At 62.0% G+C, this 110,942-nt stretch carries 115 protein-coding genes, 1 tRNA gene and 1 other RNA gene (2 of these 117 running past the window's edge); 68 read left to right on the top strand and 49 right to left on the bottom strand.

The genetic code is table 11. From position 1 onward, the window contains the following. Window positions 1–231: the 3' portion of a DUF2484 family protein gene (locus tag JHX88_RS13960; RefSeq protein ID WP_076523606.1), read on the top strand. It extends 57 nt beyond the left edge of the window; the window shows 231 of its 288 coding nt (coding positions 58–288); its start codon lies off the left edge, out of view; the stop codon is at window positions 229–231. Then, window positions 228–575, top strand: a complete 348-nt coding sequence (locus JHX88_RS13955; RefSeq protein WP_076523604.1) for a hypothetical protein — start codon at window positions 228–230, stop codon at window positions 573–575. Before JHX88_RS13960 ends, JHX88_RS13955 begins: the two co-directional genes overlap by 4 nt. Window positions 576–632: 57 nt before the next feature. Here JHX88_RS13955 and JHX88_RS13950 read toward each other — a convergent pair whose 3' ends face one another. After that, window positions 633–1,151: a YHS domain-containing (seleno)protein gene (locus JHX88_RS13950; protein ID WP_076523602.1), complete on the bottom strand. Its 519-nt coding sequence runs from the start codon at window positions 1,149–1,151 to the stop codon at window positions 633–635. Between the two features lie 139 nt (window positions 1,152–1,290). Here JHX88_RS13950 and murB point away from each other — a divergent pair, with 139 nt between their 5' ends. From murB to JHX88_RS13900, 10 genes are all read left to right on the top strand, one after another. Further along, complete coding sequence (gene murB / locus JHX88_RS13945) at window positions 1,291–2,232, top strand: UDP-N-acetylmuramate dehydrogenase (RefSeq protein ID WP_076523600.1); 942 nt, start codon at window positions 1,291–1,293, stop codon at window positions 2,230–2,232. 832 nt (window positions 2,233–3,064) lie between these two features. Continuing rightward, window positions 3,065–4,174, top strand: a complete 1,110-nt coding sequence (locus JHX88_RS13940; RefSeq protein WP_272848034.1) for a Hint domain-containing protein — start codon at window positions 3,065–3,067, stop codon at window positions 4,172–4,174. Window positions 4,175–4,503: 329 nt separating this feature from the next. Then, window positions 4,504–5,394 carry a D-alanine--D-alanine ligase gene (locus JHX88_RS13935; protein ID WP_141225766.1) on the top strand — a complete coding sequence of 297 codons (891 nt, stop codon included), beginning with the start codon at window positions 4,504–4,506 and terminating at the stop codon, window positions 5,392–5,394. Next, window positions 5,382–6,326 carry a cell division protein FtsQ/DivIB gene (locus tag JHX88_RS13930; protein ID WP_272848033.1) on the top strand — a complete coding sequence of 315 codons (945 nt, stop codon included), beginning with the start codon at window positions 5,382–5,384 and terminating at the stop codon, window positions 6,324–6,326. Before JHX88_RS13935 ends, JHX88_RS13930 begins: the two co-directional genes overlap by 13 nt. Before the next feature lie 3 nt (window positions 6,327–6,329). Further along, on the top strand, window positions 6,330–7,664 hold the full coding sequence (ftsA, locus tag JHX88_RS13925) for a cell division protein FtsA (RefSeq protein ID WP_076523594.1): 1,335 nt from the start codon (window positions 6,330–6,332) through the stop codon (window positions 7,662–7,664). 221 nt (window positions 7,665–7,885) lie between these two features. After that, window positions 7,886–9,502 carry a cell division protein FtsZ gene (gene ftsZ / locus JHX88_RS13920; protein WP_076523592.1) on the top strand — a complete coding sequence of 539 codons (1,617 nt, stop codon included), beginning with the start codon at window positions 7,886–7,888 and terminating at the stop codon, window positions 9,500–9,502. Between the two features lie 228 nt (window positions 9,503–9,730). After that, entirely contained in the window at window positions 9,731–10,663 is a 933-nt protein-coding gene (gene lpxC, locus JHX88_RS13915; protein ID WP_076523590.1) for a UDP-3-O-acyl-N-acetylglucosamine deacetylase, read from the top strand. A 237-nt stretch (window positions 10,664–10,900) separates the two neighbouring features. After that, window positions 10,901–11,704 (top strand): outer membrane protein assembly factor BamD, encoded by an 804-nt coding sequence (locus JHX88_RS13910; RefSeq protein WP_272848275.1) that lies wholly within the window; start codon window positions 10,901–10,903, stop codon window positions 11,702–11,704. Window positions 11,705–11,745: 41 nt separating this feature from the next. Beyond that, on the top strand, window positions 11,746–13,392 hold the full coding sequence (recN, locus tag JHX88_RS13905; RefSeq protein WP_076523587.1) for a DNA repair protein RecN: 1,647 nt from the start codon (window positions 11,746–11,748) through the stop codon (window positions 13,390–13,392). A gap of 69 nt (window positions 13,393–13,461) precedes the next feature. Next, window positions 13,462–13,722 carry a DUF2312 domain-containing protein gene (locus JHX88_RS13900; protein WP_076523585.1) on the top strand — a complete coding sequence of 87 codons (261 nt, stop codon included), beginning with the start codon at window positions 13,462–13,464 and terminating at the stop codon, window positions 13,720–13,722. A gap of 79 nt (window positions 13,723–13,801) precedes the next feature. Here the strand turns inward: JHX88_RS13900 and JHX88_RS13895 are convergent, their stop codons facing one another. Next, window positions 13,802–14,746, bottom strand: coding sequence for a PDR/VanB family oxidoreductase (locus JHX88_RS13895; protein ID WP_076523584.1), 945 nt, complete (start codon window positions 14,744–14,746; stop codon window positions 13,802–13,804). A gap of 176 nt (window positions 14,747–14,922) precedes the next feature. Here JHX88_RS13895 and JHX88_RS13890 point away from each other — a divergent pair, with 176 nt between their 5' ends. The 4 genes from JHX88_RS13890 to JHX88_RS13875 all read left to right on the top strand — a co-directional run bounded on the left by JHX88_RS13890 (window position 14,923) and on the right by JHX88_RS13875 (window position 18,768). After that, window positions 14,923–15,837: a LysR substrate-binding domain-containing protein gene (locus JHX88_RS13890; RefSeq protein ID WP_076523582.1), complete on the top strand. Its 915-nt coding sequence runs from the start codon at window positions 14,923–14,925 to the stop codon at window positions 15,835–15,837. 86 nt (window positions 15,838–15,923) lie between these two features. After that, on the top strand, window positions 15,924–17,078 hold the full coding sequence (locus JHX88_RS13885) for an aromatic ring-hydroxylating oxygenase subunit alpha (RefSeq protein WP_076523580.1): 1,155 nt from the start codon (window positions 15,924–15,926) through the stop codon (window positions 17,076–17,078). After that, window positions 17,075–18,529 carry an aldehyde dehydrogenase family protein gene (locus JHX88_RS13880; protein WP_076523578.1) on the top strand — a complete coding sequence of 485 codons (1,455 nt, stop codon included), beginning with the start codon at window positions 17,075–17,077 and terminating at the stop codon, window positions 18,527–18,529. The genes JHX88_RS13885 and JHX88_RS13880 overlap by 4 nt, the downstream gene beginning before the upstream one ends. Beyond that, window positions 18,529–18,768: a hypothetical protein gene (locus tag JHX88_RS13875; protein WP_076523821.1), complete on the top strand. Its 240-nt coding sequence runs from the start codon at window positions 18,529–18,531 to the stop codon at window positions 18,766–18,768. Before JHX88_RS13880 ends, JHX88_RS13875 begins: the two co-directional genes overlap by 1 nt. Window positions 18,769–18,812: 44 nt before the next feature. Here the strand turns inward: JHX88_RS13875 and JHX88_RS13870 are convergent, their stop codons facing one another. Then, complete coding sequence (locus JHX88_RS13870; RefSeq protein WP_076523576.1) at window positions 18,813–19,457, bottom strand: GntR family transcriptional regulator; 645 nt, start codon at window positions 19,455–19,457, stop codon at window positions 18,813–18,815. Window positions 19,458–19,674: 217 nt separating this feature from the next. On the opposite strand from JHX88_RS13870, the gene JHX88_RS13865 reads away from it, so the two are divergent. The 11 genes from JHX88_RS13865 to JHX88_RS13815 all read left to right on the top strand — a co-directional run bounded on the left by JHX88_RS13865 (window position 19,675) and on the right by JHX88_RS13815 (window position 28,564). Continuing rightward, window positions 19,675–20,448 carry an ABC transporter substrate-binding protein gene (locus JHX88_RS13865; protein ID WP_176011397.1) on the top strand — a complete coding sequence of 258 codons (774 nt, stop codon included), beginning with the start codon at window positions 19,675–19,677 and terminating at the stop codon, window positions 20,446–20,448. Window positions 20,449–20,460: 12 nt separating this feature from the next. Continuing rightward, window positions 20,461–20,898, top strand: a complete 438-nt coding sequence (locus tag JHX88_RS13860) for a hypothetical protein (protein WP_076523572.1) — start codon at window positions 20,461–20,463, stop codon at window positions 20,896–20,898. Further along, window positions 20,877–21,662, top strand: a complete 786-nt coding sequence (locus JHX88_RS13855) for a D-glutamate cyclase family protein (protein ID WP_076523570.1) — start codon at window positions 20,877–20,879, stop codon at window positions 21,660–21,662. Before JHX88_RS13860 ends, JHX88_RS13855 begins: the two co-directional genes overlap by 22 nt. A gap of 1 nt (window position 21,663) precedes the next feature. Then, a complete protein-coding gene (locus JHX88_RS13850; RefSeq protein ID WP_076523568.1) occupies window positions 21,664–22,338 on the top strand; it encodes an amino acid ABC transporter permease in 675 nt (224 codons plus the stop codon). A 26-nt stretch (window positions 22,339–22,364) separates the two neighbouring features. Continuing rightward, window positions 22,365–23,366 (top strand): TRAP transporter substrate-binding protein, encoded by a 1,002-nt coding sequence (locus JHX88_RS13845; protein ID WP_076523566.1) that lies wholly within the window; start codon window positions 22,365–22,367, stop codon window positions 23,364–23,366. A gap of 1 nt (window position 23,367) precedes the next feature. Further along, window positions 23,368–23,850, top strand: coding sequence for a TRAP transporter small permease (locus tag JHX88_RS13840; protein WP_076523563.1), 483 nt, complete (start codon window positions 23,368–23,370; stop codon window positions 23,848–23,850). Then, window positions 23,847–25,139 carry a TRAP transporter large permease gene (locus JHX88_RS13835; protein WP_076523561.1) on the top strand — a complete coding sequence of 431 codons (1,293 nt, stop codon included), beginning with the start codon at window positions 23,847–23,849 and terminating at the stop codon, window positions 25,137–25,139. Before JHX88_RS13840 ends, JHX88_RS13835 begins: the two co-directional genes overlap by 4 nt. A 20-nt stretch (window positions 25,140–25,159) precedes the next feature. Beyond that, window positions 25,160–26,299, top strand: coding sequence for an aminotransferase class V-fold PLP-dependent enzyme (locus JHX88_RS13830; RefSeq protein ID WP_076523559.1), 1,140 nt, complete (start codon window positions 25,160–25,162; stop codon window positions 26,297–26,299). A gap of 199 nt (window positions 26,300–26,498) precedes the next feature. Beyond that, the gene (locus JHX88_RS13825; protein ID WP_272848032.1) at window positions 26,499–27,176 is read left to right on the top strand and encodes a phosphatidylserine decarboxylase; all 678 of its coding nucleotides are present in this window, start codon (window positions 26,499–26,501) and stop codon (window positions 27,174–27,176) included. Between the two features lie 8 nt (window positions 27,177–27,184). Beyond that, entirely contained in the window at window positions 27,185–27,931 is a 747-nt protein-coding gene (pssA, locus tag JHX88_RS13820; protein ID WP_076523555.1) for a CDP-diacylglycerol--serine O-phosphatidyltransferase, read from the top strand. A 9-nt stretch (window positions 27,932–27,940) separates the two neighbouring features. Further along, complete coding sequence (locus JHX88_RS13815; protein ID WP_076523553.1) at window positions 27,941–28,564, top strand: class I SAM-dependent methyltransferase; 624 nt, start codon at window positions 27,941–27,943, stop codon at window positions 28,562–28,564. A gap of 84 nt (window positions 28,565–28,648) precedes the next feature. On the opposite strand, the gene ssrA is transcribed toward JHX88_RS13815, so the two are convergent. The 9 genes from ssrA to JHX88_RS13770 form a co-directional block, all read right to left on the bottom strand. Then, window positions 28,649–29,002: a transfer-messenger RNA gene (ssrA, locus tag JHX88_RS13810) on the bottom strand. A gap of 86 nt (window positions 29,003–29,088) precedes the next feature. After that, window positions 29,089–30,426 (bottom strand): branched-chain amino acid ABC transporter permease, encoded by a 1,338-nt coding sequence (locus JHX88_RS13805; RefSeq protein WP_076523551.1) that lies wholly within the window; start codon window positions 30,424–30,426, stop codon window positions 29,089–29,091. 14 nt (window positions 30,427–30,440) lie between these two features. Further along, the gene (locus JHX88_RS13800; protein ID WP_076523549.1) at window positions 30,441–31,448 is read right to left on the bottom strand and encodes a branched-chain amino acid ABC transporter permease; all 1,008 of its coding nucleotides are present in this window, start codon (window positions 31,446–31,448) and stop codon (window positions 30,441–30,443) included. 3 nt (window positions 31,449–31,451) lie between these two features. Further along, window positions 31,452–32,165, bottom strand: a complete 714-nt coding sequence (locus tag JHX88_RS13795) for an ABC transporter ATP-binding protein (RefSeq protein WP_076523547.1) — start codon at window positions 32,163–32,165, stop codon at window positions 31,452–31,454. Next, a complete protein-coding gene (locus tag JHX88_RS13790) occupies window positions 32,162–32,950 on the bottom strand; it encodes an ABC transporter ATP-binding protein (protein ID WP_076523545.1) in 789 nt (262 codons plus the stop codon). The genes JHX88_RS13795 and JHX88_RS13790 overlap by 4 nt, the downstream gene beginning before the upstream one ends. Before the next feature lie 114 nt (window positions 32,951–33,064). Beyond that, window positions 33,065–34,249, bottom strand: a complete 1,185-nt coding sequence (locus JHX88_RS13785) for an ABC transporter substrate-binding protein (protein ID WP_076523820.1) — start codon at window positions 34,247–34,249, stop codon at window positions 33,065–33,067. A 116-nt stretch (window positions 34,250–34,365) separates the two neighbouring features. After that, a complete protein-coding gene (locus JHX88_RS13780; protein ID WP_076523543.1) occupies window positions 34,366–34,857 on the bottom strand; it encodes a DUF2937 family protein in 492 nt (163 codons plus the stop codon). Continuing rightward, window positions 34,854–36,218, bottom strand: a complete 1,365-nt coding sequence (gene proS / locus JHX88_RS13775) for a proline--tRNA ligase (RefSeq protein ID WP_076523541.1) — start codon at window positions 36,216–36,218, stop codon at window positions 34,854–34,856. The genes JHX88_RS13780 and proS overlap by 4 nt, the downstream gene beginning before the upstream one ends. A gap of 301 nt (window positions 36,219–36,519) precedes the next feature. Beyond that, window positions 36,520–36,996 (bottom strand): hypothetical protein, encoded by a 477-nt coding sequence (locus tag JHX88_RS13770; RefSeq protein ID WP_141225753.1) that lies wholly within the window; start codon window positions 36,994–36,996, stop codon window positions 36,520–36,522. Window positions 36,997–37,104: 108 nt separating this feature from the next. On the opposite strand from JHX88_RS13770, the gene JHX88_RS13765 reads away from it, so the two are divergent. The 4 genes from JHX88_RS13765 to JHX88_RS13750 are packed head-to-tail and all read left to right on the top strand — an operon-like array spanning window position 37,105 to window position 42,827. Next, a complete protein-coding gene (locus JHX88_RS13765) occupies window positions 37,105–38,325 on the top strand; it encodes an AI-2E family transporter (protein WP_076523536.1) in 1,221 nt (406 codons plus the stop codon). Between the two features lie 9 nt (window positions 38,326–38,334). Continuing rightward, window positions 38,335–39,024 (top strand): P-loop NTPase family protein, encoded by a 690-nt coding sequence (locus tag JHX88_RS13760; protein ID WP_076523534.1) that lies wholly within the window; start codon window positions 38,335–38,337, stop codon window positions 39,022–39,024. Between the two features lie 42 nt (window positions 39,025–39,066). Continuing rightward, the gene (locus tag JHX88_RS13755; protein WP_076523532.1) at window positions 39,067–41,232 is read left to right on the top strand and encodes an RNA degradosome polyphosphate kinase; all 2,166 of its coding nucleotides are present in this window, start codon (window positions 39,067–39,069) and stop codon (window positions 41,230–41,232) included. 56 nt (window positions 41,233–41,288) lie between these two features. Continuing rightward, a complete protein-coding gene (locus JHX88_RS13750; RefSeq protein ID WP_084202861.1) occupies window positions 41,289–42,827 on the top strand; it encodes a Ppx/GppA family phosphatase in 1,539 nt (512 codons plus the stop codon). 5 nt (window positions 42,828–42,832) lie between these two features. On the opposite strand, the gene JHX88_RS13745 is transcribed toward JHX88_RS13750, so the two are convergent. The 3 genes from JHX88_RS13745 to JHX88_RS13735 form a co-directional block, all read right to left on the bottom strand. Further along, the gene (locus JHX88_RS13745; RefSeq protein WP_076523530.1) at window positions 42,833–43,588 is read right to left on the bottom strand and encodes an SDR family NAD(P)-dependent oxidoreductase; all 756 of its coding nucleotides are present in this window, start codon (window positions 43,586–43,588) and stop codon (window positions 42,833–42,835) included. A gap of 106 nt (window positions 43,589–43,694) precedes the next feature. After that, window positions 43,695–45,350, bottom strand: coding sequence for a chaperonin GroEL (gene groL / locus JHX88_RS13740; protein WP_076523528.1), 1,656 nt, complete (start codon window positions 45,348–45,350; stop codon window positions 43,695–43,697). Between the two features lie 52 nt (window positions 45,351–45,402). After that, window positions 45,403–45,690: a co-chaperone GroES gene (locus JHX88_RS13735; protein ID WP_076523526.1), complete on the bottom strand. Its 288-nt coding sequence runs from the start codon at window positions 45,688–45,690 to the stop codon at window positions 45,403–45,405. Window positions 45,691–45,892: 202 nt separating this feature from the next. Here JHX88_RS13735 and JHX88_RS13730 point away from each other — a divergent pair, with 202 nt between their 5' ends. Continuing rightward, on the top strand, window positions 45,893–46,903 hold the full coding sequence (locus JHX88_RS13730) for a TraB/GumN family protein (RefSeq protein ID WP_076523524.1): 1,011 nt from the start codon (window positions 45,893–45,895) through the stop codon (window positions 46,901–46,903). Between the two features lie 135 nt (window positions 46,904–47,038). Here the strand turns inward: JHX88_RS13730 and JHX88_RS13725 are convergent, their stop codons facing one another. Beyond that, window positions 47,039–48,964, bottom strand: coding sequence for a monovalent cation:proton antiporter-2 (CPA2) family protein (locus JHX88_RS13725; RefSeq protein ID WP_076523523.1), 1,926 nt, complete (start codon window positions 48,962–48,964; stop codon window positions 47,039–47,041). Beyond that, the gene (locus JHX88_RS13720; RefSeq protein WP_076523522.1) at window positions 48,964–51,948 is read right to left on the bottom strand and encodes a hypothetical protein; all 2,985 of its coding nucleotides are present in this window, start codon (window positions 51,946–51,948) and stop codon (window positions 48,964–48,966) included. The genes JHX88_RS13725 and JHX88_RS13720 overlap by 1 nt, the downstream gene beginning before the upstream one ends. A gap of 191 nt (window positions 51,949–52,139) precedes the next feature. Between JHX88_RS13720 and JHX88_RS13715 the strand changes: the two genes are divergently transcribed. Beyond that, window positions 52,140–53,153 (top strand): SIMPL domain-containing protein, encoded by a 1,014-nt coding sequence (locus tag JHX88_RS13715; protein ID WP_076523520.1) that lies wholly within the window; start codon window positions 52,140–52,142, stop codon window positions 53,151–53,153. A 90-nt stretch (window positions 53,154–53,243) separates the two neighbouring features. On the opposite strand, the gene JHX88_RS13710 is transcribed toward JHX88_RS13715, so the two are convergent. Then, a complete protein-coding gene (locus tag JHX88_RS13710; RefSeq protein ID WP_076523518.1) occupies window positions 53,244–54,083 on the bottom strand; it encodes an AAA family ATPase in 840 nt (279 codons plus the stop codon). A 182-nt stretch (window positions 54,084–54,265) separates the two neighbouring features. On the opposite strand from JHX88_RS13710, the gene dksA reads away from it, so the two are divergent. Genes dksA through JHX88_RS13695 form a run of 3 tightly spaced genes read left to right on the top strand, consistent with a single transcriptional unit; the run spans window position 54,266 to window position 56,438 of the window. Continuing rightward, window positions 54,266–54,688: an RNA polymerase-binding protein DksA gene (gene dksA / locus JHX88_RS13705; protein ID WP_076523516.1), complete on the top strand. Its 423-nt coding sequence runs from the start codon at window positions 54,266–54,268 to the stop codon at window positions 54,686–54,688. A 44-nt stretch (window positions 54,689–54,732) separates the two neighbouring features. Further along, entirely contained in the window at window positions 54,733–55,311 is a 579-nt protein-coding gene (locus tag JHX88_RS13700) for a DJ-1/PfpI family protein (RefSeq protein ID WP_076523514.1), read from the top strand. Then, entirely contained in the window at window positions 55,308–56,438 is a 1,131-nt protein-coding gene (locus JHX88_RS13695; RefSeq protein ID WP_076523512.1) for an FAD-dependent oxidoreductase, read from the top strand. Before JHX88_RS13700 ends, JHX88_RS13695 begins: the two co-directional genes overlap by 4 nt. Before the next feature lie 121 nt (window positions 56,439–56,559). Here JHX88_RS13695 and glmM read toward each other — a convergent pair whose 3' ends face one another. The 7 genes from glmM to JHX88_RS13660 form a co-directional block, all read right to left on the bottom strand. Continuing rightward, window positions 56,560–57,903 carry a phosphoglucosamine mutase gene (glmM, locus tag JHX88_RS13690; RefSeq protein WP_076523510.1) on the bottom strand — a complete coding sequence of 448 codons (1,344 nt, stop codon included), beginning with the start codon at window positions 57,901–57,903 and terminating at the stop codon, window positions 56,560–56,562. Next, a complete protein-coding gene (folP, locus tag JHX88_RS13685; protein ID WP_084202857.1) occupies window positions 57,900–58,895 on the bottom strand; it encodes a dihydropteroate synthase in 996 nt (331 codons plus the stop codon). The genes glmM and folP overlap by 4 nt, the downstream gene beginning before the upstream one ends. 11 nt (window positions 58,896–58,906) lie before the next feature. Further along, window positions 58,907–59,704 carry a dihydroneopterin aldolase gene (locus JHX88_RS13680; RefSeq protein ID WP_076523508.1) on the bottom strand — a complete coding sequence of 266 codons (798 nt, stop codon included), beginning with the start codon at window positions 59,702–59,704 and terminating at the stop codon, window positions 58,907–58,909. Between the two features lie 63 nt (window positions 59,705–59,767). Beyond that, window positions 59,768–60,400: a cell wall hydrolase gene (locus JHX88_RS13675; protein WP_076523506.1), complete on the bottom strand. Its 633-nt coding sequence runs from the start codon at window positions 60,398–60,400 to the stop codon at window positions 59,768–59,770. A gap of 298 nt (window positions 60,401–60,698) precedes the next feature. Further along, window positions 60,699–63,230, bottom strand: a complete 2,532-nt coding sequence (locus JHX88_RS13670) for a putative PEP-binding protein (RefSeq protein WP_141225752.1) — start codon at window positions 63,228–63,230, stop codon at window positions 60,699–60,701. A 94-nt stretch (window positions 63,231–63,324) separates the two neighbouring features. Beyond that, a complete protein-coding gene (locus JHX88_RS13665; RefSeq protein ID WP_076523504.1) occupies window positions 63,325–63,921 on the bottom strand; it encodes a peptidylprolyl isomerase in 597 nt (198 codons plus the stop codon). Continuing rightward, entirely contained in the window at window positions 63,914–64,420 is a 507-nt protein-coding gene (locus JHX88_RS13660; RefSeq protein WP_076523502.1) for a peptidylprolyl isomerase, read from the bottom strand. The genes JHX88_RS13665 and JHX88_RS13660 overlap by 8 nt, the downstream gene beginning before the upstream one ends. Before the next feature lie 163 nt (window positions 64,421–64,583). Here JHX88_RS13660 and JHX88_RS13655 point away from each other — a divergent pair, with 163 nt between their 5' ends. After that, complete coding sequence (locus JHX88_RS13655; protein ID WP_076523500.1) at window positions 64,584–65,786, top strand: phosphoglycerate kinase; 1,203 nt, start codon at window positions 64,584–64,586, stop codon at window positions 65,784–65,786. Window positions 65,787–66,050: 264 nt separating this feature from the next. Further along, entirely contained in the window at window positions 66,051–66,977 is a 927-nt protein-coding gene (locus tag JHX88_RS13650) for a class I fructose-bisphosphate aldolase (protein WP_076523498.1), read from the top strand. Window positions 66,978–67,124: 147 nt separating this feature from the next. Here the strand turns inward: JHX88_RS13650 and JHX88_RS13645 are convergent, their stop codons facing one another. The 12 genes from JHX88_RS13645 to mdh form a co-directional block, all read right to left on the bottom strand. Further along, complete coding sequence (locus tag JHX88_RS13645; RefSeq protein ID WP_084202855.1) at window positions 67,125–67,658, bottom strand: lytic transglycosylase domain-containing protein; 534 nt, start codon at window positions 67,656–67,658, stop codon at window positions 67,125–67,127. After that, entirely contained in the window at window positions 67,651–69,045 is a 1,395-nt protein-coding gene (gene lpdA / locus JHX88_RS13640; protein ID WP_076523496.1) for a dihydrolipoyl dehydrogenase, read from the bottom strand. Before lpdA ends, JHX88_RS13645 begins: the two co-directional genes overlap by 8 nt. A 69-nt stretch (window positions 69,046–69,114) precedes the next feature. After that, complete coding sequence (locus JHX88_RS13635; RefSeq protein WP_076523494.1) at window positions 69,115–69,504, bottom strand: MAPEG family protein; 390 nt, start codon at window positions 69,502–69,504, stop codon at window positions 69,115–69,117. 1 nt (window position 69,505) lies between these two features. Next, the gene (locus tag JHX88_RS13630) at window positions 69,506–69,760 is read right to left on the bottom strand and encodes a hypothetical protein (protein WP_076523492.1); all 255 of its coding nucleotides are present in this window, start codon (window positions 69,758–69,760) and stop codon (window positions 69,506–69,508) included. Window positions 69,761–69,763: 3 nt separating this feature from the next. After that, complete coding sequence (locus JHX88_RS13625) at window positions 69,764–70,240, bottom strand: EVE domain-containing protein (protein ID WP_141225751.1); 477 nt, start codon at window positions 70,238–70,240, stop codon at window positions 69,764–69,766. A gap of 53 nt (window positions 70,241–70,293) precedes the next feature. After that, on the bottom strand, window positions 70,294–71,823 hold the full coding sequence (gene odhB / locus JHX88_RS13620; RefSeq protein WP_076523490.1) for a 2-oxoglutarate dehydrogenase complex dihydrolipoyllysine-residue succinyltransferase: 1,530 nt from the start codon (window positions 71,821–71,823) through the stop codon (window positions 70,294–70,296). A gap of 4 nt (window positions 71,824–71,827) precedes the next feature. Then, window positions 71,828–74,794: a 2-oxoglutarate dehydrogenase E1 component gene (locus JHX88_RS13615; protein ID WP_076523488.1), complete on the bottom strand. Its 2,967-nt coding sequence runs from the start codon at window positions 74,792–74,794 to the stop codon at window positions 71,828–71,830. 35 nt (window positions 74,795–74,829) lie between these two features. Continuing rightward, on the bottom strand, window positions 74,830–75,231 hold the full coding sequence (locus tag JHX88_RS13610) for a hypothetical protein (protein WP_176011396.1): 402 nt from the start codon (window positions 75,229–75,231) through the stop codon (window positions 74,830–74,832). Between the two features lie 67 nt (window positions 75,232–75,298). Beyond that, a complete protein-coding gene (gene sucD, locus JHX88_RS13605) occupies window positions 75,299–76,183 on the bottom strand; it encodes a succinate--CoA ligase subunit alpha (protein ID WP_076523484.1) in 885 nt (294 codons plus the stop codon). Between the two features lie 52 nt (window positions 76,184–76,235). Beyond that, window positions 76,236–77,429 carry an ADP-forming succinate--CoA ligase subunit beta gene (sucC, locus tag JHX88_RS13600; protein WP_076523482.1) on the bottom strand — a complete coding sequence of 398 codons (1,194 nt, stop codon included), beginning with the start codon at window positions 77,427–77,429 and terminating at the stop codon, window positions 76,236–76,238. A 193-nt stretch (window positions 77,430–77,622) separates the two neighbouring features. After that, window positions 77,623–78,801 (bottom strand): hypothetical protein, encoded by a 1,179-nt coding sequence (locus JHX88_RS13595; RefSeq protein WP_076523480.1) that lies wholly within the window; start codon window positions 78,799–78,801, stop codon window positions 77,623–77,625. A 71-nt stretch (window positions 78,802–78,872) separates the two neighbouring features. Then, window positions 78,873–79,835: a malate dehydrogenase gene (mdh, locus tag JHX88_RS13590; protein ID WP_076523478.1), complete on the bottom strand. Its 963-nt coding sequence runs from the start codon at window positions 79,833–79,835 to the stop codon at window positions 78,873–78,875. Between the two features lie 145 nt (window positions 79,836–79,980). Here mdh and JHX88_RS13585 point away from each other — a divergent pair, with 145 nt between their 5' ends. The 23 genes from JHX88_RS13585 (at window position 79,981) to JHX88_RS13475 (ending at window position 97,392) form a co-directional block, all read left to right on the top strand. After that, window positions 79,981–80,730, top strand: a complete 750-nt coding sequence (locus JHX88_RS13585; protein WP_076523476.1) for a sulfite exporter TauE/SafE family protein — start codon at window positions 79,981–79,983, stop codon at window positions 80,728–80,730. 81 nt (window positions 80,731–80,811) lie between these two features. Next, entirely contained in the window at window positions 80,812–81,663 is an 852-nt protein-coding gene (locus tag JHX88_RS13580) for an HpcH/HpaI aldolase/citrate lyase family protein (RefSeq protein WP_076523808.1), read from the top strand. A 42-nt stretch (window positions 81,664–81,705) separates the two neighbouring features. Further along, entirely contained in the window at window positions 81,706–82,254 is a 549-nt protein-coding gene (locus tag JHX88_RS13575; RefSeq protein ID WP_076523474.1) for an NnrU family protein, read from the top strand. Between the two features lies 1 nt (window position 82,255). Continuing rightward, window positions 82,256–82,462, top strand: a complete 207-nt coding sequence (locus JHX88_RS13570) for a DUF1737 domain-containing protein (protein ID WP_076523473.1) — start codon at window positions 82,256–82,258, stop codon at window positions 82,460–82,462. Then, window positions 82,459–83,493 carry a MaoC family dehydratase gene (locus JHX88_RS13565; RefSeq protein ID WP_076523471.1) on the top strand — a complete coding sequence of 345 codons (1,035 nt, stop codon included), beginning with the start codon at window positions 82,459–82,461 and terminating at the stop codon, window positions 83,491–83,493. Before JHX88_RS13570 ends, JHX88_RS13565 begins: the two co-directional genes overlap by 4 nt. 258 nt (window positions 83,494–83,751) lie before the next feature. Further along, on the top strand, window positions 83,752–84,144 hold the full coding sequence (gene sdhC / locus JHX88_RS13560) for a succinate dehydrogenase, cytochrome b556 subunit (RefSeq protein WP_076523469.1): 393 nt from the start codon (window positions 83,752–83,754) through the stop codon (window positions 84,142–84,144). A gap of 13 nt (window positions 84,145–84,157) precedes the next feature. Next, a complete protein-coding gene (sdhD, locus tag JHX88_RS13555; protein ID WP_076523467.1) occupies window positions 84,158–84,544 on the top strand; it encodes a succinate dehydrogenase, hydrophobic membrane anchor protein in 387 nt (128 codons plus the stop codon). A 7-nt stretch (window positions 84,545–84,551) separates the two neighbouring features. Continuing rightward, window positions 84,552–86,354: a succinate dehydrogenase flavoprotein subunit gene (gene sdhA / locus JHX88_RS13550; RefSeq protein ID WP_076523465.1), complete on the top strand. Its 1,803-nt coding sequence runs from the start codon at window positions 84,552–84,554 to the stop codon at window positions 86,352–86,354. Beyond that, window positions 86,354–86,725 carry a hypothetical protein gene (locus tag JHX88_RS13545; RefSeq protein WP_076523463.1) on the top strand — a complete coding sequence of 124 codons (372 nt, stop codon included), beginning with the start codon at window positions 86,354–86,356 and terminating at the stop codon, window positions 86,723–86,725. Before sdhA ends, JHX88_RS13545 begins: the two co-directional genes overlap by 1 nt. Beyond that, window positions 86,725–87,045, top strand: coding sequence for a hypothetical protein (locus JHX88_RS13540; protein WP_076523461.1), 321 nt, complete (start codon window positions 86,725–86,727; stop codon window positions 87,043–87,045). The genes JHX88_RS13545 and JHX88_RS13540 overlap by 1 nt, the downstream gene beginning before the upstream one ends. Window positions 87,046–87,050: 5 nt before the next feature. Continuing rightward, the gene (locus JHX88_RS13535; RefSeq protein ID WP_076523459.1) at window positions 87,051–87,908 is read left to right on the top strand and encodes a hypothetical protein; all 858 of its coding nucleotides are present in this window, start codon (window positions 87,051–87,053) and stop codon (window positions 87,906–87,908) included. A 12-nt stretch (window positions 87,909–87,920) separates the two neighbouring features. Further along, window positions 87,921–88,700, top strand: coding sequence for a succinate dehydrogenase iron-sulfur subunit (locus tag JHX88_RS13530; RefSeq protein ID WP_076523457.1), 780 nt, complete (start codon window positions 87,921–87,923; stop codon window positions 88,698–88,700). Between the two features lie 329 nt (window positions 88,701–89,029). Continuing rightward, the gene (locus JHX88_RS13525; RefSeq protein WP_076523455.1) at window positions 89,030–89,473 is read left to right on the top strand and encodes an SRPBCC family protein; all 444 of its coding nucleotides are present in this window, start codon (window positions 89,030–89,032) and stop codon (window positions 89,471–89,473) included. A gap of 15 nt (window positions 89,474–89,488) precedes the next feature. After that, window positions 89,489–89,776, top strand: a complete 288-nt coding sequence (locus JHX88_RS13520) for a putative quinol monooxygenase (protein ID WP_076523452.1) — start codon at window positions 89,489–89,491, stop codon at window positions 89,774–89,776. A gap of 960 nt (window positions 89,777–90,736) precedes the next feature. Next, window positions 90,737–90,931, top strand: a complete 195-nt coding sequence (locus tag JHX88_RS13515; RefSeq protein WP_141225750.1) for an integrase arm-type DNA-binding domain-containing protein — start codon at window positions 90,737–90,739, stop codon at window positions 90,929–90,931. Window positions 90,932–91,058: 127 nt separating this feature from the next. Continuing rightward, window positions 91,059–91,613 (top strand): hypothetical protein, encoded by a 555-nt coding sequence (locus JHX88_RS13510; RefSeq protein ID WP_084202852.1) that lies wholly within the window; start codon window positions 91,059–91,061, stop codon window positions 91,611–91,613. Next, entirely contained in the window at window positions 91,613–91,924 is a 312-nt protein-coding gene (locus tag JHX88_RS13505; RefSeq protein ID WP_076523444.1) for a head-tail connector protein, read from the top strand. Before JHX88_RS13510 ends, JHX88_RS13505 begins: the two co-directional genes overlap by 1 nt. A gap of 99 nt (window positions 91,925–92,023) precedes the next feature. Then, the gene (locus JHX88_RS13500) at window positions 92,024–92,272 is read left to right on the top strand and encodes a head-tail adaptor protein (protein ID WP_076523441.1); all 249 of its coding nucleotides are present in this window, start codon (window positions 92,024–92,026) and stop codon (window positions 92,270–92,272) included. Beyond that, on the top strand, window positions 92,269–92,658 hold the full coding sequence (locus JHX88_RS13495) for a phage terminase small subunit P27 family (RefSeq protein ID WP_076523438.1): 390 nt from the start codon (window positions 92,269–92,271) through the stop codon (window positions 92,656–92,658). Before JHX88_RS13500 ends, JHX88_RS13495 begins: the two co-directional genes overlap by 4 nt. Then, on the top strand, window positions 92,658–94,316 hold the full coding sequence (locus JHX88_RS13490; protein WP_076523436.1) for a terminase large subunit: 1,659 nt from the start codon (window positions 92,658–92,660) through the stop codon (window positions 94,314–94,316). Before JHX88_RS13495 ends, JHX88_RS13490 begins: the two co-directional genes overlap by 1 nt. 9 nt (window positions 94,317–94,325) lie before the next feature. Beyond that, on the top strand, window positions 94,326–96,548 hold the full coding sequence (locus JHX88_RS13485) for a tape measure protein (RefSeq protein WP_076523434.1): 2,223 nt from the start codon (window positions 94,326–94,328) through the stop codon (window positions 96,546–96,548). After that, the gene (locus tag JHX88_RS13480) at window positions 96,548–96,901 is read left to right on the top strand and encodes a phage tail assembly chaperone (RefSeq protein WP_076523431.1); all 354 of its coding nucleotides are present in this window, start codon (window positions 96,548–96,550) and stop codon (window positions 96,899–96,901) included. The genes JHX88_RS13485 and JHX88_RS13480 overlap by 1 nt, the downstream gene beginning before the upstream one ends. Beyond that, window positions 96,901–97,392: a hypothetical protein gene (locus JHX88_RS13475; protein ID WP_076523429.1), complete on the top strand. Its 492-nt coding sequence runs from the start codon at window positions 96,901–96,903 to the stop codon at window positions 97,390–97,392. The genes JHX88_RS13480 and JHX88_RS13475 overlap by 1 nt, the downstream gene beginning before the upstream one ends. Window positions 97,393–98,000: 608 nt before the next feature. Here JHX88_RS13475 and JHX88_RS13470 read toward each other — a convergent pair. The 3 genes from JHX88_RS13470 to JHX88_RS13460 all read right to left on the bottom strand — a co-directional run bounded on the left by JHX88_RS13470 (window position 98,001) and on the right by JHX88_RS13460 (window position 98,898). Then, the gene (locus JHX88_RS13470; protein WP_176011395.1) at window positions 98,001–98,162 is read right to left on the bottom strand and encodes a hypothetical protein; all 162 of its coding nucleotides are present in this window, start codon (window positions 98,160–98,162) and stop codon (window positions 98,001–98,003) included. 384 nt (window positions 98,163–98,546) lie between these two features. Continuing rightward, window positions 98,547–98,765 carry a hypothetical protein gene (locus tag JHX88_RS13465; RefSeq protein WP_272848031.1) on the bottom strand — a complete coding sequence of 73 codons (219 nt, stop codon included), beginning with the start codon at window positions 98,763–98,765 and terminating at the stop codon, window positions 98,547–98,549. Then, window positions 98,743–98,898 (bottom strand): type II toxin-antitoxin system antitoxin, encoded by a 156-nt coding sequence (locus JHX88_RS13460; protein WP_084202850.1) that lies wholly within the window; start codon window positions 98,896–98,898, stop codon window positions 98,743–98,745. Before JHX88_RS13460 ends, JHX88_RS13465 begins: the two co-directional genes overlap by 23 nt. Before the next feature lie 126 nt (window positions 98,899–99,024). On the opposite strand from JHX88_RS13460, the gene JHX88_RS13455 reads away from it, so the two are divergent. Genes JHX88_RS13455 through JHX88_RS13440 form a run of 4 tightly spaced genes read left to right on the top strand, consistent with a single transcriptional unit; the run spans window position 99,025 to window position 99,954 of the window. After that, window positions 99,025–99,213: a hypothetical protein gene (locus JHX88_RS13455; protein WP_076523426.1), complete on the top strand. Its 189-nt coding sequence runs from the start codon at window positions 99,025–99,027 to the stop codon at window positions 99,211–99,213. After that, entirely contained in the window at window positions 99,210–99,440 is a 231-nt protein-coding gene (locus JHX88_RS13450) for a hypothetical protein (protein ID WP_076523424.1), read from the top strand. Before JHX88_RS13455 ends, JHX88_RS13450 begins: the two co-directional genes overlap by 4 nt. Beyond that, the gene (locus JHX88_RS13445) at window positions 99,434–99,664 is read left to right on the top strand and encodes a hypothetical protein (protein WP_076523423.1); all 231 of its coding nucleotides are present in this window, start codon (window positions 99,434–99,436) and stop codon (window positions 99,662–99,664) included. The genes JHX88_RS13450 and JHX88_RS13445 overlap by 7 nt, the downstream gene beginning before the upstream one ends. Next, window positions 99,661–99,954, top strand: a complete 294-nt coding sequence (locus JHX88_RS13440) for a hypothetical protein (RefSeq protein WP_076523421.1) — start codon at window positions 99,661–99,663, stop codon at window positions 99,952–99,954. Before JHX88_RS13445 ends, JHX88_RS13440 begins: the two co-directional genes overlap by 4 nt. Window positions 99,955–100,112: 158 nt before the next feature. On the opposite strand, the gene JHX88_RS13435 is transcribed toward JHX88_RS13440, so the two are convergent. The 5 genes from JHX88_RS13435 to JHX88_RS13415 form a co-directional block, all read right to left on the bottom strand. After that, window positions 100,113–100,202: transfer RNA gene (locus JHX88_RS13435), tRNA-Ser, on the bottom strand. 330 nt (window positions 100,203–100,532) lie between these two features. Then, entirely contained in the window at window positions 100,533–101,861 is a 1,329-nt protein-coding gene (locus JHX88_RS13430; RefSeq protein WP_076523419.1) for an HlyC/CorC family transporter, read from the bottom strand. A gap of 8 nt (window positions 101,862–101,869) precedes the next feature. After that, window positions 101,870–102,844, bottom strand: a complete 975-nt coding sequence (locus tag JHX88_RS13425) for a site-specific tyrosine recombinase XerD (RefSeq protein WP_076523417.1) — start codon at window positions 102,842–102,844, stop codon at window positions 101,870–101,872. Beyond that, complete coding sequence (locus JHX88_RS13420) at window positions 102,841–104,325, bottom strand: hypothetical protein (protein ID WP_141225748.1); 1,485 nt, start codon at window positions 104,323–104,325, stop codon at window positions 102,841–102,843. The genes JHX88_RS13425 and JHX88_RS13420 overlap by 4 nt, the downstream gene beginning before the upstream one ends. Continuing rightward, window positions 104,318–104,455 (bottom strand): hypothetical protein, encoded by a 138-nt coding sequence (locus tag JHX88_RS13415; RefSeq protein WP_176011394.1) that lies wholly within the window; start codon window positions 104,453–104,455, stop codon window positions 104,318–104,320. The genes JHX88_RS13420 and JHX88_RS13415 overlap by 8 nt, the downstream gene beginning before the upstream one ends. A 145-nt stretch (window positions 104,456–104,600) precedes the next feature. Between JHX88_RS13415 and JHX88_RS13410 the strand changes: the two genes are divergently transcribed. Together JHX88_RS13410 and aroB are read left to right on the top strand one after the other, a co-directional pair. Beyond that, window positions 104,601–105,137: a shikimate kinase gene (locus tag JHX88_RS13410; RefSeq protein WP_272848030.1), complete on the top strand. Its 537-nt coding sequence runs from the start codon at window positions 104,601–104,603 to the stop codon at window positions 105,135–105,137. After that, window positions 105,134–106,246 (top strand): 3-dehydroquinate synthase, encoded by a 1,113-nt coding sequence (gene aroB / locus JHX88_RS13405; protein ID WP_076523414.1) that lies wholly within the window; start codon window positions 105,134–105,136, stop codon window positions 106,244–106,246. The genes JHX88_RS13410 and aroB overlap by 4 nt, the downstream gene beginning before the upstream one ends. Window positions 106,247–106,301: 55 nt before the next feature. Here aroB and JHX88_RS13400 read toward each other — a convergent pair whose 3' ends face one another. Together JHX88_RS13400 and ssb are read right to left on the bottom strand one after the other, a co-directional pair. Further along, window positions 106,302–107,348 carry a Leu/Phe/Val dehydrogenase gene (locus JHX88_RS13400; protein WP_076523412.1) on the bottom strand — a complete coding sequence of 349 codons (1,047 nt, stop codon included), beginning with the start codon at window positions 107,346–107,348 and terminating at the stop codon, window positions 106,302–106,304. Window positions 107,349–107,589: 241 nt separating this feature from the next. Further along, complete coding sequence (gene ssb, locus JHX88_RS13395; protein ID WP_076523410.1) at window positions 107,590–108,075, bottom strand: single-stranded DNA-binding protein; 486 nt, start codon at window positions 108,073–108,075, stop codon at window positions 107,590–107,592. 215 nt (window positions 108,076–108,290) lie between these two features. On the opposite strand from ssb, the gene JHX88_RS13390 reads away from it, so the two are divergent. Beyond that, on the top strand, window positions 108,291–108,914 hold the full coding sequence (locus tag JHX88_RS13390; RefSeq protein ID WP_076523408.1) for a lytic transglycosylase domain-containing protein: 624 nt from the start codon (window positions 108,291–108,293) through the stop codon (window positions 108,912–108,914). A gap of 87 nt (window positions 108,915–109,001) precedes the next feature. Here the strand turns inward: JHX88_RS13390 and JHX88_RS13385 are convergent, their stop codons facing one another. Both JHX88_RS13385 and JHX88_RS13380 read right to left on the bottom strand, forming a co-directional pair. Next, entirely contained in the window at window positions 109,002–110,291 is a 1,290-nt protein-coding gene (locus tag JHX88_RS13385; RefSeq protein ID WP_076523406.1) for a homoserine dehydrogenase, read from the bottom strand. A gap of 241 nt (window positions 110,292–110,532) precedes the next feature. Next, window positions 110,533–110,942: the 3' portion of a YhcG family protein gene (locus tag JHX88_RS13380; RefSeq protein WP_076523404.1), read on the bottom strand. Its footprint extends 112 nt past the window's final position; 410 of the gene's 522 nt are visible here — the last part of the coding sequence; the start codon falls outside the window, past its right edge; it ends in the stop codon at window positions 110,533–110,535.

Raw genomic sequence — 110,942 nt, 5'->3', positions numbered from 1 at the left:
GCCCTTTTGCCGCGAGTGGCATGGCGCTACAGGGCGCCTGCGTTCTGGGGAATGATCGTGATGGGTGTGCCGGTGCTGGGCTGGCTGACCCTGCATTGGGGGCCGGGGATCGGTGTCGCCGCTTTCGCGATCGGGCTTTGCGTGCTGCTGTTCCAGCCCCTGCGCCCAAGGGATGGCAAAGCGGGGCGAACGCTGCATGACACTGCCCCGCCGGGGCCGGGAACCACGTGAACCCATTACTGATTTCGGCGGCCTGCCTGATCGGCGCCGGTGCCGTCGCGCTTGTCTGTTCCGCGTTGCGGCTGCGCTGGCCGCTTACGGCGCTGTCACTGATGCTGGCGGTGATTGCGCTGCAATTGGCCCAAGCCGCCCGAGGACAGGCCGGGGTTCATGATCTAGGTGCCTGGCTGGCGATGAGATCCACGGTCGTTCCCGCCTTGCTGGGCATTGCCGCCGGCATCGTGATCGGCAAGGCCCTTGGCTGGCGCCTGCAATATCATGGCTGGCAAGCAGGAGTGACCGCCGCCGCGCTCATCCTGAGCATCTGCGCGGCGGGTTATACATTGCTTCTCTGAAACTGCTTGCGGCAAGTCGCCGGACATGATCCCCAACCTGTTGATCAGAGTGGATGATCAGTCCTTGACGGGAGCAGAGGATTTGAAACTCGGGATTGGCTTGACCGAAGCCTTGTCCGGCTCGATTTCGGACCAATTGCCTTCCGCCAGATCAATATTGCCCGGAATATCCTCTTCCCAGAAACCAACCACGTTCCGGGTGATGTTCAGGTAGAGCTTGTCATCGACGATCCGCCACAGGTTCGGATTTCCCGGCACCTTGCCGCCCTTGGACACGCCATAGGCGCAGTGACCGTCATATTGCGGAGCGAAATAAGCCGGGTCTTCAAGGAACTTTTCTCGGTTCTCCGTTGTCGCGAAGGCGAAGGTCGCGCCGTTATACTCGACGGTGATATCCGCCTTTCCGGGGATGGCGGCGGGTTGAGGCATGCCGACCGGCACCTGTTCGAGATCGCGATAGGCCACCACGTCGTAACCCGATACGGCAAAGCCCGTCTGGTCGACATATTGTTCACCTGCAAGGGCCGGGAACGCGAGTCCGGCGGCAAGGATGACGGCAAGGGAGAGGGCTTTCATGGCGATACCTGTGCTGTTGGTTTGCCCTCGCCAATACGTTCCGGATCGGCATGTCTTACAGCCGCTCTCGATACTGTGATCCCGGCGCGGATGGTGCCCACAGATTGACCTTCGCGAGAGCCATGTTTACCAGCGTGACATGACATTTGACCTGCCCAGCCCCCGCGGCGCCCTGACACCGAACCGTTCCCTGGACAGCCTGACATGGCTGCGCGTGGGCGGGCCGGCCGATTGGCTGTTCCAGCCTGCCGATGCCGAGGATCTGGCCGATTTCCTGCGCGAGCTGGACCCGGCCATGCCGGTTTTTCCCATGGGCGTGGGCAGCAACCTGATCGTGCGCGATGGCGGGATCCGGGGCGTGGTGATCCGGCTCGGGCGCGGCTTCAACGGGATCGTGGCCGAGGATGACCGGGTGATTGCCGGGGCAGGGGCGCTGGATGCCCATGTGGCGAGGCGCGCGGCCGATGCGGGGCTGGACCTGACCTTTCTGCGCACCATTCCGGGCAGTATCGGCGGCGCGGTCAGGATGAATGCGGGATGCTACGGATCCTACATGGCCGATCACCTGATCGAGGTGAGAGGGGTTACGCGTGACGGGCGCGAAGAGGTGCTGAAGCCCGAGGAACTGCGCTTTGCCTATCGCCATTCGGAACTGCCGGAAGGGTGGATTGTCACCGAGGCTGTCTTGCGGGCCGACAGGGGTGAACCCGATGTTTTGCATCAGAAAATGGCCGATCAGCTTGCCAAGCGCGACGCGACGCAGCCGACGAAGGAACGCAGCGCCGGTTCGACTTTCCGCAACCCGGCGGGGTTCAGCTCGACCGGGCGGGAGGACGATACGCATGAGTTGAAGGCGTGGTCGCTGATCGAGCAGGCCGGGCTGCGCGGCCATAGCTGGGGCGGGGCGCAAATGTCTGAAAAGCATCCGAATTTCCTGCTGAATACCGGCGGAGCGACGGCGGCTGACCTGGAAACCCTGGGCGAACTGGTCCGCCGCCGGGTGCTGGAGGACAGTGGCCATGAGCTTCAGTGGGAGGTGATCCGCGTGGGCGATCCCTTGCCCGAGGATGCGCAGGACTGAAAACGCAACGGGGCGTGCGTTGCATCCGCCGCACCCGCAACACAGTCACCATTTGACACTGAAAATGCGAGATTTTCGCATGCACAGCCCGTACACCGCGCGTACACAACCTGTACACAGGGCGTACACAGATAGCGTGCGTTGCGCGGCTGACGCTACGTCAGGGATGAATTTCCGGTAAAATTTTCCCTGAATGCGGGTTAACGCGGCAGAGCCTGCATCGCCAACGGGGGATTTCGGGCTTCCTCTGCATCCCCGCACAAGAGCTTGCTTGAAGTGTTTTGCGCGCCTTTCACCCTCCCGAAGCCCTGGCAGTTCCCCGGACAAACGGCGGAATTTCGGCATATATGTCGCGGAGAGCATGGAATGGGTTGTGTTCGGTCCGCCGGAACGTCCTGGTGGGTGAGCGAAAACGCCCTAGGTAATACTGCCTATGGTATACATTTTTATTGTATGACGCTTGTCACCTCTGTAAATGCCACCTGCATGCGAATTGCCACGTTTATGCGAATGGAATGGTGCTGCTGCAATCTGGGATAGCGAATCTGCGGGCTTGTTTCGTTCTGGCGTTGGTCCGGAGAGTGGAGTTTTGAATGGTCGATCATACGGCCTTGATCCGCGACAGATCGGGAATAACCGATCCACTGGCGGTTAACCTGAATGGTGGCGGGTTGCGTGATCGGATCACCGTAGGGGAGGGAGAGCCCCTGAATGTGCAATCGGGGTTGCTGGAGCATGTTGCCTGCACCCATCGATTTTTACCAAGCGTCTTTCGGAGAGGTTTCTAATGCCGTCAAATTTTAACGTCATATATCTGGGCCGGCTGCCCCTTATGGATACCACCAGAGGGAACATCACTCCCGAATCCGCCAATCAGTTTGTTGGCCAGACCTTCGGCAGTGAGACCGACCCGTTATTTGAGGATTTTCGGCATCTCGCGCAGCGGCCGGGCTATAACAATTTCAGCGCTAATTCGCCCACCAATGTCTATAACAATGATGCCGATCCAAATCAGAGGGCTGGCGCACAATACGAGTATTTTCGAACGACTGCTGATGGCGGAGAAACCTGGACGCCGCACGCATATGACGCACTGGCCGTGTATAACAACAGCACGATCACCTATGTCGACGGAACAACGGCGAATGTTCAGGTTCACCTGGTTCAGGACTATAACGGCGAAACCTTCTGGGTACCCCAAACATCGCAAAACGCTTATCAGGACGCGATGGAGGCGAAGCCCATCCAGTCGCTGACTGTCGGGACTCTGAACACGAATTACGCCAACCTGACGGCATATCGCGATATCTGGGAATATGCGGTCTGCTTTGCCGCAGGCACGTTGATCGAGACTGCCGACGGTTCGCGGCGGATCGAAACCTTGCGACGCGGCGACCTGGTCCTGACCAAGGATAACGACCTTCAACGCATTCGCTGGATCGGTTCGCGCAAGATTGGCACTGCCGTTCTGCAAGAAAATCCAAATCTGCGCCCGATCCGTATCAGGGCAGGGGCGCTCGGGGCAAGCACGCCCGCATCCGACTTGGTCCTGTCGCCGCAGCACCGGGTCCTGGTTCGCTCGAAGATCGCACAACGCATGTTCGGTGCCATCGAGGTTCTGGTCGCCGCCAAGCACCTGCTGGAGATCGATGGGATCGAGATCGCGCAAGACATCGCAGAGGTCGAATATTTCCACTTCATGTTTGACGCTCACGAAGTCGTTCTGGCCAATGGCGCGGAAGCCGAAAGTCTCTATACCGGACCCGAGGCGCTAAAGGCCGTCAGCCCGGCGGCGCGCGATGAAATCTTCGCGCTGTTCCCCGAATTGCGCGGCATGGATTCGACGGCGCTTGCGTCACCGGCGCGGCCCCTGGTCAAGGGGCGGGTGGGACGTCAGCTGGCCGGGCGCCATGCACGGAACAGGCGTGAACTGGTAAGCTGAACCTTCATCCGGTCTCGGTTTCCGGTGACCGGAAGAGGATCTCACCGCAAATTGCAGTCACCGTTATCGGCGCTCGGTCGGCCATGAAGGCGCGGGCGCCGAAACCATTTGAACCCGTGGCTTCCGCCCGTTCGAATCAGCAGTTTTCGCCGATCGCTCAAAAAGCCTCTTTTGTGATTCGCGATTTGCGGCTATTCTGATTTGACAAGGTGCAGGATCGGGACGAACCCGGCCGCATGACATGAAACAAGACCCGGGCCAACCGGGTTTCGAGAGGCAGAAACGTGACGGGCAGGTCGAGCAGGACAGCCCACATCGTAGCCGTTCTGATGGGTGGTTCCTCGGCCGAGCGCGAGGTTTCCCTGTCATCGGGGCGTGAATGCGCGGCGGCGCTGCGCGAGGCGGGCTATGATGTGATCGAGATCGAACTGGGTGCGGATCGCGGCGATGATATCATCGCGCGACTGGCTCAGGCGCGCCCGGATGTCGTCTTCAATGCGCTACATGGCCGTTGGGGCGAGGATGGCTGCGTGCAGGGTATCCTCGAATGGATGGGTTTGCCCTATACGCATTCCGGTGTGCTTGCCTCGGCCATGGCGATGGACAAGACGGTTGCCAAGCAGGCCTTCCGCGATGTCGGGCTGCCGGTGGTCGAAAGCGTGATCGCCGATGCCGCAGAGGTTCGCGGCCGCCATGTCCTGAAGCCTCCCTACGTGGTCAAGCCGAATGACGAGGGCTCTTCGGTCGGCGTCTATATCGTGCATGAGGCGGCGAATGGGCCGCCCCGGCTTTCGGATGCCATGCCCGCGCGGGTGATGGTCGAGACCTATGCGCCGGGGCGCGAACTAACCACCACCGTGATGGGAGAGCGGGCGCTTGGCGTGACCGAGATCATCACCGATGGCTGGTACGATTACGATGCGAAATACAAGGAGGGCGGTTCGCGCCACGTGATCCCGGCGGCGATCCCCGAAGAGATCACCACGGCCTGCCTGGATTATGCCGTCCGCGCGCATCAGGCGCTTGGGTGCCGCGGGCTGACCCGCTCGGATTTCCGGTGGGACGATACGCGCGGACTGGACGGGCTGGTCCTGCTCGAGGTCAATACCCAACCCGGCATGACGCCGACATCGCTGGCCCCTGAACAGGCGGCAGCGAGGGGCGTCGATTTCCCCGCGCTGATGCGCTGGATGGTGGAGGACGCACTGTGTCGTCCGTGATCGATCATCGTCCGTCGAGGCAGCCATCCGCGCCGCCGCCACGTATCAAGCGCGATCCGGCGCCGTCGCGGCTGAAATACCGGCTGGAGCGGATGTGGCTGACGCCGCTTTACCGGCGCGTTGTGCGGGTCGGGCTGCCGGCTTTCCTGGTCGCGATGACCGCGGGCATATGGCTGGCCGACGAGGACCGGCGGGCGGCGCTGACCGATGGCATAGCCGGGCTGGTCGAGAAGGTGCAGAGCCGCGAGGCATTCCAGGTCAAGATGATGACCATCGAGGGCGCGTCGCCTGCCGTGGACAAGGCACTCCGGGGGATGTTGCCGGTCGATCTCCCGGCATCGAGCTTCGATATCGACCTTGCCGCGCTGCGTTTCCAGGTGCTGCAACTGGATGCGGTCGAGTCGATCGACCTGCGGATCAAGCCGGGCGGAATCCTGTCGGCGGCGGTGACCGAGCGCGAGCCGGTCCTGCTGTGGCGCCATGCGCGCGGGATCGACATGCTGGATGCCGGCGGGCACCGGGTTGCCAGCGTCACCTCGCGGGAAGTGCGTCCGAACCTGCCGCTGATCGCGGGCGAAGGCGCCGACATGGCGGCCGAAGAGGCGCTGGCGCTGATCGATGCCGCGGGGCCGATCCTGCCGCGGCTGCGCGGGCTGGTCCGCAAGGGCGAACGGCGTTGGGACGTGGTGCTGGACAAGGGGCAGCAGATCATGCTGCCCGCCGAGGGGGCGGTGACGGCGCTCGAGGCCGCCATCGCGATGAACCGGGCACAGGACATGCTGGGGCGAGATGTCTCGGTGGTCGATCTGCGCGATCCGTCGCGGCCGGTCGTCCGCTTGGGGTTGGATGCGCGAAATACCATCCGCTTGGCACGGGACATGCTGCCCCTGGGGCCGGACGGCAAGGTGATCGAGAAGAAGAAAGGGGGCTGAAGAATGGCGGAACTGTATCAGACGCAGCGGGCAATGCGGAACATGCGCCGGGCGGCCCTGCAGCGCGGGGTGATCGGGATCCTGGATATCGGCACATCCAAGATCGCCTGCATGGTGCTGAAATTCGACGGCACCGGCACCTTCCGCGAAACCGATGGCGTCGGGCCGATGGCCGGTCAGGCGAATTTCCGGGTGATCGGCGCGGCCTCGACCCGGTCGCGTGGCGTGCGCCGGGGCGAGATCGATACCATGGCCGAGACCGAGCGCGCGATCCGCACCGTCGTTGCCGCCGCGCAGAAGCTGGCCGGGGTAAGGGTCGATCACGTCATCGCCTGCATGTCCGGCGGGCGTCCCGCCTCTTACGGGTTGAATGGCGAGGTCGTCCTGGAATCGGGCAAGGTGACCGAACATGACGTGGCCTCGGTGCTGGCCGCCTGCGACGCACCCGATTTCGGGCGCGGGCGTGAAGTGCTGCATGCGCAGCCGGTGAATTTCGCCGTGGATAACCGTAGCGGGTTGGGCGATCCGCGCGATCATGCGGGCAACCGGCTGGCTTGCGACATGCATGTGCTGACCATCGACGGCGATCTGATCGGCAACCTGGTGCAATGCATCCGCCGCTGTGACCTGGAACTGGCGGGAATCGCATCGGCCTCTTATGCCTCGGCGCGGGCAAGCCTTGTCGAGGATGAGCAGGAACTGGGCGGAGCCTGCATCGATTTCGGCGGCGGCGGCACTAGTGTTTCCATTTTCATAAGGAAACACATGATCTTCTCGGACAATGTTCGAATTGGTGGGAATCTGATCACGCAGGATCTGGCGCAGGGTCTGCGGGTTTCCCTGCCGGTGGCGGAACGGCTCAAGACCCTGAATGGCGGTGTCGAGGCGACCGGTCGCGACGACCGCGAGATGATCGAGGTGGGCGGGGATACCGGCGATTGGGAGTCCGATCGCCGCACCGTCAGCCGTGCCGACGTGATCGGGGTGATGCGCCCGAGAGTCGAGGAAATTCTGGAGAATGTGCGTCAAGTGCTTGATGCGGCGGGATTCGAACATATGCCCAGCCAGCAGATCGTGCTGACCGGCGGGGGCAGCCAGATCCCGGGGCTCGATGGCTTGGCAACGCGTATCCTGGGGCCGAATATCCGCTGTGGGCGGCCCCTGCGCATCGATGGGCTGGCGCATCAGCTGACCGATCCGAGTTTTTCCAGCGCCGTCGGGCTCGCGCTTTTCGCGGCGCATCCGCAGGACGAATGGTGGGATTTCGAGATGCCGGCGGAGGCCTATCCGGCGCGCAGCCTCAAGCGGGCCTATCGCTGGTTCCGCAATAACTGGTAGCCGATTGCCCCCTGACTGGTGGATGGCCGGGGGCCAACCACTATATTCGGGCAATTTGGCAAGATACCGCCGATAGTTACGGAAAAGACCGCCATATTTTGCGGTCGGATCGTGTTTTTCGGGTGACGGACAGGGGCAGGTTCGTTACGATTGGGATCAATAAGGGGGATTCGGACGGGTGAATCACGCCCGCCACGACCAGCGACAAACAGGCGGAAACCATGAACCTCAATCTGATGATGAACGACGAACAAGAGCTCAAGCCCCGGATCACCGTGTTCGGTGTTGGCGGTGCAGGTGGCAACGCGGTCAACAACATGATCGAGAAACAACTCGACGGGGTCGAGTTCGTGGTTGCCAATACCGATGCGCAGGCGCTGGCGCAGTCGCGCTCGACCAGCCGCGTGCAGATGGGCCCGAAAGTGACCGAAGGTCTGGGTGCGGGGGCCAAGCCCTCGATCGGCGCCAAGGCTGCCGAGGAAACCATCGAGGATATCGTCGATCACCTGATGGGCGCGCATATGTGCTTCATCACCGCCGGGATGGGTGGCGGCACCGGCACCGGCGCCGCGCCGATCATCGCCCAGGCCGCGCGCGAGATGGGAATCCTGACGGTCGGCGTCGTGACCAAGCCCTTCCAGTTCGAAGGCACGAAGCGGATGCGCCAGGCCGAAGAGGGCGTCGAATCGCTGCAGAAGGTCGTCGATACGCTGATCATCATTCCCAACCAGAACCTGTTCCGGCTGGCGAATGAGAAGACTACCTTCACCGAAGCCTTCGCCATGGCCGACGACGTTCTGTACCAGGGCGTCAAGGGCGTGACCGACCTGATGGTCCGGCCGGGCCTGATCAATCTCGACTTCGCCGATGTCCGCGCCGTCATGGACGAGATGGGCAAGGCGATGATGGGCACCGGCGAAGCGGCCGGCGACAACCGGGCGCAAGAGGCGGCCGAGCGTGCCATCGCCAACCCGCTGCTGGACGAGATCAGCCTGAATGGCGCCAGAGGCGTGCTGATCAACATCACCGGTGGCTACGACATGACACTGTTCGAGTTGGACGAAGCCGCGAATGTGATCCGCGACAAGGTCGATTCGGATGCCAATATCATCGTCGGCTCGACCCTCGATCCCGAGATGGAAGGTTCGCTCCGCGTCTCCGTCGTGGCGACCGGCATCGATGCATCGGCGGCCCATGAAGAAGTGCCCGCCCCGCGCCGCAGCATGGCCGAGCCCCTGACCCAGAACCCGCCGGTCGCGCGCGGCCAGGAAGAAGCCGCGCCGCAAGAGGACGATATTCCGGTCCCGCCGCGCCGTGCCCCTGCCGCTATCGCCGAACCCCGCACGCAAGAGCAGGCGCCCGCCGCGCAGCAGCAGGATGACCTGCCGCCCCCGGCATGGCAGTCCCGCGCACAGCCTCGCGCTGCCGCCGCGGTTCAGATCGACGACGATGCCAGCGGATTTGTCGCGCCCAAACCTGCGGGCGGCGATCGTGGACAGCCGAAGCCGGAAGTCCTGGACCGTCTGCGCAAGGCCGTCGAGCATCAGGGCGAGCGTCAGGCCGCCCGCCAGCCGCAAGCCCAGCCCGAAACCGAGGCGAGCCGTAACCAGAGCCGGATGAGCGGATTGGGACGGATGCTGGAGCGTATGGCCGGGCATAACGAGCAGGGTGGTGGCGGCCAATCCAAACCCGCCGCAGCCTCGATCGCCGAGCGCGTGAATGAGCGGGTTGCCGTTCGTGCGCGCCAGGAAGAGGTCGATTTCGACGATCTGGCCAGCCCGGAACAGGGCGATGACAATGTCGAAATTCCGGCCTTCCTGCGCCGTCAGGCGAACTAGGCTCATCACAAAACTGTCGCATTACTTGATCGAAAGGGCCGCAAGAAGCGGCCTTTTCCTTTTTATATACAGGCTATTATCTTTCTGCCTCGCTGGGCCGGAGAAGAATCGGCGGCGAATGTTACACCCGGTTACAATTCGTTAATTGAACGCTTGCCCGCCTCGTCTTAGCTGGGACGGTGACACAAGAACCATGTTCTGGTGAACAGAATGTAAGGCAGGCAGACCATGCAGGCGACGCTTAAAACGAATGCGATCTTTGAAGGTGTTGGTTTGCACTCCGGTGCAGCCGCCCGGCTGGAGATCCATCCCGCACCGGCCGGACACGGTATCCTGTTCCGCCGGACGGACCTGACGCCGGTTGTCGATATCCCGGCCCGTTGGGATCACGTGACCCCGTCAAAGCTTTGCACATTGCTGGATAACGGCCAGGGGCAGACGCTGTCCACGGTCGAGCATATCATGGCGGCCCTGACGGGCACCGGTATCCATAACGCGCTGATCGAGGTCGATGGCCCCGAAGTGCCGATTCTCGACGGTTCCGCCGCGCCTTTCGTCAAGGGCATCCTGCGCGCGGGCATTGCCATTCAGCCTGTTCCGCTGCGCGCCATCCGTGTGCTGCGCCCCGTGGAACTGCGTGAGGGCGAGGCTTATGCCCGGCTGACCCCCGCCGATCATCTGGAGATCGAGTTCGATATCGATTTCACCGACGAGGCGATCGGCCACCAGGAAAAGCGTCTGGACATGGCCAATGGCGCTTTCCTGCGCGAATTGGCCGATAGCCGCACCTTCTGCCGTCAGGCGGATGTGGACATGATGCGCCAGAACGGTCTGGCGCTTGGCGGGACCTATCTGAACGCGGTTGTCGTCGATGGCGCGCAGGTTCTGTCTCCGGGCGGGCTGCGCCATACGGACGAGGCGGTGCGTCACAAGATGCTGGACGCGATGGGCGACCTGGCACTGGCCGGGGCGCCGCTTCTGGCGCGCTATACGGGACATCGTGCCGGTCACGCGATGACCAACCGGCTGCTGCGTGCCCTGTTCGCCGATCCGACCGCATGGGCGTGGGAAACCTGCTCGCCCGATCTGGCGGATCGCCTGCCGGGGGCCGGCGTTTCCGCCTATGTCTATTCGGCCAAGGATGAGCTGGTCGCGCTGTGATGCGCGGCCTGTTCCTTGTTGCGGGCGGGTTTTGTCATATCGCTCAGGCAGCCTTTTGCCCCCTAATCAATTCGTAAGCAGAATTCAACGGATTGCCATTTTGCGCCCCCTGATGTTCTGTGCTAGGAGATGCCGGCTACCCGGCCAAAAGGGTGGCGGCACAGCAGAATCGTTGGGCAGGTGAAGATGGTGCGCTCGAAAATCTCGGCTTCCTTGATGGCTGCTGTATTGGCAGGCATGACCCTTTCGGGATGTTCCGCCCTCCGCGGCTCGGATGATGACGACAAACGGAATCTGGAACGGTTCACCGCCGAACAGATATACAAGCGTGGCGAATACGAGCTGGAAAACAGCCGCAAGCCCGAAGACGCTGTCTTTTATTTCAGCGAGGTCGAGCGGCTTTATCCCTATTCGGAATGGGCCAAACGGGCGCTGATCATGCAGGCCTACGGGCATCACCGGGCCGGTGAATACGAAGAGGCGCGGGGGGCCGCTCAGCGTTTCATCGAGACCTATCCGGGCGATGCCGATGCGGCCTATGCGAAATATCTTCTGGCGCTGTCCTATTACGACCAGATCGACGAGGTCGGCCGGGACCAGGGCCTGACCTTCCAGGCGCTTGTGGCCCTGCGCGAGGTGATCGAGGAATATCCCGACACCGAATATGCCCGCAGCGCGATCCTGAAATTCGATCTCGCCTTCGACCATCTGGCCGCGAAAGAGATGGAAATCGGGCGCTACTACCTCAAGCGTGGCCATTACGCTGCGTCGGTCAATCGCTTCCGTGTCGTGGTCGAAGAGTTCCAGACAACGACTCAGACCCCCGAGGCGCTGATGCGGTTGGTCGAGGCCTATCTGGCGCTTGGCCTGAATGACGAGGCGCAGACCGCAGGGGCGATCCTGGGTTACAACTTCCAGTCGTCGCCCTTCTATGAAGACGCCTATCGTCAGCTTCGTGGCCGTGGGTTGTCAGCCGAGGTGCGCGGCGAAAGCTGGCTGACCAATGTGTATCGCCAGATGGTTCAGGGGAAATGGCTGTGACGTCCTCCCGCTTGGGGTAGGGCGCGGCCAGCCGGGGCACGATGCTGCAATCGCTGGAAATCCGCAACATGCTCCTGATCGACCGGCTGGAGCTTTGCTTTGCGCCGGGGCTGAACGTGTTGACGGGCGAGACTGGGGCGGGCAAGTCGATTCTGCTGGATTGCCTTGGGTTCGTGTTGGGCTGGCGCGGTCGCGCCGACCTGGTCCGGCAGGGCGCGGCTCAGGGCGAGGTGACAGCGGTATTCGATTTGCCCGCAGTTCACCCCGCGCGCGCGATTCTGGCGGAAGCCGGTATCGAGGCCGAAGATGGCGAACTCATCCTGCGCCGCGTGAATGGCGGAGATGGGCGCAAGACTGGCTGGATAAATGACCGGCGCGTGTCGGGCGAAGTGTTGCGACAGCTTTCAGAGCAACTGGTCGAGTTGCATGGGCAGCACGACGATCGCGGTTTGCTGAACCCGCGCGGGCATCGCGCGCTTCTGGATGCATTCGGGCGTCTCGACCTGTCTCCGACGCGGCAGGCATGGACTGCCCGTCGCAAGGCCCGCTCGGCCCTGGCGGAGGCCGAGGCGGAACTGGCGGCTGCCCGCGAGGAAGAGGAATTCCTGCGCCACGCCGTCAAGGAACTGGACGATCTTGCCCCGCAGCCCGGCGAAGAGGCCGAACTGGACACGCGCCGCCGCAACATGCAGGCCGCCGCGCGGATCCGCGAAGATGTCGAGCGTGCGCTGCGGATGCTGGGCCCCGAGGGCGCGGAAGGGGCGATACTGGATGCGAATCGCTGGCTCGAAGGGGCGGCGGAGAGTGCGGATGGCCGTCTCGACGATCCGATCTCGGCCCTGTCGCGGGCGCTAATCGAGTTGGGCGAGGCTCATAGCGGTGTCGAGACCGCGTTGTCTGCGCTGGATTTCAACCCCTTGGATTTGGACGCCGCGGAAGAGCGTTTGTTTGCGCTGCGTGCCCTGGCGCGCAAGCATGACGTGCTGGCCGATGATCTGGCCGGGCTTGGCGATACATTGCGTGAGCGTCTGGACAAGATCGACGCGGGCGAGGATTCGCTGGCCGTGCTGCGTGATGAGGCAGAGACCGCCGATGATGCCTATCGACAGGCGGCGGATGACCTGAGCGCGGCCCGGGTCGAGGCGGCCAAGCGGCTGGACAAGGCGGTGATGGCAGAACTGGCACCGTTGAAGATGGAGCGCGCCATTTTCGAGACCGGGCTTGACCGCTGCGAGCCGGGCCCGGACGGGCAGGACAGCGTGGCATTCACCGTTGCCACCAATCCCGGCGCGGCGGCGGGCCCGTTGGACAAGATCGCCTCGGGCGGGGAATTGTCGCGTTTCCTGTTGGCGCTGAAGGTTTGCCTTGCGCGCGGAAACAGCGCCTTGGTGATGATTTTCGACGAAATCGACCGGGGTGTGGGCGGAGCGACCGCGGACGCGGTCGGGCGGCGGCTGAAAAAGCTGGCGCAGGACGCGCAGAACCTGGTGGTGACGCATTCCCCGCAGGTTGCGGCATTGGGCGATCAGCATTTCCATGTCTCCAAATCGGTCTCGGACGGCATGACGACCTCGGTCGTGGCGGAACTGGCGCCAGAGCCGCGCGTGGAGGAAATCGCGCGCATGCTGTCAGGTGACAAGATCACCGATGCCGCTACGGCAGCCGCCCGGGCATTGCTTGAAGGATAGTCTTGGCGTTGCCTGTCGCGCGGATCGAACTTACAGAGGGCATCCGGAACGAAAAGGGATGAAAAATTCATGGATCAACAGAGCAGCGACGCCTCTTACCGTGTCACAGCAGACGAACTCCGTCAGTTCATAGAGCAGATCGAGAGCCTGGAGGCGGAAAAGAAGGATATCGCCGACCGCATCAAGGAAACATATGCGGAAAGCAAGGCGCGGGGCTACGATCAGAAAGCCCTGAAATCCATCGTGAGCCTCAGGAAGAAGGACAAGGACGAGGTGGCAGAGCAGGAAGCCATCCTGGAAGTGTACAAGGAAGCCTTGGGGATGACGTAGGAAAAACGATCCGGCCAAGTTTGTTGGTCGGTTCATTTTTCGTCGGGAAGGGCGCTTTGACGCGGATCGGTAATCCCGGTCAAAGGCGAAGCACGAGCCGTTTGGAGAGCGCCCGCGAGACGCAGACGCACATGAACTCGTTCGTTGCCTGCTCTTCCGGAGACAACACGGAATCGCGGTGATCGACTTCACCGCTCGCGACATCGACCATGCAGGATCCGCACAGCCCCTCGGAACAGCCGTAATCGACATGAATGCCGTGATCTCGGAGGACTTCGAGGATCGTTTGCTCCTTGGTCACGGTATAGACTGCGCCGTTCGATTCCATCTCGATCTCGAAAACCCCGTTGGGCGCATGGTCCATTTCCGAACTGGCGGCGAAACGCTCGAAATGGATGGAACCTCCCCTGAGGCCGGTTCCGGCTTTCAGAACCGCTTGCAGCATCGGCTCGGGACCGCAGGTATAGACATCGCCGCCCGCTTGCATGGATTGCATCACGGCCGAGAAATCGAAGACGCCATTCTCGTCATCGCAATGCAGATGATACCGTTCATTCAGCCCAAGACTGCGGAACTGCGCGTCCATCGCCGCATATTCGCGGGAACGCACCAGGTAGTAGACCCGGAAGTCCGTCTGCTTGTTCAGCAGGTGATGTGCCATCGCATAGATCGGGGTTGCGCCGATGCCGCCGGCGATCAGGGTGACGTGCTGCACCGTATCCTGCAGCGTGAAATGGTTGCGAGGCCCGCCGATATGCAACTCGTCGCCTTCGCGCAGGGCATGCATCGCTTTCGAGCCGCCACGGCCATCCGCTTCGTGTTTCACCGCGATATTCAGCCATTTTCCGGCATGATCCCAGTTCCAGAGAGAATATTGCCGGATGAGGTCTTCCGCCAGATGGATATCGACATGCGCTCCGGGCTCCAGTCCGGTGAACCGGCCCTCGGCTAGTTCGAACCGAAAATCCGCGATATCCGGGGTCAGTCGTGTTTTCTGAACCAGGCGGGCGCGTCGAATGTCCATTCACCTCTCCTCCCTGCTTTCCAAAGCGGCCATTTTTCCCGCCCATGGGCTGGCCCGGCCAAGCGGTTCTCTGTCCCTGCCATCATGATCGCATCTGGTCGGATTCATCCTCGCCTTCAATGCGGAAAAAATTCATACTAAGTTGAAACAACCTAAACCGAGCATGGGTTGCCGATATGTCTCGTCGCTACTATCACCTTCCTCCGCTGACGACGCTGGCCGCCTTCGAGACATCGGCGCGTCACCTCAGCTTCAAGAATGCCGCGCAGGAGCTTTCGGTGACGCCGGGGGCTGTCAGCCATCAGATCAAGGCGCTGGAGGGGGAGCTCGGCGTGCAATTGTTCCGGCGCAAGCATCGCGGGGTCGAGCTGACCGAGGAGGGGGAGAGCCTGTTCGACAGCCTCGCTTCCAGCTTTGCCAAGATCTCGCAATGCTTGAAAAGCCTTCAGGAGCGGGGCAGCGGGAACAGGGTCACCATCGGCTCGACATCCGCGGTTGCCTCGCTCTGGCTCTCGCCTTCGGTGGTAAGGTTCTGGCGCAATTATCCCGATGTGGATGTCAATCAGAGCATTCAGGATGAACAATCGCTGAATGCGCCCGAGATCGACCTGTATATACGCTATGGGCGCAGTTCGGATACACGGCTGATGCAAACCGAACTGTTTCGCGACCATCTGATCCCGGTCGGCAGTCCGGGTATGGCGGCAAGGTTGAACGGATGCGCGCTTGCCGATCTGGCGCGCGAACGCCTTATCCATCTGGAATCGAGCAATAAGAATTGGACGACTTGGCATGACTGGTTCCTGCGGATGGGCCATGACGCCCCTGTCTCTTCCGGTGTCCGGGTGAACAACTACGCCGTTGCGTTGCAGGTCGCGCAGGAGGGGGCCGGCCTCGCATTGGGCTGGCAGCGCCTGATCCGGCCACTGCTTGCGACGGGACAACTGGTCCCGATCATTCCCCATGCGATCTCTGCCCCGAACCGCTTCTATCTTGTCGGGCGCCCGGACGAGGAATTGTCCGAGGCCGCCCTGCGGTTGAAAAGCTGGATCATACAGGAGCTTGGCGCACAGACAGATGAGCTGAACTAATGTCAGATTGAGGTTTTCTGCTATTGAGAAGACCCGCCTCCCTGGATCATTTTCCGCCCCGAGGAACTCGGTCAGGAAGATCAGGGATGAATATGCAAAGTGCGCTCAGTGCCGTCATGACGCCGATCAATACGGCTAATGGTTTGCCGAACCAGCATTACATCGATCCGGCCATCTTCGCCGAGGAAAAGCGCTCGGTTCTGTTCGCCAGTTGGTCGGGCATCGGCTTTGGCAAGGATATCCCGGAAACCGGAGACGCGAAGCCGGTGGATTTCCTGGGCATGCCGCTTTTGATGGTGCGCGACCGCGACGGGTCCATCGGCGTGTTCCAGAATACCTGCCGTCATCGCGGCATGATCCTTATCGAGACCGCGCAAAAGATCCGTGGCGCGATCCGCTGCCCCTATCACAGCTGGTGTTACGGTCTGAACGGAGCCCTGCGCACGACCCCCCATGTCGGTGGCCCCGGCCACAACACTCATGCAGATATCGACATGTCCAAGCTGGGGCTGATCCGTATCCGCTCCTATGTCTGGCGCGATGTGATCTTCGTGAACGTGGATGGCAGCGCGCCGGATTTCGAAGAGGTTCATGGCGATCTGATGGAGCGTTGGAAGGAATTCGACCAGCCGATCCATCACGGCGGCGAATGGTCGTCGCTTCGTCTCGAGGTCAAGTCGAACTGGAAGCTAGCGGTCGAGAATTACTGCGAAAGCTATCACCTGCCATGGGTCCATCCCGGGCTGAACAGCTATTCACGGCTCGAAGATCACTACAACATCCAGGAGCCGGGCAAATATTCGGGGCAGGGCACCCTCGTCTATCGCCAGTTGCGGGACGAGAATAACACGACCTTGCCCGATTTCGCGGGTCTCGGCGAGAAATGGGACAAGGGCGCCGAATATATCGCCGTCTATCCCAATGTCCTGCTGGGGGTGCAGCGCGACCATGCCTTCGCCATCGTGCTGGAGCCGGTGGATTGCGAACACACCATCGAGCATATCGAGCTTTACTATTCCAAACCCACCGAGACGACGCATGAGCTGGACAGCCTGCGCGGCTCGAACGCGCAGCTTTGGAAGACCGTGTTCGAAGAGGATGTCTTCGTCGTCGAGGGCATGCAGAAGGGCCGGCACGGAGAATTGTTCGACGGCGGACGTTTCTCTCCGGTGATGGATGGCCCGACGCATAATTTCCATCACTGGGTGGCATTGCAGGTCGAAAGGGGCCGCGCGGCATGAATCCATTCATCGCCGACGGGCTGGCGCGGAACTTCATCGCCGGAGAATGGGTCGAAGGTGATGGCGGCGCGGTGATCGCAGTCACCGATCCCGGCTGCGAGGAACATGTCGCCGATTGCGCACAGGCCAGCGAGCAAAGCCTTGCCCGCGCGCTCGATGCCGCCCGTGCCACGTTCGAGCGGGGCGATCTGGCCGATATGAAACCCGCCGCCCGTGCCCGGCTGATGATGCGGATCGCGGGGGAAATCCGGGGCATTGCAGCGGAAGGTGGGGACATCCTGTGCCGTGAAAGCGGCAAGACCCTGGCTGCCGCGCAGGACGAGTTCGAGGAGGCTGCGCAGTATTTCGAGTATTACGGCGGGGTCGCCGACAAGATCGAGGGCAAGTCGATCCCGCTTGGCCCGGATTATGCCGATTACACGGTTTACGAGCCCTATGGCGTATCGGCCCAGATCGTGCCGTGGAATTTCCCGGTTTCGATCGCTGCCCGCTCACTCGCTCCGGCCCTGGCGGCGGGAAACTCGGTGATCGTGAAATCGCCCGAACTGGACCCGATCGGGCTGGCCATGCTGGGGCTGGCTTTCGAGCGGGCCGAGCTTCCTGCTGGCGCGGTGTCGATCCTGAACGGGATCGGACGGGAGATAGGCGCGAAATTGGTGCAATCCCCGCAGATCGATCAGATCGTGTTCACCGGCTCGGTCCCCACGGGGCAGTCGATCCTGCGGGATGCGGCCGGTCCGGTCACGCCGAGCCTGATGGAGCTGGGTGGAAAATCCGCGGCCGTGGTCTTCGAGGACGCCGATCTCGACACCCTGATCGCCAGCCTTCGGAGCGGTATCTTCTTCAATGCCGGGCAGGTCTGTTCGGCCATGTCGCGGGTGTTGGTGCAACGTTCGATCTATGAACGGGCGGTCGAATACGCGGCGGAGATGGCCGGCGGACTGTCCGTCGGGCACGGTCTGGGCAACCCCGATCATACGCCGGTCATTTCTGCGGCACAGTTGCGGGCGGTCGAGGAGATCGCCTCGACCGCCCGTCAGGATGGGGCGCGCGTGGTCATCGGCGGCGCGCGGCTAGAGCGGCTCGGCCATTTCATGGCACCGACGATCCTCGCCGATGTGGACGCGGCCAGCCGTGCCGCGCAGGAGGAAATCTTCGGCCCCGTCGCCTGCATGACGCCCTTCGATACCGAGGCCGAAGCAATCGCGATGGCCAATGGCACCGAGTTCGGGCTGGTCGCCGGGGTGTTCACCCGTGATCTGGCGCGCGCACATCGCTTGGCGCGCAAGCTGAGGGCGGGGCAGGTCTTCGTGAATGAATGGTTCGCGGGCGGGATCGCCACTCCCTTCGGCGGTGTCGGCAAGTCGGGCTTTGGGCGCGAAAAGGGGCTCGAGGCACTTTACAACTATGTCCGCACCAAGAATATCGCGATCTCTTTGCGGGGGGCATGATGGATCTTGCCGCGCTCGATCAAGAGCTGCTCAGGGCGCATGCCGAGGGTGACAAGCCCGCGCTGGTTCGCCTCTATGCTCTGGCGGGAGGCGAGCGCGAAGCGGCGAATGACATCGAAGCCGCCTGTTTCTACCTGACCCATGCCTTCGTCTTCGCGTTGGAGGCCGGTGCGCCCGAGGCGGATAATCTGAACCGGCGTCTTCATCGCTATGGCCGTGCCCATCGCCTGACATTCTGAAGCATCAAGTTGCATTTCAGTGGCGCCCGGTTCTTCTGCGCAGCTTATTCGGTCAGTTCCAGGTAACTGTCCTCGGCCGCCAGGACAAAGCGCAGCATGATGTCGCTGGCCCGTACCGGGTCGCGGCGCGTGAAGGCTGCCAGCAGGTCGCGCTGACCGGCGACGATCACGCGATGCGCCTTGGAGTCGCGCATGGTTGCCATGCGAACCGTCTGCACCTGCGCCAGGTAGCGGAGGATCATTGTCCTCAATTCTTCGTTCGGTACGGCGGAAAGCCATTGATTTCGGATGATCTCGGAAGCTTCGTAGAGCAACCTGATATCATGCGAAGCGACCGTGCTCTCGGCCTTGTCGACGGCATCAGCCATCAGTGCCAGCCCGTCTTCGCCAAGTGCGTTGGTGGCCAATGCGGCGGCGCGGGGTTCCAGCAGGCGGCGAATCTCGAATATCTCCAGCACTTGCCGGCGGCTGAGATCGGGGAGCATGAAGCCCCGCGTCGTGGCGGTCAGATATCCTTCATGCGCCAGCCGCATCAAGGCATCGCGCACGGGCATCCGGGACATGTTCTGCTCGGCGGCGATGGTGGTGTCGACCAGCCGATCCTCCGGTCCGATCTGGCCGTGCTGAATCCTGCCCAGATACTCGTCATAGATCAGGTCGCGCAGATGCTGTTTGCTTGGCTTCGTCACTGATTTCTCCAAATGCGTATACGAATTTTCGAATAGTTTTCACAGCAAGTCCAGCGTTTACGGCGAAGGATTTCCTTTAAGTCTAAAATACTTCTTTAATTCGTATACGGTTCATGCCAAGTTCAAGGCACTGATTCAAGGCGCCATCAAGAATCGCCGATCAGCCCAACAGTTCGGAGGACAAGAAATGCCCCTTTCCAGAAGATCCTGTCTCGGAGTGACAGCGGCTGTCGCATTTGCCGCCATGACCGGGACCGCGCTGGCCCAGGACGTGCTGAAGGTCGGGTCCTACCCGGCAAATCCGCCTTGGGAATACAAGAACGAGGCCGGTGAGTTCGAAGGTTTCGAAGTCGATATCGTGACCGAGATTGCCGATCGCATGGGCATGGAGGCCGAATTCCAGGGGCTGGATTTCCGGGCGCTGTTCGTCGCCACCGCCTCGCAACGTGTGGACATGGTCATTTCTTCCCTGACCATCACGGAAGAACGGCTGGAGTCGCAGGCCTTCACCCAACCCTATGTCGAGGGCGCCTTGGGGATCGGTGTGAAATCCGGCTCGGACATCGCTTCGATGGATGATCTCAAGGGTCGCCGGGTGGGTTCCATCGCCACCTCTTTCCCCGAGAACTGGCTCAAGGAACGGGAGGAAGAACTGCAACTGGGCAGCTATTCAAGCTATGACACGACGTCGAACATGCTGACCGATCTGCGGAATGGCCGTATCGAGGCGGCGGTGAACGATGTTGTCGGGCTGCGCTATGCCTTCACCAAGATGGAGGGGCTGGACGTCGCCGCCGAGATCAATACCGGCGAAAAATTCGCCATGATGATGCCAAAGGCATCGGACAAGCTCGAGCAGGTGAATGCCATCATTTCCGAAATGAAGGAGGATGGCACCATGGCCGGATTGTACGAGAAATGGTTCGGCGTCGCCCCGGCCGAGGGCAGTCTGACCGTCACCCCGCAGCCCGTACCGACCTCTGCCGAATAAGGGGAAAGCTGCATGACCCAGGCCCATCTCGCCTCGGCGCGTATCGACACCCCGGCCAGTTTCGCGCTGTCCCAGCTAGCCGATGCGCGGGCCGTCGGGCGGTGGGCGCTTGGCAGCATGAATTTCGAGCCGTTGGGCGAGGGGCTGTGGCAAGGCGTGTCGCTGTTCGATGGCTCGCCTTCCATTGTCGAGATCGTCCTGCATCAGGAACTTGGGCTGATCGACTATCACGTCGGCAGCCGCGAGCATCGCGTGCCGCGAGTCTCGATCCGGGTGACCTCCGGGGCGGATTGGGGCATGGGCGCGGATCAATGCATTGCTGCGATGACGACATGGCGCGCCGGCTGGATGGATGGCGAACGCTGGCGGCGCACCTGCGTCACCCACGAAACCGAAGTGCTGCTTTTCAAGGCGCAGATCGAAACGGCATGGAACAACGCAGAGAATTGAGCCCCACCGAATGGCGCGCAGCCTTTCGGCAGGGCCGGGCGCAGGGCCAGACCAGCGCCCTTGCCCCTGGTTATCAGCAGGCCAACATCGCGATCGTCCCCGCCGCGGTCGCTGACGAGTTCGAGGCTTTCCTGCGCGCCAATCCCCTGGCCTGCCCGTTGCTTGCAAGGGGGCGGGCGGGCGATCCCGGCCTGCCGGAACTGGGTGCCGATATCGACATTCGCAGCGATCTGCCGCGCTATCGCCTGTTCGATGCCGGATATCCGGCGGGTCTGCTTACGGATGTGACCGATGCTTGGCGCGACGATTTCGTGCCCTTCGCCATCGGCTGTTCGCTGAGCTTCGAGGCCGATCTCGTCGCGGGCGGCGTCGCCTTGCGGTGTCACGCGCCGGGCGTCAGCTGTTCGGCCTTTGACAGCAGCATTCCCAATCATCCAGCGGGCTGTTTCGGCGGGAATATGGTCGTCTCGATGCGGGCGGTTCCCGCGGATCAGGTCGATCTGGCCACGGAACTGACCCGCCGCCATCCCGAGGCGCATGGTGCCCCCGTCCATGCCGGCGATCCCGCCCGGATCGGCGTGAACCTGTCGCGACCGATAGACGGGTTGGGGCTGACCGATATCCGGGCAGGCGAGGTGCCGGTCTTCTGGGCCTGCGGCGTGACGCTGGAGCGCGCCATCGAAAGCGCCGGGCTGACTGCGATCACCCATGCGCCGGGGCACATGCTGATCACCGATCTGCCCACCGGCCAGGGAAGGGGCTGACATGGAAATCATAGATATCTTCTTCAATGCAGAGGTGATGCGGAAGGCCTTTCCCATCCTGCTGCGCGGGCTACTGAATACCGTGCTACTGGGGCTTGCCGCGATCGTCTTTGGCGGCATGCTGGGCGTGGCGATCTGCCTCGTGCGCCTCTATGCACCAAGGCCGCTGCGCCTTCTGGCGCTGGTCTATATCGACATCCTGCGCGCCATCCCGGTGCTGGTGGTGCTGATCCTCGTCTATTACGCCCTGCCTTTCGTCGGTATCACCATGTCCTCCTTCATGGCCGCGACCATCGCCCTGTCGCTGGTGCTGGCGGCCTATACGGCCGAGGTCGTGCGGGCCGGGATCGAGGCGGTGCCGAAGGGTCAGTTCGAGGCGTCCGAGGCGTTGGGGCTGTCTTTCTTCGTGACCATGCGCCATGTCGTCCTGCCGCAAGCCGTGCGCATCATGATCCCGCCGCTGGCCTCTTATTCCGTCGCCATCATCAAGGATACCTCGCTGGCCTCGGTGGTCGCGATGAACGATCTGTTGAAACAGGCGACGGACGCGCAGGCCCTGTTCGCCAACCCTACGCCGCTGCTGGCGGCGGCAGTGATCTATATCGCCATACTCTGGCCATTGGTGCGCTTCACTGGCTGGCTCGAACAGCATTACCGGCGCGGCTACCAGCGCTGACGCTCATCCAACAGGAGCATGATCACATGAAACTCTGCCGAATTTTCCCGATCGCCCTGGCGCTTTCCGTCGGAATGGCCGGAAGCGTTCCGGCGCAGAACATCACCGTCGGCCTCTTGCTTCCCGAAGAGATGCCGGGCTTCGATTTCGTGAACGGCATGTATGGCCTGTTCAAGGACGAGGTCGAAGCCAATTCCGAGATGAGCGTGGATCTGGTCTATGGCGGCGCGCTTGGCGCTCCGAATGACCGGCTTGCCCAGATGCGGCGCGGCGTGATCCAGATGACGGATGCCGCCGATGGCAACTATGCAAGTATTTTCAGCGATATCCAGGTTCTCAACATGCCCTATCTCTTCCCGAACGAAGAGGTGGCCTGGAAGGTTCTGGATGGACCATTCGGTGACAAGATGGCCGATGACATTCGCGAAGTGACGGGCGTGCGGGTGCTGGGCTGGTGGGAATCCGGCGGTTTCAAGCATTTCAGCGCGAACAAGCCACTTTCCACCCCCGAGGATCTGGATGGCTTGAAACTGCGGGTTCTGGGTCCCCTGGCCACGACGCCTGTCGAGGCGATGGGCGCCTCTGCCTCGCGGGTCTCCTTTGGTGAACTTTATACATCCTTGCGAACCGGAGTCGTGGATGGGCAGGACAATTCGGTTTCCGTCTTCAACCTAGTCAAGCTTTACGAGGTGCAGGATCACCTGACCCTGACCGGGCACAGCTATGCGTTCGGGCCGTTGGGCATATCCGATGCCTTCTATGCCGGGCTGACCGCAGAGCAGCAGCAGGTGATCGATGCCGCCGCCGAAAAGGCCATCGCCTTCAACCGCGAAACCTCGCGTTCGGTCGAGGCCGAGGCGCTGGATTTCACGCGCGAGCAGGGGGTCGAGGTGGTGGACCTGACCCCCGATCAGCGTGCCGCGTTCAAGGCGGTCATGCAGCCGGTGGCAAATGAATGGCTGCGGGGTTCCATCGACCATCCCGAACTGGTCGACGAGGCGCTCGCCGCTGTCGAGGCCGCGCGGTAAAATGCTTGCCTTGGCGGCCTTTGTCTCTGCGGTCGAGCGCGTCACCCGAGGCGCGGCGGCCCTGTGCCTTGCCGCGATGCTGGCATTGGTGCTGGCGCAGGTCGGGCTGCGCTATAGCGGCGCGGGTGTCCCGGCCTTTACCGAAGAGCTTGCCCGCTACGCGATGATCTGGATGACCCTGTTGGCCATGGCGGTCGCAGTCCGGGAAGGCAGTCATATCGGCATCGACTTCATACCCGCGACCCTGCGTGCCAAAGCGCCGCGCGCAGCAAAATGGCTGGAGGCAATGTTCGACCTGTTGTCGGTGGCGCTGTTCATCATCCTGATCTGGCAGGGCATCGACATGGTGAGTTTCGCCTTTGTTCAACGCAGCGAGGGCCTGCAGATCCGCCTAGCCTATCCATATGTGATCATGCCCATCGCCTTCCTGCTGGCCGCACTGTTTGCCCTGTCCCGGCGGTTGCTGGAGAGGGAGGCGGCATGAGCGACAGCCTTACGGTCCTGATCGCGGCATTCCTGCTGCTCGTGGTGATCGGTCTTCCGGTCGCATGGTCCTTGCTGGCGGGCGTGCTGGCCTGGGTCCTGTTCACCGGCAAGCTGATGTTCCTGCCGATGATGGCCGAACGGATCTATCAGGGGATGGATTCCTTCGTCCTGATGGCGATCCCGTTATTCATCCTCGCCGGGGAGCTGGTGAACGAGGGCAAGATCACCGATCGCCTCGTGCATTTCGCCAATGTCCTGTTCGGTTGGATGCGCGGGGGGCTGGCGCAAGTGAATATCGGCGCGTCGATCCTGTTCTCGGGGATCACCGGGGTCGCTCTCGGGGATATTGCCGCGCTCGGGCGGGTCTTCATTCCCGCCATGGTCAAACAGGGCTATTCAGCGGCCTATGCGGCTGCGGTCACTGCCTCTTCCTCGATCATCGGGCCGATGGTGCCGCCATCGCTGGTGGCGGTGATCTATGGCTCGATGACCGGTATCTCTATCGGGGCGCTGATGCTGGCGACGCTGCTGCCCGGCCTTGTCGTGGGGCTGGCGCAGATGTTGCTGGTCGGCGTGCAGGCGCGTCGGCATGACTTTCCACGAGTAGAGATGCCGCGCAGCCCGCGCATCCTGCTGAATTCGGCGGGCAACGCGCTGGTGCCGCTGATGATCCCGGTCATCATCCTTGCCGGGATCATGGGCGGGTTGATGACCCCGACCGAGGCCGGGGCCGTGGCCTGCGGATATGCCCTGCTGGTGGCGCTGGTCCTGTACCGTTCGGTTCGGCTGCCCATGCTCGGCCGGATCTTCGCGCGTTCCGCCGTATTCTCCGGCCAGCTTCTGATCATCGTCGGCTGCGGCGCCGCCTTCTCATGGGTCATGGGGATGGAGAACGTGCCGCGGATGCTGGGCGACGCGGTGTCGGGATGGGAGCTGGGCCATTTCCGCACGCTGCTGATCTTCAACCTCGTATTGCTGGTGCTGGGCATGGTGATCGATCCGACGACGGTCATTATCCTGTTCGGTCCGCTCTTGTCCGCCGCTGCCACACAGGCCGGGATCGACCCGGTGCATTTCGGTGTCGTGGCGATCCTCAATCTCAATATCGGCTTGCTGACCCCGCCGCTCGGTGTCTGCCTGTTCGCGGCCGAACGGATCGCGGGCTGCGGGCTGGGCGCGTTGCTCAGGGCCAATTTGCCCTTCCTTCTGATCAATATCGCAGCGCTGATCCTGCTTGCGCTTCTGCCCGGGCTCAGCCTGTGGCTGCCGCGGCAATTCGGCTTCTGAACCAAATATGGAGACATAAGATGCGTGATACCGCCGAACCCGGTGAAGCCTACCTGCTTTATCACTCGATCGGGCAATATTCCGGCAAGGCCACCGACCTGAAGCGCGGGATGGATGCGTTCTGCGACAGCTGGGCCGCCTGCGATGACGGCCAGTGGGGGTTTGTTCTGGGGCAGCGGCAGCGCTTCATCGATCTGTGGCGCGGGATAGTCAACGCCCCCGAGGACACGATGACCACGACCGAGAATGTCACCAGCGGCCTTGCATCGATCATCGGTGCCTTGCCGGACAAGTATCTGAAGGGCAAGCAGGTGCTTGTTGCCGAGGATTGCTTTCCCTCGCTGCATTTCCTGCTGACCGGACTGGCCCCGCGCCTTGGTTTCACGCTGCGGACGGTTCCCTTGCGGCAGGGTGCCACCTGGGTCGAGGACGAGGATTTCATCGACGCATGGACGCCTGAAGTGGGGCTGGCGCTGCTGACCTGGGTCAGTTCGACCAGTTCGCATCGCTGCGATCTCGAGCGGCTGGTCGCGCATGGCCGCGAGATGGGCAGCGTCATTGGCACGGATATCACCCAGGCTGCTGGCCTGCTGCCCTATGATGTCCACGCGCCCGAGGTGGATTTCACCCTCTCGACCAGTCTCAAATGGATGTGCGGTACGCCCGGAGCCGGGGTGATCTATGTCTCGCCACGGCTGATCCCGGAATGTCATCCGGATCTGCGCGGATGGTTCTCGCAGGACAATCCGTTTTCCTGGGGGCTGGATGCGTTCGAGTTCGCAACCGGTATCCGGCGTTTCGATCACGGCACACCGGCATCGGTGCCCGCCGTGGCGAGCCTGCCGGCGCTCGAATGGTACAACCGTCAGGACCACGCGGCCATCCTGTCGCACAACAGGGAACTGTCGGCGATATTGCTGGACGGCTTCGACGATCTGAATCTCCGGCTGGCCAGCCCACGCGACCCCGATCAGCGGGGGGGCAGCCTGATGGTCACCTTGCCGGACAAACTCCCCGGCGCGGATGTCGTCTCGGGTTTGCGCGACGCCGGCATCCATGCGGATTCGCGAAGCCAGACATTGCGGATGTCGCCGGGTGTGGTCACGACCCGTGCCGGGGTGGAGCAGACATTGGAAACTCTGGCCTCGATCACCGGTTGAAGACTGCCTGCAGCCGGGCATTCCTACAGGCGGTTCATCGTAGCGATGAATCGCCTGCTGTGCATTTGGCATATCTTTTCCGGCTGTCATGAGGTAGGTCCACCCCGGGTTTTGGCTGTGGGCGCCGTAAAACCCGCGAATGGCGGGCCGTCATTCCATTCGTCCTTTGAAAACCAAGTTCCGAGGAGAACAGAGACACATGCGCATGCGCGACACATTCATCAAGCCGATGCATCGGGAAGGCATCCGCTTCGTGGCGATCTTCGCGGTCGTGACGCTCGGCCTGTTCCTGCTGTCGGATTTGCTGGGCTGGATCGGCGTCGGCCTGACCATCTGGTGCTATTATTTCTTCCGCGATCCGGTGCGCTTCCCCCCGGCGCGCCCCGGAGTGATCGTCAGCCCGGCCGACGGGATCGTCTCGCTCATCGAAGAGGCCGTGCCGCCTGCCGAGCTTGGCATGCCGGATGTCCCGCTCACCCGGATCAGCGTTTTCATGAACGTGTTCAATTGCCATGTGAACCGGTCCCCGGTCGCGGGCGAGGTCGCGTCACTCGCCTACCGCCCGGGCAAGTTCTTCAATGCCTCACTGGACAAGGCAAGTGCGGATAACGAGCGCAACAGCCTGTGCATCCGCATGGACGACGGGCGGGATCTGGCCGTTGTGCAGATCGCGGGCCTGGTGGCGCGGCGCATCGTCTGTTTCGTCAAGCCGGGGGACAGGCTGCAGACCGGTGAACGCTTCGGCCTGATCCGCTTCGGTTCGCGGCTGGATGTCTATCTGCCAGTGGGCGTGATGCCGCTGGTAAGCATCGGTCAAACGATGGTTGCCGGTGAAACCGTTCTGGCCGATTTGCTTTCCCCGCCTCAAGGCGGTTAGAAGAACCCATGGCGGAACCCTCGAACAAATCCGAGCCCGGGTTTTCCCTGATCCAGTTACTGCCGAATGTGCTGACCATAACGGCCATTTGCGCTGGTATGTCTGCCATCAGGTTTGGCGTGCAGGAAAATTACATGCTTGCGGTGCAACTCATCATCGCGGCCGGCATCCTTGATGCGATGGACGGGCGGATCGCCCGCCTTCTCGGCAGTTGCAGCAAGATCGGGGCGGAACTCGATTCTCTCGCCGATTTCCTGAATTTCGGGGTTGCCCCGTCGCTCACGCTGTATTTCTGGGCCTTGCAAGACATCCGCGGCCTGGGCTGGATATCCGTGCTGATCTTTGCGATCTGCTGCGTCATGCGGCTGGCACGGTTCAATGTGGGCAATAAATCGGACGGCGAGGATCACGACAGCGCTTATTTCGAGGGCGTACCTTCCCCCGCTGGCGCTTTGCTTGTCATGTTGCCTATATATGTTTCCTTTACCTTCGCGGACGCACCGGTGCTGCCGGGAATCGTGATCTGTACCTACATGATCCTCGTTGGCCTTCTGCTGATCAGCCGAATCCCGACCTGGTCGTTCAAGATGACAAGGATCTCGCGCGGGAACGTCAAGTTCTTCCTCATCGGGGTCGCCATTATAGGTGCCGCGCTTTTGACCTTTGCCTGGATCACGCTGATCGCGCTTTGCCTTGGTTATATCGGGATGGTTATCTGGGCGGGTATCGACAAGAAACGTCCTTCAGGCCGATAAGGAACAGACATGGATATCGACGCCGTTCAAACCTCTTATTCCCGTTGGGCCCCGGTCTATGATAATACCTTCGGCGCCGTCACCAATCTCGGCAGGCGCAAGACGGTGGAGCATATCAACACCCGACCGGGAAGCGTTCTCGAAGTCGGGGTCGGCACCGGCCTGTCGCTGGAGCATTACAAGCCCGATATGCAGGTGACGGGAATCGATTTCAGCGAAGAGATGCTGCAGAAGGCCATCGCCAAGGTGCAGCGGATGAAGCTGGATCACGTCACCGATCTTCGGCAGATGGATGCGCGCAACCTCGATTTCCCCGATAATCACTTCGATACGGTCGCGGCGATGCATGTCCTGTCGGTCGTGCCGGAACCCGAGAGGGTGATGGTCGAGATCGCACGGGTCTGCAAACCGGGCGGCAAGGTGGTGATCACCAACCACTTTGCCCGGACAGAGGGCGTTCTCGCGAGACTGGAAAGGGCTTTCGCCCCACTCTCGAATACGATCGGCTGGCATTCCGACTTCGAGATGGACACCGTCCTGCAAGAAGAGGAACTGGTTCTTGAGGAGCAGAGATCGCTTCCGCCGCTCGGGATGATGACCTTGCTTGTCCTCGGCAAGGTTGCGGCCGGGTAATCTTTGGCTCGCGCCGTTTCTCGTCAGTGACGCGCGCGCCCCGGATACGGCCGCGACAACAGCTGGTTACTGCAAGGGAAATAAAGTGCAGGATTCTGTTGCCAGGCTCCTGCGGGCCCCGCCTGAAGCTGCTAGGCGTCAGGGCTTAAGGTTTCGGTTTGGTTACTGCTTACGCAGCAACGGCCACCGGAGCACGGTTGTCATTGGCAACTGTACATTTAGCACCGATAACGGTGGTAGCTCACCGGGACAAAGCAAACCCCTTTAGACGTTCGTCGATCCTGTTTCGGCCCCATGTTCCCCCAATGAGGGTAATTGGTGGAGCCGCCGGGTACCGCCCCCGGGTCCGATCCGCTTATTACGAGCGCGTTTATGTCCATAGCCCGACCGAAGCCGAACAGGTTGAATATAGGGGCGCGGGCAGGATGCTGCAAGGATGGATCGGGTCAGGCGAACATAAACTGACGTACCCGCCTGACCAAGGGACGCGGCGCACTCTTGGGCACGCCGCGCAATTGTCTTGCCTATTTCTCCGGCACCAGCCCGCGCGGCGCAAAGCGCAGGACCAGAAGCAGCACCAGCCCCATGGCGATGAAGCGCATATGGGCGGCGCTATCGAGCAGATGCGCCTTCAGATTGCCATCGGGCATGGGCGAGGTCAGCAATGCGATCAGTTGCGGCCCCCAGATCTCGGCCTTGATCCACAGGAACCAGATCAGCACTGCGCCCAAGACCGCACCCCAGTTATTGCCGGACCCGCCGACGATCACCATCACCCAGATCAGAAAGGTGTAGCGCAAGGGATTATATCCCACCGGCGCCATCAGCCCGTCCAGCGTGATCATCATCGCCCCCGCGATCCCGATCACGGCCGAGCCGAGGATGAAGACTTGCAGATGCCGGGCGGTCACATCCTTGCCCATCGCCTCGGCCGCCGTTTCATTGTCGCGGATCGCGCGCATCATCCGGCCCCATGGCGATTTCAGCGCCAACTCTGCCAGCAGGATGATCGACAGCAGGACGACAAGGAACAGTAGCATGTAGCAGAGCTTGACCCAGATTCCCGAGGCGGTGGAGGCGGCCATGCCCCAGCTATTGGCCAGTTCGAGGAATTCGGGATTCCGCTGCAGCTCGATCTCGAAGGGGACGGGGCGGGGGATGGTGGTGACGTTCTTGACGCCGCGTGCCAGCCAATCCTCGTTCTTGAGCACGGCAACGATGATCTCGCCGATGCCGAGCGTGGCGATGGCGAGGTAATCCGAGCGCAGCCCCAAAGCCACCTTGCCCACCGCCCATGCGGCGGCAGCGGCAAAGACACCACCCACGGCCCATGACAACAGGACCGGCAAGCCCAGCCCGCCGATATTGCCGTGCCGTGCCGGATTGTTCGACTCGATCGCCGTCACCGCCGGATCGAAGAGCCAGCGATAGACGATGAAACCTGCGATCAGCACGGCGGTCACGGCCAACCCGCGCCATTTCGGCAGGCGCTTGCGAAGCTGTGCGGCCAGTGCCAGCGTGCCGACCGCCATCGCCAGCGCGATCAGCACACGGGGGACTCCGGCCTCCCACGCGCCTTCGACCGGCTGCGTCGAGATCAGTACCGGGGCCAGCCCGCCAAGGGCGAGAAAGCCCACCACGCCGACATTGAACAGCCCGGCATAGCCCCATTGCATGTTCACGCCCAGGGCCGTGACGGCCGAGATCAGCCCCATGTTCAGCATGGCGAGCGAGGTGTTCCAGCTACCCGAGAACATCCCGTTCCTGACCGTGCCTTCAAGGATGAACAGAGTTGCGAGAATGGCGAAAAGCACCGGGGCGCGCCAGACGCTGGCGCTCGCGGCTTGACGGTTCGTAGACATGCGCGAGCCCTCCCTTATACCGATTTGCCGCGGAACAGCCCGGTCGGGCGGAACAGCAGCACCACGATCAGAATCACGAAACTGACGGCGAATTTATATTCCGTCCCCAGAAGCTGCAGCAGCCCGCCAGGCTGCCAATCGGGGAAGATATAGCCGGCGATCTTCAACCATGGATAGGTGACCGCGACCTCCGAGAATGCCACCAGGAACCCGCCCGCGATCGCGCCCACCGGGTTGCCGAGGCCGCCAACGATGGCGGCGGCGAAGATCGGCAGCAGGATCTGGAAATAGTTGAAGGGCTTGAAAGCCTTGTCGAGACCGTAAAGCGTTCCGGCGATGGTCGCCAGCGCGGCGGCGATGATCCAGGTCATGCGCACAACCTTTTCCGGATCGATGCCCGACAGCAGCGCCAGATCCTCGTTGTCGGAATAGGCACGCATGGCCTTGCCCGATTTGGTGCGGTTGAGAAAGCGGAACAGCGCCCAGACCACGATCACCGCGATGACGATGGTCAATCCCTGCGTGGTCTTGAGGGCGAGTCCCTCTTTCAGCCCGGTCATTTCCCGGAAATCACGCACGTTGATAATGAAACGCTCCCCATCGGCAAAATTTTGTTGATCGACGCCGATCAGCAGGCGGGTCAGCCCGTTCATCAGGAACATGACGCCGACAGAGGCCATGACGAAGATGATCGGCTTGGCTTTCTGTGCCCGGTAGAACCGGTAAACGGCACGGTCGGTCGCCAGCGCCATGACAGCGGTCGCGGCGATGCCAATGGGCAGGGCGAGCAGGGCGGTCGGCAGCGGCCCCAAAGTGATACCGAGCGCCTGCAACCCCCATGTCGCGAGGATGGTGACGGCTGTGCCGAAAGCCATGGTGTCGCCATGGGCGAAGTTCGAAAAGCGCAGGATGCCATAGATCAGCGTCACCCCAAGCGCCCCGAGCGCAAGCTGCGCCCCATAGGCGGCGGCGGGTATGACGACGAAGTTCAGGATCGCGACGACGGCGTTCAGGATGTCCATCTCTCAGCCCCCCAGGAATGTGCGGCGGACCTCGGGATCGGCCAAGAGTGCCTGCCCGGTGTCGGTGTAGCGGTTTTCGCCCTGCGCAAGGACATAGCCGATATCGGCGATCTCCAATGCCTGTCTGGCGTTCTGTTCGACCATCAGGATCGAGATGCCGGTGCGGGCGATCTCGATGATGCGGTCGAAAAGCTCATCCATGACGATGGGGCTCACGCCCGCCGTCGGTTCGTCAAGCATCAGCAGCCGGGGCTGGGTCATCAGGGCGCGGCCGACGGCGACCTGTTGACGCTGCCCGCCCGAGAGTTCTCCGGCCGGTTGGCGGCGCTTGTCCTTGAGGATCGGGAAGAGGTCGAAGACCTGCTCCATCGTGGTCTTGATATCGTCGTCGCGGATGAAGGCACCCATTTCGAGATTTTCCTCGACCGACATCGACGGGAAGACATTGCTCACCTGCGGCACGAAGCCCATGCCCTTTTTGACCCGGTCCTGCGGTGAAAGGCCGGAGATATCCTCTCCGTCCAGCGTCACCCGGCCTTCGCGCAGATGCAGCATGCCGAAAACCGCCTTCATCGCGGTGGATTTTCCGGCGCCGTTGGGGCCCACGATCACCGCGATCTGACCTTTGTCCACGGTTACGGTGCAACCATGCAGGATATCGGCCTTGCCATAGCCGCCGCGCATGTCCGTTGCGGATAGATAATGGCTATCGCTCATGCGTCGGCCTCTGCTTTTATCTTGTTTTTCAGGCCGGTGCCCAGGTAAGCCTCGATCACGGCCTCGTTCTGCATGATCTCGTCGGCCGCGCCTTCGGCCAGCACCTGGCCGGTGGCCATGACGATCACCGGATCGCAAAGCTTGGCGATGAAATCCATGTCATGCTCGATCACGCAGAACGTGTAACCACGCTCGCGGTTCAGCCGCACGATGGCATCGCCGATGGTGCCCAGAAGCGTGCGGTTCACGCCTGCGCCGACCTCGTCGAGGAACACCACCTTGGCGTCGACCATCATCGTGCGTCCCAGTTCCAGCAGCTTTTTCTGCCCGCCCGAGAGGTTGCCGGCCTTTTCATGCGCCAAATGGCGGATGGTCAGGAAGTCGAGCACCTCGTTAGCCTTGCGATGCAGCTCGGCCTCTTCCCGCTCGATGCGGCCGCGTTGGAGCCATGTGCTCCAGATCGCCTCTCCGGTCTGTTTGCCCGGAACCATCATCAGGTTCTCGCGTACTGTCATCGATGCGAATTCATGCGCCAGCTGGAAGGTGCGCAGAAGACCGCGATGGAACAGCTCATGCGGGGGCAGGCCGGTGATATCCTGACCATCCATGAAGACGCGCCCGGATGTAGGAGGCAACACCCCCGCGATAACATTGAACAATGTGGATTTTCCGGCGCCATTCGGTCCGATCAGCCCGGTGATTGAACCGGTTTCGATGGTCAGGCTGGCGCCATCGACGGCGCGAAACCCGCCGAAATGCCGGTGTAGGTCTTCGACCCTTATCATGCGTTTTTCCCTGCCTTCACTCTATGTGGTGAAGCTTCTCCGTCGAAGCGGTTGATTATATGTTAATCGGCCCGGCACCCACGAGAGGCGCCGGGCCGGAGCAATCAGACCTGCTCAGCGATAGCCGATGACTTCCATCGCGCCATCGGTAAAGGCGACTTCGCGATAGATGCCCGCCGATTCACCCGCGCCGACAAGTTCGACCGAGGTGGCGCCGACATAGTCGATATCGCCGCCGCCATTGAGGACCTCCAGGCCCTTGGCGAGTTCGCCCGGCAGGATTTTCTCGCCCGGCTCGTTGGCGATATCCATGATCGCTTCCTTGTAGGCGTTCGGATCGCTGGAGCCGGCGGCGGCCATGCCCAACAGCATCAAGGCCGCAGCATCATAAGCCTCGGCCGAGAATGCGCCGGTGCCGTCGAAACCCGCCTCTTCGGCCATCGAGACAAAGGTGTCGCGGCCTTCGCCTTCAGCAGCGGGGTTCTGTCCGAAGCTGCCGTCGATCTCGGTGCCGAAATTGTCGACCAATGCCTGACCGACCATGCCGTCGGGGAAGACGAAAGTGTCAAACGCGCCGGTATCCAGTGCGGCGCGCACAACGCCCGAGCCTCCCTGATCGACGTAACCGGCCACGACGAGAGCCTCGCCCCCGGATGCGGCCAGCGCGGCCACCTCGGCAGAATAGTCGGCCTTGCCGTCCTCATGGGCGGAATTGACGGTCACGGAGCCGCCCTTTTCCTCGAACGCGGCCTGGAAACTTTCGGCGAGCCCCTTGCCGTAATCATTGTTGGTATAGGTCACGGCAACGGTTTCGAGACCCTTCTCCATGATGATATCTGCCATCACTTCGCCCTGACGTGCGTCCGACGGCGAGGTGCGGAAGAACAGTCCTTCATCCTCGATCTCGGACAATGCGGGCGAGGTGGCCGAAGGCGAGATCATGACGATGCCGTTAGGCACGGCCACGTTTTCCAGCGAGGCGATGGTTTCGCCCGAGCACATCCCGCCGACGATGCCCTTCACGCCTTCGGCCGTAATCAGGCGCTCCACGGTTGCGGTCGCGGCGGCGGCGTCCGCGCAGGTCGAATCGCCCTGGACCAGCGTCACGGTCGAACCGTCCAGCAGCAGTCCGGATTCGCTGACCTCCTTGACGGCGAGCTCGGCCCCGGCCTGCATCGCGGGCGCCATGGATTCCAGCGGTCCGGTAAAGCCGAGAGAGGTTCCCAGCTTGATTTCCTCAGCACTGGTTACGCCCGCTGCAAGAGCCGTTGCGGCGGTTGCGAGAAGAAGTTTTTTCATCGATTTGTCTCCCAGTTGGAACAACATCCTGCCTTGCAGGTTAAAAGCCCCGTGAACAAAAGGAAAGCGACTTGTCGCGAGGAATTACACGCTTTTTACAAGGAAGTCCTGCGGGCTCAACGCCAGCCGAGAGGATCCTGGCGGCGGCGGAAAAGCAGTCCGGCCAATCCGGCACCCAGCCAACCGAGAACAAGGCCGATGGCGGCCGCGACGAAGCCCGATCCGGTGACCGGAACCGCAGGGCGAAAATCGCTCCAGGTCGCGTCCAGGGTTTCGGGATCGCGCAGTCGGTGGGGCAGAAGCAGCCGCTCCAGCGGTGCGGCAGCGCGTAACATCTCGAGATCGTTCCGTGCGCGGTTCAGGCGGGTGAAGACGCGCTGCATGTCGGCGCGATGCGCCTCGCGGAAACCGCTGCCCGAAAGTTCGGCAAGAGCCTGATCGCGAGTCAACCCGGCCTCGCGGGCACTGCCGTCGAAATCCTCCGCCACTTTGGTCAGCGCATCGACCTGGCCGCCGAGACGCTGCAGGTACTGATCGGAAAACGCGGGAAACTGCGACATGGCGGCAGCACAGAGAACCGCCGCCGCCAGCCGCAGAAGCCGGATCATTTGTCGATCGCCGCCGTGTTCAGCACCGGCGCATAGATCGCGGCCAGCCGCGCCACGACATCCTTGGGCGACATCTCTTCGCTTTCACCGGTGCGGCGATTGGTCAGTTCGACCATGTTGTTCGCCAGCCCGCGCGGACCGACGGTGACCCGCCAGGGCAGGCCGATCAGGTCCATCCTGGCGAATTTCGCGCCCGCCCGCTCGTCGCGGTCGTCGTAAAGCGGGTCAAGCCCACGCGCCTGAAGCTCGGCATAGATCGCGTTGCAGGCACTGTCGGTCGAACTGTCGCCCTGTTTGAGGTTCACGATCCCGGCATGGAACGGGGTCACGCCCTCGGGCCAGATGATGCCCTTGTCGTCATGGCTGGCCTCGATGATGGCGCCCAGAAGGCGGCTGACGCCGATGCCGTGGCTGCCCATGTGGACGGGCACGCGATTGCCCTCGGGCGTAACCACCGTGGCGCCCATCGGCTCGGAATACTTGGTGCCGAAATAGAAGATCTGGCCGACTTCGATCCCCCGCGCGACGCGGCGGCGGGCCTCGGGGACCTGCTGGAACAGGGCGTCGTCATGGGTCTCGTCGGTCCGCGCATAGCGGCTGGTGAACTCTTCCAGCACGGCCTGGCATTCTTCCTTGCTGTCATAGTCGATCTGCCGGTCGCCAAAGGTCAGGTCGGTGATCTCGCTGTCATAGAAAACCTCGGATTCACCGGTTTCGGCCAGCACGAGGAATTCATGCGTATAATCCCCGCCGATCGGCCCGCCATCGGCCCGCATCGGGATCGCCTGCAGGCCCATCCGCTCGTAGCTGCGCAGATAGGTTACCAGATGACGGTTATAGGCGTGCAGCGCGTCTTCCTTGGTCAGGTCGAAATTGTAACCGTCCTTCATCAGGAACTCGCGGCCGCGCATGACGCCGAAACGCGGGCGGATCTCGTCGCGGAACTTCCACTGGATATGATACAGCGTCAGCGGCAGATCCTTGTAGCTGCTGATATTGCTGGACCGGAAGATGTCGGTGATCATCTCCTCATTGGTGGGACCATAGAGCAGATCGCGCTTGTGCCGGTCGCGGATACGCAGCATTTCCTCGCCGTAATCGTCGTAGCGGCCGCTTTCCCGCCAGAGATCGGCGGGCTGCAGGGTCGGCATCAGAAGTGGAATATGCCCGGCGCGCTGCTGTTCCTCATGCACGATCTGCTCGATCCGGCGCAGCACCTTGTAGCCGAGCGGCAGCCAGGAATAGATCCCTGCTGCCTGCTGCCGGATCATGCCGGCGCGCAGCATCAGCCGGTGGCTGACGATCTGGGCTTCTTTGGGGTCCTCTTTCAGGACGGGCAGGAAATAGCGCGACAGACGCATGACATGGTCCTTTGGGTTCGGGTCGAGCCGAGGGTTAGCGGATCAGCCCTGTCTTGCCAAGAAGCCGGAGGGGTGAAAAGCCGCCGCAACGGCAGCGAGCGTTGCGTTTCGGTGTTGCGCCGCCCGCGACAACGGGCTTGACCAGCGATTGTCGGGTTTTTGGCAGCACAACCCGTACACCGCGCGTACACAGGCTGTACACAGGGCGTACACAGACAGCGTAGGCTGCGGGGCGGTGGTCACGATTTGGTGTGGAGGTTCTGAGGGACCGGAGCGACGCGACATACGCGAGCCCAAACGATCATGAGCGCTTGGGTAAGGTCAGAAGATAGAGACCCACTGCAAAGATCAGCACCGCTGCAAGGACGGCCGCCTCAATGACCGATACAGTCCCGCTGAATACGGCAAGACCGATCAGTCCGATGATCAGGTAAACAATGAGCGGTGCGTAAAGCCAGAACCGGAATGCGCGCCAGCGGCGTGTGGTCAGTCCAAACACAAGCTGAAAAATCGCCAGCCCACCTAACGGAGTCAGCATGATCAGGATCGTCCCTGTGTCCGGGGAACGCAGAGAGCCGGGCGTGAATATCTGGCCGACGAATTGCGCCGTGAAGAGCCAGACAGTTCCTAAGCCAATGACAAAGGCGGCAGTATAGGCAAAAAAGTCAAAAGCCGTGGATCGGTGGGTCATGATCGAATTCGTCCAGGGTTGAAGTTCGCCTCTGGAGTTTAGCGTCATCATCTCGTGAGGTGAAGGATGCGGTGCAAAGCGCGCCAAGCCAACCCTGCCGCGGCGCAGGCGCGGGCTGCGAGCGTCATGCCGCATCTTGCAACCTCCCTTCAACCCGGCCACATTCACCCCGTATCATTCAAGCGGAGAGACGCCATGAGCGTGCCGGTGCGGAAACAGGTGATGTGGTGGGGTGTCGCGGCGCTGGTGCTGTTCGTGGCCATGTGGCTGCTGGGGCAGGCGGTTCTGCCCTTCCTGCTGGGGGCGGGCATCGCCTATATGCTTGATCCCATAGCCGACCGGCTGGAGCGGATGGGCCTGTCGCGGACCATGGCCGTGGTGGTGATCACCGCCGGGGCGGTGTTCATGCTTGCCGCCGTGATCCTGCTGCTGGTGCCGACATTGCTGCGCCAGGCTGCGGCGCTGATCGAGACCGCCCCGGAGATGATGGACAAGGCGCGCGGTTTCGTCTACATCCATTTCCCCGAGTTGGTGCCCGAAGGCGGTACGATCGGATCGGCGCTCAGCGATCTGGGCCAGGCCATGGGCGAACAGCTCGGCAAATTCGCGGGCACGCTTCTGGGCTCTGTGCGGGGCGTGTTCGGGGTCGTTGCCCTTTTTGTGATCGTGCCGGTGGTGACCTTCTACCTGCTGCTGGACTGGGACCGGATGGTCGAGCGGATCGATGCACTGCTGCCGCGTGAACATGCCGTCACCGTCCGCCGCCTCGCGACCGAGGTAGATGGCGCGCTGTCCGGTTTCCTGCGCGGGCAGGGGCTGGTGATCCTGATCCTCGGGACATGGTATTCGCTGGCGCTGGCTCTGGTTGGCCTGCCATTCGGCTTTTTCATCGGTATCATGGCGGCCGTGCTGTCATTCATCCCCTATGTCGGCGTGCTGATCGGCGGGGCGACGGCCATTGGCGTCGCGCTGTTCAGCTTTTGGGGCGATCCGCTCTGGATCGGCGCCGTCGTGGTGATCTTTGCCATCGGGCAGGTGGTCGAGGGCAATTACCTGCAACCCAAGATCGTCGGCGGACATGTCGGACTGCACCCGGTCTGGCTGCTGCTTGCCCTGTCGGTCTTCGGCGCGCTGTTCGGTTTTGTCGGGCTGGTGCTGGCCGTGCCGCTGGCTGCCGCCCTGGGGGTGCTGACCCGGTTCCTGATCGAGCGTTATCTCGAAAGCCCGCTCTATACCGGCAAGACCGCTCCGCCCGAACCGGCGCCCCCGGTTCTGGTCGAGCTGGCGCCGCGGGGCACATTGGTCACCGAACTGCACAAGGCCTATCGGCGCGAGGAAGCGGAAAACAACGAGAAGATCGCCGAAGCCGACGCCGGCGGGCCGGTGCAGCACGATGTCCCGAACAGGCAGGGCTGAGATATCGGTTTGCCCCGGCAATTGACCCTCGACCTGACCACGCCACCGGCCTTTTCGCGTGGCGATTTCCTCCCCGCCGCGGCGAATGAGGCGGCGCTGCTGACGCTGGACTCGCCGCAGGACTGGCCGCAGGGGCGGATGCTCCTGATCGGGCCGGAAGGGGCGGGCAAATCGCATATGGCGGCCTTCTGGGCGGCAGAGAACGGGGCGCGCAAGGTCACGGCGGCGGGGCTGCTTCCGGAGGCGAGCGATCACCTGGTGGCCGAGGGCGGGGCGCTGGTGGTCGAGGATGCCGATCACGCGGGCTTTGCCGCCGGGGCCGAGCAGGCGCTGTTCCATCTGTGGAACCTCTGTGGCGCGCGCGACTGCCTTTTCCTGCTGACCGCCCGCAGCGCTCCGCGCGATTGGGGGCTGGTGCTGCCCGATCTGCGTTCGCGCATGGATGCGATGGCGCAGGTCAGGCTGGGGCCGCCGGACGAGGCGCTGCTGGCCGCGGTGCTGGTCAAGCTGTTCGCCGACCGGCAATTGACCGTCTCTGCCGGGCTGATCGATTGGCTGGTGCTGCGCATGGATCGCGACCTTGGACTTGCCCGGCGATTGGTGGCCGCGATGGATCGTGCCGCGATGGCGCGCAAGGGGCCGGTGACCCGCCGGATCGCCGCCGATCTGCTGGACAAGCTGTCCCCGGTTGACGCATGATCTGCCGGCGATTTTTCGCCCTTCGAATCTTATCCGGATAGCATGACCCAGGCCAATTTCCTTCGAAACCCGTTTCCTGAACCCAAAGAACTGCCATCGGGCCCCCCCGAGGGACCGGCGCGTTTCTTCAATCGCGAACTGAGCTGGCTCAGCTTCAACTGGCGGGTTCTGGACGAGGCGAGAAATGCGCGGGTGCCGCTGCTGGAACGGTTGCGTTTCGTGTCGATCAGCGCGGGCAACCTGGACGAGTTCTACACTGTCCGCGTGGCGGGCCTGCGCGAACTGGTGCGAGAGGGCAACACTACGCCCTCCGATGACGGGTTGACCGCTGCCGAGCAATTGAAGCTGATCGATGCCGATGCCCGCCGCCTGATGAGCGCGCAGCAGGGCGTCTGGAACCGCCTGCGCCGCGAGATGGAAGAGCAGGGGATCATGATCCTGTCGCGCCGCAACATCACCCGCGCGGAAGAGGAATTCCTGCGGCAGCATTTCGAGAACAAGGTCTTCCCGGTGTTGTCACCGCTGGCCATCGACCCGGCGCATCCCTTTCCCTTCATCCCGAATGCCGGGTTCTCGCTGGCGCTGGAACTGGCGCGCGAAACCGATGGCCAGCGGATGCAGGCGCTGCTGCCGATCCCGGCGCAATTGCAGCGCTTCATCCCGTTGCCGGGTGGCCAGCGTTTTCTGCGGCTGGAAGAACTGCTGCTGATGCATCTGTCCAGCCTGTTCCCCGGCTATCGCGACACCGGGGATTGCGCCTTCCGGGTGCTGCGCGACAGCGATCTCGAGGTCGAGGAGGAGGCCGAGGACCTGGTCCGCGAATTCGAGACGGCGCTGAAACGCCGCCGCCGGGGCAGCGTGATCCGGCTCAAGATCACCGCCGGTGCGCCGGAGCGGCTGCGCCGCCTGATCATGGAAGAGCTGGAAGTCACTCCCGACGAGGTGGTCGAGGTCGAGGGACTTCTGGGCATGGCCGATCTGGGCGAGCTGGTGCTGGACAATCGCCGCGACCTGCTTTGGCCCGGTTTCACTCCGCGCGTGCCCGAGCGGGTGCAGGACCATCACGGCGACATGTTCGCGGCGATCCGGCAAAAGGACATGCTGCTGCATCACCCCTATGAGACCTTCGACATGGTGGTGCGGTTTCTACAACAGGCGGCGCGCGATCCGAACGTGCTGGCGATCAAGCAGACGCTTTACCGCACCAGCCGCGACAGCCCGATCGTCGAGGCGCTTTGCGAGGCGGCCGAGGCGGGCAAATCCGTCACCGCCCTGGTGGAATTGAAAGCGCGTTTCGACGAGGCTGCCAATATTCGCCAATCGCGGCGGCTGGAGCGGGCGGGGGCGCATGTTGTCTATGGTTTCGTGAACTACAAGACCCATGCCAAGATCAGCACCATCGTGCGGCGCGAAGGGGATGCGCTGGTGACCTACACCCATTACGGCACCGGCAATTATCACCCGATCACGGCACGGATTTACACCGATCTGTCGATGTTTACCTGCGATCCGGCCCTGGGGCGGGATGCCACCAAGGTTTTCAATTACCTGTCGGGATATGTTCAGCCGGACGGGCTGGAGAATCTGTCGATCTCTCCGATCGACATGAAGGAAAACCTGCTGGCCCTGATCGCACGCGAGGCCGAACTGGCCCGGCAAGGGCGCCCGGGGGCGATCTGGGCCAAGATGAATTCGATCATCGAGACCGATGTGATCAAGGCGCTTTACGCGGCCAGCAATGCGGGGGTCCAGATCAGCCTTGTCGTGCGGGGTATTTGCGGAGTAAGGCCCGGTATCAAAGGGTTGTCAGAAAATATTCGTGTAAAATCCATCATTGGCCGTTATCTTGAACATTCCCGGATCGTCTGTTTCGGCAATGGTCACGGCCTGCCATCGAAAAAGGCGCGGGTGTTCTTTTCCTCGGCCGACTGGATGGGGCGCAACCTGTCACGCAGGGTCGAAACGCTGGTCGAATGTCATAACGAGACCGTCAAGGCCCAGATCACCAGCCAGATCATGGCCGCGAACATGGCGGACGAGGCGCAAAGCTGGCTCTTGCAGCCGGACGGGCGATTCGTGCGCTACCTGCCCGACGGGCGCGAGGATCTGTTCAACTGCCACCGATTCTTCATGGAGAACCCGTCGCTTTCGGGGCGTGGCACTGCGGGGGCGCGTGACGTGCCGGCACTGACCCATTCTGCCGATTGACGGATAGCACAGATCACGCCATTAACTAGGGCGATGCGCAAGCAGGGGGCTTTGCAATGAACGGCGTCCGCACTTCGACCGGGCAGATGGTAGAGCCTTTCGGCGATAATTTCTTTGCCAAGCTGCCAAAGCGCGCCTTGTCCCGGGTTGGGGTGGTCGATGTCGGCTCGAACTCGATCCGGCTGGTGGTGTTCGACGGCGCCGCGCGCTCGCCCGCCTATTTCTACAATGAAAAGGTCATGGCCGGGCTGGGGCAGGACATGGCCACGACCGGACGGTTGAACCCGGCAGGGGTCGAACGGGGATTCGCCGCGCTGCGCCGTTTCGCGGCCCTTGCCAAGGGCATGGATATCGAGCCGCTGACCTGCGTGGCCACCGCGGCCGTGCGCGAAGCAGAAGACGGCCCCGAGTTCCAGGAACGTGTCGAGCGTGAAACCGGTCTCAAGCTCTGGGTCATCGATGGCGAGGAAGAGGCGCGGCTATCGGCGCAGGGCGTGCTTCTGGGCTGGCCCGAGGCCAAGGGGCTGGTCTGCGATATCGGCGGCAACTCGATGGAGCTGGCCGAGGTCGAGGGCGGCAAGGTCGGCCGGCGCGTGACCTCTCAGCTTGGTCCGTTCCGGCTTCAGCAAGTTCAGGGTGGCAAGGACGGGTTGCGGAAACATATCCGCGGGATCATGGCGGAACTGGCAGAGAAGATGGGGACCGATCACGAGCGGATCTATCTGGTCGGTGGATCCTGGCGGGCGATTGCCCGGCTGGACATGGAACGGACCGGCTATCCGATGACCGTGCTGCATGAATATCGCATGACACCGGATTCGGTGGGCAAGACGGTGGACTGGATCGCCGAACATGATCTGAACCAGTTGCGCGGCCGCGTCGGTATCTCGTCTTCGCGGATGGAACTGGTGCCGCTGGCATCCAGGGTGCTGTCTGAACTGATCGCGACGTTCAAGCCTGCCGAACTGGCGGTGTCCAGCTATGGAATCCGCGAGGGGCTGTTATACGAGCAGATGTCCGACCGGTTGCGCAAGCGCGATCCGCTGATCGAGCTGGCCCGGTTCACCGAACGGCAAATGGCGCGGATGCCCGGTTTCGGCAAGAAGCTGTATCAGTTCCTGCTGCCGATCTTTCAGGACGTCCCGCCAGAGCGTGAGCGCCTGATCCGCGCCGCCTGCCTGATGCATGACACGACATGGCGCGCCCATCCCGATTACCGCGCCGAGGTCTGTTTCGACAATGTGACCCGCGCCAATATGGCGGCGCTGAGCCATCAGGAACGGATCTTCCTGGGCTTGGCACTGCTGCACCGCTACAAGAACAGCCGCTCGAAATCGCCGATGGCCCCGCTCTTCGAACTGCTGTCCAAGGACGAGCTGCGCGAGGCCGAGATCCTCGGAAAGGCGATGCGTTTTGGCGCGATGTTCTCGATCGACGATCCTTTCGAGGCCGGGGAACTTGTGTATCGGCCCGATGACGGGCAGCTTGAACTGAAGCTGACGGCAACCGGGCGGAACCTGGCCGGGGAAGTGGTCGAGTCCCGCTTCAAATCCCTGTGCAACGCGATGGAGGTCGAGCCTGTCGTCAGCGCGTAAACGATTCAGGCAGGGGTTTTCCGCAAGGCGGGAAGGCCGACGCCGGTCGACTCGAAGCCGCCATCGACAGCCAGCACCTGCCCGGTGATATAGCTGGCCTTCTCGCTTGCCAGGAAGGTGATCGCCTCGGCCAGTTCTTCCTCGCTGCCATAGCGGTTCAACGGGATCGCGTCGTGATAGGCCGCGATGATTTCCGGGCTGTGGACGGCCATGGCCAGCTTGGTGCGAACCGGGCCGGGCGCGACGCAATTGGCGCGGATACCGTGTTCGCCCAGCTCGGCGGCCTGCTGGCGGGTCAACTGGATCACGGCGGCCTTGGAGGTCCCGTAAGCCACCCGCAATGTCGAGCCGCGCAGCCCCGAGATGGAGGCGATGTTCACAATGGCTCCGCCCTGTTTTTTCAGTGCCGGAATGCAGGCTTGGCTGACCAGGAACGTGCCATCCAGATTGGTGGCCATCACGCTGCGCCAGCGGGCGAAATCGGTCTGCTCGATGGGGCCGAAATCCGCGACTCCGGCATTGTTCACCACGGCGTCGATGCGGCCGGTCCGCGCCAGCACCTCGGCAACCATCGTCTCGACCCGGTCGGGATCCGAGATATCGCAATCGACCGCGAAACCCTGTGAGATAGCGGGGGTGGCCTTTGCCAGCTCCTCGCTGTCGCGGTCCACCAGGGCGACTTGCCAGCCTTGCGTCGAGAACAGCCTGGCCGTCGCAAGGCCGATCCCGCGTGCTGCGCCGGTGACGATTGCCGTTTTCATCGCTGTCCCTCCTGCTCGATTTCCGCAGCAGAATAGGGTTGTGGCGACAAAAGAAAAGGGCGCCCGAAGGCGCCCTTTCCGTATCTGCCTGAGGGCAGGGGGATGATTACATCATTCCGCCCATGCCGCCCATTCCGCCCATGGCGTCCATGCCGCCACCGGCACCGCCCTGGCCTTTCGGCTCGGGCTTCTCGGCGATCATGGCTTCGGTGGTGATCAGGAGACCGGCGACCGAGGCTGCGTCTTCCAGCGCGGTGCGGACAACCTTGGCCGGATCGATCACGCCGAACTTGAACATGTCGCCATATTCTTCGGTCTGGGCGTTGAAGCCGAAGGTCTTGTCTTCGGATTCGCGGATCTTGCCGGCAACCACGGCACCGTCGACGCCTGCGTTGTCGGCGATCTGGCGCAGCGGAGCTTCAAGCGCGCGGCGCACGATGGCAATGCCCGCTTCCTGATCCGCGTTTTCACCTTTCATGCCATCCAGGACCTTGGCGCCCTGCACCAGCGAGACACCGCCGCCGATCACGACACCTTCCTGAACGGCCGCGCGGGTCGCGTTCAGAGCGTCATCGACACGGTCCTTGCGCTCTTTCACTTCGACTTCGCTCATGCCGCCGACGCGGATCACGGCAACACCGCCGGCCAGCTTGGCCACGCGCTCTTGCAGTTTTTCCTTGTCGTAATCCGAGGTGGTTTCCTCGATCTGCTGGCGGATCTGCGAAACGCGTGCTTCGATCTCGGCCTTGTCACCATTGCCGTCGACGATGGTGGTGTTGTCCTTGTTGATCGAAACATTCTTGGCGGTGCCCAGCATGTCGATGGTGACATTCTCGAGCTTCATGCCAAGGTCTTCGCTGATCACCTGACCGCCGGTCAGAACTGCGAGGTCCTGCAGCATGGCCTTGCGGCGATCGCCGAAGCCCGGAGCCTTGACGGCAGCGATTTTCAGACCGCCGCGCAGCTTGTTGACGACCAGGGTCGCCAGGGCTTCGCCCTCGACATCCTCGGCGATGATCAGCAGCGGTTTCTGCGACTGGATCACCGATTCCAGGAGCGGCACCATCGGCTGGAGCGAGGACAGTTTCTTCTCGTGCAGCAGGATGTAGCAGTCTTCCAGCTCCGCGATCATCTTGTCGGGATTGGTCACGAAATAGGGCGACAGGTAGCCGCGGTCGAACTGCATGCCTTCGACGACATCGACCTCGGTCTCCATGCCCTTGTTCTCTTCGACGGTGATCACACCCTCGTTGCCGACTTTCTGCATCGCGTCGGCGATCTGGCGGCCGATCGAGGCTTCGCCATTGGCCGAGATGGTGCCGACCTGCGCGACTTCGTCGCTGTCGTTCACGGGGCGCGAAGCGGCCCTGATGGCCTCGACGACTTTCAGCGTGGCCGCGTCGATGCCGCGCTTCAGATCCATCGGGTTCATGCCGGCGGCGACCGCCTTCATGCCTTCCTTGACGATGCCCTGGGCCAGGACCGTCGCGGTGGTGGTGCCGTCACCGGCCTCGTCATTGGTGCGCGAAGCGACTTCGCGGACCATCTGGGCACCCATGTTCTCGAACTTGTCGGTCAGTTCGATTTCCTTGGCGACCGTCACACCGTCCTTGGTGATGCGCGGAGCGCCGAAGGACTTGTCGATCACCACGTTGCGGCCCTTGGGACCAAGCGTCACCTTCACCGCGTCGGCGAGGATGTTGACGCCCTTGAGCATCCGGTCGCGAGCATCAGTACCGAATTTGACTTCTTTGCCAGCCATTTGATTCTCCTGGAAATTTTATCGTGAAGTTGCGTATCCGGGGGCGGCTGTATCAGCCGGTAATGCCCAGAATGTCGCTTTCCTTCATGATCAGCAGTTCTTCACCGTCGATGGTGACTTCGGTGCCCGACCATTTGCCGAACAGCACGCGGTCACCTGCCTTGACGGCCGGTGCGATCAGTTCGCCCGAATCCTTGCGCGCGCCTTCGCCGACCGAGATGATCTCGCCTTCAGCGGGTTTTTCTTTGGCGCTATCGGGGATAATCAGACCGCCCTTGGTCTTTTCGTCAGATTCGACGCGGCGGACCAGCACGCGGTCATGCAGCGGTTTGAAAGCCATGAGTGAACACTCCGATGTTTCAGGTTGCAGTGTCATTGTTGGCACTCACCACCTGTGAGTGCCAATAGCGCTGATCTAGGCAAGTGCTGCACCACTGTCAACGGGAAGTTCAGATAATTTGAAGGACATTCCGCTAGCAGGCAGAGTTGAAACATGCCAGCTTGCCCCGCATATGGCAGTTCAAGGGAAAGGCAGGTTTCGGATGCGCGTTTTGCTGGCGGGACTTTTTGCGCTTTGGGCGGGTGCTGCGGCCGCGATGACCTGCGAAGGCAGGAACCTGATCGCGGCACTGCCGGAGGGCACGCAGGACCGGTTGGATGCGGCGGTTGCCGAAATCCCCAATCACAGCGGCATCCTGTGGCGCGCCACCAGGGATCAGGCGCAGATCACCCTGGTTGGCACCTATCATTTTCCCGATCCCCGGCATCAGCAAGTGCTGAAGCGGTTGGCCAATCCGCTGGAAAACGCCGCCGCCCTGTATGTCGAGGCCGGGCCCAAGGAAGAAGCGCGGCTGACCCGGGCACTGACCGAGGATCCCTCGCTGATGGTCAACGAGGAAGGGCCCACATTGCCCGAGAGGTTGAACGAGGCAGAGTGGAAGACATTGTCCGACGCCATGGCCGAACGCGGGTTGCCCGCCGCCGTTACCGCCAAGCTGCGGCCGTGGTATGTGGCGATGATGATCGGCGTGTCGCCCTGTGTGCTGCAGGGTGCGGCACAGTCGGGCGACCTTCAGGGCCTCGATCACCTGCTGATCGGCAAGGCCGAGGAAGCGGAACTGCCGATCCGCGCGCTCGAGCCGTGGGATACCGTCTTTACCCTGTTCTCGGGCATGACGGACAAGGAAGAGGAAAACATGATCCGCTCGGCGCTGCCTGCCGCTGCCTATGCCGATGATTACGCGGTGACGCTGACGGATGCCTATTTCGCCGGAGATATATGGGCGATCTGGGAATTCGGGCGTTTCGATGCCTATGAAAATTCGGGGCTCGACAAGCAAGAGGTGGATGAGCAATTCTCCTTTGCCCAGACCCGGCTGATGGATCAGCGAAATCAAAGCTGGATCGATCGGCTGACAAAAGGGGCCGAGGCCGCGGCGAAAGACGGCAAGGGTGTCGTTGCGGGCTTCGGCGCATTGCATCTGCCGGGCGAGCAGGGGGTCCTGCGGCTTCTGGAAAAGCAAGGTTGGATGATCGAACGGTTGGATGGATAGCCATTGATCGACAATGCAAGCCTTCGCCCTTGAACCCGAGGCGCCTTTGACAAGAGAGGTGCTCGGGTTGCCGTTTGAATGCGTAGATACAAGAGCATAAGTCCTGGCGTTTCAGTGAAATGCCGGGACCATGGCTCAACGTCCTCCAGGGCGCGAGTTGCGGACCGGATGATCGTGGGCTGGTGCAGTCTCCTTTTCCTTCTCGGAGGGCAGCGGAGGATCGTCGGAATTGTCGGCGAAACGATTCATCAGTGCGGTTTCAAGAGTGCGATTCAATTCCCGGCTGAGTTGGATATATTCGGGATTCTGTTCCAGCGGAACGCCGGGTTTCCAGACTTCGGCCAATTCACGCAGCGAGGCGCGGTCGAGGCGGTAGAAGATCTTTTCAAGCTCGGCAGCCTCGAATGCGGACAGGCCCGCATTTTCAAGGACGTAACGGCCGGCGCGCAGAGAGCTGTCGAACATTTCGCGCACTATGTCATTCGCCCCGGCGGCATAGAGTTGGTAGACATTCACCCGGTCGCGCGCGCGGGCGATGATATGCAGATCGGGGCGGCGTTCGCGCGCATATGTGATCAGCTTCAGATTGGCAGCCGGATCGTCCAGCGCCGCGACAAGGATACGGGCCTTCTCCAATCCTGCGGCGGCAAGGATTTCGGGCCGCGTCGGATCGCCGAAATAGCCCTTGAAGCCAAAGCGGCGCATGACCTGGATCACCTTGAGATCGTGGTCCAGGACCGTGGTCTGAAATCCGGACATGGTGACCATACGGTTGATGACCTGACCGAAACGACCGATGCCGGCGATAATGATCGGCTGTTGCTCGTCGATGTCATCGTCAGGTGTCTCTGGTTCCGATATCTCGCTGAGGCGGCGTCTCAGCTGCGCATGGATAATGAACAGCAGGGGGGTGACGAGCATGGACAGGGCGATGACCAGCAGGAAACCCTTGGCGAGATCATCCGGCAGAATCGCCAGCGCGACCGCGTAAGAGATCAGGACGAAGCCAAACTCCCCCGCCTGCGCAAGTGACAGGGTGAATAGCGAGCGATCCTTTCGCCCCATTTTCGACCGATGGGCGATCAGCCAGAGCACCGCGGCCTTGGTCCCGATCAATGCCGCGGTGATGCCGAGCACCGGAACCGGCTTGTCGAACAGAAGCTGGAAATCCATTCCTGCGCCGACGGTGATGAAGAACAGGCCGAGAAGCAGCCCCTTGAACGGTTCGATCTGGGCTTCCAACTCGTGCCGAAACTCGGACCCGGCCAGCATTACCCCGGCCAGGAAGGTGCCCAAGGCAGGGGACAGGCCGACGAGGATCATCAGCGAGGCGATCCCGACGACGATCAGCAGGGCCATCGCCGTTTCCATCTCGCGCAGGCGGGAAGAGACGACAAAACGGAAGACCGGGCGGATCAGGTATTGCCCCAGCAGGATCACGACGCCAACCGCGGCCAGGGTCGTCAGGGTCGCGGCCCAGCCCGGCAGGTTGGCCATCAGCGCCTCGCCGATATGTTCGTCGCCATGCCCCGCCTCGCCCTGCGGCGTGACGGGAGCCAGTAGCGGCATCAGCGCGATCATCGGGATCACCGCGATGTCCTGGGTCAGCAATACGGAGAATGCCGAACGCCCGCCGCCGGTCTGCATCAATCCTTTTTCCGTCAGCGTTTGCAGCACGATCGCGGTCGAGCTGAGCGACAGGATCATCCCGACCGTCAGCGCCACCTGCCAGTCGAGGCCGAAGCCGGTGCCGATCAGTGCGATCAGCAGGATCGTGGCCAGGATCTGCGTGCCGCCAAGCCCGATCAGCTTGCTGCGCATGTTCCAGAGGCTTCGCGGTTCCAGTTCCAGCCCGATCAGGAACAGCATCATGACCACGCCGAATTCCGCGAAATGCTGCAGATCGCTCATCTCCGAGCCGGTAAGGTTCAGGACCGGGCCGATCAGGATGCCGCAGATCAAGTAGCCCAGAACCGAACCGAGCCCCAACCGCGCCGATAGCGGTACGGCGATAACCATCGTGATCAGATAGACGGTGGCCAGCAGCAGGAAGTTTTCCATTACTGCCCGCTCAACACCGAAAGCTGTTTCGTCCGCCCGCCTTCGACATAGGTGATCCGGCTGTTTCCGATTTCGGTGATCTTCCCGCCATTGATCTTGTCACCAAGGCGCAGGGTGATGATCTTTCCGTTGGACAGGCGGACCAGGGCGCGGCTGGCCTTGCCGGCACCGATCGTGCCGATGATCTGGGTGCGGTTGATCCTGATGCCGTCCTTGACCGTTGCCGCAGAGGCAACCGAGGACGGGGTGCGGCCAGCGGGGATCTGACTGGCCACTTCCGGCTCTTTTTCCGCTTCGGGCGGGGTGTATTGCTGCTGGCGCGCAGCGGCGGCGCGCGCTTCGGCTTCGGCCTGGGCACGGGCGCGGGCTTCGGCTTGGGCTCGGGCCTGCGCCTCGGCCCGTGCGTCGGCGGCCGCGCGTTCGCGGGCACGGGCCTCTGCCTGCGCCTGCAATTCGGCATCCTGTCGGCGCTGCTCGGCAAGGGCGGCCTCGCGGGCGCGTTCGGCTTCCTGTTCCTTCGCGGCGGAACGCAGGTCATCGGCCGTCGGAGCGGATGGGGTGGCGTCGCCGCGCCGTGGAGGGATCGCAGATGAAGTAAGCGCCGTCAAAGCGACGGCGCCCGGTGAAGCTGTGCTGTTTTCGACGGCAGATGCGATTGCGTCCTCTACCGCGGCCTTTGACAGGCTTGGATCGCCCGGGTCCGAGCCGCTTTCGGCCCGGGCGGCGACCGATCCGGGACGTTCTGCAGGCCGGCTGGAGTGATCGAGGCCGGCGAGGCTGGCTCCACCACCACCGCCGCTGCTTCCGCCTCCGCCGTCAGCATCGGCGCGGGATTCCGGGCGTTCGGAACTCGTGAGCGCATCGGCGACTGCATCGCGGACCGCGTCTTGCGAGGGGCCGGCGACAGAAACCGGTTTGCGCTGTGGTCGCGCCTGCGCGAGTCGAATGACCGCGCCATGTTCAGTTTCGGAAAGCCCAGTTGAACCAGCCTGCGCCGTTCGCAGATCGCGCAGCAACCCTTCGAGGAAGAGCTGCTCCGACCGGGTCAGGCGAGTATCGTTTTCGTCGTCGGTCGTGCTGCCTTCCTCCAGAAAAGTCAGATCGTCCGGACGGACAGGTGGCCGCGGCGAGGGGCCGGGCGAGGGCGTGGAAGAGGTCGCGGTCTCGGGCGGGGCGGTTGTCGCCGGTTGCGGTGCGGGTTCCTCGCTCGTGGCCGTCGGGGTTGTGGCCGGAGCGGTGCTGGTCGCGGCAGGACGTGATGGCGGGCGTTGGCCGGTCACTTGCTGCGGCGCGGGCTCGGTTCTCTGCTCATAGGGTTGCGGGTTGGCGGGGACCGTCGGGCGCTGGTCGTTCGACGCGGGAGTCTGCGCCTGCTGAGGAGCCGCGCGTGGCGGGCGGGCCGAACTGCTCAGTTGCTGCGCGGCAGGCTCGGCCGTGGCAGGTTCAGAAGGTTCGACCGGAGCCGATGCTGTCTCGGTGGAAGCATCGGCGGGTTCTGCGGCAGGTGCCGCGGCGACCGCTCGTTCGACGGCCTGTCCGCTTGCGATCTGCGCGGCTTCACCTTGCAGTATTTGCGGCTGCGATTGGGATTCCGGGCTGGCCTCGGTTTCCGGGGAAACCCCGTCCTCGACCTCTTCCGTGCCGGAAGGGTTGGCGATCTGCTCTGCTGCGTTCGTGTCCTGCAACGCCTCGGTCAGGGCGGCGGTCAGGGCGTCCTGCGACGCATCTTCGGACATGTCCGGATCGGTATTGGCGGGATCGTTCGCCGCGCTGTCCTGTGCCGTCGCGTCTTCCGGACGCGCATCGGGCGCTGTTGCGGCTTGTTCTGTTCCGTCCTGTTCCACCGGTTCGATCTGCGGATCGGCTGTGGCCTGGGAATCGGGTTCCGTAGGGACGGTCTGATCCGATGCTGTCCTGTCAGCCTCTGCCAACTCGCCGGTTTCGGCCTGGGAGGCCGGTGTCTCGGTGGTTTGCGGGCCGTTGCCGGGCGATCCGCCCAGAAACAGCAATGCCACCAGCATGACAGCGACAAGCAAACCGATCATGATGGTCAATGTGCTTGGCGGAGAGTTCTGCCACCGTTGCAGAAGCCCGCCAGCTTTCACCGGATCGGAGGCATCCGCGTCGTTACGCCGATTACGGGCTTCGGCCGCCTTTGCATGGATGGCCTTCGCGCGTGGAGACAGCCCTGCCGGAACGGGCCCGGGGCGGCGATCTCCATGGCGGATGACTGCCGGAGCGCCCGCCCCGTGATTGCTGTCATCTGTCTCGGGCTCTTCGGAGGATGTGGCATCAACCTCGATCGCTTCCTTCGGGAAGGCGGGTTCTGCATCGGCAGCAGCAGCCGGTTCCGGCATGACATAATGCGGAGGGATACGGGAAATCACCGGCTGCTTGTCTTCGGGCTCTGCGATCTCGATCCGGTCCGATGTCACTGCTGCCTGTTGCAGGTCGGGCTTGCTGAAGGGTGGTACGCTGCGTTCCTGTTGCGCCAGTTCCGAGGCGCCGAAATCCGGTTGGCCATCGAAACGCTCATCGCCGGGACGGGCCATGAACCCGGAAGGGCGAAAACCCTGCACCCGGGCGAAATCCTCGGCCTCTTCCAGCGTCTTGCGGGCGACGGCGGCCACCCGCAGGCTGTCGATCCTGCCATCCTCGTCAGGGCACCAGTCGAAGGCCAGTTCCTCGGCCTTGTAGGGCGTCATTCCTTCCAGGGCCCGACCGATCGCGGCCGGCACATCCGCGCCGGGGGATGCCGTCAGCCGCGTATAGAGGATCTGGTCGTCCGGGATGACCAGCACCGTATCCAGTTCAGAGCTGCCGTGACCGTGATCTCCGCGCAATGCGTTGAGTTTGGCGGCTACGTTGCCTTCGGAAAACGGGGCCTGTCCCAGGGGCTGCCAATCCAGTCCCTCTCGCCGCTCCAGCAGCACGGCATCCTGGGTAAAGCTCATTGCGAATTCAGGGGCGGCGTGTTTATTCATATTTCGGTTTCGTCGCTCAAATAAGGTTGCGGCGTCCCTTTGCCGCGATTTGGTGGAGTCTAGCATGAACTACCCCAATTTGTAGTGTGAGAAAAGCGAAACTGGCGCATCTGTGAACGCTTTTCGATGAACGAAACCGCCTTGATCGGCGTTACTCCGCTGACTGATACCCGAAGAAGAAGGAAAATCGGATGACTCTGTATTCTCCCCGTTTGGGCAATGCCCTGATGGCCGTAACGGCCGGCCTTGCCCTGACATTCGCAACGACTGCCCTCGCATCGCCCGGCAGCGGCCATGAAGGAGGCATGAAGCAGGGGCATCATGGCTGCGGGGCGCGGGGCGGCATGATGATGTCGCGCCTGACCGTGACCGGGCAGGGCGAAGCGCGGATCGCGCCCGACCTCGCGGAAATCCGGCTCGGCGTGACCTCGCAGGCGGACAGCGCGGCGGCGGCGATGGAGCAGAATGCCGAACAGCAAACTGCCGTGATCGAAGCCCTGAAAGATGCGGGCATCGCGGCAGGGGATATCCAGACCTCGGGCCTGAACCTGCAGCCGAGAATGGAATATCCCGAGAACGGTGCGCCGACCATCAATGGCTACGAGGCGACCAACATGGTTTCGGTGCGTGTCGCCGAGGTGGAGAAACTGGGTGAGGTTCTGGATGCCATCGTCGCGGCCGGGGCGAACCAGATCAACGGCATCAACTTCAAGCGCGAGGATGCGGGCGCAACCGAGGATGAAGCCCGCCGCGCCGCCGTCGAGGATGCTCGCCACAAGGCCGAGATCCTGGCGGAAGCCGCGGGGCTCAGCCTCGGTCCGGTGATCGTGATGCGCGACGCGCCGGTTGCGGATGGGCCGCGCCCGATGATGATGCGCGCCGAGGCGGCCAGGGATGCGTCGACGCCGGTCGAGGCGGGCGAACTCTCGGTTTCGGCGCAGGTGCAGATCGACTATGCGCTGCGCGGCGAAAAGGGGGGCAAAGCGTGCGGTCCGCATGGGGGCAAGCGTGGCGGACATGGCGGGATGCAGGATGACGGCGGTGCCGAAGATCAGGCCGCGCCGGCAGATGACGCGGGCGAGGCCGATCCGGCGATGGAAACGGATGCCGCCCCTGACGAGCAGGCCGAAACCGATGCCGAGGCAGCCGGGGAAGCAGATGTCGAAGTCGAACCAGCGCCGGAAGACGCTCCCGCATCTAACTGATCGAATTCATGAAGATAAAAAGGAGGGGGCGGTTACGCCCCCTTTTTCATGTCCGGTCCGGAAACTGTGCGGCCTTGCGACCGCGCAGGATCATCTCTGCCGTCGTGCCATGAAGGCAAGCTTTTCGAACAGCGCGACATCCTGTTCGTTCTTCAAAAGGGCGCCATGCAGTTTGGGCAGCATCTCACCGGCATCGCGCTTCAGATCCTCGGGGGACAAATCCTCGGCCAGGATCAGCTTGAGCCAGTCCAGAAGCTCGCTGGTCGAAGGTTTTTTCTTCAGCCCCGGTGCCTCGCGCAGCTCGAAGAACTGGCCGAGCGCTTCGTCCAGCAGGCGCGGTTTCAGTCCCGGATAGTGCACATCGACGATGGCGCGCAGCGTTTCGGCATCGGGGAACTGGATATAGTGAAAGAAACAGCGGCGCAGGAAGGCGTCGGGCAGTTCCTTCTCGTTGTTGGAGGTAATGATGACCACGGGCCGGTGCCTGGCGCGGATCGTCTGGCCGGTTTCGTACACATGAAACTCCATCCGGTCGAGTTCCTGCAGCAGATCGTTCGGGAACTCGATATCGGCCTTGTCGACCTCATCGATCAGCAGCACGGTTTTCTGCTCGGCCTCGAAGGCTTGCCACAACTTGCCCCGGCGGATGTAATTGGCGACGTCATGGACGCGCTCATCCCCAAGCTGGCTGTCGCGCAATCGGCTGACCGCATCGTATTCATACAGGCCTTGCTGGGCCTTTGTCGTTGATTTCACATGCCATTCGATGATGGGAAGGTTCAGGCTTCCCGCTACTTGCCGGGCCAGTTCGGTCTTGCCGGTGCCGGGTTCGCCCTTGACCAGCAGCGGACGCTCCAGCGTGACGGCGGCGTTGACGGCGATTGCGAGCTCGGGCGGTGCTACATAGCGCTCTGTCCCGGTGAATTGCATGAGGCTCTCCTTTTGCGCGAAAATCATTTTCTGACTCTCGTTATTGGCGTGCATGCGCTGTGTTACGATTTGTTCATACGGTCAAATAGCGAATATTGGGCTAGTGACAACCTCTGCGGCTTCCGGTAATGGGGCGCCCAAGGTGCCGGATTTATGTTCCGCCCGGCGCCGCCGGAGGACCTATGAAAGCCCAAACCTTCCTTCCCCAGGATTACCGCCCCGCTGAAGACGAAGCATTCATGAATGACCGGCAGTTGGAATATTTCCGCCGGAAGCTGGAGGCCTGGAAGCAGGAATTGCTGGATCAGTCGGCCGAAACGCTTGAAGGGTTGCAATACAGTGCCCGCAGCGTGCCGGATCTGGCGGATCGCGCCAGCGAGGAAACCGATCGCGCGCTGGAGCTTCGCACCCGCGACCGTCAGCGCAAACTGGTCAGCAAGATCGACGCCGCGTTGCGCCGGATCGAGACGGGCGAATACGGTTACTGCGAAATAACCGGCGAGCCGATCAGCCTGAAGCGTCTGGATGCCCGTCCGATCGCCACCATGACGCTGGAGGCGCAAGAGCGTCATGAGCGGCGCGAGCGCGTGCATCGCGACGATTGACCGGGGCATAAGGCTGCCCCCGTCGCTTCAAAAGGAGGGTGCAGATGGACATGACCGCGTTGAAGCCGGTTCTGATCGTGCTGATCGACCGGTTCGCCGATTGGGAAACCCCGCTGATTTCGGGAATCGGCGGGGATTTTTATGGTCTGCAGACCTGCCACGCGACCCCCGGCGGCGGAGACGTGATCTCGATGGGTGGTCTGACCGTGACCGGCCTGCCGGATATCCAGTTGCAGGGTGACGAGGTGATCGTGCTTTGCGGCAGCGATGGCTGGAGCGGTGAGGACGCGCCGGATCTGGGCGATATGCTGCGTGCCGCTCATGACCGGGGCCAGACCGTCGCGGCGATTTGCGGGGCGACGCTCGCATTGGCGCGGGCAGGGCTGCTGGAGGGGCGTAGGCACACGTCGAACGGGCTGGATTTCCTGCGCGACAGGCTGCCTGACTATACTGCGGCGGCTGATTACAGCGATGTTGCCCATGCCGTTGGCGATGATGGGATTATTACTGCCCCCGGCACCGCCCCCGTGACCTTCGCGGCGGAGGTTCTGCGCGCCGCCGGGCTGCCGAAGGATGCGCTTGCCCAGTTCCGCCAGATCGCGTCGGCCGAGCATTCTGCATGAGTGGCGCATTGCGGGATCGCCCCGTGACCATCGTCGGTGCCGGTGTGGCTGGTCTGACCGCGGCCATCGCATTGGCACGGCGAGATGCCAGGGTCACGGTTCTGGAACGCGCGCCGGCCATTCGCGAGCTTGGGGCGGGGCTGCAATTGTCACCCAACGCGATGCGGGTGATCGATGCACTGGGGCTGGGCGAGGCTTTGCGCGGCATTTCCTTGCGCAGCAATGCTGTGCAGTTGCGCGATACCTCCGGTGCACAGGTGGCGAAGCTCGATCTGTTGCGTCACCGGCCAGATGACGATTTTCGCCTGGTTCATCGCGCAAGGCTGATCGAATTGCTGGCCGCTTCCGCCCGCTCTGCCGGCGTGGAGATTCGGCTGAGCCAGGAGGTCGCGACGCCACCGGAGGGAGGTCTGATCATCGGTGCCGACGGTTTACGCAGCGCGATCCGGACCGCGTTGAACGGCCGTGAGGTGCCCTTCTTCACGCATCAGACGGCATGGCGCGCGGTCATTCCCGATGCCACTGGCGCGCCGCCAGAGGCACAGGTCTTCATGGGACCGGGCCGCCATCTTGTCAGCTATCCGCTGGTCGGGGGGCTGCGCAACCTGGTCGCCGTGCAGGAGCGGCATGAATGGCAAGAGGAGGGCTGGTCGCACGAGGACGATCCCGATCACCTGCGCAGGGCTTTCGCCGCATTTGGCGGACCGGTGCCGGAATGGCTGGATGCCGTGACGGAAACTCATATCTGGGGATTGTTCCGCCATGACGTCGCCAGGCGCTGGCAGGATGGGCGCTGCGTTCTGATAGGTGATGCCGCCCATCCGACATTGCCTTTCATGGCGCAAGGGGCGGCCATGGCGATCGAGGATGCCTGGATCCTGGCGGCATGCCTCGACGCAGGGCCCGACCAGCCAACGGCGCTCAACCGCTTCGATAGCCTCCGCCGGTCAAGGGTGGAAGGTATCGTTGCCGCCGCGAATGCGAATGCCCGCAATTATCACCTGACCGGCCCGCTCCGTTTCGCGGCTCATACGGCGCTGCGCTTGGCCCACCGTTTCGCGCCGGGGCACCTGCTTGGCCGCTTCGACTGGCTCTACGATTACGACTCGGTCGCGATCACGTTCTAGTATTCCTCTTCATGCAAATATCCCGCAGGGGGTCTGGGGGCGGCGTACGCCCCCAGCTATCGCGGGACGCAACAAGCGCAACGCCTGTCGCATAGCGCTTTTCCAACTCCGACAATCCGGCTCAGGCCGCCTTTTCGACCGCCTCGACGATTCCGTCGACCACCTCGTGCAGCACGATTTCGTCCTGAGCCTCGGCCATGACCCGGATCAGCGGCTCGGTTCCGGACTTGCGTATCAGCACCCGGCCCGAACCGCCCAGTCTCGCCTCTGCGGCCGCGATGACCGATTGCACCGCCGCAGCTGCCAGCGGATCGCTCCCCTCGGCATAGCGCACATTCTTCAGCAGTTGCGGCACCGGCTCGAATTGCGATACGAGGCGGCTGGCCGGATCGTCGCAATTGGCCATGGCCGCAAGGAATTGCAGTGCCGCGATCAGCCCGTCCCCGGTCGTCGCGTAATCGGTCATCACGATATGACCCGATTGTTCGCCCCCCAGGTTATAGCCCGCCTCGCGCATCCGCTCGACCACGTAGCGGTCGCCGACGCGGGTCCGTTCAAGCTGCAGCCCGTGCCCCGCCAGGAAATGCTCCAACCCCAGGTTGGACATCACCGTGGCGACCAGCGCACCGCCCCGCAGCCGTCCCTGCGCCGCCCAACGCGAGGCCAGCAAGGCCATGATCTGGTCGCCATCGGCCAGCTTGCCCTTTTCGTCGACGATCTGCACCCGGTCGGCATCGCCATCCAGGGTGATGCCCAGATGCGCGCCATGCCGGACCACGGCCTCGGCGCAGGCTTCTGGATGGGTGCTGCCGACGCCGTCATTGATATTGAAACCGTTGGGCTCTACCCCAAGCGGGATCACATCGGCGCCCAGTTCCCACAGGACCTCGGGAGCGGCGCGATAGGCCGCGCCATGCGCGCAATCGACCACCACCTTGAAGCCGTTCAGCCGCTGCCCGCCGGGAAAGGTCGTCTTGGCATATTCCACGTAACGCCCGCGACCGTCGTCGATCCGCTTGGCGCGGCCGATATTGTTGGGCTGCGCGGGCACGATCTCGGCCGCCACGATCTTCTCGATCTCGGCCTCGGCCTCGTCGGACAGTTTGAAACCGTCCGGCCCGAAGAACTTGATGCCGTTATCCTGCGCCGGGTTGTGACTGGCCGAGATCATGATCCCCAGATCGGCACGCATCGAGCGGGTCAGATATCCCACTGCGGGTGTCGGCACGGGGCCAAGCAGCAGGACATTCATGCCGGTCGAGGTCAGCCCTGCTGTCAGGGCATTCTCCAGCATGTAACCCGAAAGCCGCGTATCCTTGCCGATGACCACCCGGTGCCCGTTGCGCTTGTCGCGGCGAAAGAACCGCCCCGCGGCAGCTCCAAGCCGCAGTGCCATCTCGGCGGTCATCGGGTGGGTGTTGGCGCGACCGCGCACGCCATCGGTTCCGAAAAGCTTTCCGCTCATTTTCCTGCCTCATCATTTTGTGCGAGTGCTTGCCACAGCCGCATGCCCTGCGCAATTTCGGCGACATCATGGACGCGGTGGAGCTGTATCCCCTGCGCCAGCGCCGCCAATGTCAGGGCGAGAGTTCCGGGCATGCGGTCCGCAGGGCGTTCCGCACCGCTGATTGCGCCGATGAACCGCTTGCGGGAAAGCCCCAGAAGAATCGGACAGCCCAGCCCGTGATACAAGGATATCCGCCTCAGCAGCGCCAGGTTGTGATCCTGCGTCTTGCCGAAGCCGATTCCCGGGTCGATGAAGATGCGCGCGCGCGGAATGCCTGCCGCCTCGGCCCGCGCCACCCGCGCCTCGAGCGCGTCATAGACATCCAGCAGAACATCGTCATAGCGGGGGTCGTCCTGCATGGTTTCGGGCTTGCCCTGCGCATGCATCAGGCAGACCGGCACCGAGGTTTCGGCGACCAGTTGCGCCAGTTCCGGATCGAAATCGAAGCCAGAGACGTCATTGACCATCACCGCCCCCGCGTCCAGCGCCGCATTTGCGACCGCTGCCTTGCGGGTGTCGACTGACATTGGCACCCGTTTCGCCAGCGCGCGGATGACCGGTTCTATACGGGCGATTTCCTCGGGAACCGGGATTTCCCTTGCGCCGGGCCGGGTCGATTCTCCGCCGATATCGAGGATATCCGCCCCCGCCGCGATCAGCGCCTCGCCTTGCCTGAGCGGGTCGTAGCTGCCGCCATCAGAGAAACTGTCGGGCGTGGCGTTGATTATGCCCATCAGGCGCGGGCGATCGAGCGAAAGCCCCAGCAGCGGTGGCCGCGCCGCGGTGAGGCGCTGCAGGACCTCTTGCGGGACCTCGTCGCAGATGCGCGGAGACTGGCCGCGTGCGAGGATCTCGATCTGCGAAAATCCGACCCAACCGCCAGCCAAGCGCCAGCGGCCACCTGAAGGCTGGGGGATGGGGCGATAATAATGGCGGTGGGTTTCTTCCATTACGGACAATTTCAGTTCTTCGGTTTTGCAGCGCGGGAGATTCTGGCGCGGCAGCCATGCGGCGCATCCGGCAGCGCAGTGCCATCAGGCAGCGCCACCTCGATCTCCCTTGCGCCAACACGATCCGCAAGCCATCCCGCCAGAACCATGGGCTCTGCCCCGATGCCGTCTATATCGACGGCCAGCCGTGCCGGTGCCCAGATCACCGGGCGGGTGGCCCTGATCGCGTCATCCAGCTCGGTCCGGCTTTGGGCCACTTCCAGCCCCAGCTTGCCCGCCAGGGCCCATGCGGCCTGATCCAGTGCCAGAAGCGCGATCCTTTGGGCATCGCCCCCCTCGGGCAGGGGCAGGCCTGGCCTGTCTGGTACGATGATCACCGCCCCATCCGGCACGGCAGCCGGAGCGGCCCAGAACATCACCGTCGCGGGCAGGTCTGTCTTCTCGGCGGGGACCTGGCCGAGATTGCGGCTGATCGTGATTCCCAACGCGCCCGGACCACGGTCCAGCTTCTCGACACTGACCTCTACCCGCAGGGCCGCGGGATGGGCGAGGATTTCGGCGGCGATCTTTTCCGCCAGGGTCTCGACCAGGTTATATCGCTGATCGGCCAGCGCGACCGCGACCGCCTGCGTGAGGACATCGTAAGACAATATGCTGTCGACCTGATCGTCCCGACTCGCGGCCAGGTCGCGCAGCTCGACCGTCAGGTTAAAGCGCAGTCGCTGCGGGTTGCCCCGCTCGGACTGAAAGGCGCCGATATCGGCGGCGACCACATGGTCGCGCAGGTGGATGCGGTCACGAATTTCCATAACCGCCATTCACCGCAAAACGGACTTCTACGCAAGTTAATCCTGAGCGCGCCGAAGCGGAATTCAGTTGGATGCGACCCGGTGCTGTCCGCGATAGAAGATATGCTGGCCAATCCGCGCGGTGCGCTGGAAACGATGCGACCATGCGGGCCGAACCGAAGGAGTGTGGAAATATGTGGCCCCGTTGGTCAGAACCCGAGGCGCACCTTGCAGCGCGTCCTTGGCCACCTTGAGAACACGCTGATAAGCGCTCTTGTTGCGGATCGTCTTGCGTCCGCCGATCGTATAGCTGAACTGCATCGGCTGATTCACCACGGTGCAAACCGTCGAGGGGAACACGCGGCTTTCAACCCGGTTCAGGATCACTTCTGCAACGGCAGCCTGTCCTTGCCGGCCTTCACCTCGGGATTCGAAATACAGCGCCTCGGCGAGGCATTGCAGTTCGGTTGCCGAATAGCGCGGCGTCGAATGGGCGAGATACATTTCTTCCGGGCCGCCAACAATCGAAGCAGCGACATCGATACCGGCATAGAGGAGCGGCTTGGAACGGGGCATTTCCATGGGCAGCGCAATGCTCCCATAGGGCTCTAGGTTGGGAGAAAAGAGCATACCACTTCCGTCGGAAGCGGCGACCGGGGCAGCAGGCAGGGCGACAGCGACACAGATCTGCATCAGCCGGTGAAGCAGCTTAGGCATAGGCAGTCCTAATATTTTATTTTACCCATTGAGCGGGTGACGTAGGCGGCGACCGCGAGCAGGTGGTTACCAAAATCGCCTGATGCTTAGTATTTTGGCTCTTGACAGTTCCACATCACATCGGCGTCATAACCGAATAACCCATGCTGCGGTGCAGAATGGGCGATATTTTGCCGACACACTCGTGCCGGGATGGCGAGATTCGGCGAAATCGCCCCTGAAATATGGCCGGTTCGGAACTATTTCTGGCGCGCGCGATACGAAAGAAGCTGGATCGAAAGCGAATCGATCCAGCTATCTAATCTGCGGGCGAGCGGATCGCTGCCTGTGCCGCCGCAAGTCGCGCGATGGGCACGCGGAATGGTGAGCAGGAGATATAGTCAAATCCCGCCTCGTGGCAGAAGGCGATGGATTCGGGATTGCCGCCATGCTCTCCGCAGACGGCAATGGTAATCTCGGGGCGCTCGATACGGGCCCGTTCGGCGCCAATCAGAAGCAGTTCCCCGACGCCGTCCTGGTCGAGGATGTGGAAAGGGTCTTCCGCGTAGATGCCTTGCTGGACATAGATGTTCATGAAGCGGCCCGCGTCGTCGCGGGACAGGCCGTAGGCCATCTGTGTCAGGTCGTTGGTTCCGAACGACAGAAAGGCGGAATGCGCGGCAATGTCGCCAGCCCGCAGCGCTGCCCGAGGGGTTTCGACCATGACGCCGAGCCGATAGGTGAAATCCGTCTGGCGGTCGTTGCGTACGGCGGCGGCCACCGCATCGACGCGATTTTGCACCAGCTCGACCTCGCGCATGGCCGATACCAGCGGGATCATGATCTCGGGAACCACGGGTTTGCCCTTGCGGTTGGACTCGACCGTCGCCTCGAAAATCGCGCGGGCCTGCATCTCGTAGATCTCGGGAATGGCGATGCCGAGGCGTACGCCGCGCATGCCCAGCATCGGGTTGAATTCCGTCAACGCATCTACCCGCCGCGTGACATCCGAAAGCGGCAGGTCCAGGGATTCGGCCAGTTCACGCAGGCCCGCGCGGTCATGCGGCAGGAATTCATGCAGCGGCGGATCGAACAGGCGAATCGTGACGGGCAGCCCGGCCATGATCTCGAACAGGTCGATGAAATCCTTGCGTTGCATCGGCAGAATCCGATCCAGCGCCAGTTTCCGGTCTTCGGGGCTGTCGGCAAAGATCATCTCGCGCATGGCGGGCAGACTATCGGTTTCGAAAAACATGTGCTCGGTGCGGCACAGACCGATGCCTTGCGCGTTGAATTTGCGGGCGGTGTGAGCCTCTTCGGGCGTGTCGGCATTGGCGCGTACAACCATCCGGCTGGCGTCATCCGCCCATTCCAGCAACTGGGTGAACGCGTCGTCCAAGGCCGGTTCCAGCATGGCGGCGGCGCCTGCCAGGACCTCGCCCGTGGTGCCGTCGATGGTGATTTCGTCGCCTTCCTTGAGGCTGCGCTTTCCGGCGAGCAGGGTTCTGCTGCGCAGGTCAATGCTGATATTCGAAGCACCGACGATGCAGGGCAGGCCCAGTCCGCGCGCGATTACCGCTGCATGGCTGCTCATCCCGCCACGTCCCGTCAGCACGCCGACTGAGGCGTGCATGCCGCGGATATCGTCGGGCAATGTTTCGCGCCGGACGAGGATGCAGGCTTCGCCACGGGCGGCCGAGGCCTGGGCGGCGGCGGCGGAGAACACGATCTTTCCGGTCGCGGCGCCCGGGCTGGCATTGATGCCGCTGGTGATCACGTCACGCTCGCCGCGCGGATCGACCTGGTGGTGGAGAAGGTCGATCAATGCGCGCGGTTCGACCCGCATCACCGCCTCTTCGGGCTGGATGATGCCATCGCGGGCCAGGGCCACCGCGATCCGGACACCGGCCCGTGAACTGCGCTGCACCTTGACCGCGTCGATGACCGAGATTTCGCCGTTGGTCACCATGAATTCGATCTGCATCTCTTCGCGCAGTCTTTCACGTGCGGCGACGCCGAAACGGACCAGATCGGCGAAGATTTCCGGGGCAACATCCTCAAGCGACGATCCTCGTTCGTCGCGGGTCAGGAAGAGCGTTTCTGCGCCTGCGCCCTCCGTTTCGCCATGCCGCTGGCCGCGAAAACGGCCAGTGACACGAGGCTGCCCGGTGATCGGGTCAATGAACTGGATCGTGCCAGAACCGCAGAGGCCGGGTCCCAGGGCCAGCCGCATCTGCTGGACCACAAGGCCCAAAGGCGCTTCCGCCGGTGCCCCTTTGGCCTGTCGCAACAGGCGCGCGGTCGGCCCCTCCCATGCACGTGCCATCGAACGAAGGACCCCCGCCAGCTGCCGCTCGGGGTCCTGAGGGAAGGGTTCGTCCATCTCGTCGCGATAGGCGCGCAAAGCGTCGGACAGCGCGCCCCCGCCTTCCTGCGCGAACATGTCGGGATCCAGGCGGGCGATATGAATGGCGTAGCTTTGAACGAAGGACAGGTAGATCGCGTCGGCATTCTCGCGTCCGATCCGGTCGGACAACCGGGCATGGCTGACATCATTGATGCCCACATTCAGAACCGTTCCCGGTCCGCCCCATTCCGGATTCATGGCCGAGGGCCGCACGCTGACCAGCCCGTCGCCCAGGGAGAACAATTCGCTCAGCGGCTGCAGATCGATTTCCTGTCCCGCGGCAATTGCCTGCACGGTCGCGGTCGGCAGGGCAAAACTGTCCGGGACCGGCAATGCCATTCTGACCAGACGCTGCAGGCATTTCGCGCGCCAGCCATGAGAGGCGCGATCGATCTTTGCCGATGGCGCGATTTGGGTCAGGAGATTGGCGTTCTGCATATCCATGGAGGCAGAGGATAGGCGCGCGGGTCGTCATGCCGCAAGTGCGAAAAGGGGGGACATGCCCCCCTTTGCGTCATTTTAGTGGAAATCGACCAGCTCATTCCTCGATAGAGACCTTGGCCATGTAGTCGGGTTCTTCGACGGCGCCATTGGCGTCGGAATCGCCCTTCTTCACGTTGTTCAGAACGTCCCAGCCATCGACCAGTTGTCCGACCACGGTATATTCCCCGTCAAGGAAGGTCGCCGGGGCAAGATCGATGAAGAACTGGCTGTTTGCGCTGTTCGGGTTCTGAGAGCGCGCCATGCCGACCGTGCCTTGCTGGAACGAGACATCGTTGAACTCCGCCTCGAGGTCGGGCAACTCCGAGCCGCCCATGCCAGCCCTCGACGTGTCGCCATCCTGCTTGCCATGCTCCACATCGCCGGTCTGGGCCATGAAGCCGTCGATGACGCGGTGGAACACGACGCCGTCATAGGCGCCGGATTCGGCCAGCTCGACCAGCCTTGCGACATGGTTGGGCGCCTTGTCCTCATAGAGGTCCAGCGTGATCGTGCCCTTGGAGGTGCCATCGGCCGAGGCGACCTCGATCACCATATTGGGGCCGGGTCCGTCACTGACGCCAGGCAACCCTTCGGCCAGCGCGGCAGTTGCGGCGAATGTTAGGGCGGTGGAAAGCAGGACGACCTTATGCATCGGCGGCCACCTTCACCGAGATCATCCGGTCGGGCTGCGCGGGCGGCTCGCCGCGAGTGATCTTGTCGACATGTTCCATCCCCGAAATCACGCGACCATAAACAGTATACTGGCCATTCAGGAAATGGTTGTCATTGAAGCTGATGAAGAACTGGCTGTTTGCGCTGTTGGGATTCTGCGAGCGCGCCGCGCCAATGGTGCCGCGGTCATGCGGCAGTTTCGAGAATTCCGCTGGCAGGTCCGGCAGGTCCGAGCCGCCGGTGCCGGCGCGTCCGGGGTTATAGCCGCTTTCCATGTTCGCATTGGCCACATCGCCGGTCTGGGCCATGAAGCCGTCGATGACGCGATGAAAGGCGACATTGTCGTATTTGCCCGCCCGCGCCAGTTCCTTCATGCGCTCGACATGTTTCGGAGCGACATCGGGCAGAAGCTCGACCACGACAGGGCCGTCCTTCAATTCGATGATGATGGTGTTCTCGGGATCCTTGATATCGGCCATGAGGCCCTCCTATGCCTGTCTGATCCAAGGTCTAGGCGGATGTCGCGCCAAGGGCAACGCGGCAATCACTGACAATCCCGTCAGTCTTTGCGCCAGTTGACGCCATCGCCATCATGCGGGACAAGCCATGTAACGCCTCACAGCCTGCATAAAGGGACGCGATATGGCCGAATTCAAAACCATCGACGACATGGACCTGGACGGGAAGGCCGTTCTCATCCGCGTGGACCTGAACGTGCCGGTCGATCAGGGCCGGGTCACGGACGCCACCCGCATCGACAAGATCGTGCCCACGGTAAAGGATGTGCAGGCCAAGGGCGGCATCCCGGTGCTGCTGGCCCATTTCGCCCGCCCCAAGGGCAAGCGCGTGGACAGCATGAGCCTGAAGCAGGTCCTCCCCGCGCTGGAGGCGGCACTGGGCCAGAAGGTGGCTTTCGCCGATGACTGCATCGGAGGGCCGGCCAAGCGGGTGGTCGCCGCGTTGGAACCGGGTGACGTCGCCTTGCTGGAAAATACCCGCTTCCACGAAGGGGAAGAGAAGAACGATCAGATCTTCGCCGCATCGCTGGCCGCGTTGGGCGGGGCTTATATCAACGACGCATTCTCGGCTGCGCATCGCGCCCATGCCTCGACCGAGGGGCTGGCGCGGCTGCTGGATGCCGGGGCAGGGCGGCTGATGGAGGCCGAGCTGAAGGCGCTGGATGCGGCGCTTGGCAATCCGCAACGCCCGGTTGCGGCAGTGGTCGGCGGGGCCAAGGTCTCGACCAAGCTGGACCTGCTGTCCAACCTGATCGAGAAGGTGGATCACCTGATCATCGGCGGCGGGATGGCCAATACTTTCCTGGTCGCTAAGGGCGTCGAGACCGGCAAATCGCTGGCTGAACGTGACATGGCCGATACGGCCCTAGAGATCATCGAAAAGGCCGAGGCAGGTGGCTGCACCATTCACCTGCCGGTGGATATCGTCGTGGCGCGGGAGTTCAAGGCGGGGGCCGAGAGCGAGATCCTGCCGGTCGATCAATGCCCGGCGGATGCGATGATTCTCGATGCCGGGCCGGATACGGTGGCGGAAATCCGCGACATCTTTGCGAATTGCCGCACATTGATCTGGAATGGCCCGCTCGGTGCGTTCGAGATCGAGCCTTTCGACCGCGCGACCAATGCCGCAGCCCAAGCGGCGGCGGAGGCCACGCGCGAAGGCACGCTGATTTCGGTTGCGGGCGGTGGCGACACCGTGGCAGCGCTGAACAAGGCCGGGGTTGCCGAGGATTTCACCTTCATCTCGACGGCCGGAGGCGCTTTCCTTGAGTGGATGGAAGGTAAGGACTTGCCGGGTGTCGCAGCGCTTCACGCCGCAGCTTCCTGAATCCACGGGAATATACTCGACGCGAAGGGGCGGCATGGCCGCCCTTTCTTCATGCGGCTTCTCCCTTGTTTCGATAGATGATGGGAGTTGACGGCATTTTCCTGCCGAAATGAGGCGAGCCCGCGCGGGGGCGGTTTCCCCTGTGGCAGAAAGTTGCCGCTATCGACAAATCTGCGCGCGTTATCAGAAAAATGTTAGCGAAAACAAGATTGTCTGTCCCGGCCCGCATGCTATGCAGCCCGCAATCATGACAGGAGCATTTTTATGATGATGACCGACACGGTGCGCCGCATTCTTGCCAATTACGAAGGAGAAACGCCGGGTGTTAAGGCACAGCTTGCGCGTATGCTGATGACGGGCAAGCTGGCTGGCACCGGCAAGATGATCATTCTTCCGGTCGATCAGGGGTTCGAACATGGGCCTGCACGTTCATTCGCGCCCAACCCGGCGGGATATGATCCGCATTACCATTACCAGCTTGCCATCGATGCCGGGCTGAACGCCTTTGCCGCCCCTCTGGGCATGATCGAGGCCGGGGCCGACAGTTTTGCGGGCCAGATCCCCACGATCCTCAAGCTGAACAGCGCCAACAGCCTGATGTCGGGAACGGCGGGCAAGAACCAGGCGCTGACTGGCAGCGTCGACGACGCGTTGCGCCTTGGTTGCGCGGCCATCGGCTTTACCATCTATCCGGGCTCGGACATGGCGTTGGACATGTTCGAGGAAATCAAGGAGATGCGCCGCGAAGCCGCCGCCAAGGGTGTCGCCACGGTGATCTGGTCCTATCCGCGTGGCGAGGCGGTCTCGAAGGATGGCGAGACGGCCATCGACATCGCTGCCTATGCCGCCCAGATGGCGGCGCTGTTGGGAGCGCATATCATCAAGATCAAGCTGTCCACCGATCACCTGGAACTCGGCGAGGCCAAGAAGGTCTATGAGGCGCAGAAGATCGATATCTCGACCCAGGCCAAGCGGGTTGAGCATTGCATGCAATCCTCCTTTGCCGGGCGCCGGATCGTGGTGTTCTCGGGCGGTGCGGCGAAGGGCGCGGATGCGGTCTATGACGATGCGCGCGCAATCCGCGACGGCGGCGGCAACGGTTCGATCATCGGCCGCAACAGCTTCCAGCGGTCGCGCGAGGATGCGCTGGACATGCTGCAGAAGCTTGTCGATATCTATAAGGGAGCCTGATCCGGCGAGCCGGTGGACGCGCCCTTGCCGGGCGCGACGAGATTTGCGCCTGACGGCGCGGAGTAGAGGGGGCGCTCGCGCCCCCTCTTGCACTTGCGGTGCAATTCATCCCCGAAGGTATTTGGACAAAAAAGAAGCCTGTCCGTGTCAGCTCCGCAGTCCGGTTTCTTTCAGAAGGCCCTTGCGTTTGGCCTCGTAATAATAGCCCCGCGCATACCACATGACCGCCTTGTCATGGTTGCCATTGGCAACCAGATAGGCGCCGCGCAGGTATTTTACCGCGTATTTGAGGTTGGTGTCGGCATCGAGTAGCCCGCTGGCAGGGCCGCGATAGCCCATCGTTCGCGCCGTCTGCGGCAGGATCTGCATCAGCCCGTAATAGGGGCCGTTGCGCGCGCCGGGCCGGTGTGTGGATTCGCGGATGATGACCCGTTGGACCAATGATGCCGGGACACCGTAATGCGCCGCCCAATAATTGATGCGAGAGCGCAGATAGGGTGTCTCGTTGGGGTGGAGGCCCGAGTGATCGGACCTTTCAGCCGGTTTCTGCGATTTCCGTCCGCAAGCCACCAGTGCCAGAGACCCGGCCAGCAGAGCGCGTCGCCCGACCTTTCCGGCGGAGAGCGGCTTCCGGGTGGAGGACGAGGGAGGAGGTGATGCCTCCCACGTTTCGTCAGACATGGATTGCCCCGTCGCCACAGGCCAGGGCGGCTTCGCGAACCGCCTCGGAGGTGGTTGGATGGGCGTGACAGGTCAGCGCCAGATCCTCGGCCGAAGCGCCGAATTCCATGGCCACGCAGACCTCGTGGATCATCTCTCCGGCATTGGGGCCGACGATATGACAGCCCAGGATGCGGTCGGTTTCGGCATCGGCGATCAGTTTGACGAAGCCGTCCGGCTGCATCATCGCCTTGGCGCGGGCATTGCCCATGAAGGGGAACTTGCCGATCTTGACCTTGTGGCCGTTTTCCTTCGCGGCCTCTTCGGTCAGACCGACATTCGCCACCTCGGGGGTGGTGTAGATCACGCCGGGAATGACGTCGTAATTCACGTGTCCATGCTTGCCGGCGATGGTCTCGGCCACCGCCATTCCCTCGTCTTCGGCCTTATGCGCCAGCATCGGGCCGGGGACACAATCGCCGATGGCATAGACACCCTTCACATTCGTGGCCCAGTGCTGATCGATCTTGACGAAGCCGCGATCGGTCATCTCGATGCCGATCTTGTCCAGGCCCAACCCATCGACCTGCGGGCGCCGGCCAGTGGCGACGAGAACGCAGTCGGCCTCCAACGCATGTTCGCTGTCATCCTTTTTCAGCGCATAGGTGAGTTTCGCCTTGCTCTTGGCAACCTCTGCCCCCTTGACCGCTGCGCCGAGAACGAATTTGAGGCCCTGCTTGGTCAGGGTCTTCTGGAATTGTTTCTGTACCTCGGCGTCCATGCCGGGGGTGATGACGTCGAGATATTCCACCACCGTCACCGCGGTGCCGAGACGGGCATAGACCGAGCCGAGTTCCAGCCCGATGACACCGGCGCCGATCACGACCATGGATTTAGGGATCTTCGGCAGCGACAGCGCACCGGTCGAGTCGACGACCACGCCGGCATCGTTATCGACCTCTACCCCCTTCAGCGCAGAGGGAACCGAGCCGGTCGCGATGACGATATTCTTTGTTTCGTGCAGGGTGTCGTCGATCTTGACCTTGCCGGGCCCCTCGATGCTGGCCCAGCCCTTGAGCCAGTCGATCTTGTTCTTCTTGAACAGGAACTCGATGCCCTTGGTATTGCCCGACACCGTTTCGGCCTTGTAGCCCTGCATCTTGGTCCAGTCGGTTTTGACCTTGCCGCCGGTCAGGCCCATACGCTCGAAATTCTCGTGGGCTTCATGCAGCATATGGCTGGCGTGCAGCAGCGCCTTGGACGGAATGCAGCCGACATTCAGGCAGGTGCCGCCAAGCGTCTCGCGCCCTTCGACACAGGCGACCTTGAGGCCGAGCTGGGCGGCACGGATGGCGCAGACATAGCCGCCGGGACCAGCGCCGATCACGATCAGATCATAGGTGGACATCACACACTCCTTCTGTCCTTCGGACCATGCGGTCTGTAGACCGCAGATATATTCATTCAAAGCGCCGCATCAGAAAAGCGCCGCCAGTATCATCAGCATCGTTGCCGCAAACCCGACCGCCCAGATGAGCGAGCGCCACGGCACCCAGCCCAGCAAATAGGCGGGCACATAGAGGATTCTTGCAAGCAGGTAGACCCAGGCACAGGCCGCCGTAAGCGCCGAACCCTGCTGTCCTGCCGTCACCACGACCACGGCGAGGGTGAAGAGGATCAACCCTTCGAAATGGTTGTTCAATGCCCGGTGCAACCGGCCAGCCACCCCCGTGAGGGCAGGGACGTTATCGCGGGGCCCCATTGCAAGTTTCGGGCCGATCTGCCGGTTCGCGGCGATTGAGAAGCCTGCGAATTGCAAGCCCTGCAGCAGTCCGGAAAGGGCCAATACCGTCAATTCCGTGCTCATGTCAGACGGTCTCGACGAAATGGAAACTGGTGCCGGTCACTCCCGCCTGTGAATTGAACACGCCTGCCGCGCCGTCGAGATAATCTTTCGCCGCCTTCGCATTCGTGACGTTGAACAGAGCCCATATATTCGCCTCATCCTCGCGCCAAAGCTGTAGCAGCGACAAACCGTTATGACTGCGATCCTCGGCATCGGCATCGAAGGCGGGCTTGAATGTGGCATAATCGCCGATCCGGTAATGGGCGAGCAGTTGCATGGGTCATTTCCCCGTCATGGCGGCGCGGATCACATGACGATCCGCATCGGTGATTTCGAAAAGTCCGCGCCGGGCCAGCATTCCCCAGCTTCCCCGCGTAAAATCCAGCGTCTGCGTCAATTCGGCAAGCTGCGCCTCGGTTGCGTCGAGCCAGTCGATATCGCGGCGAAAGCCCATTGCCCCGCCATGCATCTTGATCTGATAGGGCTCGGCATCTTTCACGGTGCCGATTGCGGTGAAGGCTTTCAGAACCTCGCCGCCCGTCGGCATGGTCCGCGGCGAGTAGTAGATCAGCCAGTCGCCCGGTGTCAGGCGCAAAAGTGGACCCAGCTTGCCATGGTCCAGCATCGAGAAACCGCTCTCGACGCTTTCCAGGGCGTGATCGCGGCTGACAACGGCAATCCAGTTGCGGGTCTCCGCTTGCGCTGGCGCGGATTGTTCTGCCGTTGTGCCGGGGTTGGATTGCGTCTTCGCGGACATGGATACCTCGCTGGCGGGACGGGGCATGAAGCCCGTCCCGACCGGTCGTTGAATTACAGATCCATCAGCAGGCGGCGCGGATCCTCCAGCGCCTCCTTGACACGGACGAGGAAGGTCACGGCGCCTTTCCCATCGACGATCCGGTGGTCATAGGACAGCGCCAGATACATCATCGGACGAATGACGATCTCGCCTCCCACGACCATCGGACGTTCCTGGATCTTGTGCATGCCCAGAATGCCCGATTGCGGCGGGTTCAGGATCGGCGAGGACATCAGCGAACCGTAGACCCCACCATTCGAGATGGTGAATGTGCCGCCCTGCATGTCGGCCATGCTCAGCTTGCCATCGCGGCCCTTGGCGCCAAGCTCGCCGATCTCCTTCTCGATTTCGGCAAAGCTCTTGCGGTCGGTGTCGCGCACGACCGGAACGACCAGGCCCGACGGAGTGCCGACGGCCACGCCCATATTGACGTAGTTCTTGTAAATCACTTCCGTGCCGTCGATCTCGGCATTGACCTCGGGCACTTCCTTCAGGGCGTGACAGCAGGCCTTTGCGAAGAAGGACATGAAACCCAACTTGACCTTGTGCTTCTTTTCGAAGGCGTCCTTGTATTCGCTGCGAAGCTGCATGATGCCGGACATGTCGGCCTCATTATAGGTGGTCAGCATCGCGGCGGTGTTCTGCGCGTCCTTCAGTCGGCGGGCGATGGTCTGGCGCAAGCGGGTCATCTTGACCCGTTCCTCGCGCGCCGCATCCTGAGCGGGCGAGGGCGCCCGTGCGGCGCTCGCCGTGGCTTTCGGTGCAGATGCGGCGGATGCGACATCTTCTTTCATGACCCGGCCATCACGGCCCGAACCCTGCACCTGATCGCGGCTGATCCCTTTTTCGGCCATGGCTTTCTTGGCCGAAGGCGCATCTTCGACATCCTTGCCTGAGCCCGAAGCGCTGGCCGGGGCGCTGGCTTGCTGGGCGGCCGGGGCAGGGGCGGCGCCTGCAGCGCCTTCGGTGATGATTGCCAGTTTGGCCTTGGCGTCCACGGTGGTTCCTTCCGGCGCCAGGATCTCGGCCAGCACACCGGCGGCAGGCGCGGGAACTTCGACCGAGACCTTGTCGGTTTCCAACTCGCACAGCATTTCGTCTGCAGAGACATTGTCGCCGATCTGCTTGAACCAGGTGGCGACGGTTGCCTCGGTCACGCTTTCGCCAAGCGCGGGTACCATCACATCGACCGAGGCGCCGGTCTTGGCAGGTGCGGCTGATGGAGCATCGCCGTCTTGCCCATTGCCGTCTGCTGCCTTCGCCTTGGGTGCGTCAGCCTTCGCTGCACCGCCACCTTCGGAGGCGCCTTCCGTGATTTGTGCCAGCAAGGCCGAAGGGCCGACGGTTTCGCCCTCGGCGGCGACGATTTCGGCCAGAACACCGGCGGCGGGGCTGGGAACTTCGACGGTTACCTTGTCGGTTTCCAGTTCGCACAGCATTTCATCGACCGCGACGGCGTCGCCGGGTTTCTTGAACCAGGTGGCGATGGTCGCCTCGGTAACGGATTCGCCCAGGGCGGGAACACGAACTTCGATGGTCATCGGATCATCCTTCGATAGTGAGCGCTTCATTTACCAGCGCTTCTTGTTCAGACTTGTGACGCGAGGCGAGGCCGGTCGCGGGCGAGGCAGCGGCATTGCGCCCGACATAACGGGCGCGACCGTGTTTGGCGCCCAAACGTTCCAGCACCCATTCGATATAGGGCTCGACAAATGTCCAGCCGCCCTGGTTCTTGGGCTCTTCCTGACACCAGACGACTTCGGCCTGTTTGAAGCGGCCCAGTTCCTTCACCATCGCCTGCGCGGGGAAGGGGTAAAGCTGTTCCAGTCGCAGCAGGTAGACATCGGTGAGCCCTGCTTCGTCGCGCGCCTTGAGCAGGTCGAAATAGACCTTTCCCGAACAGACGACGACGCGGCGGATCTTGTCGTCCGCAACCAGCTTGGTGTCGGAATTTCCTTCCTCGGCATCGTCCCACAGCACGCGGTGGAAGGTGGAACCGGTCTGGAAATCCTCTGCCTTGCTGACCGCCAGCGGGTGGCGCAGAAGTGATTTCGGAGTCATCAGGACCAGCGGCTTGCGGAAGTCGCGATGGATCTGACGGCGCAGGATATGGAAGTAATTCGCCGGAGTCGTGCAATTGGCGACGATCCAGTTGTCCTCTGCACTCATTTGCAGGAACCGTTCGAGCCGGGCCGAGCTGTGTTCGGGGCCCTGACCCTCGTAGCCATGGGGCAGTAGCATGACCAGCCCGGACATGCGCAGCCACTTCTTTTCGCCCGAGGAAATGAACTGGTCGAACATGATCTGGGCACCATTGGCGAAATCGCCGAACTGCGCTTCCCACATGACCAGGGAATTGGGCTCGGCCAGCGTATAGCCATATTCGAAGCCGAGAACCGCATATTCCGACAGCATCGAGTCGATGACCTCGTAGCGGGCCTGATTCTGGGATATGTTGTTCAGCGGGAAATACCGCTCTTCGGTTTTCTGATCGATAAGGGCCGAGTGGCGCTGACTGAAGGTGCCGCGAGCACTGTCCTGACCGGCCAGGCGCACACCGTGACCTTCGGCCAGCAATGAGCCGAAGGCAATCGCCTCGCCCGTGGCCCAATCGAAGCCTTTACCGGTTTCGAACATCGTTTTCTTCGCCTGCAGCAAACGGTTTACTGTCTTGTGCAGGCTCACCCCATCGGGAGGGGTGGTCAAAGCACGGCCGATCTGCGTCATCATCTCGGGCGGGATACCGGTTTGACCCGGAACATATTCCGCGCCTTCACGCTCGAACCCGGACCACTTGCCGTCCAGCCAATCGGCCTTGTTCGGTTTGTAATTCTTGCCGATTTCGAACTCTTCGTTCAGATGCGCCTGGAAGGCAGCCTTCATATCGTCGATCTCGCCCTCGGGGATCAGCCCGTCGGCGACCAGCCGGTCAGTATAAACCTGCAGCGTCGTCTTGTGCGACTTGATCTTGGTATACATCGCCGGGTTGGTGAACATCGGCTCGTCGCCTTCGTTATGTCCGAAGCGGCGATAGCAGATGATGTCGAGCACCACATCCTTGTGGAATTTCTGCCGGAATTCTGTTGCCACGCGCGCGGCATGAACGACCGCTTCGGGGTCGTCGCCATTGACGTGGAAAATCGGCGCCTCGACCATCATCGCGATATCGGTCGGATAGGGCGATGTGCGGCTGAAATGCGGGGCGGTCGTGAAACCGATCTGGTTGTTCACGACAATATGGATCGTGCCGCCCGTGCGATGGCCGCGAATGCCCGACAATTGCAGACATTCCGCAACGACGCCCTGACCGGCGAAAGCCGCGTCGCCGTGCAAGAGGATCGGCAGCACGGCCGTTCGCTCGGGGCTGTCCTTCAGCTGATCGCCCTTGGCGCGGGCCTTGCCCAGCACGACCGGATTCACCGCTTCCAGATGGCTGGGATTGGCGGTCAGCGACAGATGAACCGTGTTGCCGTCGAACTCGCGGTCCGAGGAAGCGCCGAGATGGTATTTCACGTCGCCCGAACCATCCACATCCTCGGGCTTGAAGCTGCCGCCCTGGAACTCGTGGAAGATCGCGCGATAGGGCTTCGACAGCACATTGGCCAGAACCGAAAGCCGTCCGCGGTGGGGCATGCCGAAGACGATTTCCTTTACGCCCAGTGCTCCGCCGCGCTTGATGATCTGCTCCATCGCGGGGATCAGTGCCTCGCCGCCGTCAAGGCCGAAGCGCTTGGTGCCCATATATTTGACATGCAGGAATTTCTCGAAGCCCTCTGCCTCGACCAGCTTGTTGAGGATGGCGCGGCGGCCATTCTTGGTGAACTGGATTTCCTTTCCATAGCCCTCGATCCGCTCTTTCAGCCAAGAAGCTTCCTCGGGATTCGAGATATGCATGTATTGCAGCGCGAAAGTGCCGCAATAGGTGCGCTTCATCAACTCGGCAATCTGGCGGATCGTGGCGACTTCGAGGCCGAGGACATTGTCGATGAAGATCGGACGGTCCAGGTCATCGGGACCAAAACCATAGGTGGCGGCTTTCAGTTCGCCATGATCGGGAACGCTGCGCAGGTTAAGCGGGTCCAGGTCGGCGTGCAGGTGGCCACGAATCCGATAGGCGCGGATCAGCATCAGCGCGCGGATCGAGTCCAGCACCGCCTGACGCATCTGGGTTTCGGTCAGATCGACGCCCTTTTCCTTGGCCTTGGCGGCGATCTTTTTCATCGCTGCATCTGCCTCGGCCTTGGGGGCCATCGGCCATTCGCCGGTCAAAGCGGCGGTGTTGTCGTCGGTCGGCATGGGCGGCCAATCGGCGCGCGCCCATGACGGTCCTTCGGCTTCCCGCACCGCGTCCCCTTCGGCATCGCCGAGAGTGCGGAAGAAAGTGTCCCAGGCCTGGTCGACCGCGGCCGGATCCTTGGCCCATTGACCGTAAAGCTGTTCTATATAGGCCGCGTTATGGCCTTGAAGAAACGAGGAATCGTGGAAATCAGAGTTGTTTGGCTGGTCATTCATGGCTCATCCCCGGTTCAGGGCAGAAGAAAAAGTTGTCAGGCACAGTAAATATCGATCATGGCGGCGCCGGGATCGGCATAGGGGTCGGTGCGGGGTATACGCTCGATACGAGAGACCGAACGGCTTTCCAGCCCGCAAAGCGCCCGCGCCGCACCCTGATCGGCAGAGGCCGGGGCGCGGGCAGGATGGTAGATCAGCCGCCAGCCATAATCGCGGCGGGAGACGGTGCGGACTGAATCGGATGGTAGGGTGCTGGCCTCGTGCAGATCGGTCCGGGCGGGAACGCCGCCAGGCAGCACAAGATCGGTGGGCTTGCCGCCGCAGGCGGTCAGCGTCAACAGCGCGGCAAACGAGAGTGGAGCAACCGAGGAGGAACGCCTCGTCGAACGCATTTCTGCGGGCTTTTTTTGCCGGGCCTCTGGTCCCTGTTCGTCCACGTCTTGCCTCGCGCGGTGGTTGCCCCGTGCCCCCATACTCAAGTGGGGGGCACGGGCTGTCAATTCATCAGCTTCCGATGGCCTTCAAAACGGCCTCGCCCAGCCCGGCGGGGCTGTCGGCGACCACGATCCCGGCGCTTTTCATCGCCTCGATCTTTGATTCGGCATCACCCTTGCCGCCCGAAACGATCGCGCCGGCATGACCCATGCGGCGGCCCGGAGGCGCGGTGCGGCCGGCAATGAAACCGGCGGTGGGCTTCCATTTGCCCTTCTTCTTCTGTTCGGCCAGGAATTCGGCGGCATCTTCCTCGGCGCTGCCGCCGATTTCGCCGATCATGATGATCGACTCGGTTTCGTCGTCATCGAGGAACATTTGCAGCACGTCGATATGCTCCATCCCCTTGATCGGATCGCCGCCGATGCCCACGGCGCTGGACTGCCCAAGGCCGACATCCGAGGTCTGCTTGACAGCCTCGTAGGTCAGCGTGCCCGAGCGCGAAACCACGCCGACCGAGCCGCGCTTGAAGATATTGCCGGGCATGATGCCGATCTTGCATTCATCGGGCGTCATGATGCCGGGGCAGTTCGGGCCGATCAGTTTCGAGGTGCTGCCTTCAAGCGCGCGCTTGACCCGCATCATGTCGAGCACCGGGATACCCTCGGTGATCGCGACGATCAACGGGATCTCGGCATCTATCGCCTCGAGGATCGAATCGGCGGCGAAAGGCGGCGGCACATAGATCGCGGTGGCAGTGGCGCCGGTTTTCGCGACGGCCTCATGCACGGAGTTGAATACCGGCAGGTCAAGATGCTCGGTCCCGCCCTTGCCGGGCGTCACGCCGCCGACCATTTGCGTGCCATATGCAATCGCCTGTTCGGTATGGAAAGTGCCCTGGGAACCGGTCAGGCCCTGGCAGATGACTTTGGTGGTTTTGTCTACGAGAATGGCCATTTCGTGGCGTCTCCGAATTTACGAGAGTTTCGTTGAGTTCGTGGGCAGAGGGTCACCCCTTCACCGCCTTCACGATCTTTTCGGCTCCGTCCTTGAGGTCATCGGCGGCGATCACGTTCAGACCGCTTTCGTTAATGATCTGCTTACCCTTGTCGACATTGGTGCCTTCCAGGCGCACGACCAGTGGCACCTGCAACCCAACCTCTTTCACGGCGGTCACGATGCCCTCGGCGATGATGTCGCAGCGCATGATGCCGCCAAAGATATTGACCAGGATGCCTTTGACGTTCTGGTCGGATGTGATGATCTTGAACGCCTCGGTCACCTTCTCGGTGGTTGCGCCGCCGCCGACATCGAGGAAGTTGGCGGGCTCGGCACCGAACAGCTTGATGATGTCCATCGTGGCCATCGCCAGGCCGGCGCCGTTCACCATGCAGCCGATTTCGCCATCCAGCGCGATATAGTTAAGGTCAAATTTCGACGCCGCCAGTTCCTTTGGATCTTCCTCGGTCTCGTCGCGTAGCGCGATGATGTCCGAGTGGCGGTAAAGCGCGTTGTTGTCGAAGCCCATCTTGGCGTCGAGGCATTTCAGGTTGCCGTCCTTTGTCACGATCAGCGGGTTGATCTCCAGCATCTCCATGTCCTTCTCGATGAACATGCGATACAGGTTGCGGATCAGTGCCACGCATTGCTTGACCTGCGCGCCCTTCAGGCCAAGGGCGAAGGCCACGCGGCGGCCATGGAAATCCGACAGGCCCGAGGCCGGGTCGACGCTGAAGCTGACGATCTTGTCGGGGGTGCTTGCGGCGACTTCCTCGATATCCATGCCGCCTTCGGTCGAGGCGACAAAGCTGACGCGCGAGGTGCCGCGATCGACCAGCAGGGCGAGGTAAAGCTCACGCTCGATATCCGAGCCATCCTCGATATAGATGCGGTTGACCTGCTTGCCCGAGGGGCCGGTCTGATGCGTGACCAGGGTGCGACCCAGCATCTGGCGGGTCAGTTCTTCGGCCTCGGCAACCGATTTGGCCAGCCGCACGCCGCCCTTGTCGCCTGCCGCCGCCTCTTTGAACGAGCCCTTGCCACGGCCACCGGCATGGATCTGCGCTTTCACCACCCAAAGCGGACCGTCCAACTCGCCCGCAGCGGATTTGGCTTCGTCGGCCTTCATCACCACGCGGCCGTCACTGACCGGCGCGCCAAATTGGCGCAGCAGCGCCTTGGCCTGATATTCATGAATATTCATCGCGACCCCCTCATCGGTTCAGCAGATTTGTCCAAAGTCTTGGCACAGCTTTATGCAGGTATGAACCGTTTTTCTGGGAAAGTGGGTAAAATTGCACTGATATAGGTCATTGTGATCACATGCTGGCGGGGTGTGATCACAATATCAATCGGAAGGTGATTCCCATAGCGCTAACGCAGGGTCAAGACCTGTCTCAATTGAACAGAACCATGTAAAGTCCTGCGCGTCCGCCAAACATCCCGGTGAAATCCTGCCATGAATCGCGGCCAACGGTCCGGCCTTCGCGGGCATGGGGCAAGGCAGCGCTGCCCTGAACCCAACCGACCAGATCGACGGGCTGCGGGTCGTCATGCCAGTGCTTCAGGTCGATCCCATGGCCGGGTGCAAAGCGCCAATAGGGGATCAGCCTCTCGCCGTCCAGAACCTGTTCGGCGTCTTCCAGCACGGCTAGCCACGTCTTGCCGGCTCCCTTCGGGATCTCGAAACCAAGCGCCGCCTTCTGGTCGTCGCCGGGTATCCATTCGCGGTCATCGTCGGTCTCGGCGGCGACCATGGCCCAGAAATTCCGGTTGGCGGCGATCATGGCATGAACATGCTCGACAGCGTCCGAGATCTTGTCCTTGTCAGGCTGATTGCGCAGCGTTTGAATCACGACCGCGACGCGATCGATCAGGGGGCCGAAATACTGTGCTTCGGAATTGAAGCTCGGATCGGGTTGCGGATCGTCAGGCGTCGTCGCGAATTGTTCGCGCAGGGTCTCGTCAAGCTCGATCTTCCGGGCCAGCGCCGGTTCGGGGTCGAATGCGAGGATCAGCGTGGCCGCCGCTTCGATCAGATGCGTATAGGCGCGTAGCCATTCGGTATCGGCCGCATCGAAGCGGATTTCGCCGTCAACACCCTCGGGAAGCGGCATCAGGGCGAGTTCCAGCAACCCCTCGGATGGGCCGCGCTGGCCATTCGCATCTATATCGAGCCACAGATCCGGCAGGCGCAGGACCAGGGCGGCTTCCTCGTCATGCAGAACGTCGCGGGTCGATTGCATGGCACCCGACAGATCGGTGGCAAGCTGATTGAGAAAATCCGGGCGCATCGGCTCGGGCGAGGGGTTCCGGGACAAGGAGGTCCCCAGGATCGGCGCAGGGATTAGGGGTTCAGTTGCGCCAATCCGCCAGCGGGCCTGATAGGCGCTTTCGATGCCGGACTGGAAGTGCACTGCCGCCAGTGCCATGTCGCGATCGGGCGAGGCCGCTGAGGCTTCAAGTTCTGCCATGGCGGCACTTAGGCCCTTCTCTGCAATCAGGCTTGTGGTGGTGGTATCATCCGCCAGGGCGGGGGCGGTGCTCAGCAAGAGAGCGGCGAGAAAATGGCGCATGAAATGATCCTGCAAATGAAAAACGGCGCGCCGATGGTGGCGCGCCGTTCCATAATTCGCAAGAGCGGGGTTCAGGCCAGTGAACTGTCGATCCCCTTGCAGGCTTCGACCAGGCCTTTGACCGCATCGACGGATTTGTCGAACATCGCCTGCTCGTCCTTGTCCATCTTGATGTTGATGACCTTCTCGATGCCGTTCGCGCCGATCACGGTGGGCACGCCGACATAGAGCCCTTTCAGTCCATAGGCACCGTCCACATGCGCCGCGCAGGGCAGGACGCGCTTCTGGTCCTTGAGATAGGCCTCGGCCATCTCGATGGCGCTGGTGGCGGGGGCGTAGAAGGCGCTGCCGGTCTTCAGCAGCCCGACGATCTCGGCGCCGCCGTCACGGGTCCGCTGAACGATGGCGTCCAGTTTTTCCTGCGTGGTCCAGCCCATCTTGACCAGGTCGGGCAGGGGGATGCCGGCGACGGTCGAATAACGGGTCAGCGGCACCATTGTGTCGCCGTGACCGCCCAGCACAAAGGCTGACACGTCTTTCATCGAGACGCCGAATTCCAGCGACAGGAAATGGCGGAAACGGGCCGAATCCAGCACGCCGGCCATGCCGCAGACCTTGTTGCGGGGCAGGCCGCTGAATTCGCGCAGCGCCCAGACCATCGCGTCCAGCGGGTTGGTGATGCAGATAACGAAGGCGTTCGGCGCATGGGTCTTGATGCCTTCGCCGACCGCTTTCATGACCTTGAGGTTAATCCCCAGCAGGTCATCGCGGCTCATCCCCGGCTTGCGAGGAACGCCAGCCGTCACGATGCAGACATCGGCGCCTGCGATATCGGCGTAATCGCTGGTGCCCTTCAGGCTGGCGTCAAAGCCCTCGGCCGGGCCGGATTCGGCGATATCCAGCGCCTTGCCCTGGGGAATGCCCTCGGCGATATCGAACAGAACGACGTCGCCCAGTTCCTTCATCGCAGCCAGATGTGCCAGCGTGCCGCCGATCTGCCCCGCACCGATCAGTGCGATTTTAGGTCGGGCCATGAGTAACCTCCGATATGGTGGGTGTTTGCAGCGGGGTGGTTAGAACGTCGTAGACCGAATCGCAAGCCTAAGCCGCAGTCATGCTTGACGGTAGTCTAGGCCCGGTCTACCGCCTGTTGCGACACAATCCGTTCGGGAGAAGGAGATGCTGCAGCTTTCCGCCGAAGGATGGCTGCTTGCCGTTCTGGCCTCGGCAGCGGTCGGGTTGGCCAAGGGCGGCCTGGCCATGGTGGCGATTCTGGCCGTGCCGATCCTGTCGCTGGTGATGTCTCCGGTTCAGGCGGCGGGGATGATGTTGCCGGTCTATATCGCGTCGGATGTCGGTGGGTTGCTGGCATTCCGGCGTGATTTCGACCGGCGCGTCCTGTTGACCTCGCTGCCCGGAGCGGTTGTCGGCATCGGGTTCGGATGGGCCACGGCGCATATCGTGCCCGACTGGGGAGTGACCCTGATCGTGGGGCTGATCGGCCTTTCCTTCGCGCTAAACGCCCTGATCCGGCCTGACCTTTCGACCGAGGCGCGGCAACCCTCGCGAGGTCGAGGCAGTGTCTGGGGGGCGCTTGCCGGCTATACCAGCTTTGTCAGCCATTCCGGCGGTCCTCCCTATCAGGTTTATGTTCAGCCGCTGCGATTGCCCTCGGTGATTTTCGCGGGAACCACGACATGGTTCTTTGCCGTGGTGAACTGGGTCAAGCTGATCCCCTATGCCGCTCTTGGCCAATTGTCGCTTGCCAATCTGAAAGTGGCAGCGATTCTCACGCCCGTTGCGCTGGTTTCGGTCTGGATCGGATTGCGGCTGGTGCGGATCATCCCGCAAGCGCTGTTCTACAGGCTGATTACCTGGGGGCTGCTCGTGGTATCTTTGCGGTTGATCTGGCAGGGTTTCTCGGGTTGATGCCGCAGCGCAGCAAAATTCTACTTGCCATTTCTGACGCCTCAAGGCAGTTTCGCGCAAGAAAGTTGCCCGGAGGATTTCATGGCCCGACCCTACCGTTCCGTTCTCTATATCCCCACTGCCAATACGCGCGCGATGGAAAAGGCGCGGCAATTGGCGGCGGATGCGATCATTTTCGATATGGAGGATGCGGTCGTGCCCGGAGAGAAGGCGGCCGCGCGGGAACATCTGACGGAGGCGCTGGCCAATGATTACGGGCCGCGCGCGCTGATCGTGCGGATCAATGCGCTGGCGACGGAATGGGGCGAGGATGACGCGCGGCTTTGTGCCGGAGAGCTGGCGAGCCGGATCGATGCGGTGCTGATTCCCAAGGTAGAGGGCGCGGCCGATCTGGATCGGGCGGCGGCCCTGCTTCCCGACACGAAGCTTTGGGCGATGGTGGAGACACCTCTGGGCATGCTGAACGCCGCTGAAATCGCGGCGCATCCCCGGCTGGAGGGGATGGTGATGGGCACGAATGACCTGGCCAAGGATCTGAACAGCCGTTTTCGTCCGGACCGCCTGCCGATGCAGGCGGGATTGGGGCTGTGCCTGCTGGCCGCGAAGGCGCATGGCAAGATCATTCTTGACGGCGTCTACAACGCCATCAAGGACGAGGACGGCCTACGCGCCGAATGCGAGCAGGGCCGCGACATGGGGTTCGACGGCAAGACGCTGATCCATCCGGCGCAACTGGCCGTCACCAACGAGGTCTTCGCCCCGACCGAAGCTGAGATCGAACTTGCGCGTCGGCAGATCGAGGCATTCGAGGCGATTTCGGCCACCGGCAAGGGCGTGGCCGTGGTTGACGGCAAGATCGTCGAGAACTTGCATGTCGATACAGCCCGCAAGACACTGGATCACGCCGAAGCGATTGCAGCCATGGCTGGATGATGGCAAAGTGAATGGGATTCACATCCAGCGAGAGGAAGCAAGATGCTGATCCTGATTCTTGGCGTGGCCCTGTGGTGGGGCGCACATCTTTTCAAACGTGCCGCGCCTGAACGGCGGGAGGCGATGGGTAACCGGGGGCGGGGGCTGGTCGCCGGGGTGCTGGTGCTATCGGTGATCCTGATGATCTGGGGCTACAAGATCTCGGACGGGCCCTATTGGTGGGGGCGCAGCGGGGCATCCGTCGGCATCAATAACCTGCTGGTATTGATCGCGTTCTACCTTTTCGCTGCGGCCGGCATGAAGACTCGCGTGATCGCCTTTCTGCGCCATCCGCAACTGGTCGGGTTCTCGCTCTGGGCGGTGGCGCATCTGCTGGTCAATGGCGATCTGCCTTCCTTCATCCTGTTCGGCGGGCTGCTGGTCTGGGCGCTGGCCGAGATGGTTGTGATAAACCGTGCCAGCGCGTGGACGCCGCCGGCTGGCCCTTTCCCGGTCAAAAAGGAAATCATGGCAGCAGCAGGGGCTGTCATCGTGATGCTGGTTGTCGGGATATTGCACGGTTGGGTCGGACCCCAGCCATTCGGAGGCTGATATGAGCACGATTTACCGTTTGTTGACCGAGGACGATACCTCTGCCTTTTGCCACAAGGTCAGCGATGCGCTGGCCAGGGGCTGGCAATTGCATGGCAGCCCCTCGATCTCCTTCGATTCGGGGCGCGGCGTAATGCGCTGTGCGCAAGCCGTTACCAAGGAGGTCGAGGCCGATTACCACCCCGAGATGAAACTGGGACAGCAATGACAAAAACCAATCCGGGCCGTTTTTTCGAAGACTATCACATGGGTCAGGTGATCTGCCACGCGGTTCCCCGCACCGTTTCGGGCGGCGAGCGGGCGCTGTATCATGCACTGTATCCGGTGCGCCACGCCTTGGCCTCGTCGGATGAGTTCGCACGAGCCTGCGGGCTGGATGCCGCTCCGCTGGATGACCTGATCGCCTTTCATATCGTCTTCGGCAAAACGGTTCCGGATATCAGCCTGAACGCCGTCGCCAATCTCGGCTATGCCGAGGGGCGTTGGTTGCGGCCGGTCTGGCCGGGGGATACGATCCGCTCGGAATCCGAGGTGATCGGGCTCAAGCAGAATTCCAACGGCAAGACCGGCGTGGTCTGGGTGCGCACGCGCGGCCTGAACCAGTCGGGCGAGGCGGTCATGGAATATGTCCGTTGGGTGATGGTGCGTAAACGCGATCTGGATGCACCCGCGCCCAAGACCGTGGTGCCGGAACTGGCAGAGGCGGTGGATGCCGCCGATCTGGTTGTTCCAAACGGGTTGAATTTTTCCAGGTATGATTTTGAATTGGCGGGTGAAAATCACAGATGGGGTGATTACGAAATCGGCGAGAAGATCGATCATGTCGATGGCGTCACCATCGAGGAATCAGAACATATGCTGGCCACACGGTTGTGGCAGAACACCGCCAAGGTTCATTTCGACGCCACCAACCGAGAGGATGGCAAGCGGCTGATCTATGGCGGGCATGTCATCAGCATGGCGCGTGCGCTCAGTTTCAACGGGCTGGCGAATGCGCAGATGATGGTGGCGCTGAACGCGGGTGCCCATGCCAATCCCTGTTTCTCAGGCGATACCGTGCGGGCCTGGTCCGAGGTGCTGGACAAGGCCGAGACCGCCACGGCGGGCGTTGGCGCGATCCGGCTGCGGCTCGTGGCGACCAAGGGTGACAGCAGTGGATTTGGACTGAAGGGTGAGGGCGGCAAATACGTGCCCGAGGTTTTGTTGGATCTGGATTATTGGGCGCTGATGCCTCTTTGATGCCGGTGTTACCGCTCGGGAGGTTGCCTGCACCCAAGCGGGAGTCTGACGAATTCCCTCGGCTTTGATTGTTTGTGATCACGCATACGCAATGCGTGATCACAAACAATCATTTCCACTAAAATTACGCCTAAGGGCTGGCATAAACGGGTGACAGATGGCAAGAATGCGGCCAGACAGTTTTACAGATGCCAGCCCGTGCGGCCAGCCAGATGCCTGCGACGGGACCAGTTTGAACCGACAGAGGAGGCCCGTATTATGGCCGATGTGAACCGGGGTAACCGGCCGCTATCCCCCCATCTTCAGGTTTACAAGATGCCGATCGCGGCAGTCACGTCGATTCTGACCCGGGTTACCGGCCACGCGCTTGTCGCGGGTGTCCTGCTGCTGGTCTGGTGGCTTGTCGCGGCGGTCAGCGGGCCGGGCGCTTTCACCGTTGCCGATTGGGTCGTGCGTTCCTGGCTGGGCTTTCTGATCCTGACCGGTTCGGCATGGGCGCTGTGGTATCACCTGCTGGCCGGTATTCGCCACCTGTTCTACGACGCCGGCTACATGCTCGAGATCGAACAGGCGGAGAAAGCCTCCTGGGCAATCATCATCGGTTCGGGCGTGCTGACCCTGCTGACCCTGATCCTGTTCTTCATTTTCTGAGGCGAGGGAAGACATGCGTTATATCACCCCCCGCAAGGCCGCGACCGGCCTGGGTTCGACCCGTTCCGGCACGTCCGATCATTGGGCCATGACCGTCAGCGCCTGGGCGCTGCTGATCCTGACTCCTTTCTTCATGATCACCGTCGGCGGCGCCATCGGCCTGCCCCGGGAAGAGCTGATCACCCATTTCGGGCGTCCATGGCCGGGGATCGTCACCGCGCTCTTCGTGATCGTGGGCATGATCCACTTCATGAAGGGGACGCGGGTCATGATTGACGATTATTTTCACCATACTGCACGCAAGGTGGCGATCATCGTCTCGGTGATCTTTAGCTGGGCCGTCATCGCGTCGGCGGTCTTTGCTTTGGCGAAGATGGCACTTTTCACCATTGCGATCTGAGGACATCATGGCTGCTTACGAAACCCAAACGCATGAATATGACGTGGTCGTGGTGGGCGCGGGTGGCGCCGGTCTGCGCGCAACTCTCGGCATGGCCGAGCAGGGGCTGCGCACCGCCTGCGTGACCAAGGTTTTCCCGACCCGCTCGCATACGGTGGCCGCACAGGGCGGCATTGCCGCCTCGCTGTCGAACATGGGCCCCGACAACTGGCAGTGGCATATGTATGACACGGTCAAGGGCTCGGACTGGCTTGGCGACACCGACGCAATGGAATATCTGGCGCGCGAGGCGCCCAAGGCCGTCTATGAGCTGGATCACTACGGCGTGCCGTTTTCGCGAACCGAGGATGGCACAATCTATCAGCGCCCCTTTGGTGGCCACACCACGGAATTCGGCGAAGGCCCCCCGGTGCAGCGCACCTGCGCCGCCGCTGACCGGACCGGGCACGCTATCCTGCATACGCTTTACGGCCAGTCGCTGAAAAACAACGCGGAATTCTTCATCGAGTATTTTGCGCTGGACCTGATCATCACTGACGGGCGCTGCACCGGTGTCGTCTGCTGGCGGCTGGACGACGGCACGATGCATGTCTTCAACGCCAAGATGGTGGTGCTGGCCACCGGCGGCTATGGCCGCGCCTATTTCAGCGCAACCAGTGCCCATACCTGCACCGGTGACGGTGGCGGCATGGTGGCGCGCGCGGGGCTGCCGCTGCAGGACATGGAGTTCGTCCAGTTCCACCCGACCGGCATCTATGGCTCGGGCTGCCTGATCACTGAAGGCGCGCGGGGCGAGGGCGGTTACCTGACCAATTCCGAAGGCGAACGTTTCATGGAGCGTTATGCGCCAACCTACAAGGATCTGGCATCCCGCGACGTGGTCAGCCGCTGCATGACGATGGAGATCCGTGAAGGTCGCGGCGTGGGCGAGGACAAGGACCATATCTTCCTGAACCTGATGCATCTGCCACCCGAAACCCTGGCTGAGCGCCTGCCGGGGATCAGCGAATCGGCCAAGATTTTTGCCGGGGTCGATGTGACCCGAGCGCCGATCCCGGTGCTGCCGACCGTGCATTACAACATGGGTGGCATCCCCACGAATTACTGGGGCGAGGTTCTTAACCCGACCGAGGATAATCCCGATGCCATCTTCCCTGGCCTGATGGCCGTGGGAGAGGCGGGCTGCGCCAGTGTGCATGGGGCCAACCGTCTCGGCTCGAACAGCCTGATCGATCTTGTGGTCTTTGGCCGTGCCGCCGCGATCCGCGCCGGGGAAGTGGTCGATCGCGCTTCGAGCATTCCCTCGACCAATCAGGGCGAGGTTGACCGGGCGCTGGATCGCTTCGATGCTCTCCGGAATGCCAAGGGCAATACGTCGACCGCGGCCCTGCGCGACGAGATGCAGCGCACCATGCAGGCCGACGCCGCCGTCTTCCGCACCGACAAGACGCTGGCCGAGGGGATGGACAAGATGGAAGCCATCGCCGCCAAGCTTGACGATCTGCAGGTCACCGATCGCGGCCTGATCTGGAATACCGACCTGATGGAAACGCTTGAGCTGACCAACCTGATGCCCAATGCGCTGGCCACCATCACCGCTGCCGAGGCGCGCAAGGAAAGTCGGGGCGCCCATGCGCATGAGGATTATCCTGAGCGGGATGACGCCAATTGGCGCAAGCATTCGCTTGCAAGGGTCGAGGGGAACAAGGTTAAACTGGATTATCGCCCCGTGCATCTGGAGCCACTGACAAAGGCCGAGGATGGTGGGATCGACCTGAAGAAGATTGCTCCTAAGAAGAGGGTTTACTGATGCGTTTCATGTCTTATGCCGGAATCGGCGTTGTCGCGATTGCTCTTGCGGGATGTGCGGTAAATACGCCGCAACCCGGTACCGCACCGGCCGCGCCCAACACGGCTCCTGCCGCCCCGACCACGCTTGACGCCGCTTCGCGGCAGGTCGCGCGGAATGTGATCAATTCCGAAATGGAAAAACGGCTGCCGGGGGCTAATGTCGCGCCCTATACCGATTGCGTGGTGAATAACGCCACCACCGCGGAGTTGATCGACATTGCCCAGGCCGCCCGTTCCGGCGTGGCGGGAACCGCTGACAGCGTGGCAAGCATTGTCTCGCGTCCCGCGACCACCCAGTGCATCTCTGGTGCCGCGAATACGACAGCCTGATGTTGGCAAGGCATCGCGCATTCGGCTTGTTGCTGCTTTTGGGGGGGCTGGCCGCTTGCGGCCCGATCCCGGTTGACCGGGCAGAGCAAAGCTGTATGCGCGATGCCGAACTGGCCAGTCGCCCTCGTGGCGAAGTGGCCATTGGTGCAATAGGCGGCGGGGGGAGCGGAACCCGCACTGCCGGCCGTATCGAGATGGAAATCTCGTCGGATTATATCTTGGGGCGGGATCCGTCGGATGTGTTCAATCGTTGCGTGCTGCGCAAATCGGGACAGATGCCGACGCGGGTTCTGGCCGATCAACCCGGCTGGCGTGGATAGGTGAGATGGTTGCGAAAGACGAAAAGGAGCGGGCCTCCACAGGCAAACGCCGCTTGATCGTGCATGTTGGCGTTCAGAAAACCGGCAGCACCTCGATTCAGCGGCACCTGGGGCGCAATGCGAAAGCGCTGTCGGACCGGCTTATCGTCCGCACACCCGAAGAGGGTACTCCGATGCGGCCCCTGGGGCGTGCCGCAGTCGATTTCAGTCTCAGAAGCGAATCCGGTGATACGGAAGCGGCGTTGAAAATCGCGCTGGACGATGTGCTGGCTACATTGCCTGCGAATGATCTGCCGGTGTTGCTGAGCCATGAAAACCTGGCCGGGGCGATGCCCGGCAATGGCGGCGAGACCCGGCTTTATCCGGCATTGCCGCAAATCGTCTCGCTCATCCGCAGCCATGTAAAAGATTTCGATGTCGATTTCGTCTATTACAGCCGCAGGATGAATGCGTGGAAATCCAGTGTCTGGGCGCAGGCGGTCCGCTCCGATGGCTATACGCGCCGGGAAGAGGAATTCATGGCCGAAACCGCCGACCTGCCCGGATGGGGCAATCTGCACCGGCGGCTGGTCGAAGCGGTGGGAGGCAAGCGCGTGACCCGCTTCAAGCTGGAGGACGAGGCTGACGCCGAACGACCCGGTCGGCAACTGCTTCTCCATGCAGGGCTGAGTGACGAAGAAATCGATGCGCTGCAGCCGTTGGACGGGTCCTCCATGTCGCGGCTGAATGATGCGTCGACGGAATTTCTGCGGCATCTCAACAGCCTGAATATCAATCCACATGCACGCGGCAAGGTTGCCGACCTGGTCGCCCGCACGCAATCCCTGTTCAGTGCCGACCACCGGCCCGAAGGCACTCTTTGAAAGGAGCAACCCATGGTCCAGTTTACCCTGCCTAAAAACAGTCAGATCCGCGTCGGCAAGACCTGGCCCAAGCCCGAGGGCGCCACGAATGTCAAGAAATTCCAGATCTATCGTTGGGAGCCGGAAGCAGGTGAAAACCCGCGCCTGGACACCTATTTCGTCGATCTGGACAAATGCGGGCCAATGGTTCTGGATGCGCTGATCAAGATCAAGAACGAGATCGATCCGACCCTGTCCTTCCGCCGTTCCTGCCGCGAAGGGATCTGCGGTTCATGTGCAATGACTATCGGCGGCGGCAACCAGTTGGCCTGTATCTACGGCATTGACGAGATCGAGGGCGATATCGCCATCTACCCGCTGCCGCATATGCCGGTGGTCAAGGATCTGATCCCCGACCTGACGCATTTCTATGCCCAGCATGCCAGCGTGAACCCCTATCTGATCACCAAGTCGCCCACGCCAGGAAAAGAGTGGAAGCAGTCGATCGAAGACCGCAAGAAGCTGGATGGGTTGTATGAATGCATTCTCTGCGCTTCCTGCTCGACAGCATGTCCAAGCTATTGGTGGAATGGTGATCGTTACCTGGGGCCGGCCGCGCTGCTGCATGCCTATCGCTGGATCATCGATTCCCGCGATGAGGCGACAGGGGAACGCCTGGACGAGCTTGAAGATCCCTTCAAGCTGTATCGTTGCCATACGATCATGAACTGCACGAATACTTGTCCGAAGGGGCTGAACCCGGCCAAGGCAATCGCATCGATCAAGCATATGATGGTTGACCGGATGGTTTGATCCGCATCCCGGGGCTGATTGCCTCCGGGGAGCGAGAAAAATCGGAGTTTCGTTCCGGCTCGGATATTCTCTCGCATTCGATCATTGTTCGCGTGGCGATCTTGCGATGTCGGTGTGGGGTTAGGTGTCAGGCAAAAATGGGGGCGCAGCGGCTGAGCTGGGGCCTCCATAGGGCGCGGCATCCTCCATCAATACAGTTCCACTTTTCCAATGGATGCTCGGAGCAAATTTTCGATTGATAAAATACCGACCAGTTGGTATTTAAAAGGGGGCGCAAATTTTTCCAGGATTTGATTTCATCGATAGAACCTGAACAGAGGGAGGAAATCATGCCCAGTACTATTCGTCTACACCGTGTCATCGCCACCAAGCCCGAAAAGATTTATCGCGCGTTTCTGGAGCCGGACGCAGTTGCAAGCTGGCTGCCGCCATTCGGCTTTCTCTGCACTGTGCATGAGCTGGAGCCGAAGGTGGGCGGCAAGCATCGGATGTCATTCCGCAATTTCACCACCGGACAAAGCCACTCGTTTGGCGGCACCTATCTGGAGCTCGTGCCAGGTGAGCGCCTCGTCTACACCGACAGCTTTGACGACCCGAATTTGCCGGGCGAGATGAAGATCACCGTAACGTTGAAACCCGTGTCGGTTGGGACGGAAATGGAGGTTCAACAGGAGGGCGTACCGGACGTGATCCCCCGCGAGGCCTGCTATCTTGGCTGGCAGGAAACCCTGCGCAAACTTGCAAGGCTCGTCGAGCCGGAAATCAACCAGTAGGCGCAGAGGGAAAGCATGCTGATCGTGGCGGGCCATTTCACAGTCCCGGCAGAATGTCGGAATGCCTTCGTTGACGCCCATGCGGACCTGATCAGGCGCGCCCGCGAGAACCCGGGATGCCTCGACCTGTTCATCAGCGAAGATCCGGTCGAGCCTGTTCGTGTCAACATGCTGGAATTATGGGAGACCGAGACCGATCTGGAGGCTTGGCGAAAAAAATCCAATCCACCAGAGACTGATGTGCAGCTCGAAAATGTTACCGTCCAGAAATACCATATCAGTCACTCGACATCTCCGTTCTGACAGCAAAGCGCCAGAAGCGTCCCGATCCGCGGCTTGTGCATTCCTGTCAGATCGCATCCGGCCCGCCGGTTCCATGTGACGCAACGGGTCATGACGGCGATCACGGAAATATGCCGCTGAAATCATTGTTGATCCATCATGTCGGTGAGGTGGTGTCTCCCTGAAATTCGGCGGAGCCCGCTCCTGCCGTCATGTGTCGCATTCATGCGACAGTGCTGGTGCGATGTGATCAGCGTCGAAACCACTGCTTGCATAATCGCGTTTGGACGCAAGAGGATGGCAGAGAGGAGGAACTGAAAATGCGAGAGATTGGACGTATCGACTGCGAAGATAACGACCACAACCCCTACATGGTCGTCAAACTTCGGGAAGCTGTCTCCCTGACGCCAAGGAGCGGAAGGCAGCCACAGGCAAGCGGGGGCTATGAATACCGCTTATCGAACGGCTGCCCGGCCACCCCGGTTGGTCAAGGAGATAAATGCTTCAAGGTTATTGGAAGCGGCACGATCATCCAGCGGAAGGGGTGATGGCCACTCGAGGACGCGCTACGGATGCTGGTCGAGCTATGTCATGCGTTGTCATCGCACACTCTTGGTGTGAGCCGCCGGTTTCCTGGTCGAATATCTGATCGGGAATAGTCAGAGGCGATGCGAGCTGTAAGGCAGCTTATTTCCAATAGTCTTTTGCGCTTCATTCCAGAAAAAATTTGCCCTTAAACTGGCCGCGATTACTTGCAGCCAAGCATAGGTCTGATGGGGAGAAAACGACGAAGTCGCCCCTTTTCGGCAGGCTCAGTGATAAATGGCGGAGACGAAGTCTGCATGGACACGTTCCCAGACATTCCAACCCGTTCCGTTACCCCTTGAATCACATACATAAACGCCCCATTGTTGATTGCATAACATTCCCCCAATTTCCGCGAAGTTCTCGTTTCGCTTGGGGGAACTCCTGGGGGATTGAATGCAGGTAAATCCAACCCGCCGAAACAGTAACGGACTGAATGCGTTGAAAGTTCGATCCCCGCTGGAGCCGGGAAAGTATCATGATGGCGGAGGATTGGGGCTGTTTCTGCTGGTGAAGTCGAACGGCTCCAAGTTCTGGGTGCAGCGGATCATGGTGCAAGGCAGGCGCCGGGAACTCGGATTGGCGTCCTGACCCCTGAACCTTGCGAGGTTTGCGGTGAGAAGGCCGAAGCCCATCACGACGACTATTCCAGACCCGGTGACGTGCGCTGGCTTTGTCGTCTTCACCATCGGCAACTTCATTCACGGGGGGCGAGCTGATGGGCAGGGATCGCAAGGACGAACAGTCAACCGAGCATTTCACCAAGATGATCCGCAGCACAATGGAGGTGCCCGCTTGGCGGGCGCTTCCGATGGCCGCGCAGGCGCTTTACCCGACCGCTGGCAGCCGTCTCTATATCTCTGACGCCCCGACTGATCGAGACGGGGCGATCAGTGGTGCCTGGGTGGAGATCGGCGAGACCGAAGCGCTCGGCGGGCTGGGCATCGATTGGGAAACGGCCTCGGCGGAAGTCATGGAAGATTGCGACGGCATGCCGGTTGTGCAGACGGCCAAGCAATCCCGCCGCGCAAGCCCGATGCAAATCATCCTCGGCAATGACCCCACCGATCCGGGACAGGTCATCCTCTGGCAGGCAGTAAAATCGGAACTGTTCTATCCCTTCCGCCTGGAGTTTCCCGATAACGGCCCGAACCGTGAATGGCTGGCCCTGGTGGTGTCGCTGGGCGAGGCCTTCGATACCGCCAATGCAGTCATGAAGCTGCAAGCCAATCTGATCCCGACCCACAATATTATCCGCAGCGAGGCGCCCTGATGGCAATCGTGACATACGAAGAACTAGCCGCACAGGCCGGGCTTACCGTCGATGCCCCTGCCGAGGATCAGACCCTGCTGCAACAGAAGGGCGAGGCCGCGCAAAACCATGTCGAGCGGCTGCTTGGCTTCAAGATCGAGGCCATGTTCGGCGGCGTGGATCAAGACCCGATCCCCGATGCGCTGAAAGAGGCCGTGCTGCAGCTGGCCTGCTGGTGGTTTGAGAACCGGGAAACGGTCGAGAGCCGCGACGAGATGTTGCCCTTCGGCGTCTCAGAGATCGTCACCGAATATCGCGAGTGGACATTCTGATGGCGAATGATGGCGGGCTGAGCAGTTTCCAGAAGCGGATGCGGGCAATCCCGACAGCCGCGCGCAAGGCCGTGGAACCGGCGCTGATGAAGTCAGCCTATGAGATCGTGGATCGCATGGGCGCATCTGGCCACGCTGCGGGCCGAGAAGGTCGAGCAATCCACGACTGAGTATATCCGCAACTTCGGCGCCAGCGACGAGGAAGTGGCCGTTTTTCGCGCCCGGTTCTTCGACGGGATCACGAACGCGGATCGCATGGTCTGGAACGGCGATCCGTTCAACATCAAATCCGTGGCCCCGATTGGTCGCCGCAAGGGCGTGGAGCTGCGCTGCGTGAGGATGCCATGAAGGGAACCAAGCCAGCATTGCAGCAGGATCAGGACGCAATCCTGCGTTCTATCCCCGCGCCTGACTGGCTGGACCCGAAGGCCCGCGCCGAATGGGACCGCGTAATGCCGGTGCTGACCGAACGGCGCATCCTGACCGATGCCGATCTGGGCGGGCTTGAGAATTATTGCATCGCCATTGGCCGCGCCCGGCAGATGGAGGCGGCGATCCAGGTCGAGGCTGACCCGGAGCTGATGCTGAAATTCGTGCGCGTCCAAGACAAGGCGATGGCCTCGGCCCGCCAGCTTGCCGCCGAGCTTGGCCTGACGCCGGTTTCCCGGTCACGCCCTGCGATCCGCGATGATGAGGATGGAGACGACACCCCGAACCCTCTGGGGATGGGCTGATGGCCACGACCTTCCCCGAATGGATTTATGACGGAAGCGAGATCGCCGATCCGTTCGGGCATGGCGAGCGTGCCGTGCAATTCCTGCGCGCCCTGCGTCATCCGAAATCCATCCTGCCGAACCGGGCCTTTCAGCTCGACCCCTGGCAGGAGCGGATCGTGCGGCGCATCTATGGCCCCCGGTATGAGAACGGTAATCGGATCGTCAACACAGTCGCGCTGATGCTGCCGCGTGGAAACCGCAAGACATCGCTGGCCTCTGCTTTGGCGCTTCTCCATACGTTCGGGCCCGAGCGCATCCACAATAGCAACTCGATCTTTGCCGCATCAGATCGCAAGCAGGCGGGCATCGCGTTCCGTGAGGCTGCCGGTATCGTCCGGCAGGACAAGAGGCTCACATCCGCTATCAATATTTATGACCCCCAGAACGCGCCGAAAAAAATCCTGTATCGTCGCGATGCCTGCACGCTGGAAGTCATCTCAGCTGATGCGCCCGGCGCGCATGGGGAAACGCCTGGCTTCGTTCTGGCCGATGAAATCCACGTCTGGGCGGCTGGCAAAGGCCGTGATCTCTGGGACGCCCTGACGACCGGCCTTGAAAAGATCGATGACAGCCTTTTGGTGGTCGCATCGACGGCGGGCCGAGGGCAGGACAGTCTGGCTTTCGAGTTTTTTGACGACGCCCGAAATATCGCGCGGGGTGCGGTTGCAGATGGCTCTATCCTGCCAATCATCTTCGAGGCTGACCGTCGCGACGATTGGGAGGATGAAGACCTGTGGCACCGGGTCAATCCCGGCCTGCAACATGGTTACCCCAGCCTCTCGGGCTTCCGCCGACACGCCAAGCGCGCACAGCGTAGTGTGGGCGCACGGCAATCCCTCAAGCAGCTGAAGCTCAATATATGGCTGGACGCCTCAACTGATCCCTTCGTGGACATGGATATCTATGACGCCGGTGCCAAGGACTATGATCTGGACGCGCTGCGCGATCAGTCTTGCTGGTTGGCGGTTGACCTGTCCTCGACCGTTGACCTGTCGGTGATCGTGGCCTGCTGGCGAACGGCTGACGGTTATGTTGTGAAACCTTGGTTCTTCTGCCCACAGGATGCCATCGACGCCACCGCAGGCGACTCCATGCTGGATGGCGAGGACGGAATATCGAACCGCGAGGATCGATCCGGCGCCCCGTATCAGGCGTGGCTTGAGCAGGGATTGATCACGGCAACAGCCGGATCGGTGATCGATTATCAGGAAATCGAAAACCGGATCATCGAGATTTGCGAAGAATTCAACGTCCAGGAAATCGCCTTCGACCCGCACATGGCGCGGCAGGTTCAGCCGAAAATCCTTGAAGCAGGCTTGCCGGCAGTGGATTTCCGGCAAATCCCTTCGCTGATGATGCCTGCGGTTCTGGAACTGGAGCGCGCAATTCTCGGTGGCGAGTTCTTCCACGGCGACAACCCGGTTCTGCGGCACTGCTTCGCGAATGTCGTCGTGAAGCGCAACGACCACGGTCATGTGGTCAAATTCACCAAGCCGAAAAAATGGCTGTCGATCGATGGCGCGGTGGCCTCGGCAATGGCGGTCGCGCGGGCTGCGGCAGGCGATGGCATGACCACCAAGGCAGATTGGTTCACCGACGAAATGTGGACAGCATAGGAGGCCGCAATGGCTGTAGACGAACGACTTGTGGTGATGCTGGAAGCCCGCGTCACCGAATTCGAAAAGCGGATGCGGCAGGCCGAGCAACGCGGCACCCGGACCTATCAGGGCTTACAACGCAGATCGCGCTCGGCAACCCGTGGGATGGAAGCCGATATGGTGCGCTCGACCACGGCGATCAACCGTGCCCTGGCGACCACGGCGGCACGGATCGGCGCATTCGGTGCGGCTTTCGCGGTGGCGCGCGGGGTGCAGGGCTATAACCGGCTTGCCGACGCGGCGACCGCCATGGCGAACAGCCTGCGCGTGGCCGGGCTTGAAGGGGCCGAACTGACGCGCGTCTATGAGCAGTTGTTCGCGTCGGCACAGAGGAATTCGGCTCCAATCAATTCGCTGGTGGACCTCTACAGCAAACTCGCGCTGACCCAGACCGAACTGGGCGTTTCCAGCGATGAGTTGATCCATTTCACCGATGGGATCGCGGTGGCGCTCAAGGTGGCCGGAACCGACGCCACGGCAGCCAGCGGATCGCTCTTGCAGCTTTCACAGGCGCTTGGCGGTGGCGTTGTCCGGGCCGAGGAATTCAACTCCATCCTGGAAGGCACCCCGACGATCGCACAGGCGGTTGCGCGCGGCCTGAAAGAGGCAGGCGGTTCCGTGGCCGAGCTTCGCAAGCTGGTGGTCAACGGCGAGGTATCCAGCCGGACATTCTTCCGCGCCTTCGAGGCGGGGTCTGCGGAACTGCGACGGCAGGCAGAAACATCACAATCCACTGTCGGGCAGTCCATGACCCGACTCGGAAACAGCCTTGTGACCGTGGTCGGCAAGTTCGATCAGGCATCCGGGGCCAGTAAAGGACTGACCGGGATCATCGGCGATCTTGCTGAAGGTCTGGATAATTTTGATGTCGAGGGCTTCATATCCGACATCCAGCGGATCATCGACAAGATCGACGATGCCGAGGAGGCGGCGGCAGGCTGGTTGCGGCAGATGGCCAATGCTCAAGCCTTTGCCGATCTGAACGAGGCCATGGGCATCACCGAGGGCGAGCAGATCATAAACCCGGACGTGCGCGAGGCTGAAAAGAAGATCAACATTCTGGAACGCGAGATTGAAATCCTGCAAGCCAACATCGAGAAAAATACCCGGCTCGGTTTCGACGCTTCCGACTCAATTGCCAGAATACGTGAGGTTCGCGCCGAACTGGCAGCGCTGAGAGCCGAAGCCGCGAACCTGCCCCGCTATGTCGCTGGCCTGAAACCTGACGGCACGGCTGTTTATGACATGGTCGATACCGGAACCCCGGTTTCGGGCTATTCACCACCGCCCATGCCTGCCGAACCTGTCAGCATTGCGGATTTTCCCGCTGATCGCTCCGGCAGTGGATCAGGTGGCGGCGGTAGACGTCGCAGGCGCCGCGGCGGTGGCGGCAAAGCGCAGCAAGATGACTTTGCCAAGGAAGTCGAGGCCACCCGCGAACGCACGGCAGCCCTTGAGGCCGAGGCGGCGGTCCTGGCGGCAGTTGCCATCAGCGGGAAGGATTATGGCGATGCCATGGAATTCGCCCGCAAGAAGGCCGAATTACTGACGGCGGCACAGAAGGCAGGCAAGGAAATCACCCCGGAACTGGAAGCCGAGATCGACGCTATGGCCGACGCCTACACGCAGGCCGGTCTGGCAGCCGAGGGCGCGGCGGAAAAGCTGGACCTGATCAAAGAGCGCAGCCAAGCAGGCAAGGACGCCCTGACCGATATGTTCGGCTCGATCATTGATGGCTCCATGTCGGCGAAAGAGGCCGTGGCGAACCTGCTGATGGAGATCGCCAAGGCGCAGCTTATCAGCGGCATCATGGGACTGCCGGGCATGGGCGGCGTTGCCAGCGGCATCGGCAGTCTACTGATCCCCGGCTTCGCCAAGGGCGGCATGCATAGCGGCGGCGTCCGGCTGGTGGGCGAGGAAGGCCCGGAGGTCGAGGCAACGGGCCCGGCGCGATACTGGACCGCTTCACAGATGGCCAATGCCATGCAGGGCAGTTCCGGCAGCCAGGCGTCCGGCAGTCAGGACATGAATGTGCATGTCACGGTCGGCGTGGACGAGAACGGCAACCTGCAACCCTTCGTGGATAAGCGCGTGGCTACCGGCGTCCAGATGGGCATCTCCCGTTACGACAAGGATAGCACGCGGCGATGGGGCCAGAACTACAAAGATTGGCAAAATAGGCGGATGTAATGAGCAAATTGAAAACCCACCTTTGCAAAGCCCTGAAAGCCCACCTGACCGGCGGCAAGGCCCGCGTGCCCGATGGTGGCCGGGAGATGTTGGATTCCTTCATGGCGCTGTCCCGTGCCCGTTCATGGCACGCCCACGGGCCGAACCCGATCAGCTGGGAGGCGATGGCTGCGTGGTCCCGGATCATGCGGGTGCCGGTCCGGCCGCATCACGCCGAGATCATTATGGCTCTCGATGATGTCTGGATGAGCCACACCATGCAACGAGACAATGCCCCGGAGGGCGTGAAGAAAATACCGCAGATGTCCAAGCAACCCCTAACGGCGGCGCTGTTCGATGTCGCGGTGAGCTGATGTATCTGGACAAAAAATCGAGGCAAGGGGATCGGCGTGAGCGTGACGCACGGCGCGGTCGCCTCGGGCCGGGGCGGTTCGACAATCTGGTGCGAGAGCTCGCAGGGGTTATCCGGCTGGCATTCGAAGCAGGCGCTACCAGTTCACTGTTCGGGCTTGAGGGGCCATTGCGCGAGGGCATTCGCGCCGACCTCTGCCGCCAAGGATGGCACTGGCAAGACGCCGACGACATGGCGCGCGAGTTGCTGGAATATGCGTTCAGGAAGGTGCACGCAATTCGCCCGAGTTGGGAAGAAGGACAAAGGGAATGGGCAATTCACGCAGGAACGCTGATCGAACGGACCCGCTGCATTCGCTGTCACACCCCCTTGCCGGAGGGTCACTACAAGTTTTGCAGCAACATCTGCGGAGCCTCGCACAGTCAGCGACTGGCAACCCGCAAGCGGGCAAGCGACGAGAAGGCGGTGAAGCTTGCGATCGTCTCGATCTAACGCATCGCTGCGAATACTGCGGCACCCCGCTGCCAGATGGTTCCCGAAGCTCGCGAATGTATTGCACTCCACAATGCAAGCAAGATCACCGCACCGCTCTGGATCGGGAGGCCATGGGACTGGAACCCAGGCCACCACTCCCAGATAAAGCCGTGCGAAAATGTGGGCAATGCGGAGGTCCGATCCCGGAGCAAATGCGGCGCGGGACGGAATATTGCAGCGTTCGCTGTGTCAACTTGGCACGGCGGCAAAGATCGATGCAGGCCACCAACCCGATACCTTGCGAAAACTGCGGGACGTCCTTCCGGCCAGACGGCCCGAAGCGGCGGTTCTGCTGTCATCAGTGCGCCGTCGATGCCACAAAGGTGCGCAGCGAGATAGCATGCGCGCAATGCGGGACGCTCTTTCACCCCAAGACCTACACGGCCCGCTTCTGTTCGGCGTCCTGCGTGGCGAAATATAAGCATGCGCACGGAATGCTGCGCCGGAAACTAACTGCGGAGAGGTTGGACAGGCTTCTGAGGCCACCGCGCCCAAAGCGCCGGTATCGAATGCGCCTGACCCCCGCGCGCTTCGACAGGATGGTGGGAAGTTAGGCGCGGCCTTGTTCAGAGAAGATCGGGCAATCCGCTCGTCATATCCCGCACGGCGTCTTGTTTGCCTTTCTCAATACGGGCAAGATACTCAGTAGCGGTTTGGATGTGCGCGAGACGCTTGTTCATCTCTTTCAGCTGTTCCAGAATTTGTTCGTTTGTGTCTTTGTCAGTCATAAGTATCACCGTTTTTTGTGTCTTTAAACTATAAGCCCTCTCAGTGCTTTAGAGCATTTGCTGACCAGCTTGAGAAAGGCTTCATCTGAGGCTTTCGGGTCGCTTGAATGCTCACGATACCATAAATCGTTAGCCATCTTATAAGCGGTTCTTGCGACCGTCTCGTGATCGACATCTATTGAGCCGCGAATTGTCCTGTTGTCGCTCATCGGAGATCCTTGTATCTTGCTATAGGCAAAATCTTGCCTATCCTTGGAGCAAAAGCAAGGCTAGACTATTAATCTTCCCTGACGATCACTCGGCCCTGACGCTCTGCGAGGAATATGCGAATCATCTCGGGCCGCCGCATTTTGGCATTAGGTCCGGCAAATCGGCGGGCTTTCTTCATATCTCGAATTTCTCATGTGGCTTCACGGCATCCCCGCGCATGATCGACGCAAGTTGCTCCACATCCCAGCGGTCATGCTTTACAGGGCCCGGCAATGAGCCGCACTCGACAAGCTGCCGGAACTCGGCAGGCTTCATATCGAGCATCTTGGCGGCATTCTCCAGCCGCACGAACAGGGGCTGAATTTTCGAGTTACGTGCCATCTTGATAGCCATGCTCCTTCAACCAATCGCGCAGGACTATCGTCACCAGCGAAGATACAGAGCGATCATCAGCCGCAGCTGCACGCTCCAGTGCCTCTTTCATCTCTTCGGGAATGCGGAAACCAAGCGCAGCTGTCTTTGCCATCTAACATTCTCTAACATTTTTATTGACGAACATTGTTAGAGAATCTATAACGCATAATCAGGCCGAGGGGAAGCGCCAACTTCCCGCTCGGCCCTGACCGAAACGCGATCTACAAGGAGAACGCGAATGGCTACCAACAGCCTTATCACAGGTGCATTGCCTGTCGCCAGACTGCATGAACTGCATGATCTACTAACCCTCGCCCTGGACGCCACGGAAAGCCGCGTCGGCTATACGCAGGCTGAACGGGAAGCCCGCAGTTATGTGCGTGGCGCTCTGCGTCATACCAACCGCCTGATGGAGGTGGCAGCATGAGCAAGCAACTCATTCACAAAATCAACGATGTGGGCGATATCCTCGATCAGATGGACAGTATGGAGTATCTGCTGTCGTCGGCGGCGTTGGAAAATGAGACTGAAAATCGCGGCATCGCTTACGGCCTCAACCATCTAAGCGACCTGCTCAGGAAGGCTCAATCGGGCCTCGATGCACTCAAGGCAGATTTAAAGCTGCGCTGTGAGGAAGGGGGTGAAGCATGCTGACCGCTGATGAATACCGCCGCCAACGCGATGCCCTCGATAGCAAGATGGCAGAACTGGGCAACCTAAATGCGCTACTGCAGTTGGTCGCCTGGAACGCGGCACAGATAAGTGCAGAGCCGGGCAGCGAAATCGCGCAGCTCAGGGATGCCGTGATCGGGCTGGGTAGCGCGATCGACGGCGTGATGAAGAAGGACGCCTATGATCTGGCGACGGGTGCAGCATGAACCGCCGTCAGCTATTTCGGTCACTCCCGGCATTCGGCTTCTCGCTTGCCGGGCCTGCCGCCGCAATCGCCACCGAACGCGGCACCGATCTGGATCAACTGCACTATCATTTCAATGAAATGCTGCGGTTGCTGGGCGAGAAGGCACCGGACGGCGGCGAGTTCCTCGGCGTCTGGTGCAACCCCAAGAAATCCGGATGGGAAATTCTCGTTGGGGTGAGGGACGAGGAAAGCAGTTACTACTTCTCCAACAGACCGTGGATGAAGCAGATCGCGTTCACTAAGGCCTGATCCTGATCGCCTCCGGCTGTGATGGCCGGGGGCTGATTCATTGCGGGACGTGGTGAAATGTTCCCGCATATTCCGAATTTACGAGGGGGAATTTCAGGGGGAACTGCGCGGGGTGCCGGTGATATTTTCTAGCAAAAACAGTCACTTGCGTGGGTTGATGGCGGAGACGAAGGGATTCGAACCCTCGAGGCGGTTTCCCGCCTGCACCCTTAGCAGGGGTGTGCCTTCGACCGCTCGGCCACGTCTCCGCCGATCCGTATATGGATCAAATGAGGGGAAAACAAGGGGCTTTTGGGCCTTTGACGGCATGAAACAGTAGGCGCCTGTTTCAACGGATTTTGCCCGATTTTCGTGGGATCACCTGTGAGCCAAACATGCGCGCTATGCGAAGAATATGCGATAAGCATACGCCTTACTCTTCAATCATGTCTCGAGACGAAAGGATCATCCAACATGTTCCTGATCGCGGGCAGCGTCGCCCGCAGGATGGGCGCGTAGGAGCCCGGTCGCTTTTGGAATGGCCGTTTCGTCAGTTCGACAGCGCGGGTCCATCAATCCATCCGCGTCACAAGAATGCCTCAATCGTCCGTGCTGCGCCTCTCGTCGAGCGGGCGGATTCGCAGCTTGGTGATCCGGTTTTCACGACGGCTGACCACTTCAAAGCGGTAGCCGTGGAAAGCAAATACCTGACCGGTTTCCGGGATCGATTGGGCCATGTGGATGACCAGCCCCGCGACGGTGTTCGCCTCGTCATCCGGTAGATTCCAGTCGAGTTGGCGGTTCAGGTCGCGGATCGTCATGCCGCCATCGACCGTATAGTCACCCTGCGGATTCGGGGTCAGGGTCTGGTCGGCCTCGGTATCATGCTCATCCGCGATCTCGCCGACGATTTCTTCGAGGATGTCCTCCAGCGTGATCAGCCCGCGCAGAGAACCATATTCGTCCACGACCAGCGCAAAATGCGCGCGGCGCTTCAGGAACTCGCGCATCTGCTCGTCCAGGGCGGTCGTGTCGGGAACGAAATAGGGTTTCATCGCGACGGCCATCACGTCGAATTTCTGCAAGGCCTCGGGATCGCCGCTATCGCGCACAGCTTTGTTGACCGCCCGCAGCAGATCCTTGGCATGGACGACGCCCACGACATTCTCGCGTTCGCCCTTGTAGACGGGCAGGCGGGTATGCGGGCTGGCCAGAACCGCGTCCAGGATATTCGAAGGCGACATGTCGCAATCGATCATCTGGATGCCGGAGCGATGGCGCATGATCTCTTCGACAGTGCGATTGCCGAGGTCCAGAGCGCCCAGCAGGCGGTCACGATCCTCTTTCTGCACCACGCCAGAGGCATGGCCGATGGAGAGTGCGCCGGCGATCTCGTCATGGACCGAGAACATATGCGACTCGGGATCGGTCTGGAGGCCGAACAGGCTCAGGATGCCGCGCACGATTACGCGCACCACGGCGACGATCGGTGACAGGAGCAGGGTAACCCACCGGATCGGGCGGGCAACGAGGCTGGCGACATTCTCGGGCGCGGAAATCGCGTAGGTCTTTGGCATCACCTCGGCAAAGATCAGCACCAGAACCGTCATGACCAACGTGGCCATCGCCACCCCGCTCGACCCGAGAAGACGGGTGAACAGGGCGGTGGCGAGACTGGCTGACAGGATGTTGACGACATTGTTGCCCAGCAGGATGGCGCCGATCAGCCGTTCGCTATCCTCGGTGACCTCCAGGGCGGCATTGGCCCCTGCATCCCCCTTGTCCGCGCGTGCGCGCAGCTTGGCGCGGCTGGCGGCGGTCAGCGCGGTCTCGGAGCCCGAGAAACAGCCGGACAGCATGAGGAGAACAATAATTGCCGCAATGGTAAGCCAGAAGGCGGCGTCGAAGATACTCGAAGGGTCGTCCATGGGATCCGTCAGTTGTTTTCGGAAGTTGGCGCATCCCGAGATACGGATTGCGCCAGGGGATGGTGGTTCAAGACAAGGTCGCGCATGCGCTGATCTAGAACATGGGTATAGATTTCGGTCGTGCCGAGATCGGCGTGGCCCAGAAGCGTCTGGATGCTGCGCAGATCGGCGCCGCCCTCAAGAAGATGGGTCGCAAATGCATGGCGGATGACATGGGGCGTAACACGTGACGGGTCAAGCCCCGCGCTTGCGGCCATATCCTTGAGCAGCCGTCCGAAGCTTTGCCGGGGCAGGTGGCCCGCGGCTCCTGGCGCGGGAAACAGCCAGCGCGCACCCTTGCCCGCGACCAGCCGGGCCAGCGGGCTGTCCTTGGGTGCATTGTCGCGGAACTCGAGCCATCCGGACAGTGCGTCGCGGGCCGGAGAGGTCAGCGGAACCATGCGTTCCTTGCCGCCCTTACCCCGGATCAGTAACACGGCGGGATCGCCCCGGCAGGCGGCGACAGGCAGGGCCACCAGCTCGCTGACCCGCATGCCGGTGGCGTAGAGCAATTCGATCAGGCACAGGTTCCTGGCCCGCTCGGCGGTGCCGCGGCCCAATGCAGGAGCGGCGGCAAGGATCGCCTCGACCTCGTCCCGGCTTAATGTCTTGGGCAGGCGTTGGGCACGGCCGGGGCCGGTGATGCGGATGGCGGGATCATCCTCGCGCCAGCCTTCTTCCAGCGCGAAGCGGGTGAATTGCCGAATCGAGGACAGCCGTCTTGCCCGTGTGGCACGGGACAGGCCCTCGGCATCGCAATGTGCCAGGTAATCCTCGACCCGTTCCCGTGTCAGATCGAACAATGTCAGGCGCCGTCCCGCAAGCCAATCCGACAGGTCGCGCAGGTCCCGGCCATAGGCCAGCAGCGTGTTCCGGGCAGCCCCGGCCTCGGCAGCCTGCGCATCCAGGAAGCCCGAGATCGCGCGATGATCGGGAATGCTCATCCCGGAGCCTTTCTCATATGCGGTAAAAGCGTGAGCTGCGTGGCCGCCAGATCGGCATCGGCATCCAAGCCAAGCGCACGCAGCATCGCGATACCCCGCCCGGCGCGCGGCAGATCGCCATCCATGCCCGCGTCTATATCGGTCATCGCCGTCAGCAGCGCCTCTCCCCTTCGGTCCGCCGGTGGTTGGGGAAGATCGGTCCGCAATTCCCGGAGGATCTCCATCGGATCACTACCTGGCAAACCCTGCCATTGCTGCAGCCAGCCGGTGATCTCCCCAGCCTCCCCTCCGCTGTTGGAGGGCAGGTCCGCCGCCACCATCGCCGCCAGGACATCCGCCATGTCGGCAGAGCGGAACTCGTCAAAGGCGCGGGGCAGGGCGGTCGAGACATCTCCTGCAGAAATCGCAGCTTCGAGCGCCTGCATCCTTGCAGCCCGCTCCCACACGCCACCCGAGGCGGCTGGCTCCTGTTCGGAGTAAATCTCGCGCAGCCGTGCCGGCGGGAGCGCACCCGCGCGGGCCAGCCTTTCCGCCGCTTCCAGCCGGGCCTTCCAGCCGCTATTGGCGCGCAGATCGGATTGCGCGAAGGCCAGCGGCAGAGGGTGTGTCGGCAATGGCTGACCGATGGCCTCGTGAATGCGGAATTCCAACGGGGTGACGCGATCCGAAGGGATCAGCTCTTCATCGCTGTCCACGTAGGAATCATGCAGGAAATGCGTCAAAAGCTGCGCTTGCCCGGCCTCGATCAGGCCAAGATCATCCGCACCGTTCAGCCCGATGGCGGCAGCGGCCCAGTCACCCGAATGGGCCAAACAGAAAATGCGGGCGGAAAAGCTGGGTGCGATGCCCGGCGTGGTGTTCATGGTTTCGCAGGCCCGCGATTCGTCGCCCTCTAGCAGGGCTATGTCGAAGAGACGCCGGAACTGTTCGGGATCGCCGTGACCGGCCGCGAAGAGCAGTGCCTGCGCCTGGTCCAACGCGCCCATATCCAGCAGACGGTCGGTTCGGGCCAGAAACAACTGTCCCTGATGCATCCGCGAATCCGCGGGAGGCAAAAGCTGGGCCTTCAGGATTCGCCGCAACAGCGCGTTCATCGATGGCAGGCGGGCAGGGCTTTGCGCGATCTGTTCGGAGATTGTCGCGACCTCGCTGCCCTGCCACAGATCTTTGGGCAATCCGGCATTTCGTGCGGTGATCGTCCCGGCCATGTCGGGATTGGTGCCGTCCAGGCGCGTGACCTCGATCTCGCCCACCGCTCCGCTCTCTGCCACGGGCTGCGGGTTTCCATGCCCCCTGATCTGTGGAGGCGGTATTTCACCGGGCCGCCAGGCAGAGCTTTCGCGGGGCGGGCCCTTGACGCTGCCGGATAACCAATCGCTGGCCGATAACGGGGTTTCGGCATGCACCGCTCCGGCGAAAAACAGCTTCGCCAGAAAGAGTGCCATCAGGCTCGCTCCGGTCAGATGAAGGGAATCAGTCACTCCCGTCCCCTGTGCCGACCGGAGTGCGTATCTCTTGCTGAGGCGCCTGCATGTCGCCAAGATAGGCATAACCCACCAGCGCGATCAGCGCGGCGAGGATCAGCACCACCAGAAGTTTGAGTAACCGCATTTATTTCTGCCTTTGCTCTGCCTAGTTTGTATCCGTTCTACGGTCTTTTGCCGGTTCCGCCCAAATATATATGGCAATTCGGAAAAGATCACGTCATTCAGTTCCCCCGGCGACAACCATCCGCCGGAAAAAGAGGCGAAGGAAGATGAAGCGGCATATTGTCATGATCGGCATGATGGGGGCGGGCAAGACCGCGATCGGGTCCGAACTGGCCCGACGGCTGCATGTGCCCTTTACCGATTCGGATGCCGAGATCGAATCCGCCGCCGCCATGAGTATCAGTGAAATCTTCGCCCGCGATGGAGAGGCCTTCTTCCGGGACCGTGAAACCCAGGTGCTTTCACGTATCCTCAAGGGGCCGCCGGGGGTGGTTTCGACCGGGGGCGGGGCCTGGATGCAGGCCGGGAACCGCGAATTGATCCGGGCGCATGGGCTATCGGTCTGGCTGAATTGCGATCTGGAAACCCTATGGCACCGCGTTCGCCAGCGCAGCACGCGCCCGTTGTTGAAAACAGCCGATCCCAAGGGAACGCTGGCTAGACTGCTGGAGCAGCGCGCGCCGGTCTATGCCGGTGCGGACGTGACTTTCGAAGCCCGAGCGGATGACAGTATCGAGGCTGCGGCGACGCGGTTGATCGATCAACTCCGCGGCATTGTTCCCGAATTCCCGGAGGCGAAATGACCGAAACCACCCATGTTCATGTCCCCTTGGGCGAGCGCGCCTATGACGTCCGGATCGGGCCCGGTCTGATCGCGGGGGCCGGAGCCGAGATCGCGCCCCTCCTGCACCGCTCGCGTGTCTGCATCGTCACGGACGAGACCGTCTCGGCACTGCATCTGGAACGGCTGCGCGATGCGTTGAGCGTCGAGGGGATCGCATCGGAAGCGCTGGTCCTGCCGGCAGGAGAGGCGACCAAGAGCTGGCCGCATCTGACCCGCTGTGTCGAATGGCTGCTGGAACAGAAGATCGAGCGGCGCGATATCGTCGTAGCGCTTGGCGGCGGGGTGATCGGGGATCTGGTCGGTTTCGCGGCGGCGATCCTGCGGCGTGGCGTGCGCTTCGTGCAGATCCCGACGACGCTTCTGGCGCAGGTCGATAGCAGCGTCGGCGGCAAGACCGGGATCAACAGCTCGTTCGGCAAGAACCTGATCGGCGCCTTTCACCAGCCCGCGCTGGTGCTGGCTGATGTCGAGGTGCTGGATACATTGACCTCGCGCGATTTCCTGGCCGGATATGGCGAGGTCGTGAAATACGGCTTGCTGGGCGATGCCGGTTTCTTCGACTGGCTGGAACGGAACGCGCCACGTCTGCGCGACGATATGGCGCTGCGCCAGCAGGCGGTGGCGCATTCGGTACGGATGAAAGCCGGGATCGTGACCCGTGACGAGACCGAGCAGGGCGAACGGGCGCTGCTCAATCTTGGTCATACCTTCGGCCATGCGCTGGAGGCGGCGACCGGCTATTCCGACCGGCTCCTGCATGGCGAGGGGGTTGCCATCGGCTGTGCGCTGGCTTTCGACCTGTCGGCGCGGATGGGGCTGTGCAGCCAGGAGGCTCCGTCGCGGGTGGTGGCGCATCTGCGACAGATGGGCATGCCCGCGAAATTGACGGATATTCCAGGTGAATTGCCCGATGATCAGGCGTTGATCGCGCTAATGGGGCAGGACAAGAAAGTCGTCGATGGAAAGCTGCGTTTCGTTCTGGCCCGCGGCATCGGAGAGGCCTTCGTCAGCGACGATGTGCCGGGCGATGTCCTGGCAACCGTTTTGGAAGATGCGCGGCTGACTTGATCCCGGACCGAAGGGCGAAGCGGGGTTGATCGCCGCCGCCCTTTCGGCACCCCGCTCAGGCGGCGCTTGCCTCGCGCAGCATTTGCTCGACCATCTGATCCGCGATCTGTTCGGTGCTGCAATTCCCGGCGGTGGCGCGCGTCAGCATTTCGGCCACACGCCCGGCGATGCCGTCCAGCCGCTCGCGCCGCCACGCGTCACCCGTGCCATGGATCTCGCTGGCGACACTGATGATACCGCCGGCATTGACCACGTAATCGGGCAGATATGTGATCCCGCGCGCCCGCAGCTTTTCTGCGATGCCGGGAGTGGCCAGTTGGTTGTTGGCAGCACCGCAGACAAGGCGGGCGCCCAATTTCGGGCTGCTGTCTCCGTTCAGCACGCCGCCGAGTGCGCAGGGCGCGAAGATATCCATCTGCTGATCGAAAACCTCATCGGGGGCGCAGACCGTTGCCTCAAGGCGGGTCTTGGTGTCCTCCAGCGCAGCGGTATGGATGTCAGTGACGATCAGATCCGCCCCGGCGACATGCAGTTTTTCGGCAAGCGAAAGTCCGACATGGCCGAGCCCCTGTACCAGCACCCGCCGCCCGGTCAGATCAGCGCTTCCGAACACATGTGCCGCGCCGATTCCAAGGCAGCGGAACACACCTTCGGCGGTCCAGGGAGAGGGATCGCCCGATGCATCCGACAGGCCGACGGCATAACGGGTTTCTGCCGCTGCATATACCATGTCCTGGGGCGAGATGCCGACATCCTCGGCGGTGTAATATATGCCCTTCAACGCATCCACCGCCCGGCCGAATGCACGCATCATCGCCGGTGTCTTGTCGCGGCGCGCATCACCGATGATGACCGATTTGCCGCCCCCCAGCCCCAACCCGGCCATCGCGTTCTTGTAGGTCATGCCGCGCGCCAGCCGCATGACATCGGCAATCGCCTCGGCATCATTGGCATAGTTCCACATCCGGCAGCCGCCCGCCGCGGGGCCCAGCACGGTCGAATGCACGCAGATCAATGCGCGCAGCCCGGCCGAGGCATCCTCGGCCAGCACCAGGCGCTCGAAGCCTTCGGGCCTGTCGAGATCGGTGAGTCTCAGTTCCATGTTCTGCTCTCCTCGTCGCAGGCGTTCCGGTCCGGACCGCCTTGAAACAAGGTCAGAAAACGGCATTCCGCCTGCATTGCAAGCATAGGATCATCTGCAAAGATCGCATGGGGCGGTGCGCAATTTGCGTCAGAATCGGTCCCGATTGGCGCAATTATAACCCGGTTTGGGCGAAAACGAATGGGCGGCCCCTTGGACCGCCCGATGTGGTGATTCGCCGTGAATGCCGTAAGCCGGTATCTCAGAACGGGATCTCGTCGTCGTAATCGCTGCGCCCGCCACCGCCTGACGGGGCGCCGCCTCCGCTCGACGGGCTGCCATATCCGCCTCCGCCACCGCCAAAGCTGCCCGAATCGCGGCTGCCGCCGCCTTCGCCGCGCCCGTCCAGCATGTGCAACTCGCTACGATAGGGCCGCAGGACGACCTCGGTGGAATAGCGGTCCTGTCCGTTCTGATCCTGCCATTTGCGGGTCTCCAACTGGCCTTCGATATAGACCTTGGAGCCCTTGCGCAGATATTGCTCGGCAACGCGGGCTAGAGGTTCCGAGAAGATCGCGACGGAATGCCATTGGGTGCGCTCCTGCGCTTCGCCCGTGTTGCGGTCTTTCCATCGTTCTGATGTTGCGATCCGCAGATTGACCACCTTGCCGCCATTCTGGAATGTCCGCACCTCGGGGTCCTGGCCCAGATTGCCAAGAATGATGACCTTGTTGACGCTGCCTGCCATGGTGGGCTCTCCGGTTTTCGATATGCTGCCGCCGGTCTATCCCAGTCACGGCAAATACTGCAAGTCGTTCGGGCCTGGATGCGGATTACCGGCCTGTCGGCTATTTTTCGCTTTCCCGTTCCGACGGCTCATGCTTGAAAAAGCCTTGCTGGCGAAGGCGGGAAATTCATGTATAGTGCCCAAAAAATAATGCCAGGCTAACGAGGGCGGAGTTCATGAGGATCACACCGGTGATGAGAGCCGTGATCGGCACGGTGTTGCTTGCGGGAATTGCATTGCCCGCTGCGGCAGAGGGGCTGCGACTGTCGGGAAGTTCATCCAAGTCCAGGGCCGATCAATTCGCGCGCCAGACCAGGCTGATGGATTCGCGACTTGCATCGCAATATCAGCAATCGGCAAGGCTGCAGCCCGGCGCGGGCAATCGCAGCGTGGTTGAGCTGGACCTGTCCCCGAATATTCCCGCCTATAGCGGAAAGCGCAGCGAATACACACCTCATGCCCGTGCGGCGGCGCGCCGCTATGGCATCCCCGAAGATCTCTTCCTGCGTCTCGTTCAGCAGGAATCCGGCTGGAACCCGGCTGCGCGTTCGCACAAGGGCGCGACCGGATTGGCCCAACTCATGCCGGGCACGGCGTCCAGGCTGGGCGTCAACCCGCATGATCCGGTGCAGAATCTGAATGGCGGCGCACGCTACCTGCGCATGATGTATAACCAGTTCGGCAATTGGCGGCTGGCGCTGGCGGCCTATAATGCCGGGCCCGCCGCTGTCTCCAAATATGGCGGCATCCCGCCCTATCGCGAGACCCGCAATTATGTGCGCATCATCGCGGGCAGTTGACACGCCCGCGTCTTCTTCTTCACCTAAATATCCTCAGGGGGTGAATTGGCCGCAGGCCAAGAGGGGGCGCGAGCGCTCCCTGATTCGTCAGACCTCTTCGATCCGCAGTTCCACCGGATCGCTGACCAGCACACCGGTTCGCGGCAAGGCTTCGATCGCGAAATCGATCGCCTCCGGGGTTGTCTTGTGCGTCACCACCAGAACCGGAACGCTGCTGTCGCTGGCATGGCCGTATTGCCGCATCCGGTCGATCGATATCCCGGCATCGCCCAATACCGACGCGATCTTGGCCAATGCTCCGGGCTTGTCCTGCAGTTCAAGCCGCATGTAATAGGCTGCGGGCACCGCAGTGCGGGCGGGCTTTGCGGGATCGAGTTCGGCGGCGGGCTGACCGAAGACCGGCAGACGCACACCCCGCGCGACCTCGACGACATCCGACATTACGGCGCTCGCGGTCGGGCCTTCACCGGCGCCCGCGCCGCGCAGCACGATCTGTCCGACGCTGTCGCCCTCGACCACCACCATATTGGTGCCTCCCGCCAGTTGCCCGATGGGACTGTCGGCGGGAACGAGACATGGTGACATGCGCTGCTCCAGCCCGCGGGGGGTCATCTGCGCAACGCCCAGAAGTTTGATCCGGTAGCCCATATCCGCTGCGCGGCTGATATCGTCGATGCTGACACGCTCGATTCCCTCGATCTCGACGGCATCGAAATTCACCCTTGTGCCAAAGGCGATCGAGGAAAGGATCGCCAGCTTGTGGCCCGCATCGATGCCACCGACATCCAGGTTCGGGTCGGCCTCCAGGTAACCGAGCTGCCGCGCCTCTTCGAACACGGCCTCATAGGGCAGTCCGGCATTCTCCATCCGCGTCAGGATATAGTTGCAGGTGCCGTTCATCACCCCCATGACGCGGGTGATGCCGTTTCCGGCCAGCGACTCGGTCATGGTCTTGATCACCGGGATGCCGCCCGCGACGGCCGCCTCGAACCGGATCACCCGGCCAAGGCTTTCGGCCAGTTCGGCCAGCTCCTGCCCATGCATAGCCAGAAGCGCCTTGTTCGCCGTCACGACATCCTTGCCGGAACGCAAGGCCGCCTCGATGCTGTCCCTGGCGATGCCGTTGTCGCCTCCGATCAACTCGACATAGAGGTCCACGTCCTCGGCCTGCGCCACGGCCATGGGATCGCTTTCCCAACGGTAGGCCGAGATATCCGCGTCACGGTTCTTCATCCGGTCGCGGGCGCTGATGGCGGTAATGGTAATCCCGCGTCCCGACCGCTTCGCCAGCAGGTCGGCGTGCTTCTGAACGATCTTGACGACACCGATCCCGACGGTGCCAAGCCCGGCGATGCCGAGGCGAAGGGAGGACGACATGAAAGCCTCTCGGTTTGGATTGCGCGGGTTGTTAGCGCGCCCGGGCCGGCGTTGCAACGCGGTAACGCGCTTTGCAACCCGTCCGGCCTGGTTCCGAAGAGGCCTGCGTGACGAATAAGCCGCTATTCAGCCGCGAATCCCGCGACAACCTTCTCAATCTCAATCTCAATCTCAATCTCAATCTCAATCTCAATCTCAATCTCAAGCCGGGTTCCGGGGGGACGGCGGCCATGCGCGCCACCTACTCTTCGTCACCATCGCCCGCCAACTCACCCTCGATCCCCGTGGCGCGCATGATCGAGACCACCCGCCGCGCAATTCTCAACGTGTCGGCGTGGATCTTCTCGATATCCTCGGCATTCATCTCGTCGGGATAACGTTCGCCGCGGGTATTGATGAAGGTTGGGTGCCAATATCCCGGCTCGCTGCCCGGACGCCAGGAGGCATGGCACAGAAGGTTGCGCTTCAGTCGTATCGCGGTCAGTTCGTCGGCTAGGATATGGCGGTCATCGACCCTTGCACGCTTGGCCGAGGCGACAAAACTGTCGATCAATGTGCCAAGTGTGTCGTCGGCGATTTCTTCCATCCGCCGCAACCAATTTTCCAGCTCCTTTTCGCCGACATCCTCGCCCAGTCCCTGACGGGTCAGCG

Source organism: Paracoccus saliphilus, from assembly GCF_028553805.1.
GTDB classification, from domain to species: Bacteria; Pseudomonadota; Alphaproteobacteria; order Rhodobacterales; family Rhodobacteraceae; genus Paracoccus; species Paracoccus saliphilus.
The sequence above is the reverse complement of the archived record's forward strand: the minus strand, read 5'-3'. Positions and strand labels throughout refer to the sequence as shown.

Coding starts and splice junctions, on each gene's coding strand:
- JHX88_RS13950 (WP_076523602.1), bottom strand. CDS start 1,151: ATGAAAGCCCTCTCCCTTGCCGTCATCCTTGCCGCCGGACTCGCGTTC.
- murB (WP_076523600.1), top strand. CDS start 1,291: ATGACATTTGACCTGCCCAGCCCCCGCGGCGCCCTGACACCGAACCGT.
- JHX88_RS13940 (WP_272848034.1), top strand. CDS start 3,065: ATGGATACCACCAGAGGGAACATCACTCCCGAATCCGCCAATCAGTTT.
- JHX88_RS13935 (WP_141225766.1), top strand. CDS start 4,504: ATGGGTGGTTCCTCGGCCGAGCGCGAGGTTTCCCTGTCATCGGGGCGT.
- ftsA (WP_076523594.1), top strand. CDS start 6,330: ATGGCGGAACTGTATCAGACGCAGCGGGCAATGCGGAACATGCGCCGG.
- ftsZ (WP_076523592.1), top strand. CDS start 7,886: ATGAACCTCAATCTGATGATGAACGACGAACAAGAGCTCAAGCCCCGG.
- lpxC (WP_076523590.1), top strand. CDS start 9,731: ATGCAGGCGACGCTTAAAACGAATGCGATCTTTGAAGGTGTTGGTTTG.
- JHX88_RS13910 (WP_272848275.1), top strand. CDS start 10,901: ATGACCCTTTCGGGATGTTCCGCCCTCCGCGGCTCGGATGATGACGAC.
- recN (WP_076523587.1), top strand. CDS start 11,746: ATGCTGCAATCGCTGGAAATCCGCAACATGCTCCTGATCGACCGGCTG.
- JHX88_RS13900 (WP_076523585.1), top strand. CDS start 13,462: ATGGATCAACAGAGCAGCGACGCCTCTTACCGTGTCACAGCAGACGAA.
- JHX88_RS13895 (WP_076523584.1), bottom strand. CDS start 14,746: ATGGACATTCGACGCGCCCGCCTGGTTCAGAAAACACGACTGACCCCG.
- JHX88_RS13890 (WP_076523582.1), top strand. CDS start 14,923: ATGTCTCGTCGCTACTATCACCTTCCTCCGCTGACGACGCTGGCCGCC.
- JHX88_RS13885 (WP_076523580.1), top strand. CDS start 15,924: ATGAATATGCAAAGTGCGCTCAGTGCCGTCATGACGCCGATCAATACG.
- JHX88_RS13880 (WP_076523578.1), top strand. CDS start 17,075: ATGAATCCATTCATCGCCGACGGGCTGGCGCGGAACTTCATCGCCGGA.
- JHX88_RS13875 (WP_076523821.1), top strand. CDS start 18,529: ATGGATCTTGCCGCGCTCGATCAAGAGCTGCTCAGGGCGCATGCCGAG.
- JHX88_RS13860 (WP_076523572.1), top strand. CDS start 20,461: ATGACCCAGGCCCATCTCGCCTCGGCGCGTATCGACACCCCGGCCAGT.
- JHX88_RS13855 (WP_076523570.1), top strand. CDS start 20,877: ATGGAACAACGCAGAGAATTGAGCCCCACCGAATGGCGCGCAGCCTTT.
- JHX88_RS13850 (WP_076523568.1), top strand. CDS start 21,664: ATGGAAATCATAGATATCTTCTTCAATGCAGAGGTGATGCGGAAGGCC.
- JHX88_RS13845 (WP_076523566.1), top strand. CDS start 22,365: ATGAAACTCTGCCGAATTTTCCCGATCGCCCTGGCGCTTTCCGTCGGA.
- JHX88_RS13840 (WP_076523563.1), top strand. CDS start 23,368: ATGCTTGCCTTGGCGGCCTTTGTCTCTGCGGTCGAGCGCGTCACCCGA.
- JHX88_RS13835 (WP_076523561.1), top strand. CDS start 23,847: ATGAGCGACAGCCTTACGGTCCTGATCGCGGCATTCCTGCTGCTCGTG.
- JHX88_RS13830 (WP_076523559.1), top strand. CDS start 25,160: ATGCGTGATACCGCCGAACCCGGTGAAGCCTACCTGCTTTATCACTCG.
- JHX88_RS13825 (WP_272848032.1), top strand. CDS start 26,499: ATGCGCATGCGCGACACATTCATCAAGCCGATGCATCGGGAAGGCATC.
- pssA (WP_076523555.1), top strand. CDS start 27,185: ATGGCGGAACCCTCGAACAAATCCGAGCCCGGGTTTTCCCTGATCCAG.
- JHX88_RS13815 (WP_076523553.1), top strand. CDS start 27,941: ATGGATATCGACGCCGTTCAAACCTCTTATTCCCGTTGGGCCCCGGTC.
- JHX88_RS13805 (WP_076523551.1), bottom strand. CDS start 30,426: ATGTCTACGAACCGTCAAGCCGCGAGCGCCAGCGTCTGGCGCGCCCCG.
- JHX88_RS13800 (WP_076523549.1), bottom strand. CDS start 31,448: ATGGACATCCTGAACGCCGTCGTCGCGATCCTGAACTTCGTCGTCATA.
- JHX88_RS13795 (WP_076523547.1), bottom strand. CDS start 32,165: ATGAGCGATAGCCATTATCTATCCGCAACGGACATGCGCGGCGGCTAT.
- JHX88_RS13790 (WP_076523545.1), bottom strand. CDS start 32,950: ATGATAAGGGTCGAAGACCTACACCGGCATTTCGGCGGGTTTCGCGCC.
- JHX88_RS13785 (WP_076523820.1), bottom strand. CDS start 34,249: ATGAAAAAACTTCTTCTCGCAACCGCCGCAACGGCTCTTGCAGCGGGC.
- JHX88_RS13780 (WP_076523543.1), bottom strand. CDS start 34,857: ATGATCCGGCTTCTGCGGCTGGCGGCGGCGGTTCTCTGTGCTGCCGCC.
- proS (WP_076523541.1), bottom strand. CDS start 36,218: ATGCGTCTGTCGCGCTATTTCCTGCCCGTCCTGAAAGAGGACCCCAAA.
- JHX88_RS13765 (WP_076523536.1), top strand. CDS start 37,105: ATGAGCGTGCCGGTGCGGAAACAGGTGATGTGGTGGGGTGTCGCGGCG.
- JHX88_RS13755 (WP_076523532.1), top strand. CDS start 39,067: ATGACCCAGGCCAATTTCCTTCGAAACCCGTTTCCTGAACCCAAAGAA.
- JHX88_RS13750 (WP_084202861.1), top strand. CDS start 41,289: ATGAACGGCGTCCGCACTTCGACCGGGCAGATGGTAGAGCCTTTCGGC.
- JHX88_RS13745 (WP_076523530.1), bottom strand. CDS start 43,588: ATGAAAACGGCAATCGTCACCGGCGCAGCACGCGGGATCGGCCTTGCG.
- groL (WP_076523528.1), bottom strand. CDS start 45,350: ATGGCTGGCAAAGAAGTCAAATTCGGTACTGATGCTCGCGACCGGATG.
- JHX88_RS13735 (WP_076523526.1), bottom strand. CDS start 45,690: ATGGCTTTCAAACCGCTGCATGACCGCGTGCTGGTCCGCCGCGTCGAA.
- JHX88_RS13730 (WP_076523524.1), top strand. CDS start 45,893: ATGCGCGTTTTGCTGGCGGGACTTTTTGCGCTTTGGGCGGGTGCTGCG.
- JHX88_RS13725 (WP_076523523.1), bottom strand. CDS start 48,964: ATGGAAAACTTCCTGCTGCTGGCCACCGTCTATCTGATCACGATGGTT.
- JHX88_RS13720 (WP_076523522.1), bottom strand. CDS start 51,948: ATGAATAAACACGCCGCCCCTGAATTCGCAATGAGCTTTACCCAGGAT.
- JHX88_RS13715 (WP_076523520.1), top strand. CDS start 52,140: ATGACTCTGTATTCTCCCCGTTTGGGCAATGCCCTGATGGCCGTAACG.
- JHX88_RS13710 (WP_076523518.1), bottom strand. CDS start 54,083: ATGCAATTCACCGGGACAGAGCGCTATGTAGCACCGCCCGAGCTCGCA.
- dksA (WP_076523516.1), top strand. CDS start 54,266: ATGAAAGCCCAAACCTTCCTTCCCCAGGATTACCGCCCCGCTGAAGAC.
- JHX88_RS13700 (WP_076523514.1), top strand. CDS start 54,733: ATGGACATGACCGCGTTGAAGCCGGTTCTGATCGTGCTGATCGACCGG.
- JHX88_RS13695 (WP_076523512.1), top strand. CDS start 55,308: ATGAGTGGCGCATTGCGGGATCGCCCCGTGACCATCGTCGGTGCCGGT.
- glmM (WP_076523510.1), bottom strand. CDS start 57,903: ATGAGCGGAAAGCTTTTCGGAACCGATGGCGTGCGCGGTCGCGCCAAC.
- folP (WP_084202857.1), bottom strand. CDS start 58,895: ATGGAAGAAACCCACCGCCATTATTATCGCCCCATCCCCCAGCCTTCA.
- JHX88_RS13680 (WP_076523508.1), bottom strand. CDS start 59,704: ATGGAAATTCGTGACCGCATCCACCTGCGCGACCATGTGGTCGCCGCC.
- JHX88_RS13675 (WP_076523506.1), bottom strand. CDS start 60,400: ATGCCTAAGCTGCTTCACCGGCTGATGCAGATCTGTGTCGCTGTCGCC.
- JHX88_RS13670 (WP_141225752.1), bottom strand. CDS start 63,230: ATGGATATGCAGAACGCCAATCTCCTGACCCAAATCGCGCCATCGGCA.
- JHX88_RS13665 (WP_076523504.1), bottom strand. CDS start 63,921: ATGCATAAGGTCGTCCTGCTTTCCACCGCCCTAACATTCGCCGCAACT.
- JHX88_RS13660 (WP_076523502.1), bottom strand. CDS start 64,420: ATGGCCGATATCAAGGATCCCGAGAACACCATCATCATCGAATTGAAG.
- JHX88_RS13655 (WP_076523500.1), top strand. CDS start 64,584: ATGGCCGAATTCAAAACCATCGACGACATGGACCTGGACGGGAAGGCC.
- JHX88_RS13650 (WP_076523498.1), top strand. CDS start 66,051: ATGATGATGACCGACACGGTGCGCCGCATTCTTGCCAATTACGAAGGA.
- JHX88_RS13645 (WP_084202855.1), bottom strand. CDS start 67,658: ATGTCTGACGAAACGTGGGAGGCATCACCTCCTCCCTCGTCCTCCACC.
- lpdA (WP_076523496.1), bottom strand. CDS start 69,045: ATGTCCACCTATGATCTGATCGTGATCGGCGCTGGTCCCGGCGGCTAT.
- JHX88_RS13635 (WP_076523494.1), bottom strand. CDS start 69,504: ATGAGCACGGAATTGACGGTATTGGCCCTTTCCGGACTGCTGCAGGGC.
- JHX88_RS13630 (WP_076523492.1), bottom strand. CDS start 69,760: ATGCAACTGCTCGCCCATTACCGGATCGGCGATTATGCCACATTCAAG.
- JHX88_RS13625 (WP_141225751.1), bottom strand. CDS start 70,240: ATGTCCGCGAAGACGCAATCCAACCCCGGCACAACGGCAGAACAATCC.
- odhB (WP_076523490.1), bottom strand. CDS start 71,823: ATGACCATCGAAGTTCGTGTTCCCGCCCTGGGCGAATCCGTTACCGAG.
- JHX88_RS13615 (WP_076523488.1), bottom strand. CDS start 74,794: ATGAATGACCAGCCAAACAACTCTGATTTCCACGATTCCTCGTTTCTT.
- sucD (WP_076523484.1), bottom strand. CDS start 76,183: ATGGCCATTCTCGTAGACAAAACCACCAAAGTCATCTGCCAGGGCCTG.
- sucC (WP_076523482.1), bottom strand. CDS start 77,429: ATGAATATTCATGAATATCAGGCCAAGGCGCTGCTGCGCCAATTTGGC.
- JHX88_RS13595 (WP_076523480.1), bottom strand. CDS start 78,801: ATGCGCCATTTTCTCGCCGCTCTCTTGCTGAGCACCGCCCCCGCCCTG.
- mdh (WP_076523478.1), bottom strand. CDS start 79,835: ATGGCCCGACCTAAAATCGCACTGATCGGTGCGGGGCAGATCGGCGGC.
- JHX88_RS13585 (WP_076523476.1), top strand. CDS start 79,981: ATGCTGCAGCTTTCCGCCGAAGGATGGCTGCTTGCCGTTCTGGCCTCG.
- JHX88_RS13580 (WP_076523808.1), top strand. CDS start 80,812: ATGGCCCGACCCTACCGTTCCGTTCTCTATATCCCCACTGCCAATACG.
- JHX88_RS13575 (WP_076523474.1), top strand. CDS start 81,706: ATGCTGATCCTGATTCTTGGCGTGGCCCTGTGGTGGGGCGCACATCTT.
- JHX88_RS13570 (WP_076523473.1), top strand. CDS start 82,256: ATGAGCACGATTTACCGTTTGTTGACCGAGGACGATACCTCTGCCTTT.
- JHX88_RS13565 (WP_076523471.1), top strand. CDS start 82,459: ATGACAAAAACCAATCCGGGCCGTTTTTTCGAAGACTATCACATGGGT.
- sdhC (WP_076523469.1), top strand. CDS start 83,752: ATGGCCGATGTGAACCGGGGTAACCGGCCGCTATCCCCCCATCTTCAG.
- sdhD (WP_076523467.1), top strand. CDS start 84,158: ATGCGTTATATCACCCCCCGCAAGGCCGCGACCGGCCTGGGTTCGACC.
- sdhA (WP_076523465.1), top strand. CDS start 84,552: ATGGCTGCTTACGAAACCCAAACGCATGAATATGACGTGGTCGTGGTG.
- JHX88_RS13545 (WP_076523463.1), top strand. CDS start 86,354: ATGCGTTTCATGTCTTATGCCGGAATCGGCGTTGTCGCGATTGCTCTT.
- JHX88_RS13540 (WP_076523461.1), top strand. CDS start 86,725: ATGTTGGCAAGGCATCGCGCATTCGGCTTGTTGCTGCTTTTGGGGGGG.
- JHX88_RS13535 (WP_076523459.1), top strand. CDS start 87,051: ATGGTTGCGAAAGACGAAAAGGAGCGGGCCTCCACAGGCAAACGCCGC.
- JHX88_RS13530 (WP_076523457.1), top strand. CDS start 87,921: ATGGTCCAGTTTACCCTGCCTAAAAACAGTCAGATCCGCGTCGGCAAG.
- JHX88_RS13525 (WP_076523455.1), top strand. CDS start 89,030: ATGCCCAGTACTATTCGTCTACACCGTGTCATCGCCACCAAGCCCGAA.
- JHX88_RS13520 (WP_076523452.1), top strand. CDS start 89,489: ATGCTGATCGTGGCGGGCCATTTCACAGTCCCGGCAGAATGTCGGAAT.
- JHX88_RS13515 (WP_141225750.1), top strand. CDS start 90,737: ATGCAGGTAAATCCAACCCGCCGAAACAGTAACGGACTGAATGCGTTG.
- JHX88_RS13510 (WP_084202852.1), top strand. CDS start 91,059: ATGGGCAGGGATCGCAAGGACGAACAGTCAACCGAGCATTTCACCAAG.
- JHX88_RS13505 (WP_076523444.1), top strand. CDS start 91,613: ATGGCAATCGTGACATACGAAGAACTAGCCGCACAGGCCGGGCTTACC.
- JHX88_RS13500 (WP_076523441.1), top strand. CDS start 92,024: ATGAGATCGTGGATCGCATGGGCGCATCTGGCCACGCTGCGGGCCGAG.
- JHX88_RS13495 (WP_076523438.1), top strand. CDS start 92,269: ATGAAGGGAACCAAGCCAGCATTGCAGCAGGATCAGGACGCAATCCTG.
- JHX88_RS13490 (WP_076523436.1), top strand. CDS start 92,658: ATGGCCACGACCTTCCCCGAATGGATTTATGACGGAAGCGAGATCGCC.
- JHX88_RS13485 (WP_076523434.1), top strand. CDS start 94,326: ATGGCTGTAGACGAACGACTTGTGGTGATGCTGGAAGCCCGCGTCACC.
- JHX88_RS13480 (WP_076523431.1), top strand. CDS start 96,548: ATGAGCAAATTGAAAACCCACCTTTGCAAAGCCCTGAAAGCCCACCTG.
- JHX88_RS13475 (WP_076523429.1), top strand. CDS start 96,901: ATGTATCTGGACAAAAAATCGAGGCAAGGGGATCGGCGTGAGCGTGAC.
- JHX88_RS13470 (WP_176011395.1), bottom strand. CDS start 98,162: ATGACTGACAAAGACACAAACGAACAAATTCTGGAACAGCTGAAAGAG.
- JHX88_RS13465 (WP_272848031.1), bottom strand. CDS start 98,765: ATGGCTATCAAGATGGCACGTAACTCGAAAATTCAGCCCCTGTTCGTG.
- JHX88_RS13460 (WP_084202850.1), bottom strand. CDS start 98,898: ATGGCAAAGACAGCTGCGCTTGGTTTCCGCATTCCCGAAGAGATGAAA.
- JHX88_RS13455 (WP_076523426.1), top strand. CDS start 99,025: ATGGCTACCAACAGCCTTATCACAGGTGCATTGCCTGTCGCCAGACTG.
- JHX88_RS13450 (WP_076523424.1), top strand. CDS start 99,210: ATGAGCAAGCAACTCATTCACAAAATCAACGATGTGGGCGATATCCTC.
- JHX88_RS13445 (WP_076523423.1), top strand. CDS start 99,434: ATGCTGACCGCTGATGAATACCGCCGCCAACGCGATGCCCTCGATAGC.
- JHX88_RS13440 (WP_076523421.1), top strand. CDS start 99,661: ATGAACCGCCGTCAGCTATTTCGGTCACTCCCGGCATTCGGCTTCTCG.
- JHX88_RS13430 (WP_076523419.1), bottom strand. CDS start 101,861: ATGGACGACCCTTCGAGTATCTTCGACGCCGCCTTCTGGCTTACCATT.
- JHX88_RS13425 (WP_076523417.1), bottom strand. CDS start 102,844: ATGAGCATTCCCGATCATCGCGCGATCTCGGGCTTCCTGGATGCGCAG.
- JHX88_RS13415 (WP_176011394.1), bottom strand. CDS start 104,455: ATGCGGTTACTCAAACTTCTGGTGGTGCTGATCCTCGCCGCGCTGATC.
- JHX88_RS13410 (WP_272848030.1), top strand. CDS start 104,601: ATGAAGCGGCATATTGTCATGATCGGCATGATGGGGGCGGGCAAGACC.
- aroB (WP_076523414.1), top strand. CDS start 105,134: ATGACCGAAACCACCCATGTTCATGTCCCCTTGGGCGAGCGCGCCTAT.
- JHX88_RS13400 (WP_076523412.1), bottom strand. CDS start 107,348: ATGGAACTGAGACTCACCGATCTCGACAGGCCCGAAGGCTTCGAGCGC.
- ssb (WP_076523410.1), bottom strand. CDS start 108,075: ATGGCAGGCAGCGTCAACAAGGTCATCATTCTTGGCAATCTGGGCCAG.
- JHX88_RS13390 (WP_076523408.1), top strand. CDS start 108,291: ATGAGGATCACACCGGTGATGAGAGCCGTGATCGGCACGGTGTTGCTT.
- JHX88_RS13385 (WP_076523406.1), bottom strand. CDS start 110,291: ATGTCGTCCTCCCTTCGCCTCGGCATCGCCGGGCTTGGCACCGTCGGG.